At 69.4% G+C, this 99,823-nt stretch carries 92 protein-coding genes and 3 tRNA genes (1 of these 95 only partly in view); 37 read left to right on the top strand and 58 right to left on the bottom strand.

The genetic code is table 11. From position 1 onward, the window contains the following. Positions 1–25: 25 nt before the first annotated feature. Positions 26–592 (bottom strand): MSMEG_1061 family FMN-dependent PPOX-type flavoprotein, encoded by a 567-nt coding sequence (locus ACWPN7_RS11315; RefSeq protein WP_456531350.1) that lies wholly within the window; start codon positions 590–592, stop codon positions 26–28. Between ACWPN7_RS11315 and ACWPN7_RS11310 the strand changes: the two genes are divergently transcribed. Continuing rightward, positions 591–959, top strand: a complete 369-nt coding sequence (locus ACWPN7_RS11310) for a helix-turn-helix domain-containing protein (RefSeq protein ID WP_456531351.1) — start codon at positions 591–593, stop codon at positions 957–959. The two genes, ACWPN7_RS11315 and ACWPN7_RS11310, sit on opposite strands and share 2 nt — an antisense overlap. A gap of 102 nt (positions 960–1,061) precedes the next feature. Here the strand turns inward: ACWPN7_RS11310 and ACWPN7_RS11305 are convergent. The 17 genes from ACWPN7_RS11305 to ACWPN7_RS11225 all read right to left on the bottom strand — a co-directional run bounded on the left by ACWPN7_RS11305 (position 1,062) and on the right by ACWPN7_RS11225 (position 14,016). Next, positions 1,062–1,136: transfer RNA gene (locus ACWPN7_RS11305), tRNA-Gly, on the bottom strand. A 4-nt stretch (positions 1,137–1,140) separates the two neighbouring features. Continuing rightward, positions 1,141–1,217 (bottom strand) — tRNA-Asp (locus ACWPN7_RS11300). Positions 1,218–1,221: 4 nt separating this feature from the next. After that, a tRNA-Asn gene (locus ACWPN7_RS11295) sits at positions 1,222–1,297 on the bottom strand. 81 nt (positions 1,298–1,378) lie between these two features. Continuing rightward, positions 1,379–1,741, bottom strand: a complete 363-nt coding sequence (locus ACWPN7_RS11290) for a response regulator (RefSeq protein WP_014200077.1) — start codon at positions 1,739–1,741, stop codon at positions 1,379–1,381. A gap of 197 nt (positions 1,742–1,938) precedes the next feature. Beyond that, complete coding sequence (locus ACWPN7_RS11285) at positions 1,939–3,396, bottom strand: pilus assembly protein TadG-related protein (protein ID WP_459197933.1); 1,458 nt, start codon at positions 3,394–3,396, stop codon at positions 1,939–1,941. After that, the gene (locus ACWPN7_RS11280) at positions 3,393–4,001 is read right to left on the bottom strand and encodes a TadE/TadG family type IV pilus assembly protein (RefSeq protein ID WP_137107313.1); all 609 of its coding nucleotides are present in this window, start codon (positions 3,999–4,001) and stop codon (positions 3,393–3,395) included. The genes ACWPN7_RS11285 and ACWPN7_RS11280 overlap by 4 nt, the downstream gene beginning before the upstream one ends. A gap of 5 nt (positions 4,002–4,006) precedes the next feature. After that, positions 4,007–4,570 carry a TadE/TadG family type IV pilus assembly protein gene (locus tag ACWPN7_RS11275; protein ID WP_407824658.1) on the bottom strand — a complete coding sequence of 188 codons (564 nt, stop codon included), beginning with the start codon at positions 4,568–4,570 and terminating at the stop codon, positions 4,007–4,009. A gap of 9 nt (positions 4,571–4,579) precedes the next feature. Then, positions 4,580–5,290 (bottom strand): tetratricopeptide repeat protein, encoded by a 711-nt coding sequence (locus ACWPN7_RS11270; protein ID WP_247887888.1) that lies wholly within the window; start codon positions 5,288–5,290, stop codon positions 4,580–4,582. 275 nt (positions 5,291–5,565) lie between these two features. Next, positions 5,566–6,576: a type II secretion system F family protein gene (locus ACWPN7_RS11265; RefSeq protein ID WP_349621443.1), complete on the bottom strand. Its 1,011-nt coding sequence runs from the start codon at positions 6,574–6,576 to the stop codon at positions 5,566–5,568. Further along, positions 6,573–7,538: a type II secretion system F family protein gene (locus ACWPN7_RS11260; protein ID WP_459197934.1), complete on the bottom strand. Its 966-nt coding sequence runs from the start codon at positions 7,536–7,538 to the stop codon at positions 6,573–6,575. Before ACWPN7_RS11260 ends, ACWPN7_RS11265 begins: the two co-directional genes overlap by 4 nt. A 16-nt stretch (positions 7,539–7,554) precedes the next feature. Continuing rightward, complete coding sequence (locus ACWPN7_RS11255; protein ID WP_349621445.1) at positions 7,555–8,946, bottom strand: TadA family conjugal transfer-associated ATPase; 1,392 nt, start codon at positions 8,944–8,946, stop codon at positions 7,555–7,557. Then, positions 8,943–10,160: a CpaE/TadZ family protein gene (locus ACWPN7_RS11250; RefSeq protein WP_459197935.1), complete on the bottom strand. Its 1,218-nt coding sequence runs from the start codon at positions 10,158–10,160 to the stop codon at positions 8,943–8,945. The genes ACWPN7_RS11255 and ACWPN7_RS11250 overlap by 4 nt, the downstream gene beginning before the upstream one ends. Continuing rightward, positions 10,157–10,822, bottom strand: coding sequence for a CpaD family pilus assembly lipoprotein (locus ACWPN7_RS11245; RefSeq protein WP_247874890.1), 666 nt, complete (start codon positions 10,820–10,822; stop codon positions 10,157–10,159). The genes ACWPN7_RS11250 and ACWPN7_RS11245 overlap by 4 nt, the downstream gene beginning before the upstream one ends. A 23-nt stretch (positions 10,823–10,845) precedes the next feature. Beyond that, positions 10,846–12,294 carry a type II and III secretion system protein family protein gene (locus ACWPN7_RS11240; RefSeq protein ID WP_459197936.1) on the bottom strand — a complete coding sequence of 483 codons (1,449 nt, stop codon included), beginning with the start codon at positions 12,292–12,294 and terminating at the stop codon, positions 10,846–10,848. A 31-nt stretch (positions 12,295–12,325) separates the two neighbouring features. Continuing rightward, complete coding sequence (gene cpaB, locus ACWPN7_RS11235; protein ID WP_459197937.1) at positions 12,326–13,204, bottom strand: Flp pilus assembly protein CpaB; 879 nt, start codon at positions 13,202–13,204, stop codon at positions 12,326–12,328. Further along, positions 13,195–13,767 carry an A24 family peptidase gene (locus ACWPN7_RS11230; protein WP_459197938.1) on the bottom strand — a complete coding sequence of 191 codons (573 nt, stop codon included), beginning with the start codon at positions 13,765–13,767 and terminating at the stop codon, positions 13,195–13,197. Before ACWPN7_RS11230 ends, cpaB begins: the two co-directional genes overlap by 10 nt. A 36-nt stretch (positions 13,768–13,803) precedes the next feature. Continuing rightward, complete coding sequence (locus ACWPN7_RS11225; protein ID WP_014200062.1) at positions 13,804–14,016, bottom strand: Flp family type IVb pilin; 213 nt, start codon at positions 14,014–14,016, stop codon at positions 13,804–13,806. Positions 14,017–14,735: 719 nt separating this feature from the next. Here ACWPN7_RS11225 and ACWPN7_RS11220 point away from each other — a divergent pair. The 7 genes from ACWPN7_RS11220 to ACWPN7_RS11190 all read left to right on the top strand — a co-directional run bounded on the left by ACWPN7_RS11220 (position 14,736) and on the right by ACWPN7_RS11190 (position 23,080). Further along, complete coding sequence (locus tag ACWPN7_RS11220; RefSeq protein ID WP_040138245.1) at positions 14,736–15,920, top strand: cytochrome-c peroxidase; 1,185 nt, start codon at positions 14,736–14,738, stop codon at positions 15,918–15,920. A gap of 174 nt (positions 15,921–16,094) precedes the next feature. Next, on the top strand, positions 16,095–17,375 hold the full coding sequence (locus ACWPN7_RS11215; RefSeq protein ID WP_349621452.1) for an imelysin family protein: 1,281 nt from the start codon (positions 16,095–16,097) through the stop codon (positions 17,373–17,375). A 165-nt stretch (positions 17,376–17,540) separates the two neighbouring features. After that, a complete protein-coding gene (locus tag ACWPN7_RS11210) occupies positions 17,541–18,797 on the top strand; it encodes a di-heme oxidoreductase family protein (RefSeq protein WP_456531358.1) in 1,257 nt (418 codons plus the stop codon). Between the two features lie 33 nt (positions 18,798–18,830). Next, on the top strand, positions 18,831–19,943 hold the full coding sequence (locus ACWPN7_RS11205) for an imelysin family protein (RefSeq protein WP_247887886.1): 1,113 nt from the start codon (positions 18,831–18,833) through the stop codon (positions 19,941–19,943). A 3-nt stretch (positions 19,944–19,946) separates the two neighbouring features. Further along, positions 19,947–21,071: a DUF1513 domain-containing protein gene (locus tag ACWPN7_RS11200; RefSeq protein ID WP_051658791.1), complete on the top strand. Its 1,125-nt coding sequence runs from the start codon at positions 19,947–19,949 to the stop codon at positions 21,069–21,071. A gap of 136 nt (positions 21,072–21,207) precedes the next feature. Beyond that, on the top strand, positions 21,208–21,465 hold the full coding sequence (locus ACWPN7_RS11195; protein WP_014200053.1) for a hypothetical protein: 258 nt from the start codon (positions 21,208–21,210) through the stop codon (positions 21,463–21,465). A gap of 31 nt (positions 21,466–21,496) precedes the next feature. Then, on the top strand, positions 21,497–23,080 hold the full coding sequence (locus ACWPN7_RS11190) for a gamma-glutamyltransferase family protein (RefSeq protein WP_459197963.1): 1,584 nt from the start codon (positions 21,497–21,499) through the stop codon (positions 23,078–23,080). Positions 23,081–23,109: 29 nt separating this feature from the next. On the opposite strand, the gene ACWPN7_RS11185 is transcribed toward ACWPN7_RS11190, so the two are convergent. Then, on the bottom strand, positions 23,110–24,450 hold the full coding sequence (locus ACWPN7_RS11185) for an amidase (protein ID WP_459197939.1): 1,341 nt from the start codon (positions 24,448–24,450) through the stop codon (positions 23,110–23,112). Between the two features lie 162 nt (positions 24,451–24,612). Next, positions 24,613–25,680: an Ldh family oxidoreductase gene (locus ACWPN7_RS11180; protein WP_149651562.1), complete on the bottom strand. Its 1,068-nt coding sequence runs from the start codon at positions 25,678–25,680 to the stop codon at positions 24,613–24,615. 552 nt (positions 25,681–26,232) lie between these two features. Between ACWPN7_RS11180 and ACWPN7_RS11175 the strand changes: the two genes are divergently transcribed. Next, on the top strand, positions 26,233–26,712 hold the full coding sequence (locus ACWPN7_RS11175) for a hypothetical protein (RefSeq protein ID WP_040138239.1): 480 nt from the start codon (positions 26,233–26,235) through the stop codon (positions 26,710–26,712). A 39-nt stretch (positions 26,713–26,751) separates the two neighbouring features. Here the strand turns inward: ACWPN7_RS11175 and ACWPN7_RS11170 are convergent, their stop codons facing one another. Next, positions 26,752–27,768 (bottom strand): sensor domain-containing diguanylate cyclase, encoded by a 1,017-nt coding sequence (locus ACWPN7_RS11170; RefSeq protein ID WP_459197940.1) that lies wholly within the window; start codon positions 27,766–27,768, stop codon positions 26,752–26,754. A gap of 266 nt (positions 27,769–28,034) precedes the next feature. Here ACWPN7_RS11170 and ACWPN7_RS11165 point away from each other — a divergent pair, with 266 nt between their 5' ends. Next, positions 28,035–29,345, top strand: coding sequence for a solute carrier family 23 protein (locus ACWPN7_RS11165; protein WP_114860497.1), 1,311 nt, complete (start codon positions 28,035–28,037; stop codon positions 29,343–29,345). 67 nt (positions 29,346–29,412) lie between these two features. Here ACWPN7_RS11165 and ACWPN7_RS11160 read toward each other — a convergent pair whose 3' ends face one another. From ACWPN7_RS11160 to glf, 4 genes are all read right to left on the bottom strand, one after another. Next, the gene (locus tag ACWPN7_RS11160) at positions 29,413–32,382 is read right to left on the bottom strand and encodes a PAS domain-containing protein (protein ID WP_459197941.1); all 2,970 of its coding nucleotides are present in this window, start codon (positions 32,380–32,382) and stop codon (positions 29,413–29,415) included. 209 nt (positions 32,383–32,591) lie between these two features. After that, entirely contained in the window at positions 32,592–34,358 is a 1,767-nt protein-coding gene (locus ACWPN7_RS11155; protein ID WP_040138236.1) for an ABC transporter ATP-binding protein, read from the bottom strand. After that, positions 34,355–35,518, bottom strand: coding sequence for a glycoside hydrolase family 113 protein (locus ACWPN7_RS11150; protein WP_459197942.1), 1,164 nt, complete (start codon positions 35,516–35,518; stop codon positions 34,355–34,357). Before ACWPN7_RS11150 ends, ACWPN7_RS11155 begins: the two co-directional genes overlap by 4 nt. 150 nt (positions 35,519–35,668) lie before the next feature. Next, positions 35,669–37,972: a UDP-galactopyranose mutase gene (glf, locus tag ACWPN7_RS11145; protein WP_459197943.1), complete on the bottom strand. Its 2,304-nt coding sequence runs from the start codon at positions 37,970–37,972 to the stop codon at positions 35,669–35,671. A gap of 429 nt (positions 37,973–38,401) precedes the next feature. Between glf and ACWPN7_RS11140 the strand changes: the two genes are divergently transcribed. Continuing rightward, positions 38,402–38,941, top strand: a complete 540-nt coding sequence (locus ACWPN7_RS11140) for a ribbon-helix-helix domain-containing protein (protein ID WP_456526430.1) — start codon at positions 38,402–38,404, stop codon at positions 38,939–38,941. A gap of 83 nt (positions 38,942–39,024) precedes the next feature. Here ACWPN7_RS11140 and ACWPN7_RS11135 read toward each other — a convergent pair whose 3' ends face one another. Genes ACWPN7_RS11135 through ACWPN7_RS11125 form a run of 3 tightly spaced genes read right to left on the bottom strand, consistent with a single transcriptional unit; the run spans position 39,025 to position 41,643 of the window. Further along, positions 39,025–40,596, bottom strand: a complete 1,572-nt coding sequence (locus ACWPN7_RS11135) for a GMC family oxidoreductase (protein ID WP_492273279.1) — start codon at positions 40,594–40,596, stop codon at positions 39,025–39,027. A 28-nt stretch (positions 40,597–40,624) separates the two neighbouring features. Next, positions 40,625–41,191, bottom strand: coding sequence for a Twin-arginine translocation pathway signal (locus tag ACWPN7_RS11130; protein WP_247887884.1), 567 nt, complete (start codon positions 41,189–41,191; stop codon positions 40,625–40,627). Between the two features lie 56 nt (positions 41,192–41,247). Continuing rightward, the gene (locus ACWPN7_RS11125; RefSeq protein WP_014200037.1) at positions 41,248–41,643 is read right to left on the bottom strand and encodes a VOC family protein; all 396 of its coding nucleotides are present in this window, start codon (positions 41,641–41,643) and stop codon (positions 41,248–41,250) included. A 192-nt stretch (positions 41,644–41,835) separates the two neighbouring features. On the opposite strand from ACWPN7_RS11125, the gene ACWPN7_RS11120 reads away from it, so the two are divergent. Then, positions 41,836–42,231 carry a hypothetical protein gene (locus ACWPN7_RS11120; RefSeq protein WP_103040831.1) on the top strand — a complete coding sequence of 132 codons (396 nt, stop codon included), beginning with the start codon at positions 41,836–41,838 and terminating at the stop codon, positions 42,229–42,231. A 101-nt stretch (positions 42,232–42,332) separates the two neighbouring features. Next, positions 42,333–43,244: an MBL fold metallo-hydrolase gene (locus tag ACWPN7_RS11115; protein ID WP_459197944.1), complete on the top strand. Its 912-nt coding sequence runs from the start codon at positions 42,333–42,335 to the stop codon at positions 43,242–43,244. 13 nt (positions 43,245–43,257) lie between these two features. On the opposite strand, the gene ACWPN7_RS11110 is transcribed toward ACWPN7_RS11115, so the two are convergent. Next, a complete protein-coding gene (locus ACWPN7_RS11110) occupies positions 43,258–43,470 on the bottom strand; it encodes a YjiS-like domain-containing protein (protein WP_081863495.1) in 213 nt (70 codons plus the stop codon). A gap of 117 nt (positions 43,471–43,587) precedes the next feature. On the opposite strand from ACWPN7_RS11110, the gene gcvA (ACWPN7_RS11105) reads away from it, so the two are divergent. Together gcvA (ACWPN7_RS11105) and ACWPN7_RS11100 are read left to right on the top strand one after the other, a co-directional pair. Then, positions 43,588–44,508, top strand: coding sequence for a transcriptional regulator GcvA (gene gcvA / locus ACWPN7_RS11105; protein WP_103040858.1), 921 nt, complete (start codon positions 43,588–43,590; stop codon positions 44,506–44,508). A gap of 29 nt (positions 44,509–44,537) precedes the next feature. Further along, the gene (locus ACWPN7_RS11100; RefSeq protein ID WP_459197945.1) at positions 44,538–45,080 is read left to right on the top strand and encodes an ankyrin repeat domain-containing protein; all 543 of its coding nucleotides are present in this window, start codon (positions 44,538–44,540) and stop codon (positions 45,078–45,080) included. On the opposite strand, the gene ACWPN7_RS11095 is transcribed toward ACWPN7_RS11100, so the two are convergent. The 3 genes from ACWPN7_RS11095 to ACWPN7_RS11085 are packed head-to-tail and all read right to left on the bottom strand — an operon-like array spanning position 45,077 to position 46,694. Then, on the bottom strand, positions 45,077–45,544 hold the full coding sequence (locus ACWPN7_RS11095; RefSeq protein ID WP_040138226.1) for a periplasmic heavy metal sensor: 468 nt from the start codon (positions 45,542–45,544) through the stop codon (positions 45,077–45,079). The genes ACWPN7_RS11100 and ACWPN7_RS11095 overlap by 4 nt on opposite strands. Further along, positions 45,541–45,972: a hypothetical protein gene (locus tag ACWPN7_RS11090; RefSeq protein WP_051658788.1), complete on the bottom strand. Its 432-nt coding sequence runs from the start codon at positions 45,970–45,972 to the stop codon at positions 45,541–45,543. Before ACWPN7_RS11090 ends, ACWPN7_RS11095 begins: the two co-directional genes overlap by 4 nt. Next, complete coding sequence (locus ACWPN7_RS11085; protein ID WP_459197946.1) at positions 45,969–46,694, bottom strand: RNA polymerase sigma factor; 726 nt, start codon at positions 46,692–46,694, stop codon at positions 45,969–45,971. The genes ACWPN7_RS11090 and ACWPN7_RS11085 overlap by 4 nt, the downstream gene beginning before the upstream one ends. Positions 46,695–46,803: 109 nt before the next feature. On the opposite strand from ACWPN7_RS11085, the gene ACWPN7_RS11080 reads away from it, so the two are divergent. The 4 genes from ACWPN7_RS11080 to ACWPN7_RS11065 all read left to right on the top strand — a co-directional run bounded on the left by ACWPN7_RS11080 (position 46,804) and on the right by ACWPN7_RS11065 (position 51,735). Next, a complete protein-coding gene (locus ACWPN7_RS11080) occupies positions 46,804–49,443 on the top strand; it encodes a tetratricopeptide repeat protein (RefSeq protein WP_459197947.1) in 2,640 nt (879 codons plus the stop codon). Further along, the gene (locus tag ACWPN7_RS11075; protein WP_459197948.1) at positions 49,440–50,564 is read left to right on the top strand and encodes a glycosyltransferase family 9 protein; all 1,125 of its coding nucleotides are present in this window, start codon (positions 49,440–49,442) and stop codon (positions 50,562–50,564) included. Before ACWPN7_RS11080 ends, ACWPN7_RS11075 begins: the two co-directional genes overlap by 4 nt. Positions 50,565–50,771: 207 nt before the next feature. After that, positions 50,772–50,897, top strand: coding sequence for a hypothetical protein (locus ACWPN7_RS11070; RefSeq protein ID WP_257722163.1), 126 nt, complete (start codon positions 50,772–50,774; stop codon positions 50,895–50,897). A gap of 136 nt (positions 50,898–51,033) precedes the next feature. Beyond that, entirely contained in the window at positions 51,034–51,735 is a 702-nt protein-coding gene (locus ACWPN7_RS11065; RefSeq protein WP_459197949.1) for an SDR family oxidoreductase, read from the top strand. A gap of 81 nt (positions 51,736–51,816) precedes the next feature. Here the strand turns inward: ACWPN7_RS11065 and dctP are convergent, their stop codons facing one another. The 3 genes from dctP to ACWPN7_RS11050 all read right to left on the bottom strand — a co-directional run bounded on the left by dctP (position 51,817) and on the right by ACWPN7_RS11050 (position 55,131). Next, on the bottom strand, positions 51,817–52,848 hold the full coding sequence (dctP, locus tag ACWPN7_RS11060) for a TRAP transporter substrate-binding protein DctP (protein ID WP_459197950.1): 1,032 nt from the start codon (positions 52,846–52,848) through the stop codon (positions 51,817–51,819). Between the two features lie 130 nt (positions 52,849–52,978). After that, on the bottom strand, positions 52,979–54,181 hold the full coding sequence (locus tag ACWPN7_RS11055) for an MFS transporter (RefSeq protein ID WP_459197951.1): 1,203 nt from the start codon (positions 54,179–54,181) through the stop codon (positions 52,979–52,981). A gap of 53 nt (positions 54,182–54,234) precedes the next feature. Next, positions 54,235–55,131, bottom strand: coding sequence for an HpcH/HpaI aldolase/citrate lyase family protein (locus tag ACWPN7_RS11050; RefSeq protein ID WP_459197952.1), 897 nt, complete (start codon positions 55,129–55,131; stop codon positions 54,235–54,237). A gap of 135 nt (positions 55,132–55,266) precedes the next feature. On the opposite strand from ACWPN7_RS11050, the gene ACWPN7_RS11045 reads away from it, so the two are divergent. The 10 genes from ACWPN7_RS11045 to ACWPN7_RS11000 all read left to right on the top strand — a co-directional run bounded on the left by ACWPN7_RS11045 (position 55,267) and on the right by ACWPN7_RS11000 (position 64,953). Continuing rightward, on the top strand, positions 55,267–55,764 hold the full coding sequence (locus tag ACWPN7_RS11045) for a MaoC family dehydratase (protein ID WP_094306085.1): 498 nt from the start codon (positions 55,267–55,269) through the stop codon (positions 55,762–55,764). A 67-nt stretch (positions 55,765–55,831) separates the two neighbouring features. Beyond that, positions 55,832–57,238, top strand: coding sequence for an MmgE/PrpD family protein (locus tag ACWPN7_RS11040; RefSeq protein WP_407824635.1), 1,407 nt, complete (start codon positions 55,832–55,834; stop codon positions 57,236–57,238). Positions 57,239–57,261: 23 nt separating this feature from the next. After that, positions 57,262–58,440: an acyl-CoA dehydrogenase family protein gene (locus ACWPN7_RS11035; RefSeq protein ID WP_407824634.1), complete on the top strand. Its 1,179-nt coding sequence runs from the start codon at positions 57,262–57,264 to the stop codon at positions 58,438–58,440. Positions 58,441–58,539: 99 nt separating this feature from the next. Beyond that, entirely contained in the window at positions 58,540–59,730 is a 1,191-nt protein-coding gene (locus tag ACWPN7_RS11030) for a CaiB/BaiF CoA transferase family protein (RefSeq protein WP_103040825.1), read from the top strand. Continuing rightward, positions 59,727–60,491, top strand: a complete 765-nt coding sequence (locus tag ACWPN7_RS11025) for a GntR family transcriptional regulator (RefSeq protein WP_103040824.1) — start codon at positions 59,727–59,729, stop codon at positions 60,489–60,491. The genes ACWPN7_RS11030 and ACWPN7_RS11025 overlap by 4 nt, the downstream gene beginning before the upstream one ends. Before the next feature lie 75 nt (positions 60,492–60,566). After that, positions 60,567–60,776 (top strand): hypothetical protein, encoded by a 210-nt coding sequence (locus tag ACWPN7_RS11020; RefSeq protein ID WP_459197953.1) that lies wholly within the window; start codon positions 60,567–60,569, stop codon positions 60,774–60,776. Then, complete coding sequence (locus tag ACWPN7_RS11015; protein ID WP_459197954.1) at positions 60,773–62,161, top strand: amidase; 1,389 nt, start codon at positions 60,773–60,775, stop codon at positions 62,159–62,161. The genes ACWPN7_RS11020 and ACWPN7_RS11015 overlap by 4 nt, the downstream gene beginning before the upstream one ends. A gap of 14 nt (positions 62,162–62,175) precedes the next feature. Further along, complete coding sequence (locus ACWPN7_RS11010; protein ID WP_081863472.1) at positions 62,176–62,775, top strand: TRAP transporter small permease; 600 nt, start codon at positions 62,176–62,178, stop codon at positions 62,773–62,775. Positions 62,776–62,820: 45 nt separating this feature from the next. Further along, positions 62,821–64,092: a TRAP transporter large permease gene (locus ACWPN7_RS11005; RefSeq protein ID WP_492273278.1), complete on the top strand. Its 1,272-nt coding sequence runs from the start codon at positions 62,821–62,823 to the stop codon at positions 64,090–64,092. 81 nt (positions 64,093–64,173) lie between these two features. Then, the gene (locus tag ACWPN7_RS11000) at positions 64,174–64,953 is read left to right on the top strand and encodes a GntR family transcriptional regulator (protein ID WP_040138218.1); all 780 of its coding nucleotides are present in this window, start codon (positions 64,174–64,176) and stop codon (positions 64,951–64,953) included. Positions 64,954–64,964: 11 nt separating this feature from the next. Here the strand turns inward: ACWPN7_RS11000 and ACWPN7_RS10995 are convergent, their stop codons facing one another. The 5 genes from ACWPN7_RS10995 to ACWPN7_RS10975 form a co-directional block, all read right to left on the bottom strand. Beyond that, positions 64,965–65,792 carry an ABC transporter permease gene (locus ACWPN7_RS10995; RefSeq protein WP_459197955.1) on the bottom strand — a complete coding sequence of 276 codons (828 nt, stop codon included), beginning with the start codon at positions 65,790–65,792 and terminating at the stop codon, positions 64,965–64,967. Then, positions 65,789–66,757: an ABC transporter permease gene (locus tag ACWPN7_RS10990; protein ID WP_149651539.1), complete on the bottom strand. Its 969-nt coding sequence runs from the start codon at positions 66,755–66,757 to the stop codon at positions 65,789–65,791. The genes ACWPN7_RS10995 and ACWPN7_RS10990 overlap by 4 nt, the downstream gene beginning before the upstream one ends. After that, the gene (locus tag ACWPN7_RS10985; protein ID WP_349621474.1) at positions 66,754–68,310 is read right to left on the bottom strand and encodes an ABC transporter substrate-binding protein; all 1,557 of its coding nucleotides are present in this window, start codon (positions 68,308–68,310) and stop codon (positions 66,754–66,756) included. Before ACWPN7_RS10985 ends, ACWPN7_RS10990 begins: the two co-directional genes overlap by 4 nt. Positions 68,311–68,495: 185 nt before the next feature. Beyond that, positions 68,496–69,551 (bottom strand): helix-turn-helix transcriptional regulator, encoded by a 1,056-nt coding sequence (locus ACWPN7_RS10980; protein WP_459197956.1) that lies wholly within the window; start codon positions 69,549–69,551, stop codon positions 68,496–68,498. A 158-nt stretch (positions 69,552–69,709) separates the two neighbouring features. Then, positions 69,710–70,117 (bottom strand): glycine-rich domain-containing protein, encoded by a 408-nt coding sequence (locus ACWPN7_RS10975; RefSeq protein WP_349621476.1) that lies wholly within the window; start codon positions 70,115–70,117, stop codon positions 69,710–69,712. Positions 70,118–70,700: 583 nt separating this feature from the next. Here ACWPN7_RS10975 and ACWPN7_RS10970 point away from each other — a divergent pair. Continuing rightward, entirely contained in the window at positions 70,701–71,276 is a 576-nt protein-coding gene (locus ACWPN7_RS10970; protein ID WP_456523370.1) for a hypothetical protein, read from the top strand. A 14-nt stretch (positions 71,277–71,290) separates the two neighbouring features. Here the strand turns inward: ACWPN7_RS10970 and ACWPN7_RS10965 are convergent, their stop codons facing one another. The 9 genes from ACWPN7_RS10965 to ACWPN7_RS10925 form a co-directional block, all read right to left on the bottom strand. Beyond that, a complete protein-coding gene (locus tag ACWPN7_RS10965) occupies positions 71,291–73,816 on the bottom strand; it encodes a sensor histidine kinase (protein ID WP_459197957.1) in 2,526 nt (841 codons plus the stop codon). Beyond that, on the bottom strand, positions 73,803–74,477 hold the full coding sequence (locus ACWPN7_RS10960; RefSeq protein ID WP_040138212.1) for a response regulator transcription factor: 675 nt from the start codon (positions 74,475–74,477) through the stop codon (positions 73,803–73,805). Before ACWPN7_RS10960 ends, ACWPN7_RS10965 begins: the two co-directional genes overlap by 14 nt. 60 nt (positions 74,478–74,537) lie before the next feature. Next, positions 74,538–75,416 (bottom strand): universal stress protein, encoded by an 879-nt coding sequence (locus tag ACWPN7_RS10955; RefSeq protein ID WP_040138211.1) that lies wholly within the window; start codon positions 75,414–75,416, stop codon positions 74,538–74,540. Between the two features lie 13 nt (positions 75,417–75,429). Beyond that, positions 75,430–76,101, bottom strand: coding sequence for a TerC family protein (locus ACWPN7_RS10950; RefSeq protein ID WP_040138210.1), 672 nt, complete (start codon positions 76,099–76,101; stop codon positions 75,430–75,432). 27 nt (positions 76,102–76,128) lie between these two features. Then, the gene (locus ACWPN7_RS10945) at positions 76,129–77,673 is read right to left on the bottom strand and encodes a tripartite tricarboxylate transporter permease (protein WP_040138209.1); all 1,545 of its coding nucleotides are present in this window, start codon (positions 77,671–77,673) and stop codon (positions 76,129–76,131) included. Between the two features lie 27 nt (positions 77,674–77,700). After that, the gene (locus tag ACWPN7_RS10940) at positions 77,701–78,189 is read right to left on the bottom strand and encodes a tripartite tricarboxylate transporter TctB family protein (RefSeq protein WP_040138208.1); all 489 of its coding nucleotides are present in this window, start codon (positions 78,187–78,189) and stop codon (positions 77,701–77,703) included. A 70-nt stretch (positions 78,190–78,259) separates the two neighbouring features. Continuing rightward, complete coding sequence (locus ACWPN7_RS10935) at positions 78,260–79,237, bottom strand: Bug family tripartite tricarboxylate transporter substrate binding protein (RefSeq protein ID WP_459197958.1); 978 nt, start codon at positions 79,235–79,237, stop codon at positions 78,260–78,262. A gap of 61 nt (positions 79,238–79,298) precedes the next feature. Continuing rightward, complete coding sequence (locus tag ACWPN7_RS10930) at positions 79,299–80,270, bottom strand: Bug family tripartite tricarboxylate transporter substrate binding protein (RefSeq protein ID WP_040138207.1); 972 nt, start codon at positions 80,268–80,270, stop codon at positions 79,299–79,301. Between the two features lie 484 nt (positions 80,271–80,754). Continuing rightward, on the bottom strand, positions 80,755–81,507 hold the full coding sequence (locus ACWPN7_RS10925) for a TSUP family transporter (RefSeq protein WP_247875074.1): 753 nt from the start codon (positions 81,505–81,507) through the stop codon (positions 80,755–80,757). A gap of 125 nt (positions 81,508–81,632) precedes the next feature. Between ACWPN7_RS10925 and gcvA (ACWPN7_RS10920) the strand changes: the two genes are divergently transcribed. Further along, positions 81,633–82,547 carry a transcriptional regulator GcvA gene (gene gcvA / locus ACWPN7_RS10920; RefSeq protein WP_349621480.1) on the top strand — a complete coding sequence of 305 codons (915 nt, stop codon included), beginning with the start codon at positions 81,633–81,635 and terminating at the stop codon, positions 82,545–82,547. A 128-nt stretch (positions 82,548–82,675) separates the two neighbouring features. Here gcvA (ACWPN7_RS10920) and ACWPN7_RS10915 read toward each other — a convergent pair whose 3' ends face one another. The 3 genes from ACWPN7_RS10915 to ACWPN7_RS10905 all read right to left on the bottom strand — a co-directional run bounded on the left by ACWPN7_RS10915 (position 82,676) and on the right by ACWPN7_RS10905 (position 86,458). Continuing rightward, positions 82,676–84,199, bottom strand: coding sequence for a UxaA family hydrolase (locus ACWPN7_RS10915; RefSeq protein ID WP_451996252.1), 1,524 nt, complete (start codon positions 84,197–84,199; stop codon positions 82,676–82,678). A 209-nt stretch (positions 84,200–84,408) separates the two neighbouring features. Next, positions 84,409–85,812, bottom strand: a complete 1,404-nt coding sequence (uxaC, locus tag ACWPN7_RS10910; protein ID WP_137107256.1) for a glucuronate isomerase — start codon at positions 85,810–85,812, stop codon at positions 84,409–84,411. Between the two features lie 211 nt (positions 85,813–86,023). Then, positions 86,024–86,458 (bottom strand): methylglyoxal synthase, encoded by a 435-nt coding sequence (locus ACWPN7_RS10905; RefSeq protein WP_014199988.1) that lies wholly within the window; start codon positions 86,456–86,458, stop codon positions 86,024–86,026. Between the two features lie 285 nt (positions 86,459–86,743). Between ACWPN7_RS10905 and ACWPN7_RS10900 the strand changes: the two genes are divergently transcribed. Continuing rightward, on the top strand, positions 86,744–87,526 hold the full coding sequence (locus tag ACWPN7_RS10900) for a GntR family transcriptional regulator (RefSeq protein WP_040138202.1): 783 nt from the start codon (positions 86,744–86,746) through the stop codon (positions 87,524–87,526). Positions 87,527–87,620: 94 nt separating this feature from the next. Further along, a complete protein-coding gene (gene mgrA / locus ACWPN7_RS10895; RefSeq protein ID WP_103040805.1) occupies positions 87,621–88,661 on the top strand; it encodes an L-glyceraldehyde 3-phosphate reductase in 1,041 nt (346 codons plus the stop codon). A gap of 56 nt (positions 88,662–88,717) precedes the next feature. On the opposite strand, the gene ACWPN7_RS10890 is transcribed toward mgrA, so the two are convergent. The 6 genes from ACWPN7_RS10890 to ACWPN7_RS10865 form a co-directional block, all read right to left on the bottom strand. Next, on the bottom strand, positions 88,718–90,019 hold the full coding sequence (locus tag ACWPN7_RS10890) for a TRAP transporter large permease (RefSeq protein ID WP_492273277.1): 1,302 nt from the start codon (positions 90,017–90,019) through the stop codon (positions 88,718–88,720). Then, positions 90,010–90,549 carry a TRAP transporter small permease gene (locus tag ACWPN7_RS10885; protein WP_081863467.1) on the bottom strand — a complete coding sequence of 180 codons (540 nt, stop codon included), beginning with the start codon at positions 90,547–90,549 and terminating at the stop codon, positions 90,010–90,012. Before ACWPN7_RS10885 ends, ACWPN7_RS10890 begins: the two co-directional genes overlap by 10 nt. Positions 90,550–90,622: 73 nt before the next feature. Next, on the bottom strand, positions 90,623–91,612 hold the full coding sequence (locus ACWPN7_RS10880; RefSeq protein WP_014199983.1) for a TRAP transporter substrate-binding protein: 990 nt from the start codon (positions 91,610–91,612) through the stop codon (positions 90,623–90,625). Positions 91,613–91,740: 128 nt separating this feature from the next. Further along, entirely contained in the window at positions 91,741–92,076 is a 336-nt protein-coding gene (locus ACWPN7_RS10875; protein ID WP_014199982.1) for a cupin domain-containing protein, read from the bottom strand. Between the two features lie 33 nt (positions 92,077–92,109). Beyond that, complete coding sequence (kduD, locus tag ACWPN7_RS10870) at positions 92,110–92,868, bottom strand: 2-dehydro-3-deoxy-D-gluconate 5-dehydrogenase KduD (RefSeq protein WP_014199981.1); 759 nt, start codon at positions 92,866–92,868, stop codon at positions 92,110–92,112. Continuing rightward, positions 92,865–93,677: a GntR family transcriptional regulator gene (locus ACWPN7_RS10865; RefSeq protein ID WP_459197959.1), complete on the bottom strand. Its 813-nt coding sequence runs from the start codon at positions 93,675–93,677 to the stop codon at positions 92,865–92,867. Before ACWPN7_RS10865 ends, kduD begins: the two co-directional genes overlap by 4 nt. Before the next feature lie 408 nt (positions 93,678–94,085). Between ACWPN7_RS10865 and ACWPN7_RS10860 the strand changes: the two genes are divergently transcribed. From ACWPN7_RS10860 to uxuA, 4 genes are all read left to right on the top strand, one after another. After that, a complete protein-coding gene (locus ACWPN7_RS10860) occupies positions 94,086–96,665 on the top strand; it encodes a P-loop NTPase (RefSeq protein ID WP_459197960.1) in 2,580 nt (859 codons plus the stop codon). Positions 96,666–96,997: 332 nt separating this feature from the next. Then, complete coding sequence (locus ACWPN7_RS10855) at positions 96,998–97,693, top strand: GntR family transcriptional regulator (RefSeq protein WP_492273276.1); 696 nt, start codon at positions 96,998–97,000, stop codon at positions 97,691–97,693. 21 nt (positions 97,694–97,714) lie between these two features. Further along, complete coding sequence (locus ACWPN7_RS10850) at positions 97,715–99,187, top strand: mannitol dehydrogenase family protein (protein WP_459197962.1); 1,473 nt, start codon at positions 97,715–97,717, stop codon at positions 99,185–99,187. A 70-nt stretch (positions 99,188–99,257) separates the two neighbouring features. After that, positions 99,258–99,823 carry the start of a mannonate dehydratase gene (gene uxuA / locus ACWPN7_RS10845; protein ID WP_149651521.1) on the top strand. It continues 631 nt past the right edge of the window, so the window shows 566 of its 1,197 coding nt (coding positions 1–566); the start codon lies at positions 99,258–99,260; its stop codon lies off the right edge, out of view.

The raw sequence follows: 99,823 nt of genomic DNA, 5'->3' as shown, positions 1-99,823 counted from the left end.
CGCAGGCGGGGGAGGGGATCACGGTTCAGCCGTAGAGGTCGTTCCGCATCGCATGATCGTAGTGCGCGTCGATCGTCGCGGCGGTGGAGGCATCCTGATTCGTCATGGTGGCCAGCATCTGGCCGGGGGTCGGGAGGATGCCGCGCCCGATCCGTGATTCCGGCGCCCACAGCTTGGCCCGGTTCACCGCCTTGCCGCAGTGGAACAGCACCTCCTCCACGCTCACGACGATGGCCGTCTTGGGAATTTTTGTCCCCTCGGCGAGGCTGGCGCGGAGAGCCGCGTCGTCGGAGACGCGGCCGTGCCCATTGATCCGCATGAAGACGTCCAGGCCCGGGAAGAGGAACAGCATCCCCAGCCGATCATCCTCCAGAAGGTTGCGCATGGACTCGATCCGGTTGTTGCCCGGCCAGTCGGCGAAGGCGACGGTCTTGGCGTCGAGCATCCTGACAAAGCCCGGCGGGCCGCCGCGCGGCGAGGCGTCCAGACCCGCAGCGCGACCGGTCGCGAGGCAGAAGAAGGTGGCCTTGGCGATCCGCGCCTCCGGATGGCAGGGATGGGAGCTGAACGAGGCGCAATGGCGCCTTGCCATGGTCCTCCTCGACGAACTCAGGGCTTCGCCCATCGACCCCTTCACCTTGCCGATGCCGCGCGACCCGCGCCTTCTCCGGATCGCGCGGGCCTTGCTCGACGATCCCGGGGATCGGCGCGGCATGGGCGCCTGGGCCTCCTGGGCGGGCGTGTCCGAGCGGACGCTGAGCCGCCGCTTCGTGGCGGAGACCGGTCACAGCTACACCGCGTGGCGGCAGCGGGCGCGCCTGATGCGCGCGCTGGAGATGCTGGCCGAGGGCGCGCCGGTGACGACCGTGGCCATCGACCTCGGCTACGACAGCGTCAGCGCCTTCATCGCCTTGTTCAAGCGGACGTTGGGCGTGACGCCATCGGCTTATTTCGGCTGAGCGGGATTGGGAAGGAACGGGTTGGTCCCAAACGACGCCTGAAACGACGAGGGGCCGCTCGATGAACAAGCGGCCCCCGTAGACACTGTCGTGCCCCGAAACTGGAGCGGGCGAAGGGATTCGAACCCTCGACCCCAACCTTGGCAAGGTTGTGCTCTACCCCTGAGCTACGCCCGCAATGTGGCGCGAGTGACGGGACTTGAACCCGCGGCCTCCGGCGTGACAGGCCGGCGCTCTAACCAACTGAGCTACACCCGCAATATGGCTCCGGATGCTGGACTCGAACCAGCGACACGCGGATTAACAGTCCGCTGCTCTACCGACTGAGCTAATCCGGAACGGAGGCCGGCTTATACGGGTCCCAGCGGCGCAGCGCAAGCAGGAACTTCACCGGGTGGCGAAGTTTTTTTCCGCCCCCTTCAGGCGACCCCGAGCAGACTCTGCACCGCCCGGACGATGCTGTCCTCGGAGAAGGGCTTCTGGACGACGGACAGCTGGCCCGGCTCCTCCTTGGGCAGGTTGTCGCTGTAGCCGGTGGTGACCAGGATGGGCAGTTCGGGGCGCTGCTCCTGCATGCGGGCGATCAGGCTGGTGCCGTCGAAGTGCGGCATGCGCAGGTCGGTGATCAGGATGTCGGCGGGATCGTTCTGGTCGATCTTGAAGGCATCGAACCCGTTGCGCCCGATGGTCACGCGGAAGCCGCGCTCCTCCAGGGTTTCGGCAATGGTGACCGCGACGACGGGGTCGTCTTCGGCAACGATCACATGAAAGGTCTGGGACATGACGGGCGGGCCTCTTGTCTGCACGGTCCCGATTCCTGTAGCCCATCGGGCGGCGGCGGACCAATGCGCAATAGGTCATAAACCGCCGTCTCCGCCATACCGCCCCCGGCCAAGGTGTCGGCCGTTCAGCGCAGACCGATCGGCGCCAGCCGATCAGCGGCCGGTCAGCGGCCGGTCAGCGGCCGGTCAGCGGCCGGTCAGCGGATGATTCGCAGGTTGCTGAGCTGGCCGGCGATGGTGCGGAACACCGTCTGCAGGTCCGCCGGCGTCGGGCTGTCGAAATAATGGTTCGGGCCGGGCGAGGCGCAGCTTTCGTAGAGGGTGCGGGTGGCGCTGCTGGCGCTGTCGCCGACGGTGATGGTGAAGAGGGTGATCCCCGCCGCCTTCATGTTGCTGCACAGCGTCAGCATGCGGTTGTTGATCGCCGTCGTCACCTGATTGGTATCGGTGGTGCCCAGCAGCCCGTCGCTGAGGCGCTGGTAGCTGGTGTAGTCGCCCTGCGGCTTGTACTTGTACCACTCGTTGTTGCCGTCGGTCAGCAGGACGACCGCCTTGGACATGTCGGGTGTGCCGTAGTCGAGCGGCAGCGTGTCCGGCGTCGTGCCGCCCCACAGGCCGCGCCACTTCGGCGACAGGGTGAACCAACCGGCCTGCAGCCCCTGGTTCGCCATGGTGCCGCCGCGGTTCACCGGCTTCAGCCCGGCGATCTTGGCGAGCAGCGCCGAACGGTCGTTGGTCAGCGCCATGATCGGCGGCGGACAGCCGAGGTTCGGTCCGGCCATGTCGTTGGTCTGGCGGTAGGTGCCGTCGTCGGTGATGTTCGTGGGAGTCCAGGGGTTGTCGTTGTTGGTCCCGGTGTACTGGTTGTTCGGGTACCAGAAGGGCTTGAAGGGGCCGACGGCTGGCGGGGTGTCCGTCTGGTCCTGCGGCTGGGTGCGCGCCAGGACGCAGCCGCGCCAGCCCTGGGAGGCCCATTTGGTGGCGTCGTAGCTGCCCGCCGCCAGCCAGTTGGTGCGGGTCTTGCCGATGTTGACCTCCGCCGCGTAGGGGGCGATGGAGACCCACAGGTTCCTTGGCGGCGTGCTGCCCGGCCCGAACAGGATGTTGACGAGGTCGGTGGCGGCGCTGCGCAGCTCCCCGATGCGGTTGTTGGTCGCCATGGAGCCGGTGACGTCGAGCACCAGCGCCAGCTCCAGCCCGGCGTTGGCGCGCTGCACCTGGTTGGTGACCGAGATGGTCAGCTCGTTCACCTGCAGGACCCGCAGGAAGGTCGTCGGCAGCGTGGCGGTGACCGAAACGCCGACGCGCTGGTTCGTCTGGTCCAGCGTCACCGCCGGGGTGCCGATGGCCGCCCCTAGAAAGCCCGGCGGCAGATTGGCCGCAACGAACATGGCGATGTCGCTCTGGGCGTCCGCCGTGGAGTTCAGCATCTTTCCGGCGGCCAGCGCCCCGGCGTCGATGGCGGTCTGGAGCCGGGACTGCACGAGGAAGGCCCGTCCGTAATCCACCGCCAGCCCGACCATGCCGAGCAGGGGCACCGCGGCGGCGGCGAACATCAGCGCGGTGGCGCCCCGGCGGTCCCGCCGCACCGCGCCCAGAGAGGTGGCGCCCAGAGAGGCGAGCAGGCGGGCCGCGGTCAGGAAGCGTGTTCTCATGGCCCGGTCTCCAGCGTGGTGAGCGTGCCGAGCCGGGGCTGGTAGACGGCGCTGGCGTAGAGCGTCGTGGAGGTCCCGGCGTCGCCGAGCCACGGTCCGCTCAGCAGATAGGGGGTGAAGCGGTAGAACAGCTCGGTGAAGATGGCGTTGTCGCCGGGCTGCTGGGTGAAGCCGGGCGGCAGCGTGGCCGCCCCGCCCGCGGCGCCGTAGTGGCTGATGGCGGAGCCGGTGCCGGCCCGTTCCTGCCACATCACCCGCGATCCCTGGCCCATGTTGGCGACCGAGGTGACGATCACCTGCCCGCCGGCCATCAGGTCCAGCGGCTGGGCGACCTCCGTCGCGGCCAGGAACAGCACGCCGACCTCGTTCCCCTTCACCACGGTCATGCCGGCGCGCAGCTTGTCGAACTGGGTGGCGATGTCGCTGACGTTGGCGGCGGTGCGGTTCAGGGTCAGGGTGATGCTGACGTAGCGCACCACGTCCACCGTGGCGGTGACCAGCAGCAGAAGGACCGGCGCCAGCAGCGCCATCTCCAGCGCCGCGACGCCGCTGCGATCGCGCGGCAGGGGCCGGCGCCGGGATTTCGGGACCTGTGTCTCCATCATGCCGCTCACTCCCCCACCATGAAGGGTTCGTTGCGCACGGCCAGTCGGGCCTCGTGGATCAGCTCCGCCCGTCCCAGGACCGTGGCGCCCAGCCCGGTCAGCACCGGCTGGGTGTAGCGCAGCGTGTAGACGACGACCTGCCCGCTGCCGCCCAGCGCCGTCCCGGTCTGATTGGCGTCCCAGTCGGTGGAGCCGCAGTTCAGGTCGGTGAGCGAGGTGGAGGGCGGAATCCCGCCATTGATCTGGCCCAGCGTGGTGAAGGAGGCGTAGCTGTGGCTGCGCACCGACAGGCGGCTCTGGTCGAGCACCCGGCTGGTCAAGCGGTACACCGTGTCGCAAACCTGGGCACGGCGGTCGGTGAAGCCGGTCGCCAGCTCTCCGGTGAAGCCGCTGCGGGCGGCGGCGCGGGCGGCGTGGTTGAGCAGGCCGTCCACGGTCAGCGAGTAGGACACCTCGGCCAGCGCGATCATGCCCGCGATCAGCGCCGGGGAGACGATCGCCAGCTCCAGCGTGGTCAGGCCCCGGCGGTCACGCAGAGCGCGGCGAACGGGAGAGGGGCGGCTGCGCATGGGGCCGCCTCACGGTTTGAAGGCGACGAACTGGCGCGCCGTCTCGTAGAAGGCCAGGTTGGAACGTACGTTGGCGTCGTCGAGGTCGAGCCGGGCCACGCGGGCCGCCGCCTCCCGATCGCCCTTCAGCCCGTAGGCCAGTGCAAGGTTCTGGCGCACGCGGGGGGAATCAACCCCGCCTTGGACCAGCCCTTCCAGGATCGCCACGCCCTCGGCGCTGCCGTTCAGCGCCAGCGACAGGCCGAGGTTGGCCATGGCCGTCGCGTTGTTCGGCTCCGCCTTCAGGACGTGGCGGTATTCGCCCTGGGCCTCCGCGTGCCGCCCGGCGAGGTCGAGGGCGACGCCGCGGTTCAGACGGGCGCGCAGGTCGTCGTCGTTGCGGCGGAGCAGGGCGTCGAAGCGGTTCAGCGCGTCGACGGGGCGGTTGGCGCGGACCAGCGCGCGGCCCAGCGCCGTTTGCACCTCCACATTGTCGGGCACCGCGGCGGCGGCTTTCTGAAGCTCGACCACCGCGTCGGCGGCCGACCCGCTCTCCGACAGGGTCTCGCCCAGCCCGAGCAGGGCGCCGACATGGCCCGGCGCCTGATCCAGCACCGCCCGGTAGAAGCGCACCGCGGAGCCGGTGTTTCCCGCCTCCTGCGCGGCGCGGGCGAGGCGGAGCTGCACGCGCGCCTTGTCGTCCAGCGTGGCGTTGGCCGTCGGGCCGCTCTTCGACCCCACCGGCCCGCCGCCCGGCGCGCTGGCGCAGGCGCTGACCGACAGCAGCAGGAGGGCGGCCGCCGCGGCACGGCCCAGACCGGAGAGACGCTTCTTCGGCCACGGTCCCCTCTCCCGTCCCGGGAGAGGGTGGCGCCACAGGCGCCGGGTGAGGGTCGTGCGAGGATCAACGAACCCATCCGCGGCGGTACCCTCACCCTTCCCGCGCGTTGCGCGGGCCCCTTCCCTCTCCCGGGACGGGAGAGGGGATGTCGGATGCGATGACGCTGGAATGGCGATCATGGCTGACCTCCCTTGGTCTGGCTGTGGGGCGGGTTGGAATGGGTTTGCTGGCTGGTGCCGGCGCTGTCGAAGCTGCGCGAGACGTCGAGCATGGCGGGGCCGCCGACGACGATGAAGACGCAGGGCAGGATGAAGACCACCATGGGCAAGGTCAGCAGCACCGGCAGGCGGGCCGCCTTCTCCTCGAACCGGGCGAGGCGCTGGGCGCGCATCTCCCCGGCCAGGACGCGCAGCGCCTGGGCCAGCGGCGTGCCGTAGCGCATGGCCTGGATCAGCGTCGTCGCCATGCCGCGCACGCCCTCCATGTCCAGCCGGGCGGCCAAGTTGTTGAGCGCGCCGCCGCGGTCGGACAGCACGCGCATCTCCGCCGCGGTGGCCGACAGCTCGGCGCTCAGCGCCGGGTAGGCGGTCGCCACCTCGCGGGCCACGCGGTCCACCGCCGCTTCCAGGCCGAGGCCGGCCTCGCCGCAGATCACCAGCAGGTCGAGCGCGTCGGGCAGGCCGTTGCGCACCTCCTCCAGACGGCGGTCGCGCATCCGGCCCAGCGCCAGATCGGGCAGCCGCCAGCCGAGCAGGGCGCCAGCCACCACCTGCGCCGCCGCACCCGGCGCGCCGATCAGCGAGGGCAGCAGGTCGCCCGCCGCCGCCGGGACCAGCGCCATCCCGGCGCCGATGCACAGCAGCTTGATGCCGAGCAGGGAATAGAGGTGGCCGGGCTGGTTGTAGCCGGCGGCGATCAGGCTCTTGCGCATCCGCTCGCGGTCGGCGGAGCCGACGAGCGGCGTGCGGGCCAGCGCGGCGCCGATCCGGCTCAGCAGGCTCCGGCGCTCCGTTTCCGGGGCGGCGGAGGGCGCGGTTCCGGCGCGCAGCCGCTCCAGCCGGGCCAGCAGCCGCTCGCGCAGCGCGCAGGAGCGCAGCCCGGCCACCCCGGTGAGGATCATCAGGACGCCGAAGCCGAGAAGGACCGGCTGCGGGATCAGGACGCCGCTCATGAGGCCGCCGCTCATGACAGGGTCTTCCGGATGAGGAGCTGCATGGAGCCGACGCCGACCAGCAGCAGCCCGCCCGCCACCAGCAGCATCGTCTGGCCGCTCGGCTCGTCGATCAGCCGCCACGCGTAGTCGGGGTTCAGCATCGCCATGCCGCCGCCGGCCAGGAAGGGCAGGGCGGCCAGCACCGCGGCGGAGCTGCGCGCTTCCGAGGTCAGGGCACGGGTGCGCATCTGCACGCGGCGGCGCTGGCGGATCATGTCGGCCAGATTCTCCAGCGGCTCCGTCAGGTTGCCGCCGGTCTCCCGCTGCAGCAGCAGGGTGACGACGAAGAAGCGGAACTCCGGCAGGCGGACGTTGGCGGCGGCGCGGGCCAGCACGGTTTCCAGGTCGATGCCCATGGCCGTCTCATCGACGATGCGGCGGAACAGCGGGGCGATCGGCTCGGACAGCTCGGTGCCGACCATGCGCAAGCTTTCCGAGACCGGGATGCCGGCACGGGTGGCGCGGACGACGAGGCTGATCGCGTCGGGAAGCTGGTTCATCAGCGCCTCCAGCGTCTTGCGGCGGCTGGCGGCGAAGACGAGGCGGGGGGTGACCAGCAGGGCCACGGCGGCGGCGGTCGTGGCGCCCGCCTCGCCCATCACCGGCCCGCCCAGCCACCAGCACAGGCCGGCGGCGATCACGGCATACAGAAGCGCCCGCCACAGCCGGATGCCCGGCGGCAGATAGACGGTCTGGCGCCGCGCATAGAAGCGCGACATGCGCCGTTTCACCCGGTCGGCGAGGGTCAGGGACCCGGCGCCGGTGATGTCGGGGCTGCCGTCCTCCACCACCGCCCGCGCCTCCGCCGACAGAGCGGTCAGCCGGCGGCGCAGCGCCTTGCGGCGGCGGAACGCCCGCAGGGTGGACAGGGCGAACAGCAGCGTCCCGACGCCGAGGAAGAGGGTGGCGAGCTGGAGGGCCTGGATGCGGTCCATCGCGTGTACTCCCCCGCTACGGGCCGGTGGTGGCGGTGTTCCAGGCCGCCTCCTGCCCGAAATAGGCCAGCCGGTCGGCGAAGCGCGGGCGCAGGCCGGTGGCGGCGTAACGCCCCTCCAGGATCCCGTCGCGGTTCTCGCCGCGGAACTCGAAGGTGAAGAGGTCCTGGGTCAGGATCACGTCGCCCTCCATGCCGACCAGCTCGGTGACGTGGGTGATGCGGCGCACGCCGTCGCGCATGCGTTGGACCTGGACGATGACGTTGACCGCCCCGGCGATCTGCTGGCGGATGGCCCGGCTGGGCAGGTTCATGCCGGCCATCAGCACCATGTTCTCGACGCGGCTCAGCGCGTCGCGCGGGTTGTTGGCATGGATGGTCGACATCGACCCGTCATGGCCGGTGTTCATCGCCTGGAGCATGTCGAAGGCTTCCGCCCCGCGCACCTCGCCGATGATGATGCGGTCGGGACGCATGCGCAGCGCGTTGCGGACGAGGTCGCGCTGCGTCACCTGGCCCTGGCCCTCCAGGTTGGGCGGGCGGGTCTCCAGCCGGACGACGTGGGGCTGCTGGAGCTGGAGTTCGGCCGCGTCCTCGATGGTGATGACGCGCTCCGTCGCCTCGATGGGGCGGGACATGGCGTTGAGCAGCGTCGTCTTGCCCGAGCCGGTGCCGCCCGAGATGATGACGTTCAGCCGGCAGCGCCCGATGATCTCCAGCGCGCGGGCCATCGGCTCCGACATGCTGCGGAACTCCACCAGCTCGCGGAAGCCGATGGTGCGGCGGGCGAACTTGCGGATGGAGATGCAGGCGCCGTCGAGCGCCAGCGGCGGCACCACGATGTTGACGCGGCTGCCGTCGGCCAGCCGGGCGTCGACCATGGGGCTGGACTCGTCCACCCGCCGCCCCACCGCCGAGGCGATGCGCTGCGCGATGTTCAGCAGATGCCCGGCGTCGCGGAAACGCACCGGCATCTCGACCAGCTTGCCGCGCTGCTCGGCGAAGGTGCGCGACGGGCCGTTGACCATGATGTCGGTGATCGCGTCGTCGGCCAGCAGCGGTTCCAGCGGACCGAGGCCGATCATGTCGTGGACCAGCTCCGTCGCCAGCGCGGCCTGCTCGCGCCCGTTCAGCTGGCTGCGGCTGGTGGTGGCGATGTCGTCGATCAGCCGCTCGACCAGCGGGCGCAGCGTCTCCGCCGGCATGTCGGCGATGGTCGCCGGGTCGATGCGGGCCAGCACCTGCGACCGGATGTCGTTCAGCGAGCGGTTGACCGGGCGGACCGCGGCCAGCGGCGGGACGGAGACCGCCGCCGGTGCGGGGACCGGGGCGGGTTTCGGCTCCTCGGGCGGCGGGCTGGCGACCGCCAGGGAGGGGGGTGCGGCCTTGCGGCCGAACAGCGTGCTCATCGCCGCACCCAACGGCGGAACAGGCCGTCCTGGGCGGCGGGCTGGCCGGCGACGTCGGCGCCCAGCCGCTCCATGGCTTCGCGGAAGCGGCGGCAATGGCGGAAGGCCGGCTCGCCGACGCCCGCGGCGACGGCCAGCGGCACCGGGCGGTAGGGCAGGGCGTGTTCCGGCGGCTCGCCCAGCGTGCGCATCAGGTCCGCCGCGGGAAGCTCGCCGGGGGCGCCGCGCCGGTTCAGGACGGTGACGAGACGCCCGCCGCCGGACCGGTGCGCGATGGCGGCGCGCAGCCGCACCAGATCGCGCAAGCCCGCGACGCTGGCGTCGCCGACCAGGACTACGATGGACGCCGCCTCCAGCGCGGCGCGGGCGGCCCCGCCCTGGGCGCGGCCGGCGTCCACGACGACGTAGTTGTGGCGGGCCTGGAGACGGTTCAGCACCGAGAGGGCGGCGGTCGGCGCGATGTCGATGACGTCCTCCACCGGCTCCTCCGCCGCCAGGACGGACAGCCGGTCGGAGGCGGCGACCATGGCGCGCTCCATGAACACGTCGTCCACCCGGTCGGGCGCCTCCACCGCCTCGCGCAGCGCCGGTTCGGGCCGCAGGTTGAGGGCCAGCGCCACCGTGCCGTTCTGCAGGTCGAGGTCGACCAGCGCCGTGCGGCCCCGCGCCCCGTCGGCCAGCCAGCAGCCGAGATGCACCGCCACCGTGGTCGTGCCCACGCCGCCGCGCGCGCCGACCACCGCCACCAGCTTGCCCAGCCGGCCCGGCGCCTCGTCCGCTGCGGCGCCGGCGCCGGCGCCGGCGGCGCGCAGCGCCCCCTCCAGCAGGTCGCGGGACAGCGGCTTGAACAGATAGTCGGTGACTCCGATCCGGCGCAGGTCGCGGTAGAGGCCGATGTCGTTGCTGTCGCCGACCGCGATGACCCGCACCGACGGGTCGCAAACCCCGGCCAGCGCCTCCATGGCGGCCAGCGGGGCGGCGACGCCGGACAGGTCGACCAGCAGCAGGTCTGGCGAGCGCTGGCGGGCGAGATCGCGGACGGCGCTGCGGATGTCGCCGGTCCGCACCTCGCAGGGCAGCAGGGACGGCGCCACGCTGTTCAGCAGGGCGGCGCTGGCCGCGTCGGCGACGTAGGCGAGCAGGCGGGGACCGGCGCCGCGGGCGGCGTCGGCCGACGACGGCGCGTCGCCGAGAAGGGTGGCGAGCAGGCTCATTGCTCCTCCTGGCTTCCGTTCAGGGCGGGGGACAGCACGAAGGCGCTGGTGCTGTTGCCCTTCACGAAGGGCTTCACCTGGTCGGCGCGGTAGCGCTGGACGGCGCCGGCCATGCGCTGGCCGTCGGCGGGAACGGTCTCGCGGCCCTGCACGAGGTCGCGCGGATCAGCCAGCATCAGAGCGAGGTTGCGCTGGTTGCTGCAGCCCAGCGCCGCGGTCGGGCTGTTCTGGTACCAGCCGCTGTAGATGTCGCTCCACGCCGCGCAGTCCGGGGCCAGCGCGACGTAGCTGGTGACCTGGAGCGCCGGGGCGCCGGTCTGGTCGGGGGCGAAGGTGAGGTTCTCCGCCGGCACGCCGGCCTCGCCCAGCAGGGAGGCGACGGCGGCCCGCGCCGGGGCGGCCAGCAGGGGGCCGGTGACCGTCACGTGGGGGGTGGTGTCGCGGCCGAGCCCGGCCACCGTGCGGGCCACCCGGGCGCGCTCCTCCGCCGCGATGGCGCCGCTGCGCGGGTCGATGGCGAAGGGGACGGCGTTGCTGAGCGCCCTCACGGCCGGTACTTGGGCGGTGGGCATCGGCGGGGGAGTCTGAGGCACGGCGCAGCCGCCCAGCAGACCCGTGAGGAGTGGCAGAAGCAGCATCGGCGTTCGCATGGCTCTGGGCATGGCGCTGTGCTCCGCGAAAGGGGTCATTGGAGGCTGAAGCCGGCGTCGCCATGAAGGCGGGCGGCGCCCGGCCCGATAGCGAGCGGGGCGGTGCTGGCCGCGCTGCTGCCGCCGGCCGGGGGTTGCAGGCTCTGGGCGCGGTTCAGGAAGATGCGCTCCACGTCGGTCGCCGCGACGAAGCCGTCGGTCGGGGCGGACAGGGCGTTGGCGGCGGACACCGGGCGGACGAGGTAGGGGGTCACGACGATGACCAGCTCCGTCTCGTTGCGGCGGAACTTGCTGGAGTGGAACAGCGCCCCCAGCACCGGCACGTCGCCCAGCCCCGGCACGGCGTCCAGCGTCGCCGTGGTGTTGTTCTGAAGCAGGCCGGCGATGGCGAAGCTCTGCCCGCTGGCCAGCTCGATGGTCGTCTCGGCGCGGCGCACCGACAGGCCGGGGATACGGATGGAGTCGACCACGACGGCGCCGTTGTTGGTCAGCTCGCTGACCTCCGGGCGGACGCGCATGCTGATCTGGCCGCCGCCCAGCACGGTCGGGGTGAAGTCCAGGCTGACGCCGTACTTCTTGAACTGGATGGTGGTGGTGCGGTCGTACTGGGCGACCGGGATGGGGAACTCACCGCCGGCCAGGAAGCTGGCCGTCTCGCCGGACAGGGCGGTCAGGTTCGGCTCGGCCAGCACGGTGATCAGCCCATCCTCGGCCAGCGCGTCCACCACCGTGTTGATGTCCACCCGCCCGTTGCTGGAGCGGTAGCTGCCACCGATGGAGTTGGTTGGGGGAATGGCGCGGATCAGGTTGCCTGCGGCGTCCAGGATGGGCCGCCCGGTGGCGATCCCGAAGGCGAAGGAACCGATGTTGAACATGCTCTCGAAATTGACGCCCAGCTCCTTGGTCACCTGCCGCGACACCTCGGCGACGCGGACCCGCAGATTCACCTGGGCGGGGGAGGCGACGGTCAGGCGGTTGGTGACGGTCTGCCCCTGCCCGACGTAGCGCTCGGCCAGCTCGACCATCTGCCGCGCCGTGGCGGGGGAGGAGACGGTGCCGGTCAGCGTGATGCCGTTGCCGGTGCTCTGCACGTCGATGGCGGCGTTGGGCACCTGGGCGACCAGCTTGGAGCGCAGGTCGCCGACCGGCATGGTGACGACGACGCTGAAGGAGGCCAGCGGCTTGTTGTCCGCCGACAGGGCGTAGACGCTGGCCCGCCCCGGCGTCTTGGCGACGATGAAGAAGGCCTGCGGGCCGGACGCCTGCACGTCGGCGATCTCCGGGGCGGAGGTGAAGACGCTGGCCGCCGGGGCCGGCAGGTTGACCGGCTGCCCGCCGCCGACCTCCAGCGTGATCTCGCGGGGGCGCTGCTGGGATTGGGCGGGCGCCGCGGCCAGCGCCGCGAACAGCCCGGCCAGGAGGGCCGCCCCCATGATCCTGAGGGCCGCGGCCCGGCTTGTGGTGTTGATGGTTGCCATCGTCATGACTTCGTCCCCCCTGGGTCGGCGCGGCGGTTCAGCGTTCGAGCGTTTCCGTCTTGGAGCCGCGGATGATGAGCAGCGCCGGGCGGCGGGCGGCGGGCGCCTCCGCGCTGTGGGGTGCGGGAAGCTGGCGCAGGGCGGGCGACACGTCCTCGGCCCAGGTCGGGGCCGAGGCGGCTTCCGCATTGCCCGTGGCGAGGACGGTCTCGTCGGAAAGCAGGCTGCGCAGCGCCAGCGACAGCTTGCCCATGGCGGCGGCGACGGTGACCGTCTCGCTCTGGCGGGCGGTGACCTCCAGCGTCACGGTGCGGGGAACGCGCCCGTCCGGCCCGTTCTTCGTCATGCCCGCCTCGCCGAGCTGCTGGTCGATGGCGATGACGCGCAGGTTCTGGAGCACGGTCTCGCCAACCGCCCGGCTGCGCAGGTCGCGCCCCGCCTGGGATTCGAAGTTCTGGGTCAGGATCAGGTCCACGCGGTCGCCCGGCCAGATCAGCCCGCCGGTCGCACTGACCGCGTCCACCGCCACCGAGACGGCGCGGCTGCCCGGCGACAGCACGGCGGCAAGGAAGCCGCGCTCCCCCGGCGCCACGATGTGGCCGGCCATGATCGGCTCGCCCGCGGTGAAGGAGCGGCGTGTGACGGCGCCGCTGTAGGCGCTTTCGGCCACGCGGCCCCGCACCATGTAGCCGTCCACCAGACGGCCCGGCGGCCAGGCTTCCCAGCGCAGATCCTCGGCGCGCAGAAGCATGCCGGTGGAGATCGGGCGGGCGGCGACCAGCACGGAGTCCATCGGCGCCTGGGGCGCCGGCACCGCGACGGCGGCGGTCGGGGCCGGCAGCATCGAGAAGGACACGTAGCCCACCAGCGACAGCCCGACGAGCAGCAGGGACAGGAAAAGCACTCTCAGAACCATGCCGCTCCTCCGGTGGGGTTGGAGAGGGTGAGCAGCCCGCCGGCGGACAGAGCGACGCCGTAGGGCACGGAATGGCGGGTGGCGATGCGGTGCGCCTCGGCCGCCAGGAGATGGGCCAGGATGCGGGCCGGGCCGGGCCGACCGCCAAAGCGGCGCAGTAGCCGGCGCGCCGGGCGCGCCTTGCGCAGGGCCAGCCACCCGGCGAGATAGATGAGGGAGAGCACCCCTCCAGCCAGCGCGGTGGCGGTCGCGAAGGGGGCGGCCCGCTCCACCCCGACCAGCAGCAGGATGGCCGAGGCCAGCTTCACGTCCCCGCCGCCCAGCCAGCCCCGCCCGTGCAGGATGCACAGGACCAGGAACAGCGTGGCGGCGGCGGCAAGGCTGGCCCAGGGAAAGGGGGCGCCCTGCCACAGCGGAAGCGCGAGACCGAGGCTGGCGAGGAGGATCGACACCGTGTCCGGAATGATGCGCCGGCACAGGTCGTCCGCCGCCGCCCAGCCCAGCGCAAGCCCCGCCACGGGCGGTGCCAGGGAGAGGGGATCGAAGAGAGCGATCGTATCCATGGCGGGAGCTTTGCGTGGGAGGGGGAGGAGCGGCGTTTACGGAATTTTCGTCGAGGTGCCGCTGACCGTGGTGCCGATGCCGGTGAACAGGGTGCTGACGTTGGTGCCGAAGGTGCGGGCGCCGCCGATGATGACCAGCGCGACAAGCGCCGCCGCCAGACCGTATTCGAGGGCCGTGATGCCCTTGCGGTCCTTGGTGGCGGCCTGGACCGGGGAAATGATGGCGCGGATGTTGGCGAACAGGGTCATTGATTGTCTCCGTTGATAATTGCAACGCGAAGGGTTTTCGCTTCATCACTGTGAAGCGGAGGGGTTTGATTACTGATTTTCAGGGAATGCACGGCGTTTGTGATTTCAGGATGTCGAAGCCCGACATTTTAATAAACCTATCGATAGGGGTAGTCCGGCGGGCCGGTGCCGTTGTCCTCGCGATCCGCAACGCAACTTTTCGCGCTGCCTTCAGGCAAAGCGCAGGCGCTGCCATGTGCAGAAGAGCCGGGTCAAAGAAACGGGAAGGAGAGCGCCGTTCGAGGGCGTGAATGGCGGTCGGATTGCTTTGGAAGGAAATGATTAGAATTTGAAGTGATTATCGGACCATGACGGGATTGTGCCGGTGCTGCCGCCGCCGCTCCTTTCGCGGTGCGCGGAGCATTCGGAGTCCCGAGGTGGTGCCGCAGCACCTCGGAATGGTGGCTGGTTCGCCGGATGGCGAAGCAGAGTCGGTAGCCGGGTCGGGGTACCCTTTTCCGTCATGCCGAAGCATCCGGACCGGATCCTCCATCCGGGAACAGGGCCGGACGAACGGGACGAGGAGTTAATCCCGTCGGTCCTACGACCAGTGGCAATAGGTCGCACGTTCGTGATAATGAGAATAACTATCATCCAGGCCGAAGGGCATGGATACTGACCGGCAGGCCCCGCCATGGATTGCCGCCGTGGGCCACCGCCGTCAAGGAGCGAGAGTCAGGATGTCATTGTTCGGCAAATATGTCGCGCCGGCCGCGGCGCTGTCCTCCCTGTTGATCGCTGGCCTGTTGATCACTGGTGGCTCCGGTTTGGCGGCCGATCCGGCGGAGTTGCAGAAGGCGAAGGCCGAACTGGGCAAGGCGCTGTTCTTCGACAACAACCTGTCCTCCACGCGCAGCCAGTCCTGCGCGACCTGCCACAACCCCGAATTCGGCTTCGCCGACCCGCGCGGTGCTGCGTCGCTGGGCGCGGACGGCAAGTCGCTGGGCGACCGCAACGCGCCGACCGCCGCCTACGCCCATCTTTCTCCGCGCTTCGGCTTCAAGGCCAACGGGGTTCCCTTCGGCGGGCAGTTCCACGACGGCCGCGCCGCCACCCTCCAGGAGCAGGCCGGCGGCCCGCCGCTGAACCCCGCCGAGATGGCCATGGCCTCCAAGGCGGAGGTGCAGGGGCGGTTGAAGGAGAACGCCGACTACGCGCGGAGCTTCGTCGCCCTCTACGGCGCGGGGGTGCTGGACGACGCCGACCGCGCCTACGACGCGATGACCGACAGCATCGCCGCCTTCGAGAAGACCGACGTCTTCTCGCCTTTCGATTCCAAGTACGACCGTTATCTGCGCGGCGAATACAAGATGACCGGCGAGGAGGAGCTGGGGATGACCCTGTTCTTCTCGCAGCAATTCACCAACTGCAACGTTTGCCACAAGCTGAACGCCATGCCGGCGGCGACGAACGAGGTCTTCACCAACTACGAGTACCACAACATCGGCGTGCCGGTGAACGCGGAGCTGCGGGCGGCCAACGGGGTGGCGCCGACGCACATCGACCGCGGGCTGGCCGAGAATCCGGCGCTGAAGGGCCAGAAGGCCCATGACCAGAAAGCCTATGAGGGGAAATTCAAGACGCCGACCCTGCGCAACGTCGCGGTGACCGGCCCCTACATGCACAACGGTGTCTTCAAGGACCTGGAGACCGTCGTCCGCTTCTACAACAAGTACAACAGCCGCAAGCCGGCCGACCAGATCAACCCGGAGACCGGCAAGCCCTGGGGCAATCCGGAAATCGCCGCCACCGTCTCCATCAAGGAGCTGGAGGAGGGCCCGGCGCTCGACGACCGCCGAATCAAGGCTCTGGTCGCCTTCATGAAGACGCTGACCGACGCCCGTTACGAACCGCTTCTGAAGTGAGCGCGGACGGGCGGGGTGGTCGCCATGGCCCCGCCGCCCGCCGCAAATTCGGCAATGCGCGCCCTGCTTGGCAAATGCATCTTGACAATGAGAGTGATTAGCGGCGCATGTTGAGAATGCTTCGCACTTTCATGGCTCTCACGCCAACGATCACCGACGCTTGAGGAGACCTTCATGTTCAAGCACGCCTCCGGCTTTGCCGCCGCGGCTCTCATCGCGCTGGCGCCGCTCGCCGCCGACGCCCAGTCGTCCAAGCCCGCCTACAAGGACGTGGTGAAGACCTACGCCGACATCGCCCAGGCCAGCTACGAGGACTCCGCCAGCACCGCCAAGGCGCTGAAGAAGGCCATCGACGCACTGGTGGCCAACCCGTCGGACGCGACGCTGGCCGCCGCCCGCACGGCGTGGCTGAACGCCCGCGTCCCCTACATGCAGACCGAGGCCTTCCGCTTCGGCAACCCGATCGTCGACGAGTGGGAAGGCAAGGTCAACGCCTGGCCGCTCGACGAGGGCCTGATTGACTATGTGGACGACAGCTACGCCGGCGGCGACAGCAACCCGTTCGCCAAGGCCAACGTGATCGCCAACCCGAAGATCAAGGCCGGCGACAAGACCATCGACGCCCGCAAGATCACCAAGGAACTGCTGGCCGACACGCTGCACGAGGCCGGCAAGGTCGAGGCCAACGTGGCGACCGGCTACCACGCCGTCGAGTTCCTGCTGTGGGGCCAGGACCTGAACGGCACGGGTCCGGGCGCCGGCGACCGCAAGGCGACCGACTACGCCAAGGGCAAGGACTGCACCAACGGCAATTGCGACCGCCGTGCCCAGTTCCTGACCGTCGCCACCCAGATGCTGGTCGAGGATCTGGAGGAGATGGCCAAGGCCTGGGGCGCCAAGGGCAAGGCCCGCGCCTCCATCGCCAAGGCCAAGGAATCGGAGGGCGTCGCCCGCATCCTGACCGGCCTCGGCAGCCTGAGCTACGGCGAGCTGGCCGGCGAGCGCATGAAGCTCGGCCTCATGCTGCACGACCCGGAGGAGGAGCATGACTGCTTCTCCGACAACACCCACAACTCGCACTATTACGACCAGGTCGGCATGGTCAACGTCTACAGCGGACGCTACACCCGCGTGGACGGCAAGGTCGTGACCGGCCCGTCGCTGTCGCAGTACGTCGCCGCCACCGCGCCGGAGGCCGACGCCAAGGTGAAGGAGGCGATGACCGCCACCACCGCCGCGATGAAGGTCATGAAGGACACCGCCGACAGCGGCAAGATGGCCTACGACCAGATGATCGGCACCGACAACGCCGAGGGCAACGCGATCATTTCGACCGCGGTGGACCGTCTGGTCGACCAGAAGAAGGCTTTGGAAGGCGTTGTCGCCGCCCTGGGCGTTTCGGTCGAGCTGGCCGGTTCGGACAGCCTCGACAACCCGTCGGCTGTCGGGAAGTAAGACGTCGGCAAGTAAGCCGGCGGACCACGGGTTGCGACCCTTCTTCCCGCGTGGGGCGGCGTTGTCCGCTCCCCACCGACCGCCCGCGCGGGGGGAGGGGCCGCAGCCCGGCCTTTTCGTCTTCATGGAATGGGGCACTCTGCCCGACCGATGCCCACCCGACCGATGAAAGCCCACTTCGCCTTCCTGCTCGCCCTGCTGCCGGCCCTGCCGGCGGTGGCGGGCGACCTCGACGCCCGGATCGGCGAGAAGCTGTTCCGGCGGATGTGGGTCAGCGCCCCGACGGTGACTCACGCCAACGATGGGCTGGGTCCGCTCTACGACGCCCGCTCCTGCGCCGCCTGCCATCCGGCGACCCGCCAGGGGCGCCCGCCCGACCCCGATACGCCCGACGACCGTGGCGTCGGTTACGCGCTGAAGCTCAGCGGCGACCCCGTCTATGGGCGGCAGATCCAGACCAACGCGGTGCTCGGCTTCGCCATCGAGGGCAAGCCGTCCCTGAGCTACCGCGAGGAGACGGTGCGCTTCCCCGACGGCGACACGGCGACGCTGCGCCGGCCGGTGGTGACCGTCACCGACCTCAATTACGGGCCGCTGGCCGAGGCGACGACCATCTCCGCCCGCATCGCCCCGTCCGTGCGCGGCATGGGCCTGCTGGAGCGCATCCCCGAGGCCGACATCCTGGCCGGTGCCGATCCGGAGGACCGCGACGGCGACGGTGTCGCCGGACGCCCCAACTGGGTGGCGCCGGAGGGCACGCGGCAACTCGGCCGCTTCGGCTGGAAGGCCGTCCACCCGACGCTGCACCGCCAGAATTCCGAGGCCTTCAGCCTCGACATCGGCATGTCCACCCCGGCCTATCCCGAGCCCTGGGGCGACTGCACCCCGGCGCAGACCGAATGCCGGAACGCCCCGCACGGCGACTCCCCGCAGTATGAGGGGCTGGAGATCCCCTCCACGGTGATCGGGCTGATCGACGGCTATCTGCGCACCCTGCCGCCCGACGGCGGGCTGGAGGCGCCGCGCGACACGGCGGGAAGCGCGCTGTTCGCCGCCACCGGCTGCGCGTCCTGCCACCGCCCCTCCTTCACCACGGCGGAGGATGCGGCACACCCCGCGCTGTCGCGCCGGACGATCTTCCCCTACAGCGACCTGCTTCTCCACGACCTGGGCGAGGATCTGGCCGACGGCGTGGCGATGGGCGAGGCGCGGGGCCGCGACTGGCGCACGACGCCGCTGTGGGGGATGAAGCGGTTGGCCGACGCTGACGGCACGCTGGCCCTGCTCCACGACGGGCGGGCGCGCAGCGTGACCGAGGCCATCCTGTGGCACGGCGGCGAGGCGGACAAGGCGCGCGGCGCCTTCATGGCCCTGCCGCGCGGCGACCGGGAAAAGTTGGTGCGTTTCGTTCTGGGGCTCTAAAGTCCACACGGTTTGAATGGCATAGGTGATGAGATGCAACGCCGCCGCATGATCGGCCTGATGTCGGCCGCCGCCCTGTCGATCCTCCTGCCGGGCCGCTTCGCCCTGGCGGCGCGGGAGCCGGCGGGAGACGCCGCCGTGCTGGGCGGTCTGGTCCGAACCCATGCCCTGCCGCGCTTCGACGCGCTGGCCTCCGCCACCGGCATCTACGCGGAGCGGCTGGCCCAGTTCGCCGCGGCGCCGACCGCGGACGGGCTGGAGAGCTGCCGCGCCGCCCACCGCGCCGTCTACGACGCCTGGGCCGGCGTCCAGCACCTGCGCGCCGGGCCGCTGTCGATGGAGCTGCGGGCCGACCGCATCGCCTTCTGGCCGGAGCGGGCCGGGGTGGTGCAGCGGCAGATCCTTGCCATGCTGAAGGCCCGCGACCCCAAGCTGCTGGAGCCGGGCGGGCTGGCCCGCCAGAGCGCCGCGGTGCAGGGGCTGACCGCGTTGGAGCGGCTGCTGTTCGACGAGGGCGTCACCGCCGCGTCGTTCCAGGGGGATGAGGCCGGGCGCTTCCGCGGCGCGCTGGCCGCCGCGGTGGCGCAGAACGTCCTCGCCATCACCCGTGAAGTCCGCGACGGCTGGAAGGCGCTGGAAGCACCGCTGACCGCCGGGGAGCAGACGGCGCTCGGTCCCGACGCCGGGTCGGCGGTCAACGTCCTGTTCACCGGGGCGCTCACCGCCCTGCAGGTGGTCGCCGACCAGAAGCTGCTGGCGCCGCTCGGCCCCAACGCCGGGGAGGCCAAGCCGGCGGTGGCCGAGGCGCTACGCAGCGGCCAGTCGGCGCGCAACGTCCGCATCAACCTGGAGGCGCTGCGCGCCCTGCTGTTGGGCGAGGGCGGCGGACCGGGCCTGACCGCGCTGCTGCCCGCCGGCGACGCCGGGGCCCAGGCCCGCCGCGCGCTGGAGGAGGGCTTCACCGCCGCGGTCCGCGCCGCCGAAGCGATCCCCGCGCCGATCAACATTGCCGTCGCCGATCCGGCCAAGCGCAAGACCGTGGAGGCCACCCTGCAACGGGCCAAGGACCTCCGCAACCTGCTGACCGGCACCGTCGCGCCGCTGCTGGACATCAGCATCGGCTTCAACGAACTGGATGGAGACTGAGCGATGGACGCGACCCGCCGGGGCACCCTGTTCCTGATCGGCGGCGGCCTGCTTGGAGGCGGTCTGCTCGGCGCCCTCCTGGGGCCGGCGCGGGCGGAGACCGCGGGGGGCACGCTGTTCCTCAACGCCTACGCCACCGCGGCGGCATCGCCGGACTATGGCGTGGCGGCGCTGGACGGGGCGGGCGGGGTGCGCTTCACCACCCCGACGCCGGGCCGCGCCCACGGCATCGTCGTTCACCCGACGCGGGCCGAGGCGGTCGCCTTCGCCCGCCGTCCGGGGCGCTGGTTCATGCCGCTCTCTCTGGCTGATGGGCGTCCAGGGCCGGTGATCCGCGCGCCGGAGGACCGCCGCTTCACCGGCCATGGCGCCTTCTCCACCGACGGGCGGCTGCTCTACGTGGCGGAGGACGACGTGCCGCGCGAAACGGGGTCGATCGGCGTCTACGACGCGATGGACGGCTACCGCCGCGTCGGCGCGATGCCGACCCACGGGCTGGGGCCGCACGAGCTTCTGATGATCGCGGACGGCACGGTCCTGGCGGTCGGCAACGGCGGCGTCATCACCCACCCGGACACCGGCCGGGCCAAGCTGAACCTGGACGAGATGGACTCCTCGATCACCTACGTCGAGGTGGCGAGCGGGAAACTGCTCGATCAGATCCGCTTGCCGGAGGAGCACGCCAACCTCGGCATCCGCCACATCGCCGCCCTGGCCGATGGCGGAATCGCCTTCGGCGCGCAGGACGAGCGGCCCGTCGGCATGCTCCAGCCGCTGACCGGCACGCACCGTCCGGGCGGCGGCGCGGTGCGCCTGTTCGAGACTCCGGACGACGAGCTGTCCCGCTTCGAGGGCTACATCGGCAGCGTCGCCGCCGACAAGGGCAAGGTCGCGGCCAGCTCGCCCAAGGGCGGCATCATCGGGCTGTGGGACGACGCCACCGGCGCGTGGCTGGGGTCGGCGGCGCTGCCCGACGGCTGCGGCATCGCCCCGGACGGCGACGGTTTCCTGGCAAGCAGCGGGCTGGGCAGCCTCCGGACGGTCGGCGCGGCGCCGGACCTGCCGGGCGACAACCTGCGGCTGGCCGACTTCCGCTGGGACAATCATATGACTCGTTTTGCCATATGACGCGCATCGCCACCTGACGCGCCGTCCGTAAGCCCCTCTATGAAAAAGCGCCGGGCGGCGGCTTGGGCGGTGGCCCGCCGCCCGCGGTGCTGGTAGGCTTGGCAACACTGCCGCCAAGACACTGCCGCCGGACGCCATGATCGTCGATGAATATCTGGGGTTTCGCGCCGGGGATGAGGTTCTGGACCTTGCTGAGCTGACCGCCGGAACCGCGCGCATCAAGGAACTTCACCTCGTGCCCAGCGATTGGGCGAACGGGCCGACCGTCATTGCCGTGATGGTCAACGGCGCCGAACGTTACGTCATCCAACTCAAGAAGGTGCACGCCCACGGCGCGGAAGAGCCGGAGGGGCGGGGGCGCCGCGTGGTCCCCCTGCGCCGCAGCCCCCATTGATCCTCTCCCCCGGTCCGGAGGCCCCATCGTGATGCGTGACTTCTGCCGGCCCGGACGGTCGGCGCTGGTGGCGACGGAGGCCGCGGTGGCCACCTCGCACCCGCTGGCCAGCGCGGCGGCCCTGGACATCCTGGCGGCGGGCGGCAACGCCGTGGACGCGGCCATCGCCGCCGTCGCAGTGCAATGCGTGGTCGAGCCGCACATGACCGGTATCGGCGGCGATGCCTTCGCCCTCTACGCCCCGGCGAACGGGCCGGTGGTCGCCCTGAACGGCAGCGGGCGCGCTCCCGCCGCCGCAAGCGTCGAGCGTCTGGCCGGGCTGGGCGTCACCGGCGAGATCCCGCGCCACGGCGCCCACGCGGTCACCGTGCCGGGCGCCGTCGCCGCCTGGACGCGGCTGCACGCCGACTACGGGCGGCTGCCGCTCGACCGGGTCTTCCTCCGCGCCATCCGCTACGCCGAGGAGGGCTACGGCGTCTCCCCGCGGGTGGCCCAGGACTGGGCGGCGGCGGTCCCCCTGCTGGCGGCGGACGAGGGCTGCCGCGCCGTCTTCCTGCCCGGCGGCCGCGCCCCGCGCGCCGGGGAACGCCACGCCCAGCCGCTGCTCGGCCAACGGCTGCGGGACATCGCGGCGCATGGGGCGGCGGCTTTCTACAGCGGGGCCACGGCGGACTCGCTGGTCGGCTTCCTGCGCGCCCGCGGCGGCCTGCACACGCTGGACGACTTCGCGGCGGCGCAGGGCGGGGCGGAGTATGTGACGCCCATCGCCACCGACTACCGCGGCTACGAAATCCTGGAATGCCCGCCCAACGGCCAGGGCCTCGCCGCATTGATGATCCTGAACGCGCTGGGCGGCTTCGACCTGTCGCCGTCGGTCGGTGACGCCGACCGCCACCATCTGCACGCCGAGGCGACCAAGCTCGCCTACCACCACCGCGACGTCCTGGTGGGGGAGGGCGGCCCAGACGCCGCCGCGGCGCTGCTGTCGGCGGAGGCGACGGCGGCGCTGCGCCGCCGCATCGACCCGGCCCGCGCCCAGGCCCCCACGCTGTGGACGGAGGCGGAGCACAAGGACACGGTCTGCCTCAGCGTGGTCGACCGCGACGGCAACGCCATTTCCTTCATCAACTCGATCTTCCACAGCTTCGGCAGCGTGCAGCTCGACCCGGCGACCGGCGTCCTCCTGCACAGCCGCGGCACCTCCTTCCGCCTGACCGAGGGGCACCCCAACGCCCTGGCGCCGCGGCGCCGCCCGCTTCACACCATCATCCCCGGCCTGATCCGCATGGATGGGCGCGCGGTCTGCCCCTTCGGGGTGATGGGCGGCCATTACCAAGCGGCCGGGCACGGCGCCTTCGTGTCGGCGGTGCTCGACCGCGGGCTGGACGTCCAGGCGGCCATCGACCAGCCGCGCAGCTTCGCCTTCAACGGCGTTCTGGAGATCGAGCCCACCGTGGCGGAGGACACCGCGGCGGAGCTGGCGCACCGCGGCCACAGGGTGGTCCGCCGGGACGAGCCGATGGGCGGCGGACAGGCGATCTGGATCGACCACGCGGCCGGTCTGCTGATCGCCGGCTCGGATCACCGCAAGGACGGCTGCGCCCTTGGATTCTGAGGGGGGCGGGCTTGGTGCGCCGCCTCCCGTCAGGCGCCCACCACCGGCTCCACCGCGGCGGCGATGGACAGCAGGCGGCGGTCGGCCCCGGCCGCACCCACCAGCATCAGGCCGCTGGGCAACTCGCCGGCGCGCTGCATCGGCAGGCTGATGGCGCAGCGGTCCAGGAAGTTGAACAGGGCGCAGTTGCGCAGCAGCAGCAGGTTCAGCCGCGTGAACGCCTCATCCTCGGCGAAGGCGTCGATGCGCGGCGCCAGCAGTGGCACGGTCGGCATCAGCAGCGCGTCGTAGTCCGCCGTGGTCCGGTCGGTGCGGGCGATCAGGTCGGCGCGGCGCTGCGTCACCTCGAGGTAATCGACGGCGCTCATGGTCTGGCCGCGCTCGATGCGGACGCGGACGCGCGGGTCGTAGAGGTCGCCTTTTTCCGCCAGCAACGCGCGGTGCCAGTGGGCCGCCTCCGCCGCGGGCAGTCCGCCCTTGGCGTTGGCCGGGCCGATCTCCGCCAGTTCCGCCATGGGAATCTCGACGATGCGCGCCCCGGCCTCGGACAGGCGGCGGCAGGCGGCGTCGAAGGCGGCGGCCACCGCGTCCTCCATGCCGTCGAGGACCACCGTCTGCGGCACAGCGAAGCGCAGCCCGGCCAGCCCGACCGCCGGCGGCACCCACTCCGTTTCGCCGGCCAGGATGGCGTCGGCGATGGCGCAGCACTCCACCGTGCGGGCGAGCGGCCCGATGGAATCCAGCGACCAGGACAGCGGCAGGGCGCCGCGCAGCGACACCCGGCGTTGAGTCGGCTTGAAGCCGACGATGCCGCACAGCGCCGCCGGGATGCGGACCGAGCCGCCGGTATCGGTGCCCAACGCCAGCGGGACATGGCCCGCCGCCACCGACACCCCGGCGCCCGACGACGAGCCGCCGGGGATGCGCGCGGGATCGGCGGGATTGCCGGGGGTGCCGTAATGCGGGTTGATGCCGACGCCGGAGAAGGCGAACTCCGTCATGTTGGTCCGCCCCACCACCACCGCCCCGGCGGCGCGCAGCCGGGCCACCGCGTCGGCGTCGCGGCTGGCCGGGGCGGCGCCCTCCAGCGCCCGCGACCCGGCCCGCGTGACGTGCCCGGTCTCGTCGAACAGGTCCTTGACCGAAATCGGCAGGCCGGCCAGCGGGGAGGGGTGCTGCCCGGCCCGGCGCAGCAGGTCCTGGGCGTCCGCCGCCGCGCGGGCTTGCTCGGCGTGCAGGGCGGTGTAGGTCTTGCGCGCCTCCTCGCCCCCGGCCGCGATGGCGGCAAGGGTGGAATCGACGAGCTGGCGGCTGGTGGTGGCGCCGTCGTCGAGCTGGCGGGACAGGGTGGCGATGGTGGGCGTCGTCATGCGGGAACCGACCGGGTTTGAAGGAGGGAAGGGGCGTCATACGGCCGGCGCATGAGAGTTCCATGATCGGCCGGCCGTATGACCCTTTCGCACATGGCTGCGCCATGTGCTGTCGGGTTTGAACCGAAGGCGTTTGATGGAGGCCATCAAACGCCTTCGGTATCAGGCGTCGCCGGCCAGGGCGCGCAGCTCGGCCAGCCGGGCGGGGGCCAGCGGGATGCCGTCGCGCAGGGTGCGGGCGCGGCGGGCGTAGCGGCGCTCGCCCGGCATGCGGTCCTGCCCCGCTTCCTTGACGTTCCCGATCAGTCCGGCGACGCGGTCGGCGAAGGCGCCGGTCCCGCCGCGCTCCGGGTCGATGACGATGAAAAGCTGGCCGGTGCAGGGCGTCTCGGCGCCGGGATGGGCCGACCAGTCGACCTCGCGCGAGTATTTGCCGCCGGTCAGCGCCGCCGCCAGCACCTCGATCATGAAGGCGATGGAGCCGCCCTTGTGGCCGCCGAAGGGCAGCAGGGCGCCGCCGTCGAGAACGGCCTTGGGATCGGTGGTCGGCTTGCCCTCGCGGTCCACGCCGGAGCCGGCGGGGATGGCATGCCCCTCGCGCGCCGCGATGCGCACGTCGCCGTTGGCCATGGAGCTGGCCGCCTGGTCGAAGACCATCGGGTCGCCGCCGGCCACTGGGGTGGCGAAGGCCATCGGGTTGGTGCCGTAGACCGCGGCCTTGCCGCCCGGTGGCACGACGCAGGCGAAGCTGTTGACGAAGGAGAGCGCCACCAGCCCCTCCCGCGCGAAGGGCTCGACGTCCGGCCACAGGGCGCTGAAATGGTGGGAGTTGCGGATCGCCATCACGGCGACGCCGTTGTCGCGCACCATCTCCAGGAAACGGTCGCGGGCGGCCAGGAAGGCGGGCTGGGTGAAGCCGTTGGCGGCGTCGACGCGCAGGAAGGCGGGACCGGCCTCCTCCACCGTCGGTTCGGCCCGTCCGTCCACCCAGCCGCTTTTCAGCGAGCCGACATAGCCGGGAATGCGGAACACGCCGTGGCTGGTGGAGCCGTCGCGCTCGCAGGACGCGCAGTTCTCCGCCAGGATCGCCGCCACCCGCTCCGACGTGCCGTGGCGCAGGAAGATGCGCTCCAGCAGCGCCACCAGATCGGCGAAGGGGACCGGCGTTCCGGTTTCCGCGGTCTGGGCGAAGGCCGCGGCGGCGCGGCGGCTGGGGGTCTCGTCACTCATGCTCGTCCCTTCCGGTTCTCATGTTCTTCTTGCGGGTGCCCCGGACTCTTGCCGGTCCGCTGGTCGCCGCGCGCACCATAGCGCGCGGCGGCAGCACGGGTGAAAGGGAATGGCGTCCGCGTGTCCGCGATCGACCCCGCGGGCGCGGGATTGAAGGGTTTCCTTCGTTTGTAATCCTGAATGTGCGTAAATATAACCAACTGACTTTGTTGGCAAATCGGGCAGCGGCGGGGAACCATGTCGTCGCCAAGCCCGTTGTCTGGGAGCCTGCCGGCCGACGGCGCATCCGCCGGTCGCCACGGTGCTCCGGCACGGAGGAGCGGCAAATTGCCGCGGTCATCGCCACGCGGGCGTGAAAGCGCATGGAATCAGCCCTGCCATGCTTCCGGTGGGTGTTGACGGGCCGATGTTGCGGTGCACAATAAACAACGAGCAGGACGAGGCCGTAAGGTGCTTGTCCTGGATCAACGTCACGGGCCTGCCTTCCTGTCAAACAGATGGGAACACGCGGACGCCGGTTGCAGCGGTTGAGTGTTTTGTAGAGGGACCACGATGCGCGATCATTCCAGCCGTCACGGTGATTCCGGTTTCGATTCCGGAGTTCTCTGGGGAACCTCCATCGCTGGCATCGCGCTGTCCGGCCTCATGGCGTTCACCTGGAACCCCGCGGACGCCTCGTCGTCCGGACCGGCCTCGGCCATCATCGACCGCGGCGCCCACCAACTCGACCACGCCGCCTGCACGGAGGCGCTGTCCACCCTGCTGGCCCGCTTCCGCGACAACCCGGATGTCCTGTGGGTCTGGGTGGAGCAGAGCGTTCCGACGGGCCACGGGCTGGTCGTGCGCACCAAGGCCACGTCGGTGTCGCCCGACGCCCCGCGGCCCTACGCCGTCCGTCCCAACGCAGCCGTGAATCCGGAACAGGCCTGCGGCTTTACCAACAACTCGGTCCATGCGCTGTCGATGGGCGGCGTCGCCCAGCCCTACGAGGTGACCGCTCCCGATCCCTGGAGCGCGGCCGGCGGCCCGTAAGGCGCCGACAATCGTCGCGGGCGGTGTCTGGCCCGGACCTCAGGCCCGGGCGGCCCGCCGGATCTTCTTCTGAACATACATGGCGGCGTCGGCGGCGCGCAGCGCGTGGTCGGGCGTCGTGGTGCCGGGGTCGGCGCTGACCACACCGACGCTCGCCCCCGGATAGTCGAGGGCGCAGCCGCCCAGGCGGTAGACGCCGCGGATCAGCGGCTCCACCCGCTCGCGCAGCGCGTCGGCGGCGTCATCCCCCTCGGCGCCGGGCGTGGCGCCTATGCCGACGATGATGAACTCGTCGCCGCCCAGCCGACCCAGCGTGTCGCCCGCCCGCAGCCCCGCGCCGATGCGCCGCCCCACCTCGGTCAGGAACGCGTCGCCGGCCTCGTGCCCGTGGGTGTCGTTGATGGCCTTGAAGCCATCCAGGTCGATGAAGCCGATCAGCACGCTCTGGCCGGCCCGTTCGGCCATGGCGAACAGCCGGTGCAGTTCGGCGACGACGGCGCGCCGGTTCGGCAGGCCGGTCAGCGCGTCGGTGTAGGAATAGGACTCCAGGGCCGCGTTCAATTCCCGGAACTGGGAGAGGAGCTGTTCGCGCTGGATGTGGAGGGCGATCAGCGAGGCGAACAGGCGCAGCACCTGCTCCCCCTTGGGCGTCAGCGGCTTTTGCTCCGAACTGGCGGCGCAGAGCGTGCCGAACAGGCTGCCGTCGTCGAGATGGACGGGCGTGCTGACATAGGTGCGGATGCCCAGCGCCGCCGCCGCCTCGGAGTCACCCCAGCAGCTGGGCACGTCGTCGGTGTAGAGCTTCCCCTCGTCGAGCGCCCGCTTGCACAGCGTGCCCTCCCATGGAACAGCCAGCCCTTCGGGAATGGTCAGGGTCTTGGTGTTGCAGGAGAAGAGAATGCGCTGGATGCCGTGTTCCAGCTCGATCCGGGTGAGGTAGGTGGCCTCCAGCTCCGTCACCAGCTCCAGAAGCGACAGCAGGGGGCGCGTCAGCTCCTCCACCGTCTTCGCCGACGAAAGGGTGTCTGTAAGTTGTGCAAACAGTTCGTCGGCCATGCGTTCAATCACTCTAAAAGCAAGCGCTCAAACCCGCATCGCGTGCGGGAACGCAGTGTCATGTCCATTCACGGGAATTTTATCCAGCGTCATACTAACGAATGGCCTATCGCTTAGGCAACGGTTGAATGATTTCACGCCTATGACGGTGCCGCCGGGTCCTGTGGGCGCCTTGTGCCGAAAAATTCCGCATGGTGGCGTTTGACCGGGCAGGCCGTCGCGGAGTAACCCTTGCCGCGCAACCACCGACACGGGAACCGCAGTTCATGACAGCCCCGCGCGACCGGGTGCTGGACGTCCACGACCGTCCGCCCCCGGCCACCTTTCTCCTGCTCAGCCTCCAGCACCTGTTCGCCATGTTCGGCGCCAACGTGCTGGTACCGATCCTCACCGGTCTCGACCCATCGGTGGCGCTCGTCACCAGCGGTCTGGGCACCCTGATCTATCTGGCCTTCACCAAGTGGCGGCTGCCCGCCTATCTGGGCTCCTCCTTCGCCTTCATCGGCCCGATCGTCGCCGCCACCCAGATCGGCGGGACCGGCGGCGCGCTGGTCGGGGCCTGCGCGGCGGGGGCCGTCTATGTCGCCGTCGCCCTGCTGATCCGCGCCTTCGGCGTGCGCTGGCTGCTGGCCATTCTGCCGCCCATCGTCGTCGGGCCGGTGATCGTGGTGATCGGCCTCGGCCTCGCCTCGGTCGCTGTGGGCATGGCGCAGAACACCGCGGGCGGCGGCGAATACAGCCTGCCGCACTTCCTGCTGGCGCTGGCGACGCTGGGCAGCATCTTCCTCTACTCCATCGTGCTGCGCGGCTTCTTCACGGTGGTGCCGATCCTGCTGGGCATCCTGACCGGCTACGTCCTGGGCGTGGTCTTCGGCATGGTCGACTTCGGACCGGTCGCCGCGGCACCCTTCCTGCGGATGCCCGACTTCCACCTGCTGTTCTCCGGCATGAAGGAGGGCGTCTCGGCCTGGGCGATGATCCTGCTGGTGGCGCCGGTGGCGCTGGTCACCATCGCCGAGCACATCGGCGGGCAGATCGTGCTGAGCCGCGTCGTCGGCCGCAACTTCATCGCCGATCCGGGCCTGCACCGCTCTGTGTTCGGCGACGGCGTGGCGACCATGGTGGCGGGCGCGCTGGGTGGTCCCCCGGCGACGACCTACGGCGAGAACATCGGCGTGCTGGCGGTGACCCGCGTGTTCAGCGTGTGGGTGATCGGCGGCGCGGCGACGCTCGCCATCATCCTGGGCTTCGTGGGCAAGCTGTCGGCCTTCCTGTCGAGCATTCCCACGGCGGTCATGGGCGGCGTGTCCATCGCCCTGTTCGGCGTCATCGCCTCCTCGGGCATCCGCACGCTGATCGAGGGCAAGGTCGATCTGGGCGACAAGCGCAACCTGCTGATCTCCTCGACCATCCTGGTGATCGGCATCGGCGGGGCGTCGCTGAAGTTCGGCGACGGCGGCTTCGTCGTCTCCTCGATGGCGCTGTCGGCGCTGATGGGCGTCGTCCTGAACGCGGTCCTGCCGGGCCGTGGCACCGGCGGCGACGCCGAGGCCATCCTGTCCTCCGACCACATCTGAGCAACCGGATCGTGGCCGGCCAAGGCGGAGTCCCCCGGGGGCTCCGCTTTTTTATTCCCCGACCTTTTTACTTCTCTGCTTGGCCCATCAGGATCGCGTCGATCCGCCCGACCAGCTCGTCGATCCGGTAGGGCTTCGCCAGCACCGGGATGCCGGTGGCGCGGGCGATGTCCTCGCTGTAGCCGGTCGCCAGAATGACCGGCAGGCTGGGTCGCCGCTCGCGGGCTTCGCGGGCCAGGTCGATGCCGCTCATCCCGCCGGGCATCACCACGTCGCTCAGCAGCACGTCGACCCCGTCGTCCGCCAGGTGGGGCAGCGCCTCCTCGGCGTTCGCGGCGGACAGCACGGCGAACCCGGCGTCCTCCAGCGCGGTGCTGACGGTCATGGCGACGATGGGATCGTCCTCCACCACGAGGACGCGGCCATGACGCCGCGCGCCACCCAACGGCGGCACGATGGCGGTGGGAAGGATGGGCTCCACCGCCGGAGCCACGCCGGAGCGGCGGAGCAGCAGATGCACCGTCGTGCCGTGGTCCGGCGCGCTGTCGATCCAGGCGGTCCCGCCGGCCTGCCGGGCGAGGCCGTAGACCTGGGCCAGCCCCAGCCCCGTCCCCTTGCCGAGGTCCTTCGTCGTGAAGAACGGCTCGAAGGCGCGGGCGGCCACCGCGGCGGGCATGCCGCAGCCGGTGTCCGACACCGACAGGTGCAGGAATTCGCCCTCCACCCCCCGTGGATCGCCGGGCGCAAACACGCTGTTGACCGCCTCCACCGTCAGCTGCCCGCCGGACGGCATGGCGTCGCGCGCGTTGACGGCGAGGTTGATGACCGCCAGCTCGAACTGGGTCGGGTCGACCTCGACGGGCCAGAGATCGTCGCCGAAACGGAGGTCCAGCGCGATGTCGGCGCGCAGCGCCCGTTCCAGCAGGGCCGACATGGCGAGCACCCGGTCGCGCACGCCAATGGATTCCGGGCGCAGGCTGTCGCGCCGGGCGAAGGCCATGAGCTGCTGCACCAGCTTGGCCCCGCGCCCCACCGCCTGCTGCCCGGCGTCGAGCAGGGCATGAACCTGGGGCTCCCCGGTGCGCCGCCCGATCATCGACAGGCAGCCTTCCAGCGCCTGGAGCAGATTGTTGAAGTCGTGCGCCACGCCGCCGGTCAACTGGCCGACCGCCTCCATCTTCTGGGCCTGGCGAAGCTGCTCCTCGGTCTGCCGCAGGGTGGCGTCGGCCTCCTTCTGGGCGGTGATGTCACGGCCCACGGCGTGGATGAAGCGGTCGTCCGGCACGGCGACCCAGGACAGCCAGAGATAACGCCCGTCCTTGTGGCGGTAGCGGTTCTCGAAGCGCGGCGTGGTGTGCCCGGCGCTCAGCCGCGCCGCTTCGGCCCGTGTGCGCTCCAGATCGTCGGGATGCACGAAGTCGAGGAAGTTGCGTGCCGCCAACTCTTCTTCCGTCCAGCCCAGCAGGCTGGTCCAGGCCGGATTGACGGCGCTGATGGTGCCGTCGAAGCGCGCGACCAGCATGACGTCGGTGGACAGGCGCCACATGCGGTCGCGGTCGGCGGTGCGTTCGGCGACGCGCTGCTCCAGCGTTGCGTTCAGGACGCGCAGCGCGTCCTCGGCCCGCTTGGCCTCGGTGACGTCGCTGCCTTCGCAGAAGATCCCGGTCACCCGCCCGACGGCGTCCTTGATCGGCTGGTAGATGAAGGTGATGAAGCGTTCCTCCACCGGCGCGCCGGGGTGGCGGGCGACGCGCACCGGCAGGGCGTGCCCGACGAAGGGCTTCCCGCCGTCGTACACGCGGCCCAGCAGCTCGAAGAAGCCCTGCCCGGCAACCTCCGGCATCGCCTCGTGCACCGGCTTGCCGATCAGGGGACGGTCGCCGACCAGTTGCCGGTAGGAGTCGTTGGCCAGTTCAAACACGTGGTCCGGGCCGCGCAGCACGCACATGAAGTTGGGCGACTGCCGGAAGAGGTTGCGCATCTGCTCCCCCTCCGCGGCCAGCCGGGCGTTGGCGCGGTGCAGCGACTCCTCCGCCTGGGCGCGCTCCAGCGCCGACCATGTGCGCTCCGCCACCTCCTCCACCAGACGGACCTCGTCCGGGTGCCAGCGCCGGGGCTTCCGGTCATGGACGTAGAGGGCGGCGACCATCCGCCCATTCTTCACCAGGCTGGTGGTTATGGCGGAGGCGATGTTCAGCCCAGCGAAGGCGGCCTGCCGGTCGGGCGCGGCGAAGCGCGGGTCCGCAGTGGCGTCGTGGATGGTCAGTGTTCCGCCGCTGCGCAGCGTGTCCAGAAGCTCCGGCCCGAAGCTCAGCAGGTCATGGGTGCCGGCCTGATGGTCGACGCTGCCGTCGGTCCAGTTCCGCTCCGTCGTGAAGAAGCGGGCGGTTTCGTCGACCACACCGTAACCGACGCGGCTGACCCCCAGGTGACGGCCCAGCGCCTCCTCCGCCGCCGCGGCCACGGCGAACGGGTTGGAGAGCTGGCGCAGCCGGGCCTCCAGCTTCAGATGGAAGTCGGTGCGCCGGGCGGCGAGCACCTGCGAAGTCGTCTCGATGGCGGCGCAGAACATGCCGGGGATGCGCCCATCCTCGCCCCGCACCGGCGTGTAGGAGAAGGTGAACCAGGCGTCCTCGCGGAAGCCCCGGCGCTCCATCGGGATCAGCAGATCCTCGTACCAGGACGCCTCGCCGGACAGCGTGCGGTCGACCAGCGGCTTGATCTGGGGCCAGATGTCCCACCACACCTCGGCGAAGGGACGGCCGAGCGCCTCCGGATGCTTGGCTCCGAAGATCGGCACGTAGCCGTCGTTGTAGAGGAAGGACAGCTCCGGCCCCCAGGCCACGAACATGGCCTGGCGGGAGGACAGGACGACGCTGACGATGGTGCGCAGGCTCTGCGGCCAGCCCTCCGGCGGCCCGAGCGCCGTGGACGCCCAGTCGTGGGAGCGCATCCGCTCTCCCATCTCGCCCCCGCCGGACAGGAAATCCAGGTCGTCCCCAATCACCGGGCGGCCAATCACCGGCAGGTCCGTCATGCGCCGGCTCCGTGGATTTTGCACGGAATAAGGGTTTGAACTTCAAGGATGCTATCGTCGGTCGTGGCTTTCATCGAGCTTTCGGGCCGAGGCGAGGTTGCGTCTGGTGTCTTAACACACAACGCCCGGAAAGATAGCTCGTCGAAGGGCGGTTTTCCCTAACCGTTCCGGCTGATGCGGCCCCCGCGCCACGGTGCGGAGGCCGTCATCTACTCCGCCGCGAAGCCCTGCGCCTGGAGTTGCCACAGGGAGTTGAACAGTCCGCCGCGCCGCCGCAACTCCGTGGGATGGCCGTCCTCGGCGATGCGGCCGTCGACCAGGACCAGCACGCGGTCGAAGGCCGACACGGTGGACAGCCGGTGCGCCACCGCGACCACCGTCCGCCCCTCGGCCAGATCGGCCAGCGCCGCCTGGATCTCCTGCTCCGACTGGGTGTCGAGGGCGGAGGTCGCCTCGTCGAGGATCAGGATCGGCGCGTTCTTCAGGAAGGCGCGGGCGATGCCCAGCCGTTGCCGCTGCCCGCCCGACAGCCGCACGCCGCGCTCGCCGACCAGCGTACCGTAGCCCTCCGGCAGCTGCCGGATGAAGCCGTCGCAGAAGGCGTGGCGGGCGGCCTCGAACACCTCCTCGTCGCTGGCGTCGGGGCGGCCGTAGCGGATGTTCTCCAGGATCGGGCGGTGGAACAGCGCGATGTCCTGGGGCACCACGGCGATCTTGGCCCGCAGGTCGTCCTGGGCGAGCGCGGTCAGCGGCTGGCCGTCGATGAGAATGTCGCCGCGCTGCACGTCGTCCAGCCGCTGGATCAGGCTGATGATGGTGGACTTGCCGGCCCCCGACGGCCCGACCAGTCCGACCTTCTGCCCGGCCGGGATGGTCAGGCTGAAGTCCTCCAGCACCTTGCGCCCTTCGGGATAGCGGTAGGAGACCCGCTCGAAGGCGATGGCACCGCCGCCGGGCGTGGCGGGCTCGGCCGGCACGGGGTCGAGCACGTCGTGCGGGCGGGCGATCACCCGCAGGCTCTCGTCGATGGCGCTGACCTGCTGGGTGGCGGTGACCAGCGCGAAGGCGAGGTCGCGGGAGCCGTGCAGGATGCGGAAGGTGAGCGCGCTGACGATCACAACGTCGCCGGTGGTGATCGTGCCATCCCGCCACAGCAGCAGCGCCCACAGCAGCATCGACCCGGCCATCACCCACAGGCAGACGTCATGGACGACGCGGGTCTTCTCCAGATGCATCCAACTGCGGCGGTGCGCCCCGGCCTCGACCGTGAAGGCCTGCCGCAGGCGCTCGCGCTCCCGCCCGCGGGCGGAGAAGGCCTTCACCGTCCAGACGTTGGACACCACGTCGACCAGCTCGCCGTTGGTGCGGGCGGACTGCTCGGCGAAGGCGTGGTGCACCGTCCGCCCGCGCAGCCCCAGCCCGACGATGGCGACCGCGACCACCACGGCGAACATCACCAGCGCCGCCGCCATGCCCCAATGGATGGTCAGCAGCACCAGCACCGCCCCCAGGAAGTCGGTGACCGGCGGGACGATGCTCCAGGTCAGGGTGCGGAAGATGGTGGTGGCGGCGTTTTCGGTGGCGGCGATGCGGTTGCCGAGCGACCCGGCCAAATGCTCCGAGAAGTAGCGCATCGAATGGCCGGTCAGGTGGCGGAACAGGTCCAGCCGCATGTCCACGCCGGTCGCCAGCACCGTCCGGCAGCCGAGCCATCCACCCAGCCGCCACAGCACGTTCTCCGCCGCGATGAAGCCCAGGAACAGCCCGAGCGGAGTCCAGACGTCCGCCGCCGCCCGGTCGGGGGAGGCCATGGCATCGATCAGCAGCTTCATCCCGTATTGCACGGCGACCGCGCAACCCGCCGCCGCCACGATCACCGAGAACAGCCCGCCGAACGACCAGGGCCGCCGCCGGATGTAGCGCAGCAGGAAGCGGCCGGGACGGTCCGGGATGGTGTCCGTGTTGGAACCGCTCATTGAGCCGCCTGGAGTTCCGGCCGGGTGGATTGCGGCTGGCCGAGCAGCGCGCCGACGCGGGCCTGCGCGCGCTCCAGGGCGGCGGCCAGCGGCTGATACAGGCAACGCCCGCCATCCTCGTCGCACAGGCCGTAGAGGCCGGTCTCGCAATGGCGGTCGTTGGCCCAGCCGGGATAGTCGAGGATCGGGTAGAGGCAGACGCCCTCCACCGGCACATCGGCCTTCAAGGCCGTGATCACCTCTCCCGTCACATAGTCGAGCCAGGGCACGCGGGCGTCACCCTCGGCACCGGTCTCGGCAACCAGGACCGGGCGGCCGTAGCGCTGGTGGACCTCCGCCAGGATGTCGGCGAAGGGACGGTAGCGCGGGTCGTCGCGCCCGATGGTGCCGCCCTTCAGGAACCACTGGTTGTCGGAGTAGTAGTTGACCCCGATGACGTCCAGATACTCCGGCTTGCCGCCCAGCCCCGGCCAGGCGTAGCCGCCGATCATGTCCCACGCCTCGTACTGGGCCAGCCGGGCCTCCTCCGCGGCCCCGGCGTCGCCCTTGCGGTCGGGGCGGGGCAGCACGTTGATGACCGGATCGACCTGGACGATGCGGGCGCGCGGGTCGGCGGCGCGGATCGCGTCGATGGCCGCGATGCTGGCGCGGACAAGCTGGTGCTTCAGTTCGGCCCCGCGGCGCTCGGCCATCGGGTTGAAGCGCTTCATGTCGCCGCCGGCCCAGGCCCAGTAGGAGATTTCATTGACCGGACAATAGGCGGGCGTCTCCACGCCCTCGTCGCGCAGCAGGGCGGCGGCGCCCCCGGCAAAACGGGCGAAGCGCTCCACGAAGGCGGGGCGCCAGATGTCGATGTCGTCCGGCCAGCCGTAATGGCAGAGGTCCCAGATCACCTGGACCCCGGCCTCCCGCGCCGCCCGGACCATGGGCAGCAGGCTGGACCAGTCGTAGTGGCCCGGCGTGGTTTCGATGAGGTGCCAGCGCACGCCGTCGCGCACGCTGCGCAGGCCGTGGGCGGCCATGCGTTGATAGTCCTGCGCGGCCAGCCGGTCGTGGCCGGTCGCCGCGATCAGGTCGAGCCGACGCCCGTCATGCCGCCGGTGCGTCGAGCATTCGAAGCCGCCGAGGAAGACGCTGTCGAACAAGGTGGGGGTGTGCATGGGGGGTGCTCTGTGATTTTGGGGCGTTTGGGGTGTGCGGAGTCTTGCCCCCTCCCTAACCCTCCCCCGCTTTGCAGGGGAGGGGATAAGAAAGCGCCCTTCCCCGCTCAGCGGGGAAAAAGGGTGGGGGCAAGGGTGTGCGCGCTCCTCCTAATCCCCCATCCCCGCGACCCGCACCTCCTGCTCCGCGCGCAGCGAGCCGAAGGCCCGCGCGGCGGCGGCAAGGCCGCGGCTCTGCTGCTCCTCCTTCTCCAGGCGGGCGTAGACCGCCAGCGCCTGCGCCACCACCTGATCCATGTTGTAGTAGCGGTAGGTGCCGAGCCGGCCCAGGAAGATCACGTCCGGCGTGTTGTCAGCCAGCGCCTGGTACTTGCGGAACAGCTCCTGATTCTCCGGGCGGGGGATCGGGTAGTAGGGATCGCCCTGTGCGGAGGGGTATTCGTAGGTGATGCTGGTCTTCGGGTGGCTTTGCCCGGTCAGGTGCTTGTACTCGGTGACGCGGGTGTAGGGCACCGCCTCCGACGGCTCGTTCACCACGGCGACGGGCTGGAACCACTCCCGGTCGACCGTCTCGTGCCGGAAGGCCAGGGAGCGGTAGGGCAGCTTGCCGAAGCGGTGGCCGAAATACTCGTCGATTGGGCCGGTGAAGACGATGCGGTCATAGGCGATCTCGTCGCGCACGTCGTCGAAATCGGTGTTCAGCATCACCTTGATGTTCGGGTGGTCGAGCATGCTCTCGAACATCCGCGTGTAGCCGTTCAGCGGCATCGCCTGGAAGCTGTCGCCGAAATAGCGGTCGTCGTCGTTGGTCCGCGTCGGCACCCGCGCCGTCACCGCCTTGTCGAGCTGCGACGGGTCGAGGCCCCACTGCTTGCGGGTGTAGCCGCGGAAGAACTTCTCGTACAGCTCCCGCCCGACCGCGCCGACCACCACGTCCTCCGAGGTCCGGACGTCGGCCACCGGTTCCGCCCGGCTTTTCAGGAACTCCGCCACGCCGGCCTCGTCGAGGTCCAGTCCGTACAGCTGGTTGACCGTCGTCCGGTTGATCGGAATGGGGACGAGCCGCTCGTCCACCCGCGCCAGGACGCGGTGCTCGTAGGGGCGCCACTTGGTGAAGCGCGACAGATAGTCGGCGACCGGCTTGGCGTTGGTGTGGAAGATGTGCGGGCCGTAGCGGTGGATCAGCACACCGGCATCGTCGTAATGATCGTAGGCGTTGCCGCCGATGTGCGGGCGCCGGTCGATCAGCAGCACGCGCTTGTTCAGCCCCACCGCCAGCCGCTCCGCCAGCACGCTGCCGGCGAAACCCGCCCCAACGATCAGGTAGTCGAAGCCGGAACGGCGGCCGGCGGCGCGCCCGTTGACGTGCTTGGCCGGATGAATGGCGGGAGCCGGGCGGTGGGCCGGCGGACCGGCGCGTCCGCGCTGGCGGGCCTGCTCCATCAGCGTTTTCATGCGGCCCTGGGTCTTGTCCCAGGACATGTCGCGCAGGACATGGTCGGCGGTGGCGCGCAGCCGTTCCGGGTCGGCGGCGTCGGCCAGCGCGGCCGCGACGGCGGCGACGAAATCCTCCGGCGCATCGGCGATGCGCACGACGCCGCTGTCGCCATAGCCGCGCACAACGTCGGTGATCGAGGTGGAGACGACCGGGCGCCCGGCGGCCAGATATTCCGGCGTCTTGGTCGGGCTGATGAAGCGGGTGGATTCGTTGCGCGCGAAGGGCATCAGGGCGACGTCCCAGCCCGCCAGATAGTGCGGCAGGTCGTCGTAGCTCTTCGGGCCGAGATAGTGGATGTTCGGGCGGCGGGGCAGGTCGGCCGGGTCGATCTTCACCACCGGGCCGACCAGGACGAACTGCCAGTCGGGCCGGGCCGCCGCGGCGGCGTCGAGCAGGGCGATGTCCAGCCGCTCGTCGATGACGCCGTAGAACCCGAGCCGCGGGTGCGGGATGGCCGCCTGATCGGCGGGCTCCTCGACGATGCCGCGGGCGGCGGCGAAATGGGCGACGTCGACGCTGCTGGGGAAGGCGTGGGCGTTGGGGTGCAGGTTGCGCTTGGCCTCGTAGAGGCTGACGCCGCCGGTGAACACCACGTCGGCCCGCGCCATCAACTGCCGCTCGCGTTCGACCAGCTCCGGCGGCGCGCCGTGGAAGGCCGACAGCTCGTCCATGCAGTCGTAGACCACCAGCGCCCCGCGCAAATGGCCGGACAGGCCGAGGCTCATCGGCGTGTAGTACCAGAGGATCGGGTCGGTCACTCCCTCCTCGGCCAGATAGCGGTCGAGCAGCTGGCGCTGGGCGGTGACGGCCGCCTCTCCGTCCATGCCGGCGGGCAGGCGGGGCACCAGGACGAGGACGCCCTCATCCTCGCGCACGTCCAGCCAGGGCTCGGGCGTGTTGTTGTGGATCGGCTCCTCGACGAACAGCACGCGGTGGTCGCGCGCGAATCGCGACATAAGATGTTGTGGGCGCTGATAAACGAAGCTCCAGCGCAGGTGCGAGAAGCAGATCAGGGTTTGCGAGGGCTGGGTGGTGAAATCGGAGTGTGGAGAGTCGGCGGTCGGACGTGTTCTTTTTCGGTTTCTGCCGATTGGGAACTGGTGTTGGCCGGCCCAACTCATGTTTCCATCCTCTCTTCAATGACGTGTCGTCGGGGTGCCGCCGGGGAATTCGCCACGAATACAGTGGATTTTTGCGGCGCAGCGGAATGGCGTCGAAAACCGGAAACCAATAACGTGGTCGGCAGGGGTGGGTTCCGTGACAGAAATGCGCTGCGGAAACGGTTCCCCGATTTTTCAACGCTCGTTCTTTTGCGCCGGGTTGGCTGAGGTAAGCGCATATTTCAGCGGGCGGGGGTGGTATCCGGGGAAGACTGCGCGTCTCCAGTGCTTTTCGACGCGCGCGGATTTGGTGATGTTTCTCTCGCTTCACTCGCCCTGGGCGAGTTCCGTCTTTCGGAAATTAATGCGCATTACGGATTTTCCGTTCATAGTGCATTCAAGGAGTCGGGGAAGTTTGGAAGGAGACGAGGGATGTGCCGAATTTTTGCCGGTCAGGACCCGGAGCGCTTCCGCATGGTAACCCGGCGGGTCCGCCTCAGCGGTCATTCGACGAGCGTCTGTCTGGAAGCGGCCTTCTGGGACGCGCTGGAGGAAATCGCGGCGATGCAAGGCGTCTCACTGGGTCGCTTCTTGTCAAAGTTGCACGACGAAGTCTTGGCCCGTGGGGTGGAGCGGCGCAATTTTGCCGGCCTGCTGCGCTGCGCCTGCCTGACCTACGCCCAGGAGGTGAAGGGCCACCGCCCTTGCGTGGAAGAACTGGAGCGAGAGGCGCGCACCGATTTCGCCGCGGTGGCCGCCGCCGGTCTTCCGGCGCGGATTCCGGCCGCCGTCACCACTCCGGAAAAAGAACGCGAGACGGCCTGAGCGCAAAAGAGTGCCCCCCTCCTCCGTCCGGAAGAGAGGGGCTGTAATCCGCGCGGCGTCCCGAATAATGGGACAGTACAGGGTCAGATCGCGTTCTTGGCCATTTGGCCGGCGATGTAGTCTGCTTGCCGCAGCGCCAGCGCGACGATGGTCAGGGTGGGATTTTCGGCCCCGCCGGTGGTGAACTGCGAGCCGTCGGAGACGAACAGGTTCGCCACGTCGTGGGTCTGGCCCCACTTGTTCACCACGCCGTCGCGCGCCTTCTCGCTCATCCGGTTGGTGCCCAGATTGTGGGTGGACGGGTAGGGCGGCGTCGGGAAGCTGCGGGTCGCCCCCACCAACTCATACAGCGCCATGCCCTGCCGGTAGGCGTGCTGGCGCATGGCGACGTCGTTGGGGTGGTCGTCGAAATGGACGTTGGGCACGGGCATCCCGTGCTTGTCCTTCTTGTCGGCGTGCAGGGTGATGCGGTTGCTCTCCTGCGGCATATCTTCGCCGACCAGCCACATGCCGGCCATGTGGTCGTAGCCGTCGAGCGCCGAGGTGAATTCCCGCCCCCAGGCGCCGGGGTCGAGGAAGGCGGCCATGAAGGGCAGACCGAGCGACAGGGTCTCCATCTCGTACCCGCCGACGAAACCGCGGTCGGGCTTGTTCTTCGCCTCGTCGCGGATGATGCCGGCCATGGTGGTGCCGCGGTACATGCGCACCGGCTTCTCGAACACGCCGTAGACCGAGCCGGTCATGTGCCGCATGTAGTTCCGCCCCACTTGGCCGGAGGAGTTCGCGAGACCGTCCGGGAACATTGAGGACGCGGAGTTCAGCAGCAGGCGGGGGCTTTCGATGGAGTTGCCGGCCACCGCGACGATGCGGGCCTTCTGGCGCTGGATCGCCCCGTCCTTGTCGGCGTAGACGACGCCGGTCACCTTGCCCTTGGCGTCATGCTCGATCTTCAGCACCTGGGCATTGGCGCGGACCTCCAGCTTGCCGGTCTCCTCGCCCTTGGGGATCTCGGCGATCAGGGTCGACCATTTCGCCCCGGATTTGCAGCCCTGGAAGCAGAAGCCGATCTGCTGGCAGCCGCCGCGCCCGTCGCGGGGCTCCGAGTTGATGGCCATGTTGCCGGTGTGGCACTCCGTGTAGCCCATCTTGTCGGCGCCGGCCTTCAGGACCTTGAAGTTGTTGTTGCCGGGCAGGCCGGGGATGCCGTTGGTGCGGGTGACGCCCATGCGGTCCTCCGCCTTGGCGTACCAGGGCTCCAGCTCCTCCAGCGTGACCGGCCAGTCCAGCAGGTTGGTGCCGGCGACCTCGCCGTAGGCGGTGCGCGTCTTGAACTCGTGCGGCTGGAAGCGCAGCGCCGCACCCGCCCAGTGCACGGTGGAGCCGCCCACCGCCTTGACGATCCAGGCCGGCAGGCCGGGGAAGTCGCGCGACACCCGCCAGCTTCCCGAGGTGGTGCGCGGGTCGAGCCAGGAGATCTGGGCGAAGCTGGCCCATTCGTCGTTCTGGAAATCCTCCATGTTGTGGCGGCCGCCGGCTTCCAGGATCACCGTCTTGATGCCCTTCAGCGCCAGTTGGGTGCCCAGCGTGCCGCCGCCGGCCCCGGAGCCCACGATCACCACGACGCTGTCGTCGTTCAGGTCGAATTTCGCTGCCATGGCTGAAACATCCTTCCTGAGACGGTGGTCAGAGCCACTCGATGTCGTTGAACCCGCGGTCGATGTAGCCGCCCTTGGCCGCGCTCTCGCCCTCGTAGCCGAAGAGCGGCCAGACCTCCTGGTTGTTGTAGATCCCGGTGACCAGCCCGCCGCGCACCGTCTGGAAGAAGGGATCGGCCTCGATCTCGTGCAGCAGGCGGACCCGGTCGGCCTCCCAGCCGACCTCCGCGTACGGCGCGTCGTGCTTGGCCTTGGCCAGCCGGTCGAGCTTCGCCATGCCGGACTCGTACAGCTCCTTGAGGGCGGCGTCGGCGGCGGCCTTCTCGTCCTGCGCCTTCATGGCGACGGCGTAGAAACGGTCGGCCAGCCGGTCGTGCGGGTAGATGTCCCGCGATACCCGGATCAGCGAGCGCATGGTGTCGGGCGCCAGCGCCTTGGTCTCATACCCCCAGGCCTCGCGCGGGCAGAGGATCGCTCCGCCCGACACCAGGATGGCCGTCGCTGCCGCGGCGGTGGCCGAGGCCGCCAGGAAGGCGCGCCGGTGCATGGTGTGATTGGAGGTGGGTTTTGCTGTTGTGCTCGTCGGAGAACGCATGGCTTCCTCCCAAGACCGATTATGATTTTTGCTTCGAGTGCCGCACGCGCTTGGTGTCAGCGGTAGCGGCCATGGCGTTGGAGGACCTCGATCTTGTAGCCGTCGGGGTCCTGCACGAAGAAGAAGCGGGCCATCAGCGCGCCGTCGCGTGCGAACTCCTTGATCGGGTTGGGGCCGTAGCCGAGCGCGGTGAAGCGCCGGTGTTCCCCGTCCAGATCCTCGACGCAGACGGCCAGATGGCCGTAGCCGTCGCCGTGGGCGTAGGGTTCGCTGCGGCCGTGGTTGATGGTCAGCTCGATCTCGAAGTCGTTTTCGGCGTTGCGCAGATAGACCAGGGTGAAGCCGTCGAAGGCGTAGCGGTCGGCGCATTCCAGGCCGAACGCGCGGGCGTAGAAATCCCGCGACCGTTCCTCGTCGAGGACCCGGATCATCATGTGGATGGCCTTGGCCATGGGGGCTGGCTCCGTTCCGGTTGGTGGCTCCAGCATGAATGTTAGGTGAGCGGATTGTTGTGGTGGCAGTAAGTATCTACTACAGGCCCGATGCGAAGGAGGTAGCCCGGTCGGCGGTCGCTCATCCCTGCTTTCGGGACGGCGTTCCGGCCGCAATGGCGTATCCTCATGGCCTGGAAAAAGGAGCTTCCTATGCGACACAGGATGGGCCGTCCCCTCGCCGCGGCGGGCCTCGCCACGCTAGTGCTTATGGCCGCACCGGTGGCCCAGGCCGCGTCGCCAACATCAGAGGGGCGGGCGGAATGGCGCGGCTGGCTGTCCGACAGTGCGGGCGGGCTGCGCGACGGGGCGGAGCGCGCGATCATCCTCGGGGGCGCCCTGCTGTACCAGAACCGTCACACGGTGGCGGGGCTGACGCTCGGCTGTCTGGCCGGCGGGGCGGTGGGGGCGACGGGCGCCGTCGCGGCGGGTGCGGCGACCGGCGGGGCCGCCCTGCCGGCGACCGGACCGGCCGTGGCGCTGGGCTGTGCCCTGGGCGCCGCGGCCGGTGGCGCGATGGGCCGCCCGCTCGATCAGCCAATGGAGTAGCCGCCACCACCCTGCGTGGGGAACCATCGTCGGCACCTTCAGTTTGCCTACGAATGGTGAGTGGTGCCGACCCTCACCCATCGCAGCACGGAGGACGGCGCATGGCGCGGCAGATCCCTCTCGATTCCGCGGGGCGTGCCGACGATCCGGAGCGGGACCGGGCGCGCGACGACGGCATGCACGAGATCGCCCCCGATCTGGCCTACCGGCGGCTCGCCATCGTCAACGTCGTCTTCGTCGGCGCGCCGGGGGGCGGCGACCGGCCCAGTGACAGGCAGTGGGTGCTGATCGACGCCGGTATCATGGGCATGGCGGGCCTCATCGCCAGGGCGGCGGAGGAGCGGTTCGGGCCAGACTCGCGACCCGCGGCCATCGTGATGACCCACGGGCATTTCGACCATGTCGGCGCCCTTGAGGAGTTGGCCGAGCGCTGGGACGCGCCGGTCTACGCGCACGCCTTGGAGCATCCCTATCTCGACGGCAGCGCGTCCTATCCGCCGCCCGATCCATCGGTCGGCGGCGGCCTGATGTCCCTGATGGCGCCGCTCTATCCCCGCGGGCCGGTGAATGTGGGCGGCCGGCTGCGCCGCCTTCCGGAGGACGGCAGCGTGCCGGGCATGCCGGGGTGGCGCTGGCTGGCGACACCGGGGCACAGCCCCGGACACGTCTCCTTCTGGCGCGCGGCGGACCGCAGCCTCATCGCGGGCGACGCCTTCATCACGACGCGCCAGGAATCCGCCTACGCCGTGGCCGTCCAGGACCCGGAGATGCACGGACCACCCATGTACTACACGACGGATTGGCAGAAGGCGCGGGACTCGGTGGTTCTACTGGCGGGGTTGGAGCCCGAACTTGTTGTCACCGGCCACGGTCCCGCCATGCGTGGCAGCGGCATGCGGGCGGCGCTCCATGAGCTTGCCCGCGATTTCGACCGGATCGCCGTGCCGGACCACGGGACCTACGTTGATGCGCCCGCCCGCGCCGAGGACGGCAGCGCCTACCAACCGCCCTGAACAGCCGGTCCGCTCACCCTTTCCAGAAGGGCTTGTCCATCTCCTCGCGCGCCGCCGCCTCGTCGAAGCCGAGGTCGGCCCAGAGATGCGCGTCCATGCGGGCCAGGGCGCGGCGCAGCGCCCGCCGCTCCCGCCAGCCGGTCAGGCGGGCGAGCCAGGAGCCGGCGGCGGGGCTAGAGGTCGTTCCGCTGTGCCGCTTGTCGTGCGTTCCGCTCATGCTCGTCATGCGGCCCTCCCGCCGGTCGGTCATTCCTCAAAGCCGGAAAATCGCGCGTCGGTGCGTGGACGACAAACCATGCTTTCTCATAAGATGGATGAGCGAAAGTCATCCATGGAGCATCCGATGCGGCGTGCCCTGCCGCCCCTTCACGCCCTGCGCGCCTTCGAGGCGGCGGCCCGCCACGAGAGCTTCTCCAAGGCGGCGGACGAGCTGTGCGTGACGCAGGGCGCGGTCAGCCGGCAGATCATGGGGCTGGAGGAGTGGCTGGGCGTGCCGCTGTTCCGGCGGCTGACCCGCCGGGTCGAACTGACCGACGATGGGCGCGCCCTGCTGCCGGTGCTGTCGGAGTCCTTCGACCGCATCGCCGGGACGGCGGCGCGGCTGGCGGCGCGGGGGCGGGATTTGCGGATCAAGGTGGCCTTCTCCTTCGGCATCCGCTGGCTGATGCCGCGGCTGGTCCGCTTCCAGGCGCTCCACCCCGACGTGCAGGTGCGGGTGACCGTGGCCTGGAGCAGCGGGCTGGAGTTCGACCCGCAGGAATTCGACGCCGCCATCCCCTATTGCCGGGAGGTGCCGTCGGGCTTCTCCGCCGTGGAGGTGCTGCCGGAGCGCCTGACCGTCGTCTGCCCGCCGGCCCTGGCGGAGCGGGTGCGGGTGCCGATGGACCTTGGCGCCATCCCGCTGCTGCACGGCTGTTCGGAGGGGCAGGATTGGCGGGCCTGGCTGGCCGCGGCGGGGCTGCCCTTCTTCGAGGCGCTGCGGCAGGGCGCGGTGTTCGACGCCATGGACCCGGCGATGCAGGCCGCCGCGGCCGGGATGGGCGCCACCGTCGCCGACCGCATGCTGTGCGCCGAGGACGTGGCGGCGGGGCGGCTCGTCCTGCCCTTCCCGGAGATCGAGGCGTCGTCCGGCAGCTACTGGTTCGTCTGCCCGGAAGGGATGCAGGACCGCCCGGCCGTCGCCGCCTTCCGCGGCTGGCTGCAGGAGGAGGCGCGCGGCGAGACGGCGCAACAAAGCGCTGCGGCGGTTGTTTCCCCGGTTTGAGCCGAAATCCTGACCGGGGGAGCGCCGCCATGGGAGCGCAGGGGGAGCCGCAACGGGAGCCGCGCAGGGAACTCGACGAGGACACCATCGCCTTCGCCGGCAAGCTGTTCCATTGGGCGCGGTCCGGCGGCACCGCCGAACTGACGGAGCTGCTGGAGATGGGCCTGCCGCCCAACCTGCGCAACGACAAGGGCGACAGCCTGCTGATGCTGGCCAGTTATCACGGCCATGCCGAACTGGCCCGCAACCTGCTGCGTCACGGCGCCGATCCGGAACTGGCGAACGACCGCGGGCAGACGCCGCTGGCCGCCGCCGCCTTCAAGGGGGATGAGGCTGTGCTGCGGGTTTTGCTGGAGGAGGGCGCCGCCGTGGACGGCTGCGGGCCGGACGGGCGGACGGCGCTGATGACCGCCGCCATGTTCGACCGCGTCGCGATGGTGGAGTTCCTGCTGGCCCGCGGCGCCGATCCCGAAGCGCGGGATGCCCGCGGCCTGACCGCCCGCGAGGCGGCCCTCGCCATGGGCGCCGCCAACGCCGCCGCCCGGCTGGCGCCGGGCGGACAGACCGTTTAACGGGGCGGGCCCATTTCCATCAGCTTGCGGCGCCCCTCGGGCGACAATTGGCCGAGCACCTCGATCACGCGGCTGTCCATTCGGCCACGCAGTTCGGCCTCCGTCGCGTGGGCCTGTTCGAAGGCGCGCCGCAGCCCTTCCGGATCGAAGGTGGGGGCTTTCATGCTCTCGCGAATCTGGTGGCGCAAGGCCTCCATGTTCTGATGCATGCGTTCGATCGATGTGCGTTCCGCCTCGTACCCGCGCCGCAGGATCGCCGCGTCGGCGGGGGACAGCGAGCGCTCGGCCCGTTCGACGAAGCGCGCGATTCCCTGGCCGGGATCGGGCGGCGGCGGTGGGGGCATGAGGTGCAGCGCCTGCGCGGCCAGGATGCCGCCCAGGAGCATGTTCACGGCGAGCGAGCCGACCAGAAGGTACCAGGGCCAACGGCGCGGGGCGGCGGGACCGCTGACGGGACGGCTCATCGGATCGCCCCCAGATAGCTGCTGTTCACCACCACCTCCGCGTAACCGTTCGCCTGGGCACTCTGCACCGGCAAGACCCCCTGGGCGGCGGCAAGGAAACCCGCCATCCCCATCACCGCGAGGAATCCGGCGGTCGGCCAGAAGCGCATGGGCGGCGCCGACAGGGTCCAGGGGGCGGGGACACGCTCCACCGGCGGCGCGTCCAGCCGCGCGGCGATGCCGTCCATCACCCGGTGCACGCTGTCCTCGTCCACCGCTGGGGCGGCGCGGTCGAGCAGGGCGTCCAGCGCCGTGGCGTCGGCCAGGATGGCCCGCGCCTCGGCGGAATTTTCGAGAAGGGTCAGGGCATCGACGCCGTCCGTCGCGGGCCAGCGGTCGATGTCGCCGCCGTAGAGGTCGGCGAAGCGCTTGAACTCTTTGAGTGTCATTTCTCGTCGCCGTCCTTCTGACGGATCAGGGAGTTGAGACGGGTGCGGACCATACGCCGCGCCCGGACCAGCAGGCTTTCCATGGCCGAGACCGAAACGTGCAGAACCTCCGATGCTTCCGCGCAGTTCATCTCCTGGTAGTAGCACAGGCTGAGCGCCGCCCGCTGCCGATCCGGCAAGGCGGCGATCGCCGCGTCGACCGCGGCACCGAGCTGGCGTTCCGCCAGCAGCCCGTCGGCGCCGATGGCCGGGTCGGCCACCTCCACCGCGTCGTCGAGCGGCTGGAAACTCCTGCGGCGGCGGTAGTCGATCGAGCGGTTGACGACGATGCGGTAAAGCCACGTGGAGAAGCGGGTCCCGTCGCCGCGCCAGCGGTCGGCGTGCGTCCAGATCTGCAGGAAGGCGTCCTGCACGACCTCCTCCGCGTCGCTCGCGTTGCCGACCACCCGGTGGGCGAGCGCGAGGCTCCGGCGCAGGTGACGGCGGGTCAGCCGGTCGAAGGCCGCCCGGTTCCCCGTGGCCGTTTCGGCCATCAGCGATTCGTCGTCATCCTCGTCGATCACCGCCACGCGGCCATCCTCTGCTCCTTCCCGGGTCCTGGCCTGAATCCGGGGCCGTCCGGCCGGCTCCAGGAACCCTGTTGGTGGTGATACGCGGGCGCTTGGGACCTCCTGCGCGGTCGGGAGCGAAAATTTGCGGCCGGTCGATCCCGGCGGCGTCAAGGCATTCGTACCCGCGGCCGCGTGGGCGCGCTACACTGCGCGTCCTGAAGCACTGTCCCCCAATCCCGTCCCCCTAAATCCCGTCAGTGGGCCAAACACACGGACCGTCATGAGCGCCAGCCGCGATTCATCCCCCGCCACGCTCCAGGAGACGCTGGCGCAGGCCGTCGTCCATCACCAGAACGGACGGCTGGCGGAGGCGCGGCCCCTCTACGAGCGGGTGCTGCGCCAGATGCCGGACCAGAGCGACGCGCTGCATCTGCTGGGCCTGCTGACGGCGCAGACCGGCGATCCGGAGTCGGGGATTGCGCTGATCCGCAAGGCGGTGGCGCAGGATGGCGCCCAGCCGGTCTTCCGCCTCAACCTGGGCCGCGTGCTGGAGGCGGTGGGGCGCTGGGCGGATGCCGCGGATGCTTATGGCCACGCCGCCCGCCTCGCTCCGCTGATTCCCGACCATCACCGGCTGGAGGCCGCCGCCCACGCCAAGCTGGGCCGGGGGGAGGGCGCGGCGCGGGCCTTCCGTCGTCTGCTGGCGGTGGCGCCGGAGGATGGGGAGGCCGTGAACGCGCTGGCCGACGCGCTGTACGATCTGGGGCGGCCCGGCCCGGCGGCGGACTGGTACGGGCGGGCGTCGGCGCTCGCACCCGGAGACGTGCTGCCCGCCTACAACCAGGGGGCGGCGCTGCGCGACGCCGGGCGCCCGCGCGACGCGCTCGCCGCCTTCCGCCGCGCCGCCGTCCTGGCGCCGCTGCTGGTCCAGGCGCAGGAGCAGGTGACCGGCCTGTGCCACGCGCTGGGCGATAGGGCGGGCGTGGCGGAGGCGGGGCGGCGGCTGATGGCGCTGGAGCCGGGCCACGGCGAGGGTGCGAAGATCCTGGGCGCGGCGCTGGCCGCGGCGGAGCCCTGGCGCGAGGGGGCGGCGTGGCTGGAGCGGGCGGCGGTGCTGGCCCCGGCGCCCGACGCCCTGCTGGTGCTGGGCAATCTGTGGCAGGAGCGGGGGTATCCCGCGGCGTCGCCGCGTTGCTATCGGCGCGCCCTGGCGCTGGTCCCGGACTCCGCGACCGCGCTGACCGGGCTTGGCATGGCGCTGTCGGCCTTGGGTCAGGTGGGCGGGGCTGCGACCGCTGCCGTCCGCGCCGTCCGCGCCGACCCGGAGGAGGCGGGCCACGCCCTCAACGCCGGGGCCGTCCAGCACCGGGCCAAGCGCCCCGAGGAAGCGCGGGCGTGGTTCCGCCGTGCGGTGGCCCTGCAGCCCGACGGGGCAGCCGGCTGGACCAACCTCGGCACCCACGCCATCGACGCGGGCGCCTTCGACGACGCGCTGACCCTGCTGCGGCGGGCGCTGGCCCTGCGCACGGCGGAGCGGGAGGCGCTGGCCAGCTCCAACCTGGGCGTCGCGCTGATGGCGCTGGGCCGCCACGGCGAGGCGGTGGCCGCCCTGCGCGCCGCGCTGGATCGCGCGCCGCAGGACGCGGAGGTGCGCTCCAACCTGCTGTTCTGCCTGTGCTTCGCCGAGGAGGCCGACCTTAGCGCGGTGTTCGACGAGCACCGGCGGTTCGAGCGCGCCGTGATGCCGCTGCCGCCCGCCGTTCCGCGCTTCGACGCGGTGAATCGCGACCCGGAGCGCCGCCTGCGCGTCGGTTACCTGTCGCCGGATTTCCAGCGCTACCCGGGGCCGGGCTATCACTTCCTGCTGCCGCTGATCGAACGCCACGAGCGGTCGGCGGTGGAGGTGACCTGCTATTACGCCGACCTGCCGAAGGACGCCGCGACCGCCCGCTTCGCGGCGCTCGCCGACCGCTGGCGCGATGTCGCGGCCCTGCCGGACGGCGACTTGGAGCGCCTGATCCGGGCGGACGGCATCGACGTGCTGGTGGACTGCGGCGGGCACATGTCGCGCAACCGCATGCCGCTGTTCATCCGCCGCCCGGCGCCGCTCCAGGTCAGCCTGCCACTCTACCCGAACACGACGGGGCTGACGGCGATGGACTACCAGTTCTCCGACCACCGCTTCGCCGCGGCGAGCGCGGACGCCCTGCACACCGAGACGCTGATCCGCCTGCCGGGGAGCGTGCTGTGCTACCGCCCCGCGGAGTCCGCCGCGACACCGCCCGACCGCCCGCCGGTGGAGACGACGGGGGTGTTCACCTTCGGCTCCTTCAACAACCTGACGAAGCTGAACGCTTCGACGCTGGCGCTGTGGGGGCGGGTGCTGGCGGCGGTGCCGGAGGCGCGGCTGATGCTGAAATGGCGCGGGCTGTCCGGCGGTGGGGTGGCGCGGCGGGTGTTGGACGCCTTCGCCGCCCATGGGGTGGCGGAATCGCGGCTGCTGCTGCGCGGCACCGCCCCCGACCCCTACGAGGATTATCGGCTGCTCGATTGCGCGCTGGACCCCGTCTTCGCCAACGGCGGCACGACGACCTGCGACGCGCTGTGGATGGGGGTTCCCGTGCTGTCCATTGCGGGGGAGGCGATGATCTCCCGCTGGGGCGCCACGATGCTCGGCAGCGTCGGGCTGGGCGGGCTGGTGGTGGAGCGTGAGGACGACTACGTGGCGCTCGCCGTCCGGCTGGCCACGGACCGCGCCTTCCTGGAGGCGCAGCGCGCGGGCCTGCGCGAGCGCATGGCGCGCTCCCCCCTGATGGACGAGGCGGGGTACGTCCGGGCGGTCGAGGCCGGCTACCGTCTGGCGTGGCGGCGCTGGTGCGCCGGCCTGCCGCCCGCCCGCATCGACATGAGCGCGGCATGACGGACGCCGTCTTCGACCTTTCGTCCGCCCGGCGCATCCTGGTGGTGAAGCTGGACGAGGCGGGCGACTTCGTGCTCGCCACACCCTTCCTGCGCGGTCTGCGGGCCTCGGCGCCGCGGGCGCGCATCGTGCTGGCGGTGCGCCCCGCCGTGGCCGACCTTGCCGAGACCTGCCCGCATGTCGACGCGGTGGTGGCGCCGCATCCGAAGCCGGGGGGCGGCATCGATCTGCGCGGCGTCACGCCGGGCGGTGCCGCGGCCTTCGCGGAGGCGTTCCGCGCCGGCTTCGACCTGACGCTGGTCCCCCGCTACGATTTCGACCGCCACGGTGCCACGGCGCTCGCCGCGAACAGCCGCGCCCGTGCCGTTGTCGGATTCTCCGAGACGGTCACGCCGTGGAAGGCGTCGGGCAACGCCGGCTTCGACCGCGCCTACACCCACCGGCTGACGCCCCCGCCGGGACGCCACGAGGTGGAGCAGAACCTCGCTTTGCTGCGCTTCGCCGGCGGTGAACCGGACGGCGACGGGGTGGAACTGCGCCCGACCGCGGAGGACCGGGCGGAGGCCGCCCGCCTGCTGGCCGATGCGGCGGGGGAGCGGATCGTCGCCGTGGCGCCGGGGGCGGCCGCCGCGCGTCGCGAATACCCGCCGGAGCGGCTGGCGGCGGTGGTCGCCGTGGTGGCGATCGCGCTCGGCGCGCGGGTGGCGGTTCTCGGCACGGAGCTGGAGCGGGCGGCGGCGGAGCGGATCGCCGGGGCCCTGCCGGGGCGGGTGACCAACTTGACCGGGCGGACCGGCCTGCGGCTGGCGGCGGCGGTGATCGAGCGGACGGCGGGGCTGATCGCCATGGATTCCGGTCCGGCCCATCTCGGGGCCGCCGTGGGCGTGCCGGTCGCCGTCTTCTCCTGCCATCCGGAGGGCGGGGACCCCAACCACTTCCACGCGCCGGAGCGCTTCCGCCCCTGGTGCGCGCGGGCGCTGGTGCTGCGGCCCACGGCGGCGCTTGCGCCCTGTCCGCCGGACAGCTGCACGGCGGCCGAGGCGCATTGCATCGCCTCGATCCCGCCGGAGTTGGCGGCGGCGCAAATCCTCGCTTTGTTCGGCGACGGGGTGTCGTCCTGAACCTCCCATCCGTCGGTTCCTGTGGCCGATGGGCAACCTTTGACGGCGCCGCCCCGGCAAAGCCCTTTCGGAGTGCCGCTTTCCGGCCTGTGGCAGCGCTGCATCACCCCCCGATATTTCGCGATACGGAAGCCACGCCCCTGGCACGAACGCCCTCGGAAACCGTATCTTATATGCATTGCAACATCAGCCGGTCCGTGAGGGATCATGAAGTCGTTCTTGTCCTCGCTTCAGCGGGATTGGGCGTCCTGGAGCCCGGTCGAGCGTTTCGTCGCCGTCGGCTTCGTCACGGCGGCTCCGGTCGCGTCGCTGGCTTTCCTCCTCACCCTCTGACCGGCCTTATTCCGGCGCCGTCCTTGTCGGCGTCCGAAGGCGCGCACGCTTCCCTTGGCCCCGTCCTGCATCCGGTGCGATACAGGAGGAGAGAAGGAACGGACGAACCGTTCCGGCAGGAGAGGGATGACGAATCATGGGCGATAAGGTTGCCATCATCACCGCGGGCGGCAGCGGCATGGGCGCCGCGGCGGCGCGGCGCCTCGCAGCGGACGGATTCAAGATCGCGGTGCTGTCCTCCTCCGGCAAGGGCGAGGCTCTGGCCGAGGAGCTGGGCGGGATCGGCGTGACCGGCTCGAACCAGTCCGCCGAGGATCTGGAGCGTCTGGTGAGCCGGACGATGGAGCGCTGGGGGCGCATCGACGCGCTGGTGAACAGCGCCGGCCACGGCCCGCGAAAAGGCCTGCTGGAGCTGACCGACGAGGACTGGCACAAGGGGATCGAGGTCTATTTCCTGAACGTCGTCCGGGCGGTCCGGCTGGTGACCCCGGTCATGGTCGCGCAGAAGGGCGGGACGATCATCAACATCTCGACCGCTTGGGCCTTCGAGCCGAGCCCGATGTTCCCGACCTCCGCCGTCGCGCGGGCCGGGCTGGCCTCCTTCACCAAGCTGTTCGCCGACCAGTACGCCGCCGACAATGTGCGGATGAACAACGTGCTGCCCGGCTGGATCGACAGCCTGCCGGCGACGGAGGAGCGGCGCCAGGGCGTGCCGATGGCCCGCTACGGCAAGAGCGAGGAGATTGCGGCGACCGTCGCCTTCCTCGCCTCCGACGGGGCCGGCTACATCACCGGGCAGAACATCCGGGTGGACGGCGGCCTCATGCGGTCGGTCTGAAGGTCCTTATAAAAAATCGGTGCGGGTGGCGCCCCTTTCGGAACGCCGCCCGCACCGCGAGGTGAAGCGAGGGGGATCGCCTCAGCTCTTGTTGCCGACGATGGCCTGATACTGCTTCCAGACCTCAGGGTAGCGCCGGACATAGTCCTGGTTGACCTTGTTGGCGATCTCGCGGAACTTCGCCTGCTCCGCCTCGGGCGCCACGGCCAGACGCCCGCCCTGGGCGATCATCTGGTCCATGGTCTTCTTGTCGGCGTCGATGGCGCGCTGCCACTGCTTGGCGATGATCTCGTTGGTGGTCGTCTCCACCACCTGGCGCAGGTCGTCGGGCAGGCCCTTCATCCACTTGTCGTCCACCAGGACGGAGTAGGTGAGCAGGCTCATGCCCGGCACCAGCGAGGCGACCTTGGCGGCGTTGGTGCCGACCATCTCCCAGCCGCCGGCGGAGGTGTAGATGCCGTCGATGGCCCCCTGCATCAGCGCCGCCGCCATTTCGGAGGCGGGCATCGACACCGGGCTGGCCCCGAAGTCGCGCATCAGAAGCTGCAGGACGCGCCCGCCGGTCAGGCGGATCTTGCTGCCCTTCAGGTCGCCGACGGAGTCGACCTCCTTGTCCTTGAAGAGGAAGATCAGGTCGGCGGTGCGCATCAGCCCCATGACGCGGATACCCTTGTCGGCCACCAGCCCGGACAGCAGCTTGGAGACCTCCTGCGCGGTTTCCGGCTTGGACATCGCTGCGTCGGTGACGGCGAAGGGCAGGTTCACCACGCCGTACTGCGGAGCGATGCTCTCAAGCTGCACGCTGACCGGCCAGACCATGTGCACGGCGCCCGACCCGAGGGCGGCGACGGCGTCCTTGTCCTTGTAGAGCGTGCCGGAGTGGAAAACCTTCGGCTTGATGCGGCCCTTCGAGCGCTCCTCGATCAGGGCCGCATACTCGTCCATCATCTTGGCGGTCCAGTGGGACGTCGCGATCTCGTCCGTCATCACCATCTCGACCGGCGCCGCCTGGGCGCGGGCCTGCCCCGGCGTCCCGGCGGCCAGCCCGGTCACGGTCATTCCGACCAGCAGCGTCTTCGCCCAGAATGGCCTGAAGAGTGACGGATTGAACATTGGCTTCCCTCCCATTGCTGCGTTCGGACGCTTTTGGCCCGCTTGTCCGAACGATCATAGGGGAAAACAGTGGGGAGTGCCAACATTATTGTACGGACAACTCTGCGCGATGGGCCTATGACCACCGCCATCAAGTTTTGCGGCGCGACCAGAACAGGACGGCCGCCGCCCCGGCCAACGGGAAGGCCATCATCAGGGCGAAGGTCTCGCCGTAGCTGCCGACCGTGTTGAAGAGGGTGGCGAACAGCGCCGGCCCGACGACGACGCCGGAGAAGGTGAACATCAGCGCGCCGCCCGTCGCCGTGCTGGCCGTGCCCTTCGGGGCGACCCGCGCCACCTCCGCCAGGAACACGCCGTTCCAGCCGATGGCGGCGATGCCGAACACCGTCAGCACGCCGATCACCGCGGGCACCGGCCAACTCGGCCCCAGGCCGGCGGTGACCAGGGCGGAGGCGGCGGACAGCCCGCCGATGCCGCCCAGCACCGCCACGCCGGAGCGCAGCCGGTCGGCCAGCAGCCCCCAGCCGATGCGCGCCGCCGCCCCCGCCGCCTGCATCACCGACACGGCCAGCCCGGCGGACACGATGGACCAGTGCAGGTCATGCACCAGCATGTTCACCGTGAAGGCCATCAGCGACAGCTGGATCGCCGAGAAGAAGAAGCCCATCAGGGCGAAGCCGCGCAGCGCCGGCACCCGCCAGACCAGCCGCGGCCCCTCCATCAGGTTGCCGCGGATCGGCAGGCCGGGGCTGCGGTCGTCGTCCCACACCCGGCGGCCCGGCGCGAAGAGGACCAGCAGCAGGGCGAACATGGCGGCCACCGCCAGCGCCGCCCCGCGCCAGCCGGCGATCTCGCCGATTCCCGGCAGGGTCAGCCCGGCCAGCACGCCGGCCAGCGGCACGCCGGTCTGCTTCAGCGAGAAGACCAGATTGCGCCGGGCCGGCGGGGTGAAGCGGTTCAGCAGGTGGGAGGAGGACGGGTTGACCAGCCCGTAGCCGATGCCGAGCAGCACCGACGCCAACGCCGCGACCCACAGGGAGCCGGTGGCGATGCCGAGGCAGCCCACCAACCCAAGCGCCAGCGCCAGGACGCCCACCGTCCCGGCGCCCCAGCGGCGGACCACCAGACCGGCGAAGGCCGACACCAGGGCGGCGGCGCTGTAGATGACGCTGATCTGGTAGCCGACCGCCTCCGACCCCACACCCAGCGAGGCGGCGGCCAGCGGGGCGACCGTCGCCAGGGTCAGGACCGACAGGGTGGCGACGGTCTGGACGCTGGTCACCTCCGCCAGCAGCAGGGGAAAGGGGGCGGGCGGGGTTTCTTGCGTGGTCATGGGAGTCCGGACAAGTGACGGTGGCGCGGGGCGCATGAACGGGCAATCCCTGGCTACAGCATTCCGGCGCGGCGGGCCAATGCCAGGATTCGATGGGACCCCAGCACCAGGGGCCGCTCGACCAGCCTGCCGTCCAGCACGCAGACCCCGCCGCCCGCCGCCTCGAAGGCGGCCAGGACCCGCCCGGCGCGGAGGACCGCCTCCGGCGACGGGGTGTAGGCGTCGTGGATGGCGGTGATCTGCTTGGGATGGATGGCCGAGCGCGCGGTGAAGCCGTGCAGGACGCTGCGCGCCAGCTCCTGGCGGTAGCCCTCCTCGTCATCCAGCGCGATCCACGGCATGTCCAGCGCGTCCAGCCCGAAGCGGGCGGCGGCGTGCACGATCCGGGTGCGGGCCTGGACCAGCGGTTCCCAGGCCAGCGGCACGCGCAGCTCCGCCGACAGGTCGCCCCCGCCGAACATCAGGAAGGACAGGCGGGGGGAGGCCGCGGCGATCGCCATGACGTTCTCCAGCCCGTCGGCGCTCTCGATCAGCGCGCCGAGCGCACCGGGCAGATTGCGCTCGTCGAGAAGCCCGGCGGCCAGCCGGACGTCCTCGGCCCCGTCCACCTTCGGCAGCAGGATGCCCGCCCAGCGCGGCGCGGCGCCGTCCGGAAGGTCGGTCAAAGCGAGGATGTCGAGCAGGCCGGTGCGGCTGCGCACCGAATTGGTTCGAACGAAAACCGCCGGCCCGCCCGCGCCGGTGTGCTCCAGCAGGAAGGCGCAGACGGCGGCGCGGGCGCTGTCCTTGTCGCCGGGGGCCACCGCGTCCTCCAGATCGATGATGACGGCGTCGGCGCCGGTTCCCAGAGCCTTGGCGAAACGGTCGGGACGGGCGCCGGGAACGAACAGGTAGGAGCGGCGGACCGGCGAATCCGGCGCCGTTGCTGCGTTCTGCGGATTGTTGGGCATGAAAACGCTTTCCAAGGGTGGGGGGGCGTGTTATTTGTACGTACAACATGCTATCACACGCGCTGAACATGTCACCTTGAAATGATCGGCGCCCCGCAATCATCCCTCCGATCCGCAGACAAGAGACGCCCGCCCATGCCCGATGTTCAGGAACCGCGGACCATCGTCGCCGACCTTGGCCGCTACCTTGAGGATTTCACCGTCGGCGATGTCTACGAGCACCGCCCCGGCCGGACCATCACCGAAGCGGACAACATCCAGTTCAGCCTGCTGACGATGAACCGCCACCCCATGCACTGCGACCACGCCTTCGCCGAGAAGTCGGAGTTCGGTAAGCCGCTGGTCAACAGCGGCCTGACGCTGGCCATGGTGCTGGGCATGACGGTGGACGACGTCTCCTACAAGTCCGTCGCCAACCTTGGCTGGAAGGAGATCAAGCTGGTCGCCCCGGTCTTCCCCGGCGACACGATCTACGCGCGCTCCAAGGTGCTGGACGTGCGCGAATCCAAAAAGCGCCCGACCCAGGGCATCGTGACCACCTACACCGAGGGCTACAAGGCCGACGGCACGGTCTTCGTGACCTTCGAGCGGGCCAGCCTCGTCCCCAAGCGGGGCCACGGCATCGGCGACTGATCCGGGGCGACTGATCCGGACAACCCGGAAAGACCCGATGGCCCGAGAAGAACAAGAGGGAGGAACCATGCCCGCCACCGATCCGACCACCAATTCCATCGCCGCCACGCTGGCGGCTTTCGTCGCCGACACCCCCGACGACGCCATTCCAGCGGAGGTCCGCACCCGCGCGCCGCACCACATGCTGGACGCCGTGGGCATCGCGCTCGCCTCGACGCGCTACGACTTTGCCCACAAGACGCTGACCGCCCTGCGCGGGCTGGCGGGGGAGGGGTCGGTGCCGGTGATCGGCATGCCCGCCTCGCTGCCCGCCCGCGACGCGGCGACGGTCAACGGGCTGCTCTGCCACGGTCTCGACTACGACGACACCCACATCGGCGGCGTCATCCACCCGACCGCCAGCGTGATGCCCGCCGTTTTGTCGGCGGCGGCGATGACCGGGGCGGACGGCCGTTCCGTGGTCAGCGCCTATGTTCTGGGCGTCGAGGTGGCGGCCCGGCTCGGCGCGGTGGCGCGGGGCGGCTTCCATCAGGTGGGCTTCCACCCGACGGGCATGATCGGCGTGTTCGGCTGCGCGCTGGCCGCCGGCCGGCTGCTCGGCCTGACCCGCGCGCAGCTGGCCGCCGCCCAGGGCATCGCCCTGTCGATGGCGAGCGGCAGCCTGGAGTTCCTGGAGGACGGCGCCTGGAACAAGCGCCTGCATCCCGGCTGGGCGGCGGCGGCGGGCATCACCGCGGCGGCGTTGGCCCGCGAGGGCTTCACCGGCGTCACCCGTCCCTACGAGGGCCGCTTCGGCCTGTTCAACACCTATCTCGGCAAGGAGGCCGGGCGCGCCGAGCTGGGCATCGCCACCGCCGGCCTCGGCGAGACGTGGGAGCTGATGGCGACGGCGATCAAGCCCTATCCGGCCTGCCACTTCACCCACGCCTGCGTCGACGCCGCCCTCGAGTTGCGCCGCGACGGCCTCGACCTCACGCGCATCCGCCGCATCGAGGCGCTGGTGCCAGAGCAGGTGGTCAAGACCGTCTGCGAGCCGGAGGCCAACAAGAAGCGCCCCTCCAACTCCTACGACGCGCAGTTCAGCGTGCCCTTCCTGGTCGCCGCCGCCCTGGTGCGCGGACGCCTGACCCTGGCGGAGCTGGAGAACGACGCGCTGGGCGACGCGGCGATCCTCGACATCGCGTCGAAGGTGTCCTACCGCCACGACCCCGACTCGCCCTTCCCGAAGGCCTATTCGGGCGAGCTGGTCATCACGCTCGACGACGGGCGGGAGCTGCGCCACCGCGAGCACATCAACCGCGGCGCCGCCGACCGCCCGCTCTCCAACGCCGAGATCGTGGACAAGTACCGCGGCAACGCCGCCATGGCCGTGAACGAGACCGCCGCGGCGCGCATCGCCGACGCCGTCCTCGGCCTCGACGCCAGCCCGCGCGCGGCGGACTCGCTGTCCGTGCTGTCGCCGTCCGTCCGCTGACCATCCAATCCGGGAAACACGCCATGAGCGACACCAACACCAGCATGACCGACGCGGAACGCGACGAGCAGGACCGCCTGATCCTCGACAGCGTGGACCGCTTCCTCGACCGCCATGTCCGGCCGGTCGCCCTGAAGCTGGAGCATGACGACACCTACCCCGACGAGATCGTCGAGCGGATGAAGGAGCTGGGCCTCTTCGGGGCGACGATCCCCGAGGAATACGGCGGGCTCGGCCTGCGGCCCTCCACCTACGCCAAGATGATCGAGCGCATCTCGTCGGTGTGGATGTCGCTGTCCGGCATCATCAACTCCCACCTCATCATGGCCTTCATCGTCACCAAGACGGGGACGGAGGAGCAGAAGGCCGCCTTCCTGCCGCGCTTCGCCACCGGCGAGCTGCGCGGCGGCCTTGCCCTGACCGAGCCGGACTGCGGCACCGACCTTCAGGCCATCCGCACGGTGGCCAAGCGCGACGGCGACGACTACGTCATCAACGGCTCGAAGACCTGGATCACCAACGGCATCCAGGGAAGCTGCTTCGCCCTGCTGGTCAAGACCGACCCGACGGCGCAGCCCCGCCACAAGGGCATGACGATGTTCCTGGCCGAGAAGGGGCCGGGCTTCAAGGTCAGCCGCAAGCTGGAGAAGCTGGGCTACAAGGGCATCGACTCCGCCGAGCTGGTCTTCGAGGACTACCGCGTCCCGGCCGACCGGCTGATCGGCGGCGTCGAGGGCCGCGGCATGGCCTGCGCCATCTCCGGCCTGGAGCTGGGCCGCGTCAACGTGGCGTCGCGCGGCGTCGGCGTCGCCCAGGCGGCGCTGGACGAATCCGTGAAGTACAGCCAGCAGCGCAAGACCTTCGGCAAGCCGATCCACGAGCATCAGGCCGTGGCGATGAAGCTGGCCGACATGGCGACCCGCGTCTCCGCGGCGCGGCTTCTGGTGCAGCAGGCGGCCAAGGCACTCGACCGCGGCGAGCGCTGCGACTACGAGGCCGGCATGGCCAAGCTCTTCGCCTCCGAAGCGGCGGTGGAGAACTCCCTGGACGCCATGCGCATCCATGGCGGCTACGGCTATTCCAAGGAGTTCGTGGTGGAGCGGCTCTACCGCGACGCCCCCCTGCTGTGCATCGGTGAGGGCACCAACGAGATCCAGCGCATCATCATCGCCAAGCGGCTGATCGAGCAGAATCCGGTGTGAGGACAAAAGCCCTCCCCTGCGAAAGCGGGGGAGGGTTGGGTGGGGGCCCGCTGCAACCACTCCCCACACGCCCCGCACACCCCATCAGGGAGACACCGCGTGCTACCCCTCGAAGGCGTCACCGTCATCGCCGTGGAGCAATACGGCGCCGGCCCGTTCGGCACCATGCTGCTGGCCGACCTCGGGGCCGAAGTCATCAAGGTCGAGAATCCCGCCGAGGGCGGCGAGGTCGGCCGGCATGTCGGCCCCCATTTCTTCGGCCCCGGCAACAGCCACTTCTACCAGTCCTTCAACCGCAACAAGCGCAGCATCACCCTCAACCTGAAGCACCCCGAGGGCATGGCGGTGCTGCACGAGCTGGTGCGCCACGCCGACGCCGTGCTGGACAACCTGCGCGGCGACCTGCCGGACAAGCTGGGCCTGACCTACGAGCATCTGAAGGCCGTCAACCCCAAGATCGTCTGCGCCCACCTGTCCGCCTACGGGCGCACGGGGCCGCGGCGGGCCTGGCCGGGTTACGACTATCTGATGCAGGCGGAGGCCGGCTATCTGTCGGTCACCGGCGAGCCGGACGGCCCGCCCGCCCGCTTCGGCATGTCGGTGGTCGACATGATGACCGGCCTGATGACCGCCTTCGGCCTCGTCTCCGGCGTGGTCGGGGCGCGGGCCAGCGGCAAGGGCTCGGACGTGGACGTCAGCCTGTTCGACACGGCGCTGCACAACATGACCTACCTCGCCACCTGGTACCTCAACGGCGGCCACAACCAGGGGCGGGAGCCGCGTTCCGCGCATCCCTCGCTGACCCCGTCGCAGCTCTACCGCACGCGCGACGGCTGGCTGTTCGTCATGTGCAACAAGGAGAAGTTCTGGCCGGTCTTCTGCGACAAGATCGGCAAGCCGGAATGGGGGGACGACCCGCGCTTCCGCAGCTTCAAGGACCGGCTCGCCAACCGCGAGCAGCTCACCGTCCTGCTGGACGAGGTGCTCGGCCAGCGCGACACGGCGGAGTGGGTGGAGATCCTCGGCGGCGCGGTTCCCGCCGCCCCGGTCCTCGACATCGCGCAATCGCTGGAGAACCCTTTCGTCCGCGACAGCGACCGGGTCGCCGACTTTTCCTATCCGGACGGGTCCCACGGCGTGCGGATGCTGACCGGGCCGGTGCGCATTGGCGGCGAGACGCTTCCCACCCGCCCCGCCCCGGCGCTGGGCGCCGACACCGAGGACGTGCTGGGCCGCATCGGCATCGGGCCGGAGCGCATCGCCGCCCTGCGCGAGCAGGGGGCGCTGTGAAAGCCGCCGTTCGCCCGACCTCCGTCCGCCCGTCCGCCGCGGAGGGGCCGCGCTTCCAGGAGATCCTGGACGCGCTGCGCGCCGACATCTCGGACGGGCGGGTCGGGGTCGGCGAACGGCTGCCGACCGAGCAGGAGCTGTGCCTGCGCTTCTCCGCCAGCCGCTACACGGTGCGGGAGGCGCTGCGCCGGCTCCAGGATCTCGGCCTGATCGCGCGCCGCCAGGGCTCGGGCTCGGTGGTGACCGCCGCCCGCCCCGACGGGCGCTTCCACAACACGCTGTCCAGCCTCGCGGAGATCGGGCAGTACGCCTCCTCCACCCGGCTGGAGGTGCTGGCGGTGGAGAAGATCCTGGTGGAGGGACGGACGGCGGAGCTTCTGCGCTCCCAGCCGGACACGCCCTGGGTCCGGGTGGTGGCGCTGCGCCGCCAGCCGGGGGAGCGGACGCCGCTCTGCTACACCGAGGTGTTCCTCCCCGCCGCCTTCGACGACGTGGCCCAGGCCATCGGCACCTTTCCGGTCGCCGTCTACGCGGTGCTGGAAAGCCGCTACGGCCTGCGCATCGAGGAGGTCGTGCAGTCCATCGAGGCCACCTCGGCGGACGCCAATCTCGCGTCCCGCCTGTCGGTGGAGGTCGGCACCCCGATCCTGGTGGTGATCCGCCATTATCTGGACGCCGAAGGAAACGCGCTGGAGGTGGCGGTCAGCAGCCACGCGGCCGGACGATACCGCTATGAAATGACGCTGCAACGATCCGGGTAAGGGGCCATCAAGGCCCTGCCCGCGGCGAACGGCCGGAAGAGCCGCGCGGGGACAGCACCGGAAGGGAGGGAAGGAATGACGGAAAACCTCATCGGGGACGCCGCGGCTTGCGCGCGGACCCTGGCCAGGATCCAGGGCGTGACCCTGGACGATGCCGACGCCGCCCTGTGCGGGCGCCTGCTGGCCGCCGTGCCGGGTGCGCTGGCGGCGGCGCATCCCGGCGGCTCGCTGTTCGACGTGCCGCTGGGCGCCCATGCTGCGGTGATTGCCGGGGAGCGGGCATGACCGATCCCACATCACTGACCCTGACGGAGGCCGCAAGGGCGGTCCGCGACGGCACGCTGCGGGCGGAAGCCTTGGCCGACGCCTCCCTGGACCGCATCGCCCGGCTGAATCCGACGCTCAACGCCTTCCTGTCGGTCGAGCCGGAGGAGGCGCTGGCCGCCGCCCGCGCCGCCGACGCGGAGGTTCGGGCTGGGCGGCTGCGCGGGCCGCTGCACGGCGTGCCCCTGGCCCACAAGGACATGTTCCACCGCGCCGGCAAGCGCTGCACCTGCGGCTCTCCGACGATCCGCGGCGACTTCCGCCCGGAACGGACGGCCACGGTGCTGGAGCGGCTGGATGCGGCCGGGGCGGTGACGCTCGGCACGCTGCATATGGCGGAATTCGCCATGGGACCGACCGGGCACAACGCCCATCTCGGGCGTTGCCGCAACCCCTGGGAGCCGGAGCGCATCACCGGCGGCTCCTCCTCCGGCTCCGGGGCGGCGGTGGCGGGGCGGCTGGCCTTCGGCTCGCTGGGGTCGGACACCGGCGGGTCGGTGCGGCTTCCGGCGGCGCTGTGCGGCGTGGTCGGGCTGAAGCCGACGCAGGGGGCGACGCCGATGGACGGCGTGATGCCGCTGTCGGAAAGCCTGGACTGCGTCGGTCCGCTGGCCCGCAGCGCCGAGGACGCGGCGACGCTGTTCTCGGTCATCACCGGGCGAACGGACGTCGCGGACGGCATCGGCCAGGGGGTCGAGGGGCTGCGGCTGGGCATCCCGCGCCAATTCTACTACGACGGGCTCGACCCCGCCGTCGCCGCCGCGCTGGAGCGGGCGCGTGCGGTGCTGGAGCGCGCCGGCGCCCGCGTCGTGGAGGTGGACATCCCCGACCACGAGCCCTACGGCGACCTCGCCAACCTCGTCTTCACGCCGGAGGCGGCGGCCGTCCATGCGCCCTGGCTGCGCGAGCGTCCGCAGGACTACGGCCCGCAGGTCCGCGCGCGGCTTCTGCAGGGGCTGATGGTGCCGGCGGCCTCCTACCTCCAGGCGAAGCAGCTCCGCGCGCTTCATCTCCGGGCAATGATCGAGGGTCCCTTCGCCCGGTGCGACGCGCTGTTCGTTCCCGCGCTGCGCAGCCGCGTGCCGACCGCCGCGCAGACCGACGTGGGGGCCGGGCCGGCGATGGCCGCGGTGGTCGCCGGGGTGGCGGCGCTGACCCGTCCGGTCTCCTACCTCGGCCTGCCGGCACTCGTCACGCCCGCCGGCTTCGATCCGGACGGGATGCCGATCGCCATGCAGCTCATCGGCCGCCGGCAGGCGGAAGCCACGCTGCTGCGCATCGCCGACGCCTACGAGCGCGCCACCGGCTGGCTGAGCCGCGTCCCCCAGACACAGGTCTTCTCGTGAAGGGAGTTACACCCATGCCGGGAACCGATACATTGACGTCCGCGGCCCCGCACACCCAGGCGACGTCGCCTGCGGTGGACGCCGCTCCGCAGCCGGGCCGCGGCCTGCCGGGCTGGTGGAGCTTCATCGAGGACCGCCTCCTCCTGAACGTCGCCACGATCCTGATGATGGCGGCCATCGGCATCATGTTCTACGAGGCGTCCAGCCGCTCCCTCCTGTCGGAAAGCCACTGGTGGGCGGAGGAGCTGGTCCGCTTCCTGGTGGTGTGGAGCGTGCTCCTGTCGCTGGGCGTCGGCACGCGGCACGGCCACTACATCCGCATGGACCTGCTGCTCAACATGATGCCGCAGTGGCTGCGGCTGGCCTTCTCCTGGCTGAACAGCCTGATCGGGCTGGGCTTCAGCGTGCTTCTGGTGGTCGCCGGGATTCAGGAGGTCGCCCACCTCCAGGCCATCGGCATGTTCACCGAATCCAACCTCGACCTGCCGCTGTGGATGGTCCGGCTGGTGCTGCCGCTGGGCGGGGTGCTCTACGGTTTCGCCTTCATCGGCAACATCATCCTGCTGCTGCGTGGCCAGGACCCCGATCCGCCCACCGAGGGCGAGAATCTCTAGGCGGCGATAAGAAAAGGGCAACCCAGCAAGGGGGAAGGAAACACCATGACATCCATCATCGCCGTCGTCAGCCTGCTGCTTCTCGTGGCGGGAGGCGTGCACATCGCGCTGGCCCTGGGCGTCATCGCGGTCGGTCTGCTGACCTTCAACTTCAACATCCCGGTCGTCCTGGTCGCGCAGATGGCCTGGGACTCCGTCGACAAATACGCGCTGGTCTGCATTCCCTTCTTCATCTTCGCCGGCAACTTGATGTCGCGCGGCAACCTTGCGCTGGTCATCCTCGATCTGGTCGGCACGGTGATCCGCTGGTTCCGCGGCGGCGTCGCCCTGGCGCTGGCCATGTCCAGCGTGTTCTTCGCGGCGGTCAACGGCTCGTCGGTGGCCTGCGCCGTGGCGCTCGGCCCGGCGGCGGTGAAGCTGCTGCCGGCGGAGGGCTATCCGCCCCGCTTCGCCGCCTCGCTGGTCGCGGTCTGCGGCACGCTGGGGCTGATGATCCCGCCGTCGCTGACCTTCATCCTGATCGGCTCCATCGTCGGCCTGCCGATCACCAACCTGTTCATCGCCGGCATCGTGCCCGGCCTGTTCGAGGCGTTCCTGCTCGGTCTTACCACGCTGATCGTCAGCCGGCTCAAAGGCTACGGCCATGTCGGCGAGCGTCCGGACTGGAAGGGCTTCGGCCAGCGCCTGCCGGGTGCCGCCGGGGCGCTGATGATGCCGGTGATCATCATCGGCACGATCTACATGGGCTGGTTCACCCCGACCGAGGTGTCGGCGCTGGCCGCGGTCTACGCGGTGGTCCTGGTGACGATGGTCTACCGCACCGCCAACCTCGCCGCGGTGTGGGAGACGGCGCGGGAGTCGGTCCTCCAGACCGTGATGATCTACGGTGTGCTGCTTGGCTCCGGCCTGCTGACCGCGGTGCTGACCCGTCTCGGCCTGTCCGCCGAACTGACCGCGATGCTCAAGGAGGCGCAGGTCTCGCCCTTCGAGTTCCTGCTGGCGGTCAATCTGCTGCTGCTCGTCGTCGGCATGTTCCTCGACGGCGTGTCGATGATCGTGCTGCTGGCGCCGATCCTGTTCCCGATGGCGCACGCCGTGGGGGTGGACCTGATCCATTTCGCCGTCATCATGACCGCGCTGGTCGAGGTGGCGACCCTGACGCCGCCGGTCGGGCTGAACCTGTTCGTGATGAGCCGCATCACCAAGATGCCGCTCCATGCCATCGTGAAGGGGGTGCTGCCCTTCTACGGGATGCGGGTGGTGGCCCTGCTCGTCATCAACGCCTTCCCGGCCCTGTCGCTGGTCCTGTTGAAGTAAGCCGCCCCGCGCGGATCACCCTCGTACGCCGGTTGCATCGGCGCCCCGGCTCGTCCATCTTCCGGCATCATGAGGGATGCGATGTCGGACGAAGCGGATAGCCTGAAGGAAACCAGCGGCACGGACGGCGCGGCGGAGCGGGGGGAGACCCCGCTCTACCAGGAGATCGTCCGCACGCTGCTGGAGGAGATCGACGCCGGCGCCTACGCCGTCGGCGACCGCCTGCCGACCGAGCAGGAGCTGTGCAGCCGCTTCGCCGTCAGCCGCCACACGGTGCGCGAGGCGCTGCGCCGGCTTCAGGAGATGGGCTACATCCTGCGCCGCCAGGGATCGGGTTCGGTCCTGGCGGCGCGTCGCGCCGACGGGCGCTTCGTCAACTCCATCAGTTCCCTGGACGAGCTGGTGCAGTACGCCACCTCGACCCGGCTGGAAATCCTCTCGGTGGACCGCATCATCGTGGAGGAGGAACTGGCGGGCCGGCTGGGTTGCCGCCCCGAGACGCAGTGGTTCCGCGTCAGCGCGCTGCGCCGCACCCGCGAGACGTCGGAGCCCTTCTCCTACGTCGAGGTCTACATCGACGCCGCCTTCTCCGACGTGGTGCGCAACCTGGAGGTGGTGCAGTACGCCATCTACACGGTTCTGGAGCAGCGCTACGGCGTCCGCATCGCCGAGGTGATGCAGGACATCGAGGCCGCCCCCGCCAGCCTGAACGTCGCTTCGCGCCTGCATGTCCCGCCGCAGTCGCCGATCCTCGTCATCACCCGGCGCTATTTCACCGAGGACGGGCGTCTGGTGGAGATCGCGGTCAACACCCATCCGGGCGCCGGTTTCCGCTACACCATGGCCCTGCAGCGGCGCTGACAGACACGGCTTCACGACCGGCGGAACGGTGCCCACCGCGGGTCGAGGCCCTCGCGCAGGCCTTCGGCCAGCAGGTTGACGGCCAGCGCGATGGCGGCGACGGTGACCGTCGTCGCGGCGATCAGGTGGGGGGCGTCGCGCAGGTCGGCCAGCCCGTCGCGGATCAGGGTGCCCAGCGACACCGACGGCTCCTGGATGCCCAGGCCGAGACCGCTCAGCGTCGCCTCCGCCACCATGACGGGACCGATGGAAAGGGCGGCGCGGATGGCGACCGGCCCGGCGACCGTCGGCAGGAGATGGCGGCGGACCGTGTGCAGCGGTCCCGCGCCCAGGGCGGCGGAGGCGCGTACATGCTCGGCGGTCCGGTTCGACAGGGCCAGTGCCCGGCACCAGCGGACCTGCGAGGGCCACGCCGCCAGGGCGAGCGTCAGAACCATGGCCTCCGTCCCCGGACCCAGCAGCGCGGCGGCGACGATGGCGAGCGACAGCTCGGGAAAGCCGTGCAGCAGGTCGGCCAACCGCAGGACCACGGCGTCCGTGCGCCCGCCGATCCAGCCCGCCACCCCACCCGACGCGACGCCCAGCCCCACCGCCAGGGCGAGCGCCAAACCGGCGATGGCGAAGGAGGTTCCCGTCCCGGCGATCAACCGGGCGGCGACGTCGCGGCCCAGCCCGTCGCAGCCCAGCGGGTGGGCGGCGGACGGTCCGGCCCAGGCCTGTCCGAGATCCATGGCGGACGGGTCCAGGGGCAGAAGAAGAACGGCCAGGGCCAGCGGCACGGCCAGCGCCGCAGCGAGCAGCAGGCCGGCGCGTCCGGCGAGCGAGCGTGTGACGGTCATGGCGGCTCCCCATCCCCATGCGCCCCAGCCCCATGCACCCCATCGGCGCGCAGCCGCGGGTCGGCGAGTCCGATCAGCAACTCGGCGGTCAGGCTGATGGCCACCTGCAGCAGGACGAAGACCAGAACGGCGGCCCCGGCCACCGTGTGGTCGCGGGCCAGCACCGCCTGGACGGTCAGCCGCCCGATCCCCGGCAGGGCAAAGACGGTCTCCACCGCTGCCGTGGTGGTGAGGACCGTCCCGGCCACCGATCCGGCCGCCGCCGCCAGCGGCACCAGGGCGTTCGGCAGGGCGTGGCGCAGCAGAACGGCGACCCGGCCCAGCCCCTTGGCGTGCGCGGTGCGGATGAAGTCGCGTCCCAGCACCTCCATCATCTGGGTGCGCGTCAGGCGGGCGATCATCGCCGCCGCCGGCAGGGCCAGCGCCACCACGGCCCAGAACGCGGTGCCGGCCCCCGCCAGCATCAGCCATGTCGCCAGCGCCAGCGGCGGCACCGACAGGGCCAGCACCGACCCGATGGTGAGGGCGGTGCCCGGCCATGCCCGCCGGAGATCGGCCGCGGCGAGTCCCAACGCGAGGCCGAGGGGCAGGGCGAGCGCCGCCGCGCCGGCCATCAGCCCCAGGGTCACCGGCAGGGCGTTGCCCAGCAGCGTCGTCACCGGCACGCCACCGTAGCGCAGCGATTGGCCGAGATCGCCCCGCAGCAGGTCCAGCGTGTAGGACAGGAATTGAACGGCCAGCGGCTGGTCCAGCCCGGCGTCTTCCCGCATGCGGCGGATCATGTCCGGGTCCGCGGCCCGCCCCTCTACCATGAGCATGACCGGATCGCCGGGAAGCGCGTGGGAGGCGAGAAAGCTCGCCAGCACGGCGGCTCCGGCCAGAATCAGCAGTCCCGGCAGGCGCCAGACCAATCGCCAAGCCAATCGCCAGAGCGGGCCGCGGGGGCCGGGCCGGCGTTCCGTCATGGCAACCGGGCGGCGTGGAAGTCCGTCGTGCCGTCGGGCCGGATGACCACCCCGGTCACACCCGGCCGCACCAGGGCCACGAACTGCGGCACCGCAAGCGGTATCGCCACGGCCTGTTCCCGGAGCAGGGCTTCGGCCTCCCGGTAAAGCGCGTCGCGGGCGTCAGGGTCGGCGAGGCCGCGCGCCCGCTCCATCAGCCGGTCGAAATCCCGGTCGTGCCAGCGGCTGCGGTTGGTCGGGCTGGCGCTGTGCCATTGGGTGGCGAGCTGGTCCATGGGATCAGGGAAATCCGCCGTCCAGCCGTTGACGAACAGCGCCTCGTGCCCTTCGTTGATCGCGGTCACGAAGGCCGCCCGCTCCTGGATGCGCACGCCGACCGGAATACCCAAAACCGCGGTGAGCTGGGCGGCGAAATAGGTCGCCTCCTCGCGCACGTTGGGTCCGCCGGCGATCTGGAGCGGCGGCAGGCCGCCTCCGCCGGCGTGGCCGGCCTCGGCCAGCAGCGCCTTGGCCCGGCCCGCATCAAATGGGGGCGGCGGCGGCGCGTCGGGCCGGTAGCCACCCAGACCGGGCGTGACGAAGCCGTTCGTCAGCACCGCCCGCCCGGCGTGCAGGCCGTTGACCGTGGCGGCCCGGTCCAGCGCGAGGCCGACCGCCTCGCGCACGCGCCGGTCGCGGAAGGGCGGGTACTGATCCTGGTTCAGGGCGAGATAGCGCACCTGGGCGCGGGCGAAGGCGGCGATCTGCCCGTCGTAGCGCGGCTGGCGGACCACGGTGCGCACGGCGTTTTCAGGAAGCATGGCCACGTCGAGCTGTCCGGCGTCGTAGCGCGCCAGAAGCGTGTTGGTGTCGGGCAGGACCGCCAGCGACACCGCGTCCACGGCAGGGGCGCCATTCCAGTAACCGGCATGGGCTTCCAGACGCACGGACTCGCCGTGCCGCCAGGATGCGAGGCGGAACGGCCCGGTGCCGCCGGACGCCCGCTCGGGCCACGCCGGTCCGAACTCGGCCTCCATCCCGCGGTCGACGAACAGGAACGGGTAGAGCGGGAACAGCGCGTCGGGTTCGGTCAACCGCACGACGAGGGTGTGGGGGTCGGGGATGGCGACGCCGGACAGCGCGGTTGCGGTCCCCTGCTGCAGCGCCGCGGCCCCCTCGATGTCGCGCAGGTAGAAGGCGCTGTAGCCGGGCTGGGGCTTGCGCGTCAGATGGTGTTCCCAGGTCCACAGGATGTCGGCGGCGGTGAACGGGCGTCCCGAATGGAACCGCACGTCCGGGCGCAGGGCGAAGCGCCACGTCCGCCCGCCGTCCGGAGTTTCCCAGCGGGTGGCCAGCGCCGGAACGGCGTTGCCGGCGGCGTCGATCGCGGTGAAGCCCTCATACACCTGCCGCAGGACGCCGGAGGAGACCAGTCCGGGAAAGACGAACGGATCGATCGTCGTCAGATCGTCGGACAGGCTGGCCCGCAAGGTTCCTGCCGTTGCCGGCAAGGCGCCGCCGGCCGCGATGGCCAGAACGGTCAGAAGAAGACGGAGGGCGGCAAGCAAAGGCATGATGAGGGACGCTGCAGAGCGGTGGCCGGGGGGTGGAAAACCAGACGCCCCTGCCTCCTTCACAGCCTCCGGCCAGAGCGGAGCCGGAACCGCGCCGGACGTCCGCCATATGTATGCACAAGAGTGCGTTCATATCCAGGTATTCGCGCCGCCGGCGATGCGTCAGGCACCATACCCGGATTCGATCAGACGCGCGACCCGAAATGCCAGCAGATCGTCGTCACCTGCCGCACGATGCCCGCTTGGTTGCGAAGACCCGTCTTGCCCAGGATGGACGAGACCTGATTGTAGACGGTCCGCCGCTCCACCCCGCGGTCCTCGGCGATCTCGTCGACGCTCCGCCCGGAGCACAGGGCCAGCGCGATCTCGGCCTCCGAACCGGTGATCTGGAGAAGCTCGGCGACGGCGCGCACCGACACGTTGGGCAGCACGTCCGGATCGACGAGGGTCAGCAGGAGGATGCCGGTCATCGGTGTGCCGTTTCCGACGCTCTGGGCCGGCGGTTCCGACAAGGTGGCGAAATAGGGTGACGGCTGGTCCTGGCGCGACACGCGCAGGGTGATCGACGTGCGGGTGCGGCGGCGGAAGAAACCGGCGGCCCGCTTGGCCAGTTCCATCTGCTCGTTCGGGGCGCCGGGAATGCACAGCCGTCCACCGACCATGGACAGCCCGTCCCCGCGCGACAGGATGGACGCGAAGGACTGGTTGCCGTCGATGACCTGACAGCGCGGCGTCAGCAGTGCCGCCGGGTAGGGCAGGGCGTCGAGAAGCCGGACGACGAAGGAGGGCTGGGCCGCCTGCGGCAGGACCCCGCCGCCGTTGAGGGAAATCAGGCTGTCGAAGCCGCTCCGGAAATTCTCCAGGACGTTGCTGGTGACGTCGCGCCGGATCTGGTACCACCAGCCGTCCGTGTCGTCCAACCGCTCGTAGGTGATCTGGATGACCCGCCCGTCGGAGTGGAGTGTGAAGGACTGCCAGAACCGGTTGAAGCGGCGGAGGTCTTCGGCGTAGCCGATCCACCGGTCCGGGTCGGAATAAATGGTGTCCGACCCGAATTTCTTATGCCTCACGCATTCCCACACGATGTCGCGGAAGGTGACCCCGCGCGAGAAGTCGATGAAGGGATAGATCGTCTTCTGCCTGTCGTTGGTCACCAGCAGCGTGTCGCTCTTGTCGTAGACCGTGAGCGCGGCGTTCATCTCCCTGGCGCGGCTGGAAAGGTCGTGGACCAGATCGGACATCAATCCTTCCTCCCTTTCGCTGCCGGGGGTTGGCGGGCCGCCCCCCTGGCTTGGCCTGATCGGCCGGTCAGGGGGGCGTCGCGGAACGCGCTGTCGTTCGAATGAACTTAGCAGAAAACCGACCGCGCCATGCAACGGTCAATACGATGGTATGACGCTTAGGCCGCCTCGACCGTGAGGTAGCAGCCGGCGAGTTCCTCCGTCGGCAGTTCCACGCCGAGTGTCGCCCGGAAAGCGTCCTGGGTGTTGGCGACAGCCTTCTGCCAGCTGGCGGCATCGGGAGCGTCCGGGTGGTGATGGACCCGGGCGCCGACCAGCCGCTTCATGTCCGCCTCGTAGCGGTCCATGAACAGGATGTGTTCGTGCCATGCCGCGTCCGCCGCCTTCGTCGGCACCAGGATCAGGTTCGGCTTCGCCGCGACCACGACGAGGAACTGGCGGTAGGCCTCGACCGATTCCGTGGCCTGCTCCGGCGTGTAGCCGGCCATTTCGAGCCGCTTGTTGATGAAGGAGAGGTCGAGGTTCGCCGGCTGCACGGACAGGACGCGTTCGCTGTTGTCGTTCATTCTCGATGATCCTTTCAAAAAGGGATGAGGTTCACTTCGGTCCTCAAGGACCTCCGCCCGATGACGCCGGCCCGTGCGCGGCGGCGGAGCAACGACCGCCGGCATGTGTGGGCCGGTTCAAGGAAGAGGGGTCCCGGCCGGTCGTGCCCAACCGTCCGGCGCCTGTGCATGGCACCGGTCGGCATGGTCCGGCTGCCGCCGGAGGTAAACCGCCAAGGCTGCGTTCGTGCGCGCAACACGCCCCGTTAGCTCCCGCAACAGGCCCGTCATGCGCCCCTCCTGCATACCCGAGTGCATCATAGTGTCGGTTGTGCAAGTGCTCAAGTGCATATCGTAAATTTGTATTGAATCTGAACCATAGCGTCCTTGGGATCGCATACGTATGCAGTCCAATTCGAGAAAGTCATGGTCTGATCGTATGAGATATCTCACTTGATTGAATCGTTTGCATTGATATCCGCGGAAGAGTTGGTATCTTCTGCGGGAGGTTGCAATTCATCTTGGCGTCACGGGGGTTCGGATGCAGGACCGGCGGGCACGTCCTTTTTCTTCGCCATGGCTCAATGGACTGCTCGCAGAGGCTTTGCAGCGTCCGGTTCTCGATGGCGCCGAGGACGCGCTGATCCTCGCTGACCTTTTCGCTGCCGCGGCACCGCCCCGCGTCGATGCGATCGTCCCCGCCGCGCGGGCCAGCGGCTGGCTGCGCAAGGCGGCGGCGGCGGCGCACGATCAGCCCGCTCATCGGGTGGCGCGGGACGTGCGGAGCTTCGCCGAATACATGGTGGAGGCGGTGCGGCTGATGCAGCGGCACGGCCATTTCCAGGATCGCGCCGAGCGGCAGCGGGTGAAGGCACTTTTGAAGAGGGCGGGTGGGCGAGGGACGATGCCGGACCGCGCCGCCGCCGCGGAGCGGCTGCTGTCCGCCGCCGAAAGCCCGGACGCGGGACGGTCGGATGTCATTGCCGAAGCGATTGGTACCGGCGCGCTTGGCCCCAGTGCGCTTGGCGCCGGTGCGCTGGCCCCGCCGGACGGACTGGACGCCGCAACGACGGTGCTGCTCGGGCTGGCGTCCTTACCGGTGGATAAGCGCCGGGCGCGGCTGCACGGCATGGGCTTGGCGCTGCGGGCGTCGTCGGCGCCAGGGGGCTGGAATGGGTAAGGGCGCTCTCCGGCTCAGGGCAGCAGGATCGCCGATTGCCATTGTTGCAGGAACCGTTCCCGCTTCAGCCGGTCGAGGAACACCAGCAGCGCCGGGCTGAGGGCGATGGGATGCAGCGGCGCAGCCGTGCTGGAGCGCAGGCCCGACGCCGACGCCTCCCGCTTGATGCCGGAGGAGATGGCATAGAGGGCGGAGCGGTCGGCCACCACCTCCTGCCCGCGCGGCGACAGCAGATAGTCGATGAACGCCCCGGCGAGTTGCGGCCGGGCTGCCGTCCGGGGGATCACCGCGACGCGGGAGATGACCAACGTGTAGTCCTCCGGCACCACGATGCCGATGGGTGCCCCCGCCGCCGCCCGCGCCCGCGCGTAGGAGCCGAGGACGTTGTAGGCGATCAGCACTTCCCCCCGCTCCACCATCTCCAGGATGTCGCCGGAGCAGCAGGCCAGACGCGCCTGGGCGTTGCCCATCATCGCGACGAGCTGCCAATACTGGCCGAACAGCAGGGCGTCGTGGGAGGCCAGAAGATAGCCGATGCCGCTGGTGGCCGTGTCGTAGGTGGCGACGCGCCGGCTGAAGCGGGCCGGGTCGTCGCGCAGCAGCCGGATCAGCGCCGGGCGCGTGCGCGGCACCTGGGCGTCCGGCAGCAGGTCGCGGTTGTAGGCGATCACCGCCGGCTCGAAGGTGAAGCCGAACGCCTCGTCCCGCCAGTTCGCCCAGTCCGGCAGCGCGTCGGTCAAAGCGGAGCGGTGGGGCTGGGTGTAACCGTCGTTGACCAGCTTCACCTGCAGGTCGGAGGCGGAGCTGATGAGCAGGTCGGGAGTTTCCGTTGCGGCTCCCTTCGCCGGCACGGCCACCGCCTCGGCGTAGAGGTCGGCGGTGTCCATGTCCTTGTATTCGACAGTGACGTCGGGGTGGAGTTGCTGGAAGTCGAGCACCAGCGGCTCGATGGCTTGCCGGTCGGTGGCGGAATGAATGCGCAGCCGCTCCCGCTCGCCGTCGGGGGCGGGGTAGGTGATAAGCTGCGCCGCCTGCACGGCCTGCATCCAAGGCGCCCCGAGCAGGGCGACGAGGACCAGAAGGGGCAGCAGGGCCCGCGCGGCCCCTCCCCCCGCCGTGGTGGTGCCGCCACCCGCCTCCGGGAAGTCGATGCGCGCGATCAGCCCGCCGCCGGGGCGGTCGAGCAGGGACAAATCCGCTCCATGCGCCTCCACCACCGAGGTGACGATGGCGAGGCCCAGGCCGCTGCCCGCCACCCCGGCGGCGGAGCTGCCGCGCCCGAACCGCTCCAGCACGCGGCGCTTCTCGGCGTCCGGCACGCCGGGGCCGCGGTCGGCGATCTCCACGCGCAGGCCCCGCCCGTTTGGCCGGGGGGTCAGCGTCAGGTCGATGGGGCCGGCCGGGCCGGCGTACTTCACCGCGTTGTCGAGCAGGTTGGTCAGCGCTTCGCGCAGGCTGATGGCGTCGCCGGGGACGGTGGCCGGCTCCGCCGCGCGGTCGATGTCCAGGCGGATCGCCGTGTCGCCGGCCACCGCGCGGGCGCGCTGGAACACCTGCTCCAGCAGGGCGCCGAGATCGACGTCCTCCGGCTTCAAGGCTTCGCTGCGGTGGATCACCATGGCGTGGTTGAGGAGCTGGCTGGTCAGCTGGCTGGCCTCCACCGCGTTGCGGTGCACGCGCTGGGCGATGCGGTGCAGGGCGTCGGGGTCGTCCTCGTCGATGGCGAGTTCCGCCTGCAGGCGCAGGCTGGCCAGCGGCGTGCGGATCTGGTGGGCGGCGTCGGCCAGGAAGGTCTGCATGGTGTCGAGGTTGGATTTGAGCCGCGCCATGAGCTGGTTGATCGCCTGGACGAGCTGGGAGACCTCCTGCGGCGGCGGCATGGCGATGGGGGAGAAGTCGTGGGGCTGCCGCTCGCGGATCATCCGCTCCAGCGAGCCCAGCGGGGCCAGCGCCTGCCGCACCCCGAACCAGATCAGCCCGCCCGCCGCGACCACGGTGAAGGCGATGGGCAGAAAGGCGTTCGCCAGGATGTCGCGGGCCAGCGCCCCGCGCTCCTCCCGCGTCTGGGCGACGGCGATGGTGATCCAGCCGCCAAGCTCCGGCTGCGCCGCGAAGCGCTTCAGGACGGCGATCCGCACAGGCATGCCGCGGAAGCTGGCATTCTCGAACCGGGTGGCGGGGTCTCCGCCGGCCGCGCCGGCGACCCCGGCCTTGGCAGGCGCCACCGGCAGATCGTGGTAGCCGGTGACCAGCTCGCCGTCCGGCGCGGTGATCCGGTAGAACACGCGGTCGCGCCGCGCCTGGGCCAGGATGCCCAGCGAGGAGTAGGGCAGGTCGACGGAGAAGCGCCCGTCCTCCACCCGCACCGTGTCGGAGATCGACAGCGCCGACGCCATCAGCAGCCGGTCGAAGGCGGCGTCGGCGGCGCGCTGGGCATAGGCGCTGACGAACAGGAACAGTCCGGCGGTCAGAACGGCCAACACGCCGAGCAGGCGGATGAACAGCCGCCGCCGCAGCGAGAATCCCTCAGCCTTCGGCACACACTTCCGCCACATACCCCAGCCCCCGAACCGTCCGGATCTCCACCGACGCGCCCTCCAGCTTGCGCCGGAGGCGGGAGACATACAACTCGATGGCGTTCAGCGCGGTGGGCTGGTCGAGGCTGAACAGCCGGTCCATCAGGTCCTCCTTGGACAGGACGGTGTTCAGGTTGCTGAGGAACAGCTCCAGAAGGCGGAACTCGCGGCCGCCGAGATCGACGGTCCGGCCGTCGACCAGCACCTTCTTGGCCGCGGCGTCGAACACCAGATTGCCGAACTGCGTGCGCGAGGAGGCGAGCCCGTGCGAGCGGCGCAGCAGGGCGCGGCAGCGGGCCTCCAACTCCCGCAGGTCGAAGGGCTTCACGATGAAGTCGTCGGCGCCGAGGTCGAGCAGGTCGACCCGGACATTGACCTGAGAGCGGGCGGTCATCACCAGGACCGGCGTGGCGTCGCGGCGCTGGCGCAGGCGGTTCAGCAGCGTCTGCCCGTCCACCCCCGGCAGCATGATGTCGAGCAGGACGAGCTGGTACGCCTCCTGGCGCAGCAGCTCCTCCGCCTCGTCGCCGGTCGGCGCCCAGTCGACGGCGTAGCCCAGCTTGCGCAGCCGGTGGACGATGGCGTCGGCCAGATCCTCGGTGTCCTCGACGACGAGTATGCGCATGGTCCGTCTCCGGCCTTCATAGCCCCCTCCCAGAGGAGAGAGGGGACATGAGCCCATGTATCAGTGCGCCATGAAGATGGGAATGGCGGGCGGCTCGCGCAGCACGTCCAGTGTCACGCCGCCCCACACCCGTTCACGGACCCGGCTGTGGCCGTAGGCGCCCATCACCAGCAGGTCGCAGCCGGCCTCCGCCGCCGTCTCCTGCAAGGCCCGCCCGACCGCCCGGCCCGACGCCGCGACCCGGCGGATCGACGCCGCGACGCCATGCAGCGCCAGATAGGCCGACAGGCGGTCGGGGTCGGACGCGCGTCCGGGGTCGGCGACGTCGGCCGACAGGATGACCGCCTTGCCGGCGCGCTGCAGCAGGGGCAATGCCGCCGCGACCGCCCGTGAGGCTGCGGCCCCGCCGTCCCAAGCCACGGCGACCGCGGAGCCGACCGAGGCCGGTTCGGCCGCCGGCGCCAGCAGCAGGGGGCGGCCCGAGCCGAAGAGGGTGGCCTCGATGGCCGGGCCCATGGCGTTGGTGCCGTCGGAGGTCTGGGCGATCACCACCAGATCGGCGAGCCGCGCCTCCTCCGCCAGCGTCTCGGCCAGCGGGCCGGTCGCCTGCTGCCAGGAGGCGGTCGGACCCTCCGCGCCCACGGTGCCGCCGGTCAGGCTGTCCGCCTCCGCGGCCCCGAAGCGGCCGCGGAACTCCTCGAACAGCTCGTGGGCGGAGTCGACCACCCGCGCCTGATCCTCCTGCCCGATGCGGATGAGCTGCTCGACCAGCGCCTTGGGGATGGCGGCGCTTTCCACGGAGGTGCGGATTTCGACCTGCGGCATGACGCTCAACCCCTCCACATGGGCGCGGGAGCGGCCAGCGAGCAGAAAGGCCGTGGCGATGGCGCGGCGGTCCAGCGGCCGCCCGGTCAGGGGAACGAGAACCTTCTTGATCATCGGAAGCGCTCCGTCACGATAGCCAGGAGGTGTGCATGAGGACTTCGTTGCTGCCGCGCCAGATCATGTCGAGCGCCACATAGGTGATGATGGCGAGACCGACCCAGCCGATCCAACGGTGCTTGTGCAGGACATGCGCGATCATGTTGGCCGCCGCCCCCATCAGCACGACGGAGAGCAGCAGACCGATGACCAGGATGGTCGGGTGGTCCTTGGCGGCGCCGGCCACCGCCAAGACGTTGTCGAGCGACATCGACACGTCCGCCACCACGATCTGCCAGATGGCCGCGCCCACCGTGACGCCGCCGACCGCGGCCCCGGCGGCGGCGTTTCCGGACACCCCCGCTGGCGTGTCAGGGGCGTCCATCGCCTCGTCGGGGGCCACCTCGTCCGTCCCGTGGGAGCGCAGCTCGCGGAACATCTTCCAGCAGACCCACAGCAGCAGAACGCCGCCGGCCAGGGTCAACCCGATGATGGCGAGGAGCTGGGTGGTGATCAGCGCGAAGAAGATGCGCAGGACGATGGCCGCCCCGATGCCCCAGAAGATCACCTTGCGGCGCTGCGCCAGCGGCACCGCGGCGGCGGCCATGCCGACGACGATGGCGTTGTCGCCGGCCAGCACGAGGTCGATGGCGACCACCTGCCCGAGGGCGGCGAGCTGCGACCAGAGATCGACGCTTTCCATGGAAAAGTCCTTCGCGGGATGGCGGTCTTACGTCGCGGGATGGCTGCCGGGCTGCGAGGCGCTGTCGCCCTTGCCCGTGCCCTTACCCGCGCCGTTGCTTCGGAAGCGCAGGACCATCGGGCCGATCACCAGCAGGGCGGCGATGATCAGCAGGGCCGCCGAGATCGGGTGGGTCAGGAAGACCGACGGGTCGCCCTGGCTGATCGCCAGCGCGCGGCGGAACTGCTGTTCGGCCAGCGGCCCCAGGATCAGCCCGACCACGCAGGGCGCCACCGGCACGTTCAGGACGCGCATGCCGAAGCCGAGCAGCCCGATCACCCACAGGATGACCAGATCGATGACGTTGTTGTTCAGCGTATAGGCGCCGAGCGACGAGAAGACCAGGATGCCGGCGTACAGCCAGGGCCGCGGGATCAGCAGCAGCTTCACCCAGAAGCCGACCAGCGGCAGGTTCAGCACCAGCAGCAGCACGTTGCCGATGTAGAGGCTGGCGATCATGCCCCAGACCAGTTCGGGGTTGTTGTCGAACAGCGTCGGGCCGGGCTGCAGGCCGTATTGCTGGAAGGCGGCCAGCATGATGGCGGCGGTCGCCGAGGTCGGCAGGCCGAGCGACAGCAGCGGGGCGAGCACGCCGGCGGCCGACGCGTTGTTGGCGGCTTCCGGACCGGCGACGGCCTCGATGGCGCCTTTGCCGAACTCCTCCGGCTTCTTCGCCAGACGCTTCTCGACCAGATAGGACAGGAAGGTCGGGATCTCGCTGCCGCCCGCCGGCAGGGTGCCGATGGGGAATCCCAGCAGCGTGCCGCGCAGCCACGGCTTCCACGAGCGCGCCCAGTCCTCGCGGCTCATCCATTTGGAGCCCTTGAGCGCGTAGATCTCCTCCGTCTCGAAGCGGTGGCGGGAGGCGACGTAGAGCGTCTCGCCGACCGCGAACAGGCCGACCGCGACGACCACCGTGTCGATGCCGTCGAGCAACTCCGGCACGCCGAAGGCCAGCCGCGCCTGACCGGTCTGCATGTCGATGCCGACCAGACCCAGCGCCAGCCCGAGGAACAGGCTGGCCAGACCGCGGGCCAGCGAGCTGCCCAGCACGGCGGTGACGGTGGTCAGCGCCAGCACCATCAGCGCGAAATACTCGGCCGGGCCGAACAGCAGGGCCATCTTGACCATCAGCGGGGCGACGAAGGTCAGCGCCGCGGTGGCGATGGTGCCGGCGATGAAGGAGCCGATGGCGGCGGTCGCCAGCGCCTGGGCGCCGCGGCCCTGGCGGGCCATGGCGTGGCCGTCGATGGCGGTGACGATGCTGCCGGATTCGCCCGGCGCGTTCAGGAGGATCGAGGTGGTCGAGCCGCCGTACATCGCGCCGTAATAGATGCCGGCGAACATGATGAAGGCGGAGGTCGGCTCAAGCCCGTAGGTGACCGGCAGCAGCAGGGCCACGGTCAGCGCCGGGCCGATGCCGGGCAGAACGCCGACCGCGGTGCCCACTGTCACGCCGATCGCCGACCACAAAAGATTGTAGGGGGTCAGCGCCACGAGGAAGCCGTGGCCCAGGGCGGCAAGGGTGTCCATTGTGCAGTTTCCTTCCCGAAGCGGGGCTTATTCGGCGTCGGCTGACGTGAGCCGTTCGACGATGCTGCCCTCGGGCAGGTTCAGGCCGAGCCCGTAATTGAAGGCCACGAAGGTGAAGGCGGCGAGCGCCAGCCCGATGGCGAGGTTGACCACCAGCCGCCGGCCGCCGAAGGCGCGGGAGACCGCGGCGAACAGGATGGTGGTGGAGGGAATCCAGCCCAGCGTGTCGAGCAGCAAGAACTGGACGGCCAGCCCCGCCGCGACCAGCGCCACCGCCCAGAGGTCCAGCTCAAGCCCCTCGGCGTGGGCGACGGCGCCGGCGAAGGCCTCGCGGAGCAGGGACAGGCCGACCAGGACGAGGCCGCCCGAGATCAGGTAGGGGAACAGGGCGGGGCCGACCACCGCCCGGCCGACGCTCGGGGTCAGCATGGTTTCGACCGCGATCAAGCCCCCAAGGGCGATCAGCCCGCCGCCCAGCACCGCCTCTCCGGCGCGCATGCTCCGACCGGTGGTCATCGCTTCATCCTCCCAGACTGTTTTTTGCGGACCGGTGGGCGCGGCGACCGCGCCCACCTTGGTTCGGTCCTTACTTCACGAGGCCGATGTCCTTCAGCGTGCCTTCGATCTGCGCGCGCTCCTGCTTGAGGAAGGAGGCGAACTCGGCGGAGGGCTGGTAGAGGTCGATCCAGCCGCGCTGCTTCACGGCCTGCTTCCACTCGTCGCTGGCGACGGCCTTGGCGACGGCCTCCTGGAGTTCCTTCAACTCGGCCGGCTTGGCGGAGGACTGGGCGAAGACGCCGCGCCAGTTCACGAACTCCAGATCGACGCCCTGCTCCTTCATGGTCGGCGTGTCGGAGCCCGGCAGGCGCTGCGGGGCGGAGACGGCGATGGCGCGCAGCTTGCCCGCCTGGAACTGCGGGGCGAACTCGCTGTAGCCGCCCATGCCCAGCGTGACGTGGCCGCCGAGCGCCGAGGCCAGCAGCTCGCCGCCGCCCGCGGTGGCGACGTAGTTGACCTTGTTCGGATCGACGCCGACCGACTTGGCGATCAGGCCGGCCAGGATCTGGTCGCTGCCGCCCGCCGAACCGCCGCCCCAGGAGACCGAGCCGGGGTCCGCCTTGAACTTCTTGATCAGGTCGTCGAAGGTCTTGATGGGCGAATCCGGCGGGACGACGATGGCGGTGTACTCGCCGGTCAGCCGGGCCAGCGGGGTCACCTGATCGAGCGTCACCGCCGACTTGTTGGTGACGATGGCGCCCAGCATGATCTGGCCGCCGACCAGGATCGTCGGCGTGCGCTTTTTGGCGGTGACGAACTGGGCGAGGCCGACCGTGCCGCCGGCGCCGGGGATGTTCACGACCTGGATGCCGGAGGCCAGCTTCTGATCCTGCAGAACCTGCTGGAGGGTGCGGGCGTGCTGGTCCCAGCCGCCGCCGGGGCTGGCCGGGGCGATGATCTCCAGCCCCTTGATCTCGGCCAGTGACGGGGTGGCGGCGAGGGCGGCCGTGACGAGGACGGCGGCGGTCAGGACGCCCTTCACGGCGCCCGGCATGCGGATGGTCATGACGCTTCGCTCCATGGGTGTGTTTTGTTCTGAGACCCGGCGGATCACCGCCGGCTGTCGGTCACTTGACGAGGCCGAGTTCCGTCAGGACGCCTTCGATCCGGGTCCGCTCGTCCTTCACGAAGGCGGCGAATTGGTCGGGCGGCAGGTAGAGGTCGATCCAGCCGCGCTCTTCGGCGATGCGCTTCCACTCGTCGGTGCGGACCATGGCGCCGACCGCGTCGTCGAGAACCTGCTTCTCCGACGCCTTCAGGTTGCCTGGCGCCATCACGGCGCGCCAGTTCACCAGCTCGACATCCACGCCCTGCTCCTTGAAGGTCGGGACGTCGATGCCGGGAAGGCGCTGCGGGGAGGAGATCGCCAGCGCGCGCAGCTTTCCGGCCTGGAGCTGCGAGGCCATCTCGTTGTAGCCGCCGGTCGCCACGGTGATGTGGCCGCCAAGCACCGAGGCCATCATCTCGCCGCCAGCACCGGCGGCGATGTAGTTCATCTTGGAGACGTCGCCGCCGATCGCCTTGACCAGCAGGCCGTAGAGGATGTGATCGGGGCTGCCGACGGCGAAGCCGCCCCAGGAGACCGAGCCCGGATCGGCCTTGAACTTCTTCACGAGGTCATCGAGCGTCTTCAGCGGCGAGTCCGCGGCCACGACGATGGGCTGGTACTCGCCGGTCAGGCGGGCCAGCGGGGTTACCTGATCGAGGGACACCGGCGACTTGTTGATCAGGATCGCCCCGATCATGCCGAGGCCGGAGATCATCAGGCCGGGGTTGCGCTTCTTGGCGGTGACGAACTGGCTGAGGCCGATGGTGCCGCCGGCTCCCGGAATGTTGACCACCTGGACGCTGGAGGCCAGCTTGTGGTCCTGGAGGACCTGCTGCATGGCGCGCGCGTGCTGGTCATAGCCGCCGCCGGCGTTGGCGGGGGCGATGATTTCCAGATTTTTGATCTCCGCGGACGCGGGGGCGGCGAACAGGGCGGAAGCGGCCAGCACGGCCGCCGCCAGCATCCCCTTGGCGGGGTTGCCGAGGCTCATGGTGTTTCCTCCGATTGGGCTTTTTTGCTTTTTGGACGGCGCTTGCTGCGCCTTACGGTGCCTTGGTGGTGGGGCGCTGCGGGCGCGCCTCGTAGAGGAGGACGGAGCCGCCGGCCCCCGCGCCGCAGGCGGCGCCATAAAAAAGCGGGGTTCGCTGGTCCGCCGATGCGGTCTTCGCCGTGGGTTCCGCCGGCTTTCGGGCTGCGGATTCGGTCGCCATGGTGGAGGTTCCGGGAACGGTGGTTGGTTGCTCCAACTGTTTAGCAGGCGAACCTGTCATGAACCTGTCAACCACCGCCCAGGCACGCAAAATTTCGGCGCTCCACCCGGAAGAGGTGGAGACCGGTCTTCGGCGGTTTTTCCCCCGCCGGGGGGGGGACGTGGCCCCCTCCCTAACCCTCCCCCGCTTTGCAGGGGAGGGGATTTAAAGCTCCCTCCCCCGCGAAGCGGGGGAGGGCCGGGGTGGGGGCAATGCCCCCGGAACCTACCGCACCACCAGCAGGAACAGCCCCTGGCCGAGATAGACGGTGCCGGTCAGGGCGACCAGACGCTGGCTCCAGCTGCGGAACTGGGCGTCGCTCATGGCGTCGAGCACGCGGCGCGACAGGTTCGTCCCCAGGACGGCCATGCCGATGCACAGGGCCGTCACCGTGATGTCCAGCGCCTCCGCCTCCGACGCCGCGACGAGGGAGCCGAAATAGACCGTCTTGAACAGGTGGCCGAAGACCTGCATCGTCGCCTTGGTCGCGACGACGCTCTGCCGCGACAGGCTGGACTTCACGAAGAAGACGTCGAGCAGCGGCCCCGAGATGCCGGCGATCAACTGCACGCCCATGCACAGCAGGCCGGCCAGCGTGCTGTGGCCGCGCCGCGACACGTTCGGCGACCAGTGCGACGGAACCGCCATCGCCATGAAGGGCGACAGGCCCAGCAGGATCAGCGACTCCGCCTTGCCGGGCACGTAGCGGATCAGGGTGAAGATGCCGACCGCCACCGCCCCGCCCAACAGGAACCGGGCCACGATCCCCCATTGCACGTGCCGCCGCCACAGCCACGCCCGCCATCCGTTGGCGGTCATCTGCGTGATCCCGTGCAGCAGCATCGCCGAGGACACCGGTAGCAACACCAGCAGCAGTCCCATCAGCACCATGCCACCGGCCATGCCGAACAGGCCCGACAGGAACGAGGTCACCAGCGCCGCAAGGCCGAGTCCGAGTGTCAGGGGAACCGTCAGCATCCCGCTCATCCGAAAGTTTTCTTTGGCTGTGGACGGTATCATGCCCCTGGCACGCTTGCCCTGCAAACGGGATTGTCTGATGCTGACCCCCAGGAAATGTTGGGGTGCATGGAGGAGGGGATTAGATGCGGCGCTTGCCTTCGCTGAACGCCTTGCGGGCGTTCGAGGCCGCAGCCCGCCACGGCAGCTTCACCGGGGCAGCGAGCGAGCTGAACGTCTCGCAGGCCGCGGTCAGCCGCATGGTGCGCCTGTTGGAGGAGCGCATGGGCTTCCCGCTGTTCGAGCGGCGAGCCAACGCGCTGGAGCTGACCGAGCGTGGGCGGGCGCTGCAGCCCGGTCTGACCGGCGCCTTCGACGCGATCGCGGACAGCGTCGAGCGGGTCGCCGCCATGCGCGACGGTCCGGTGCTCACTCTTGGGGTGGGCGCCACCTTCGCGGTGCGCTGGCTGATCCCGCGCCTGTCGGCCTTCCACGAGAGCCACCCCGACGTGGAGGTGCGCATCGCCACCGGCGGCGCCGGCGCGCCGATCCGCGAGGACTGGACCTGCGCGCTGCTGCTGGGCGACGGGCATTGGCCGGGCTACGAGGTGGAGGAGCTGTTCACCGCCGACATGCTGCCGGTCTGCGCGCCCGCCCTGGCGCGGACGCTACGCCGTCCGGAGGATCTATTGTCGGCGACGCTGCTCTCGGTGTCGCACTGGGCGGACGACTGGCCGCACTGGTTCGCCTCGGCGGGGCTGGCGCCGCCGGCCGTAAAGGGGCTGTCCTTCGGCAGCTACGCCATGACCCTGCAGGCGGCGGCGGACGGGGTGGGGGTAGCGCTGGGGGCGCGGCTCTACATCGCCGACGATCTGGCGGCGGGCCGGCTGGTCACGCCCTTCACGCTGGCCGTGCCGATGGGGCGGGCCTGGTATCTGGTCTCGCGCCCAGCGCGGCACCGGGAGCCGGGCTTCACCGCCTTCCGGGACTGGCTGCGCGCCGCGGCCGGATCGCCGGACCCCGGAAAGAAAAGACCGCCGGAGCGTGCCCCGGCGGCCTGAAGTCGCACTTTGGAGAAACGTCACTCGGCGGAACCACGCGCATGGCGCGGCCTGCCGACTGGGTTTCAAAGGATAACCGAACGAAAACACTTATACTAGTATATCACTGAGCGCGCAAGCCCTTTCGCTCACATGACGGCGCCCATCTGCCAGGGCGTGAACTCGTCGGAGCCGAAGCCCAGCTCCTCGCTCTTGGTCTTCTTGCCCGACGCGGTGTCGAGGATGAGCTGGAAGATCGCCCGCCCGACTTCTTCGATGGTGGCGTCGCCGGTGGCGATGGGACCGCAGTCGATGTCCATGTCGTCGGGCATCTTGCGGAACAGCGGCGTGTTGGTGGCGAGCTTCAGCGAGGGCGTCGGCTTGCAGCCGAAGACGGAGCCGCGCCCGGTGGTGAAGCACAGCACGTTGGCGCCGCCCGCCACCTGTCCCGTGGCCGACACCGGGTCGTAGCCCGGCGTGTCCATGAAGACGAGGCCCGGCCCGGTGATCGGCTCGGCGTAGCGCACCACCTCGACGAGGTTGGTCGTGCCGGCCTTGGCGACGGCGCCCAGCGACTTCTCCAGGATGGTGGTCAGGCCGCCCTTCTTGTTGCCGGGCGACGGATTGTTGTTCATCTCGCCGCCGGTGCGGCTGGTGTAGTCCTCCCACCAGCGGATGCGCTCGACCAGCGTCTCGCCGACCGCCGGGTTGACGGCGCGGCGGGTCAGCAGATGCTCGGCGCCATAGACCTCCGGCGTCTCGCTCAGCACCGCGGTGCCGCCGTTGCGGATCAGCAGGTCCACGGCGTGGCCCAGCGCCGGGTTGGCGGTGATTCCCGAATAGCCGTCCGACCCGCCGCATTGCAGCGCCAGGATCAGGTGGCTGGCCGGCACGGTCTCGCGCTTCACGTCGTTGACGCGGGGCAGCAGCGCGCGGATGCGCTCCACGCTCGCCCGCACGGTGGCGGCGGTGCCGCCGCTCTCCTGGATCGCCAGCGCCTGCAGGGTGTCGCCGACGGTCAGCCCCTCGACCTCGACCAGCTTGTCGATCTGGTTCACCTCGCAGCCGAGGCCGAGCACGAGCACGGCGGCGAAGTTCGGGTGACGGGCGTAGCCGGCGATGGTCCGGCGCAGCGCGTCGATGGCGTCGCCCTGCGAGCCCATGCCGCAGCCGTAGGCGTGGGTCAGCGCGACCACCCCGTCGATGTTCGGGTAGGCAGCCAGCGCGTCGCCGCGGAACTGGTCGGCGATCATCCGCGCGGCGGTGGCCGAGCAGTTCACCGTGGTCAGGATGCCGATGTAGTTGCGGGTCGCCACGCGTCCGTCCGGGCGGACGATGCCCTGGAAGGTGGCGCGCTCCGCCTCCGGCACGAGGTCGGTGGGATGAACGTCGGCACCAAAGGCGTAGTCGCGTTCGAAGCTGTCGCCCACGCCGATGTTGTGAACATGGACATGGTCGCCCGGCGCGATGGGGGCGGTCGCGAAGCCGATGACCTGATTGTATTTGCGCACCGGCTCGCCGACCGCGATCGCCTGCACCGCGACCTTGTGGCCGGAGGGGATCGTGGTCCGGGCGACGACGTCCGTGTCGGGCAGGGGGGTGCCCTCCGGCAGGTCGGCGCCGGCAACGACGACGTTGTCCGCGGGGTGCAGGCGGATGGTCAGCGATGCCATGGTGATGGTCCTCTCATGGAGATTCCCTCTCCCCTCTGGGGAGAGGGTTAGGGTGAGGGGGATGCGCGTGGCGGTACGTCCGGCAAAAGCGCAACCCCCTCATCCGGCGCCGTCGGCGCCACCCTCTCCCCGCTCTCGGCGGCCAAAGGCCGCCTGTCGCCGACAGCGCCCGCGAGCGGGCGCGAAAGGGAGGGGAGAGGGGTTTCACGTCAGAGCTTGTAAGCTTTCTTCGCCAGCGTGTAGGCGAGATCCACCGCCAGCTCCGCGGCCTCGTCCTCCTCCAGCCGGTGCTCGGCGACGAGCCGGGCCAGGAAGGCGCAGTCCACGCGGCGGGCCACGTCGTGGCGGGCCGGGATGGAGCAGAAGGCGCGCGTGTCGTCGTTGAAGCCGACCGTGTTGTAGAAGCCGGCCGTCTCCGTGATCATCTCGCGGTAGCGGCGCATGCCCTCGGGGCTGTCGTGGAACCACCAGGCCGGGCCGACGCGCAGCGCCGGGTAGTGGCCGGCCAGCGGCGCCAGCTCGCGGGCGTAGCTGGTCTCGTCCAGGGTGAACAGGATGATGGTCAGGTCGCGCTCGTTGCCGACGCGGTCGAGCAGCGGCTTCAGCGCCCGCACATACTCGGTGCCGGTCGGGATGTCGGCGCCCTTGTCGCGGCCGAAGCGCTCGAAGACACCCGGGTTGTGGTTGCGGAAGCTGCCTGGGTGGATCTGCATGACCAGCCCGTCGTCCAAGCTCATCTTCGCCATCTCGGTCAGCATCTGGCCGCGGAAGATCTCCGCCTCGGCCGCCGTGATGGTGCCGCGCAGCGCCTTTTCGAACAGCCGCTCGGCGTCGGCATCCGACAGGTCGGCGGTGGTCGCCGTGGCATGGCCGTGGTCGGTCGAGGTGGCGCCGCCGACCTCCTTGAAATACTGGCGGCGGTTGCGCAGGGCGGCGAGGTAGCCGGCCCAGGTCCCGGTGTTCTCACCGGACAGCGCGCCAAGCCGCTCCACATTGGCCTGGAAGCCCTCGAACTCCGGATCGACGACCGGGTCGGGGCGGAAGGCGGTGATGACGCGGCCCTTCCAGCCGCTCTCGCGGATGGCGCGGTGATGCTCCAGCGTGTCGAGCGGCGACTCGGTGGTCGCCAGCAGCTCGATGTTGAAGCGCTCGAACAGGGCGCGCGGCAGGAATTCCGGCTTCTGCAGGCAGGCGTCGATCTGGTCGAAGATGCGGTCGGCGCTGGCCCCGCTCAGCCGCTCCGTCACGCCGAACACCGTCTCGAAGGCGTGGTCGAGCCACATGCGCGTCGGGGTGCCGCGGAACAGGTGCCAGTTCTGCGCCAACTGGCGCCAAATCTTGCGCGGGTCGCTCTCCACCGCCCCGCCGTCCTTGCGCGGCACGCCCAGGCTCTCCATCGTCACGCCCTGGCTGTAGAGCATGCGGAAGGCGTAATGGTCGGGCACCACGAACAGCGACGCCGGGTTCGGGAACGCCTCGTTCTTGGCGAACCAGGACGGGTCCGTGTGGCCGTGCGGGCTGATGATCGGCAGGTGGCCCACCTCCGCGTACAGCCGGCGCGCGATGTCGCGCTGCGTGGGATCGCTGGGGAAGAGGCGGTCGGGGTGGAGCATCGTTCATCTCCGGAAAAAGGGATGCCGGACGGGGGTCCGGTGCCCATTTGAATGGGTGGTTCGGGTGCGGCGCGTGATGCTGCGCCGGTAATGCCCCGCATGTCGGAATATATTAATATATCAGTTCCGAATGCAAGGACTTTGTGCGTCCCGCCCACAATTCTGTCGGCGAGACGCGCAATTCAAGAGGGCGACTGGTCAAGAGGGCCCGTCAGAGGCGGCGCGAATCGTGAGCGGCGAAGTCGACGGCCCGCGGGCGGTAGCCGCTGGTGAAGAGGGGGGAGGAGATCACCATGTCGGCGGTCGCCTCGTTGCAGGCCATCGGGATGTTGTAGAGCGTGGCGAGGCGGGTCAGCGCCTTCACGTCCACGTCGTGGGGCTGGGCGGTCATCGGGTCGACGAAGAAGACGAGCAGGTCGATCCGGCCCTCGGCGATCATCGCGCCGATCTGCTGGTCGCCGCCCAGCGGACCGCTCTTCAGTGAGGTGATGTCCAACTGGGGATGGGCCTCCCGGACCAATCGGCCGGTGGTGCCGGTGGACCAGAAGACGTTCCCCTCCAGCGCGTGGATGTTGGCGCCGAGCCAGCCGATCAGGTCGGGCTTGCGGGCGTCGTGGGCGACGAGGGCGATGCGTTTGCGGTCCACGGTGACGGTCCTTGCGGCTGTGCGCTCCGCGGTGGAGCTTCCATCAATATACTAGTATACTGATGAGTGGCGCAACGCGCTTCCCGGTGGGACAAACTGGCGCGGAACCGGGGCGTCGTGCGGGGTCAAGGCGTTTGACCCACCCCGCCGGGTATTAGTATATTGCGATGAAGGGCGGACCGTCTGCGGCGTGAACCAGCGGGTTCGGCGCCGGCATCCCGGAGCACCGGCGCCCTTGAATCTTCCTGGCAGGAGCGGGTGTTGAAAAAGGCGGCGCAGACATCGATGGCGGATTCATCGACGGCGGATTCCGGACAGGCCGAGGGCGTCAAGACGCGGACCCGGCGCCGCACGGCGGCGGCGGTCGCCCGCCCAGCCCAGCGCGGCACCACCGTGGCCGCGACGATCTACCGCGACCTGCGCAACGAGATCGTCTCGCTCCGCCGCAAGCCGGGCGAGCCGGTCGCCGAGAAGGTGATCGCCCAGGATTATGGTGTCAGCCGGACCCCGGTGCGCGAGGCCGTGCTGCGTCTGGCGGACGAGGGGCTGATCGAGATCTTCCCGCAATCGGGCACCTTCGTCTCCCGTATCCCGCTGGGCGCTCTGCCGGAAGCCATTGCCATCCGCAAGGCTCTGGAGGAGGCGACCGTCCGCTACGCCGCCAAGCGGGCCACCCGCAGCCAGATCGCCAAGCTGCGCGCCAACCTGGAACTCCAGCGCGAGATGGAGGCCGCCCAGAATTTCGAAGGCTTCCACCAGGCCGACGAGACCTTCCATGCGCTGTTGGCGGAGACCGCCGGCTATCCGGGATTCTGGAACCTGACGCAGCAGGTGAAGGTGCAGGTGGACCGCTACCGCCTGCTGACCCTGCCGGTGCTCGGCCGGGTGCCGGACGTGATCGCCGAGCATTCGGTCATCATCGAGGCCATCGCCAACAACGACCCGGAGGCCGCGGCGAAGGCCATCGACCTGCATCTGGACTATCTCCAGGTCACCATCGCCGACGCGCAGAAGGCCAACCCGCTCTACTTCACCGCCCCTTCGGAGGACGAGGCCGAGCCGGTCTGAGGTCGTTTTGCGCTCTTGGCTTTGGACGGAGGCTGATTTCTAATATATCAGTCACGTTCCTCCCAACACCGCGCATGACAGCCAGGAGACCGCGATGCAATCGCTCTACCGCGCCGATCCGGCCCGCTACACCGGCATGACCTACCGCCGCAGCGGGCGGAGCGGGCTCGACCTGCCGGCCATTTCGCTGGGGCTGTGGCAGAATTTCGGCGGCACCGATGTGTTCGAGACCGGGCGCGCCGTGCTGCGCCGCGCCTTCGACCGCGGCGTCACCCATTTCGACCTCGCCAACAATTACGGCCCGCCGCCGGGCTCGGCGGAGGAGAATTTCGGGCGCGTCCTGGCGACCGACTTCAAGGCCCACCGCGACGAGCTGATCGTCTCCACCAAGGCCGGCTACGACATGTGGCCCGGCCCCTATGGAAGCTGGGGCTCGCGCAAGTACCTGACGGCCAGCCTGGATCAGAGCCTCAAGCGCATGGGGCTCGACTATGTGGACATCTTCTACTCGCACCGCGTCGACCCGCGCACCCCGCTGGAGGAGACGATGGGGGCGCTCGACCACGCCGTGCGGCAGGGCAAGGCGCTCTATGTCGGCATCTCCTCCTACTCGCCGGAAATGACCCGGCGGGCGGCGGCGATCCTCAAGGACCTCGGCACGCCCTGCCTGATCCACCAGCCGTCCTATTCCATGCTGAACCGCTGGATCGAGGGTGGGCTGCTCGACGCGCTGGAGGAGACCGGGATCGGCTGCATCGCCTTCTCGCCGCTGGCCCAGGGCATGCTGACCACCAAGTATCTGAACGGCCAGCCCACCGACGCCCGCGCTGCCAAGGGCGGCACGCTGAAGGCGCACTTCCTGTCGCCGGAGAATCTGGAGCGCGTGCGCGCCCTGGACGCCATCGCCACGCGGCGCGGCCAGACGCTGGCCCAGATGGCCATCGCCTGGGTGTTGCGCGACCCGCGGGTGACCTCCGCCCTGGTCGGTGCGCGCAACGTCGAGCAGCTCGACAACTCGCTGGATGCGCTGAAGAACACCGCTTTCACGCCGGAGGAGCTGGCCGAGATCGACCGCCATGCCGTCGATGGCGGGCTGAACCTCTGGCAGAACTCGTCGAACGCCGAAGCCGGCTGATCCGCCGAAATCCGACATGAAAAGGGCCGCGCCGGGGATGCCGGCGCGGCCCTTTTTCATAACCCTGTGTGCCTCAGCGCATGAGGAGGTGGGGGAGCCAGAGTGAGAAGGCTGGAACGTAGGTGACGAGGAGGAGGGTGACGAAGAGGGCGCCATAGAAGGGGAGGATGGAGCGCATGACTTGGCCGACGGAGATCTCGCCGATGGCGCAGCCGATGAACTGGGTGGTGCCGACCGGCGGCGTGTTGAGGCCGAGCGCGCAGTTGATCAGCATGACGATGCCGAACTGCACCGGGTCCATGCCGTACTGCATGGCGATGGGCAGGAAGATCGGCGTGCAGATCAGGATCGTGCTCGCCATGTCCATGAAGGTGCCGAGCAGGAACAGGATGATGTTGATCAGCAGGAAGATGACCAGCGGGTTGGTCGAGATGCCGGCCATCAGCTCGCCGGTGATCCTCGGCCACCTGATACAGCCCCATGATGTACTGGAACATCGTCGAGACGCCGATCAGCAGCAGGACCACGCCGGTGGTCTTGACCGTCTTGGCGGCGGCGGCCAGGAAATGGTCCCAGGTCAGCGTGCGGTAGACGAAGGTGGTGAGCAGCAGCGCGTAGATCACCGCGATGGAGGCGGACTCGGTGGCGGTGAAGACGCCGGACGTGATGCCGGCCAGGATGATCACGACGATGAGCAGGCCCGGGGCGGCGGCGGCGAAGGACCGGCCCAGGATCGACCAGCCGGGGAAGGTGCCGGGGGGATAGCCGCGCTTGACCGCGACGTAGTAGGCCGCACCCAGGTTGCAGACCATCAGCAGCAGGGCGGGGACGATGCCCGCGGCGATCAGCGCGCCGATGGAGGCTTTGCCGCCGGCGGCCAGGGCGTAGATGATCATGTTGTGGCTGGTCGGCATCAGCGCGCCGACCAGGGCGGCGTGGGTGGTGACGTTGACGGCGTAGTCGGCGTGGTAGCCCTCGCGCTTCATCATCGGGATCATCACCGCGCCCATGGCCGAGACGTCGGCGACGGGGGAGCCGGCGACGCCGCCGAAGAGCGTGCAGGCGACGACGTTGGACATGCCGAGGCCGCCGCGGATGTGGCCGACCATGTTCTTGGCGGTGGCGACGATCTTGTCGGCCACACCGCCGTGGAGCATCAGCTCGCCGGAGAAGACGAAGAAGGGGATGGCGAGGAAGGAGAAGACGTTCATGCCGGACATCATCTGCTGGAAGATGACGGCGACGGGGAGGCCCTCGTAGAGGATGGTGCAGAGCGCCGACAGGCCGATGGCGAAGGCGACCGGAATGCCCAGGACGAGGAAGCCGAAGAAGGTGACGGCGAGAATGGTCAGTTCCATGACGGTGCGACCTCCTCGCCGCGGATGATGGCGACGACGTGTTCGATGGCGAAAAGCACGATCAGGACGCCGGAGAGCACGAGCGGGATGTAGCGGACGGCTTCGGAGACGTGCAGGTTGGGGATGTAGTAGGCGGCGACGGAATTGCCGAGGACCCAGCCGTTGTAGGCCATGCAGGCGCCGAAGACGCCGACGAGGGCGTAGATGACGATCTCGACCTTGCGGCGGATGGCGTCGGGCAGCATGACGAGGAAGGATTCCAGGCCGATGTGTCCGGCGTCGCGGACCCCGACGGCGGCGCCGATGAGGGTGACGTAGAGGACCAGCACGATGGCCAGGCTCTCCGCCCAGGTCGGCGAGTCGTTCAGCACGTAGCGGCCGAAGACCTGATAGAACACCACACAGACGATGGCCATCAGGCCGACCATCGCCACGCACATCCCCGACCGCGCCAGCCGCGCGTTCACCCGCGTCAGCAGGCCCGCGCTCTGCGGGGGGCTGTGGTCCATTGCTTGCAGCTCGATTTCCATGCCGCCGGCTCCCCTCAAAGGACGCGGCGCCGCCCTTCGGTCTGCCGAAGGGAAGCGCCGCGTTCGACTGTGCTTACTTCGTGTCCTGGATGCGTTTCACGAGGCCGTCCAGCTTCGGCGTGCTCGCGAACTGCTTGTAGACGGGAGCCATCGCGTCGATGAACTCCTGCTTGTTCGTGACCTCGACGATCTGGGCGCCGGCCTTTACGACCACGTCCTTGGACTTCTGCTCGCGCTCGTCCCACAGCTTGCGCATGTAGGGGACGGAGTCCTTGGCGGCCTTGCGGATGGCGGCCTGGTCGTCCTTGGACAGGCGGTCCCACGAGACCTTCGAGAAGACCAGCACTTCCGGCGCCATCGCGTGCTCGGTCAGGGTGAAGTACTTGGCGGCCTCGAAGTGGCGCGAGGACTCGTAGGACGGGTAGTTGTTCTCCGCCGCGTCGACGATGCCGGTCTTCAGCGCGGTGTAGACCTCGCCGAAGGGCATCGGCGTGGCGTTGGCGCCCAGCGCCTGGATCATGGCGACGAACAGGTCGGACTGCTGGACGCGGATCTTGGCGCCCTTCATGTCGGCCAGCGTCTTGTAGGGCTTGGCGGCCGAATACATGCTGCGCGAGCCGCTGTCGTAGAAGGCGAGGCCGATCATGCCCTGGCTTTCCATGGCGGCCAGGATCTCGTCGCCGATCGGACCGTCCAGCACGGCGCGCATGTGCTCGGTGGAGCGGAAGATGAAGGGCAGGGCCGTGACCATTGTCTCCGGGACGACGTTGTTCAGCGGCGCGACGTTGATGCGCATCATGTCGAGCCCGCCGATCTTCAGCTGCTCGATGGTGTCCTTCTCGGTGCCGAGCGCGCCGTTCGGGTAGACCTTCACGCCGAGCTTGCCGCCGGTCCGCTCCTTCAGGAGCTTGTCGACGTACTTCACCGCCTCGACGGTCGGGTAGTCGGCCGGGTGGATGTCCGCGGAGCGGAAGTCGCGGGCCACGACCGGGGTGGCGAGCAGGGTGCAGGCCGCGCAGGCGGCGAGAAGGGCGGCGCGGATACCGCGGGTCGAAAGATGCATAGCGTGTCCTCCTGGCGATTGTTCGGCAGCTTCAGGCTGGTTTTTTGGTTTGGACGGTTGGGTCCGGGAGCCGCCCGGCGCGTGTTCCCGCGCGCCGGGCAACGGGTGAAGGTCGGCGGGTGATGTCGTCAGGCGAGGAAGTCCTCGCGCGGGGGCGTGAAGATGTCGAGCAGGACGCCCGGTTCCAGCGCCACGACGCCGTGCAGGGCGTTGGACGGCACCATGTAGCCGTCGCCGGTGCCCAGCCGCCGGGTGACGCCCTCGATGGTGACGTCGAAGGCGCCCTTCTCGACCACGGCGCACTGGACGTGCGGGTGGCGGTGCTGCGGCCCGATGGCGCCGGTCTCGAACTCCACGCGCACCATCATCATGGCGTCGTTGTGGCCGAGGATCTTGCGGCGCACCCCGGCGCCCAGATCCTGCCAGTCCACCGCCTCGTCGATCACGAAAACGTCCGTGCTCATCCTCGTCTTCCCTTTACTTGTGCGGGCCACTCGTCAGCGGGCGAGCCAGCCGCCGTCCACCGGCAGGATCGTGCCGTGGACGTAATCGGACGCATCGGAGGCCAGGAACACCGCGGGTCCGCCCATGTCGGCGGGCTCGCTCCAGCGTCCGGCGGGGATGCGGGCCAGAATTTCGGCGTTGCGGCGCTCGTCGGCGCGCAGCGCGGTGGTGACGCTGGTCGCGACGTAGCCCGGCGCGATGGCGTTCACGTTGATGCCCTTGCCCGCCCATTCGTTGGCGAGCAGCCGGGTGATCCCGGCGATGCCGCTCTTCGACGCCGCGTAGGAGGGCACGCGGATGCCGCCCTGGAAGGACAGCATGGAGGCGATGTTGATGATCTTGCCCTTCCGCCCGTTGCCCAGCGCGTAGCGCCCGAAGGCCTGGCAGAGGAAGAAGACCGACTTCAGGTTCACGTCCAGAACGGCGTCCCAGTCGGCCTCGGTGAAGTCCAGCGGGTCGTCGCGGCGGATCAGCCCGGCGTTGTTGACCAGGATGTCCAGCCCGCCGAGCGTGCCGACCGTTTCCTCCATCAGTGCGGGGATCGGGGCGATGCTCGACAGGTCGGCGGGGATCGCGGCGAAGCGGCGGCCTAGCCCCTCGACCAGCGCGCGCGTCTCGTCCGGCGGGGTGCGCCCGGCCACGGCGATGTCGGCGCCGGCCCGCGCCAGGGCGACCGCGATGGCCTGCCCGATGCCGCCGTTGCCCCCGGTGACCAGGGCGGTCTTGCCGGTGAGGTCGAAGGGGTTGGTCATGACGGGGTGCTTTCTTTCTTCGTCTTCGACGGGCTGTCCGGCTGCGCGCCGGAGAAGAAGAAGGGGTTGGCCCCCTGGGTGTTCGGGACGGACTCCAGCAGGGCGCCGAGATGGATGACCATCAGCCGCTCCGCCTCGGCCGGGTCGCGCGCGGCGATGGCGTCGACGATGCCGCCGTGTTCGGCCAGCACATGCGGGATGCGGCCCGGCTCCGGCAGGGTCAGGCGGCGGTAGCGGTCCACCTGCATCTTCACCTGCTGGGCCATGGTCCACAGGCCGGGGAAGCCGGCGATGTCGGAAATCAGGCGGTGGAATTCCTCGTCGGCCTCGTGGAAGCCGTCGAGGTCGCCCGCCGCCGCCGTCTCCTGCTGGAGCAGGACGTTGGCCCGCAGCGCTGCGATCTGACTGCGCGCGGCACGGACGGCGGCGTAGCGGACCGCGGTGCATTCCAGCGAGGTGCGGATCACCACCGCTTCGGGAAGGGCGTTGACCGGGATGCGGGCGACGAAGGTGCCGGACTGCGGGAAGATTTCGACCAGCCCGTCGTCGGCCAGCCGCAGCAGAGCCTCACGCACCGGGGTGCGGCTGACGCCGAAGGACTCCGCGACGTGCTTCTCCACAATGGGCTCCCCCGGCTTGCGCCGCATGGCCACGATGTCCCCGCGCAACGACCGGTAGATCTCCGCGGTGGCCGTGGCGCGGGCGGACAGGCGCGGTTCCTTTGCGGTTCCAAGCACCTTGCCAGGCACGGTCCCCGGAGCGGTTCCGGGCGGTTGAGCGTCCAGGGCGCGCCTGGAGGTCGAAGCCATTGCAGTCCTCCCAAAGTGCCGGCCCGTGCCCCATGCGGGGCCGGTCCGTGCCGTTCCTTGAGGAAGAGCATATTAATATATCAGCGTGGCGCGCAAGCCTGATTTTGAGGAAGGGGCGAACATTTTTTCGGGGGGGCGTCCGATATAACTGGCTGAAGCAAAAGATAGTAGGCGAATGTTGGCCATCCCGTCGGACGCAGCTTTGTGCCATGGAGAGATCATAGCCACGGTGGCACAGCGTCATAAAAACTTTCGTTCATCCCTGCTCCACAATGGAATTGAAATAATGTAGTTATTTTCATAAGATATTTCTCAGATCCTTCGACGAAGAAGGTCAAACTGTTTTTTTTGAGGCGGGAAAGTCAATCTGCGGCTTTTGTATAGGTAATATAAAACGGAGCACGCGAAATGGTAAATATAGATGCTAATGATGAGCGCTTGATTTTGAACTCTTTGAATGATGGGGCGATTGTTCTTGTTCTTGGTGCTGGAGCTTCGGCAACCTGCACAAAGTTAAATGGTGAGAAAGTTCGCCAGGGAAGGGCTTTGGCCGATTTGCTTGCAAATAAGGCTGGGCTACCTTATGCCGGTGAAGAGCTGCCTGATGTGATAGCTGGCGTCATTGGGCAACGGATTAGTGGTGATCAATTCCATCAAATTCTACGAAATGAGTATACGAAAATTAATCCATCACGGGAGCTTTCTGCTCTTTTTAATTATACTTGGCGGAGAATTTATACATGGAACGTTGATGACTCTTTGGAGAGTGTCCAGTCATCTGTTCAGAGAAGACGGTATTTTAATGGGCTATCTGATAAAGTATCGGTTCATGAAGGTCATGATTATGTGCAAATCATACACTTGCATGGCGATGCCTCTAAGCCGGAACATGGATTTATATTTAGTCAATCAGAATATAATGCTCGATTGAATAAAGGGGACCACGATTGGTACCGCGCTTTGACCTCGGATTATATTTCTTATACTCCGGTTTTTATCGGAAGCCGCCTCAATGAGCCTATTTTGTCCGCTGAGTTGGATAGAGCGCGCCCTGTATCTGGGGCTGGCCTCGGCGTTGCGTACTTGGTAACGCCTGATCAATTTACCGAAGTCCAACTTTCTGGATTTAAAGCACGAAATATAGTTGTAATTAGTGCAACCTTAGATCAATTTGTCAGCTGGATAAATGAAAAAGTGGGGAAGGCTATTTATCCTAAGGATGTAGCGCGGCGAGCTAATGAATTTGTTGAACGGCTTGTAAGTACCGTTTCTACAAATTCTGCAGATATCGAGGCTGCAGAGTCAATTTTTATCCATACTTGGCGTGCAACTAAGTTAGAAGCTGATGCTTTGGGTTCTACAGAGCTACGCCAATTAGGTCGCGCTTTCCTTGAGGGAGCTCCGCCAACTTGGCGCTTGGCAGCAACTGCTATCCCCGTTTGGCTGCAACGGACCGAAAGTTTGTATAGGGCAATGACTGAGTCTTTCAGAAATCATGATCGTTGTTTTATCGCTTACGGTCAAGCCGGCAGTGGAAAAACAATGGCGCTTATGCAGTGTCTTTTGCGTTATTCAAGAGAAAATGAGGGAGTGATTCTTTATGAACTTAAGAGTGATGTTCGATCTCTTCGAGCTTCACTAGGAATTATAATGAGGCTTCATAAGGATAGCCATGTCATTATTTATGTAAGAGACGTTTTCCTGTTTGGTGATGCTCTACGTGAGGATATTCTGAGCATTAACCCTGGGCAGATTACGCTAATAAGTAGTGCGCGTTCGGGTGAGTGGCGTGAGCATATAGAGCGTCGTATTGGTGATATTGCCAAGTCTTTTCTTTATCAACGGTTTGTTGAAGGAGATTATAGTGCGCTTATAGAGCGTCTTGTTGAGTATGTACCAGCTCCAGCATTCCTTAAAATGCCTCTAGAAAACAAGATTAAAAAAATCCGCAGCTCGCAAAGTCAACTTCTTATTGCTCTAAAAGAAACTACCGAGTCCGATATTTTTATAGACGTAATAACTAATGAATTCCTCAATCTTCCCGACGATGATTGTAGAATGCTTTTGATTATTGTTGGTATATCTACAATTGCAAGATCTGGGATACGGGAAAGTGAGGCTCGGGCTGCATACGATCGGCTTGGCGCTAAACGTCAGTTCTCTGCAGCTTTAATTGCTCTCGAAGGAATAGTTTCTAAAGATAGCTTAGATAGACTTTGGGCTCGCCATGAGCTTTATGTGCGGCACCTTGTCGAAAATGTGGTCGAATTCGAAGACGTCATTAGTGCTATCGTGGAAATTCTGAGAACTTTTACAAAGTACAAGATACCAATTGTGAAAACAGTGGGCAGGCTTGATGCCGTTCTATTTAAATTTCTGCTAAATCATAATTTCAATGCGGACCTTGCAAGACGGCGCCATGGAAAGGAAGAAGGGCGTCGGATTTATGAAACATTTGAGGTCGAATTCCAATTGGACGGGCATTTTTGGCTTCAGTATGGCCAGTATCTTGTGGCAATAGGAGAAGACGAGGAGGCGCTCTCTGTTCTTAGTAAATCTATACAAGCTTATTCCGAAAATTCATACGCCGTTCACGCATTTGCCGATCTTCAGCTAAGGGTGGCTATAAAAAGGAAAAATTATGACGCTACTACTGTTAAGCTGATAGGGGATGCTGTTAAGGCCCTAGAGGAGCAGCATCGCCAATCTTTGTGGGACTCGGATCAATACCCAATTGTAACTTTGGCGGAAAAGCATGTTGCTGCAATGATTGTGCACAAACAGATTAGCGCTGCTAAAGCTGCGGCTTCAAAATATTTCCGGGAACTGGAAATCATGTCCCGGCAGAACTCAGTGCAGCCGCTTCAAAGAGCTAGGGAGCGCCTAGCGCATTATCTCGCTACGGGCATATGGCACGAGGGAGAGGTTCCCGATTTCTCGGATCGTTCTAAAAGAATGTCTCGGAGGCGAGGGCGTAGGCGGAAGTGAATGATAGCAGCTGGGTCTGTCGGCAAAATCTGCTCCAGGCCCAATCTCTGTAAAAATTCTATTAAAACTCCGGTCTGACGTGCTGAAGCCGTCGTTCACTTTAGCTTTGAAGTGCCGATCAAAACCTCCGCCGGTCGGAGTAAAATCAATGGCTTGAGCCTATGGAGGCGGAGTTTTGATCCGCGCTCTTAGTTCAGTTTTGATCTGCACTCTAAACTCAACTGGGGCACGGGGCTTTGTCAGCGGCCCGCCCATCTATACCGTAATTGCTCCCCCTTGCCAGCCTCCGTCCATAATGGCATACTAGTATGCAAGTTGCCGCGATGGACGCCATGACCAACTCGCCGACCTCATCCGCCCCCACCGACATCCGCGGCCCCCGCCTGCACGGGGTCTACGACGCCCTGCGCGCCGCCGTGCTGTCGGGGGAGATCCGCCCCGGCGAGGGGATTTCGGAAACCCGCGTGGCCGCCCGCTACGGCGTCAGCCGCACCCCGGTGCGCGAGGCCTTCCGCCGGCTGGCCGACGAGGGGTTCCTGCGCATCGTGCCGCAGGTCGGCACCTTCGTGGCGCCGATCCAGCTCTCCGCGGTGTCCGACAGCCAGTTCATCCGCGAGACCCTGGAATGCCGGACCGTGCGTCTGGCCGCCGAGCGGGCGGAGGCGGCGGACGTCGCCTCGCTCACCCGGCTTCTCAACTCGCACCACGCGGTGATGTCCCCCGACCGCCATTCCGAGTTCTTCGCCCTGGACGAGGCCACCCACGCCGAGCTGGCGCGCATCGCCGGGCGTCCGGCGGTGTGGGACCTGCTGGTCGCCGTCAAGGCGCAGCTCGACCGCGTGCGCTTCCTGTCGCTGCACGGCGAAGGCTGGGCGGCCAAGATCGTCGGCGAGCACCAGAGCATCGTTGACCGCGTCGCCGCCCGTGACCCCGACGGCGCGGAGGAGGCCATGCGCGCCCATCTGCGCACCGTCTTCGCGGCGGTGGACGAGATCGCCCGAACCAACAGCCACTTCTTCGAGACGTAAAGCCCTTATGCGGAGTGTTCCATGCGCCTGAGCCCCGACACGCTGCCCTCGCTGCGCCATGGCGCGCAGCGTCCCGGCTATGACCGTGCCGCGCTGACCACCGGAATCGTCCATCTGGGCATCGGCGCCTTCCACCGCGCCCATCAGGCCGTCTACACCGACGACGCCCTCGCCCGGTCCTTCGGTCCCTGGGGCATCGCCGGGGTCAGCCTGCGCAGCCCCGACACGCGCGACGCGCTGGAGCCGCAGGGCGGCCTCTACACCGTCGCGGTGCGCGACGCCGCCGGCGAGCGGCTGCGGGTGATCGGCTCGGTCACCGAACTGCTGGTCGCTCCGGAGGACCCCGCCGCGGTGCTGGACCTCCTGACGCGCCCCTCCGTCCGCATCGTCACCCTGACCGTCACCGAGAAGGGCTATTGCCACGACCCGGCGACCGGCGCGCTGAACGAGGCCCATCCGGACATCGTCCACGACCTCGCCAACCCGGAACGCCCGCGCAGCGTGCCCGGCTTCCTGGTGGAGGCTCTGATCCGCCGTCGCGCCGCCGGGGTGGAGCCGTTCACGGTGCTGAGCTGCGACAACCTGCCGAGCAACGGCGACACCGCCGCGGGCCTGCTGCGCCGCTACGCCGAACTGCGCGATCCCGCGCTGGGGACGTGGTTCGCCGGGAACGTCGCCTGCCCGAACAGCATGGTCGACCGCATCGTGCCGGCCACCACCGACGCCGACCGCGACCGCGTGTCGGACGGGCTGGGCCTGCGCGACGCTTGGCCGGTGGTGACCGAGCCGTTCAGCCAGTGGGTGATCGAGGATCGCTTCCCCACCGGGCGCCCGGCCTGGGAGCTGGAAGGGGCGGAGCTGGTCCCCGACGTCCATCCTTATGAGACGATGAAGCTGCGCCTGCTGAACGGCAGCCACTCCACGCTCGCCTATCTCGGCTATCTTGCCGGCTACGAGACGGTGTCGGACACCATGGCCGATCCGGCCTTCGTCCGGCTGATCCGCGGCCTGATGGACGAGGAGGCCGGTCCGACCCTGCACATGCCGCCGGGCGCCGACCTCGGCCATTACAAGGATGCGCTGATCGAGCGCTTCCGCAATCCCGCCCTGCGGCACCGCACCTGGCAGATCGCTATGGACGGCACGCAGAAGCTGCCGCAGCGGCTGCTCGGCACCATCCGCGACCGGCTGGCCGCCGGGGCGCCGATCGACCGGCTGGCGCTGGGGGTGGCGGCCTGGATGCGTTACGTCTCCGGCACCGACGAAGCCGGCCGCCCCATCGACGTGCGCGACCCCATGGCCGCCAAGCTCGCCGAACTGGCGGCGGAGGCCGGACCGGTGGCCGACCGTCTGGCGCCCGCCCTGTTCGGGCTGAACGCCGTTTTCGGCGACGACCTGCCGCGCGACCCGCGTTTCACCGGCCCGGTGACCGACGCGCTGCGCCGCCTCTACGCCGAGGGCGCCCGCGCCGTCGTGCAATCGGTCGCGGGCTGAGCGCCCCAACCCAACAACCCCATCGAGACACGCCGGACTCGGCACAGCACTCTTCCTCAAGGAGCAGACCATGGAACAGACTTGGCGTTGGTTCGGCCCGGACGATGTGATCCGGCTCAACCACATCCGTCAGACCGGCGCCACCGGCATCGTCACCGCCCTGCACCAGATCCCCTACGGCGTGGTCTGGTCGGTCGAGGAGATCGAGGAGCGCAAGGCGATGATCGCCGCCGACCCCTCGCTCGGCCTGCGCTGGAGCGTTGTGGAAAGCCTGCCGGTCCATGAGTCCATCAAGATCGGCGAGGGCGATCTGGCCCCGCTGTTCGACAACTACCGCCAGTCGCTGCGCAACCTCGCGGCCTGCGGGGTGACGACGGTCTGCTACAACTTCATGCCGATCCTCGACTGGACCCGCACCGACCTCGCCGCGCCGGTGCCGGGCGGCGGCACCTCGCTGCGCTTCAACGCCTTCGAGCACGCCGCCTTCGACGTCTTCATGCTGGAGCGTCCGGGTGCCGAGGACGATCATTCGCCCGAGGTTCTGGCCCGCGCCCGCGCCTGGTTCGACAAGGCGTCGGAGGACGACAAGAAGAGGCTTCTCGCCAACATCATGGCCGGCCTGCCGGGCGCCTTCGA

It is taken from the genome of Azospirillum sp. UENF 312511, assembly GCF_058780635.1.
Note: the sequence above shows the minus strand (reverse complement) of the source record. Positions and strands in the feature narration are given on the sequence as shown.

Coding starts and splice junctions, on each gene's coding strand:
- ACWPN7_RS11310 (WP_456531351.1), top strand. CDS start 591: ATGGTCCTCCTCGACGAACTCAGGGCTTCGCCCATCGACCCCTTCACC.
- ACWPN7_RS11315 (WP_456531350.1), bottom strand. CDS start 592: ATGGCAAGGCGCCATTGCGCCTCGTTCAGCTCCCATCCCTGCCATCCG.
- ACWPN7_RS11290 (WP_014200077.1), bottom strand. CDS start 1,741: ATGTCCCAGACCTTTCATGTGATCGTTGCCGAAGACGACCCCGTCGTC.
- ACWPN7_RS11285 (WP_459197933.1), bottom strand. CDS start 3,396: ATGAGAACACGCTTCCTGACCGCGGCCCGCCTGCTCGCCTCTCTGGGC.
- ACWPN7_RS11280 (WP_137107313.1), bottom strand. CDS start 4,001: ATGATGGAGACACAGGTCCCGAAATCCCGGCGCCGGCCCCTGCCGCGC.
- ACWPN7_RS11275 (WP_407824658.1), bottom strand. CDS start 4,570: ATGCGCAGCCGCCCCTCTCCCGTTCGCCGCGCTCTGCGTGACCGCCGG.
- ACWPN7_RS11265 (WP_349621443.1), bottom strand. CDS start 6,576: ATGAGCGGCGGCCTCATGAGCGGCGTCCTGATCCCGCAGCCGGTCCTT.
- ACWPN7_RS11260 (WP_459197934.1), bottom strand. CDS start 7,538: ATGGACCGCATCCAGGCCCTCCAGCTCGCCACCCTCTTCCTCGGCGTC.
- ACWPN7_RS11255 (WP_349621445.1), bottom strand. CDS start 8,946: ATGAGCACGCTGTTCGGCCGCAAGGCCGCACCCCCCTCCCTGGCGGTC.
- ACWPN7_RS11250 (WP_459197935.1), bottom strand. CDS start 10,160: ATGAGCCTGCTCGCCACCCTTCTCGGCGACGCGCCGTCGTCGGCCGAC.
- ACWPN7_RS11245 (WP_247874890.1), bottom strand. CDS start 10,822: ATGCCCAGAGCCATGCGAACGCCGATGCTGCTTCTGCCACTCCTCACG.
- ACWPN7_RS11240 (WP_459197936.1), bottom strand. CDS start 12,294: ATGACGATGGCAACCATCAACACCACAAGCCGGGCCGCGGCCCTCAGG.
- cpaB (WP_459197937.1), bottom strand. CDS start 13,204: ATGGTTCTGAGAGTGCTTTTCCTGTCCCTGCTGCTCGTCGGGCTGTCG.
- ACWPN7_RS11230 (WP_459197938.1), bottom strand. CDS start 13,767: ATGGATACGATCGCTCTCTTCGATCCCCTCTCCCTGGCACCGCCCGTG.
- ACWPN7_RS11225 (WP_014200062.1), bottom strand. CDS start 14,016: ATGACCCTGTTCGCCAACATCCGCGCCATCATTTCCCCGGTCCAGGCC.
- ACWPN7_RS11220 (WP_040138245.1), top strand. CDS start 14,736: ATGTCATTGTTCGGCAAATATGTCGCGCCGGCCGCGGCGCTGTCCTCC.
- ACWPN7_RS11215 (WP_349621452.1), top strand. CDS start 16,095: ATGTTCAAGCACGCCTCCGGCTTTGCCGCCGCGGCTCTCATCGCGCTG.
- ACWPN7_RS11210 (WP_456531358.1), top strand. CDS start 17,541: ATGAAAGCCCACTTCGCCTTCCTGCTCGCCCTGCTGCCGGCCCTGCCG.
- ACWPN7_RS11205 (WP_247887886.1), top strand. CDS start 18,831: ATGCAACGCCGCCGCATGATCGGCCTGATGTCGGCCGCCGCCCTGTCG.
- ACWPN7_RS11200 (WP_051658791.1), top strand. CDS start 19,947: ATGGACGCGACCCGCCGGGGCACCCTGTTCCTGATCGGCGGCGGCCTG.
- ACWPN7_RS11195 (WP_014200053.1), top strand. CDS start 21,208: ATGATCGTCGATGAATATCTGGGGTTTCGCGCCGGGGATGAGGTTCTG.
- ACWPN7_RS11190 (WP_459197963.1), top strand. CDS start 21,497: ATGCGTGACTTCTGCCGGCCCGGACGGTCGGCGCTGGTGGCGACGGAG.
- ACWPN7_RS11185 (WP_459197939.1), bottom strand. CDS start 24,450: ATGACGACGCCCACCATCGCCACCCTGTCCCGCCAGCTCGACGACGGC.
- ACWPN7_RS11180 (WP_149651562.1), bottom strand. CDS start 25,680: ATGAGTGACGAGACCCCCAGCCGCCGCGCCGCCGCGGCCTTCGCCCAG.
- ACWPN7_RS11175 (WP_040138239.1), top strand. CDS start 26,233: ATGCGCGATCATTCCAGCCGTCACGGTGATTCCGGTTTCGATTCCGGA.
- ACWPN7_RS11170 (WP_459197940.1), bottom strand. CDS start 27,768: ATGGCCGACGAACTGTTTGCACAACTTACAGACACCCTTTCGTCGGCG.
- ACWPN7_RS11165 (WP_114860497.1), top strand. CDS start 28,035: ATGACAGCCCCGCGCGACCGGGTGCTGGACGTCCACGACCGTCCGCCC.
- ACWPN7_RS11160 (WP_459197941.1), bottom strand. CDS start 32,382: ATGACGGACCTGCCGGTGATTGGCCGCCCGGTGATTGGGGACGACCTG.
- ACWPN7_RS11155 (WP_040138236.1), bottom strand. CDS start 34,358: ATGAGCGGTTCCAACACGGACACCATCCCGGACCGTCCCGGCCGCTTC.
- ACWPN7_RS11150 (WP_459197942.1), bottom strand. CDS start 35,518: ATGCACACCCCCACCTTGTTCGACAGCGTCTTCCTCGGCGGCTTCGAA.
- glf (WP_459197943.1), bottom strand. CDS start 37,972: ATGTCGCGATTCGCGCGCGACCACCGCGTGCTGTTCGTCGAGGAGCCG.
- ACWPN7_RS11135 (WP_492273279.1), bottom strand. CDS start 40,596: ATGGCAGCGAAATTCGACCTGAACGACGACAGCGTCGTGGTGATCGTG.
- ACWPN7_RS11130 (WP_247887884.1), bottom strand. CDS start 41,191: ATGCGTTCTCCGACGAGCACAACAGCAAAACCCACCTCCAATCACACC.
- ACWPN7_RS11125 (WP_014200037.1), bottom strand. CDS start 41,643: ATGGCCAAGGCCATCCACATGATGATCCGGGTCCTCGACGAGGAACGG.
- ACWPN7_RS11120 (WP_103040831.1), top strand. CDS start 41,836: ATGCGACACAGGATGGGCCGTCCCCTCGCCGCGGCGGGCCTCGCCACG.
- ACWPN7_RS11115 (WP_459197944.1), top strand. CDS start 42,333: ATGGCGCGGCAGATCCCTCTCGATTCCGCGGGGCGTGCCGACGATCCG.
- ACWPN7_RS11110 (WP_081863495.1), bottom strand. CDS start 43,470: ATGACGAGCATGAGCGGAACGCACGACAAGCGGCACAGCGGAACGACC.
- gcvA (WP_103040858.1), top strand. CDS start 43,588: ATGCGGCGTGCCCTGCCGCCCCTTCACGCCCTGCGCGCCTTCGAGGCG.
- ACWPN7_RS11100 (WP_459197945.1), top strand. CDS start 44,538: ATGGGAGCGCAGGGGGAGCCGCAACGGGAGCCGCGCAGGGAACTCGAC.
- ACWPN7_RS11095 (WP_040138226.1), bottom strand. CDS start 45,544: ATGAGCCGTCCCGTCAGCGGTCCCGCCGCCCCGCGCCGTTGGCCCTGG.
- ACWPN7_RS11090 (WP_051658788.1), bottom strand. CDS start 45,972: ATGACACTCAAAGAGTTCAAGCGCTTCGCCGACCTCTACGGCGGCGAC.
- ACWPN7_RS11080 (WP_459197947.1), top strand. CDS start 46,804: ATGAGCGCCAGCCGCGATTCATCCCCCGCCACGCTCCAGGAGACGCTG.
- ACWPN7_RS11075 (WP_459197948.1), top strand. CDS start 49,440: ATGACGGACGCCGTCTTCGACCTTTCGTCCGCCCGGCGCATCCTGGTG.
- ACWPN7_RS11070 (WP_257722163.1), top strand. CDS start 50,772: ATGAAGTCGTTCTTGTCCTCGCTTCAGCGGGATTGGGCGTCCTGGAGC.
- ACWPN7_RS11065 (WP_459197949.1), top strand. CDS start 51,034: ATGGGCGATAAGGTTGCCATCATCACCGCGGGCGGCAGCGGCATGGGC.
- dctP (WP_459197950.1), bottom strand. CDS start 52,848: ATGTTCAATCCGTCACTCTTCAGGCCATTCTGGGCGAAGACGCTGCTG.
- ACWPN7_RS11055 (WP_459197951.1), bottom strand. CDS start 54,181: ATGACCACGCAAGAAACCCCGCCCGCCCCCTTTCCCCTGCTGCTGGCG.
- ACWPN7_RS11050 (WP_459197952.1), bottom strand. CDS start 55,131: ATGCCCAACAATCCGCAGAACGCAGCAACGGCGCCGGATTCGCCGGTC.
- ACWPN7_RS11045 (WP_094306085.1), top strand. CDS start 55,267: ATGCCCGATGTTCAGGAACCGCGGACCATCGTCGCCGACCTTGGCCGC.
- ACWPN7_RS11040 (WP_407824635.1), top strand. CDS start 55,832: ATGCCCGCCACCGATCCGACCACCAATTCCATCGCCGCCACGCTGGCG.
- ACWPN7_RS11035 (WP_407824634.1), top strand. CDS start 57,262: ATGAGCGACACCAACACCAGCATGACCGACGCGGAACGCGACGAGCAG.
- ACWPN7_RS11020 (WP_459197953.1), top strand. CDS start 60,567: ATGACGGAAAACCTCATCGGGGACGCCGCGGCTTGCGCGCGGACCCTG.
- ACWPN7_RS11015 (WP_459197954.1), top strand. CDS start 60,773: ATGACCGATCCCACATCACTGACCCTGACGGAGGCCGCAAGGGCGGTC.
- ACWPN7_RS11010 (WP_081863472.1), top strand. CDS start 62,176: ATGCCGGGAACCGATACATTGACGTCCGCGGCCCCGCACACCCAGGCG.
- ACWPN7_RS11005 (WP_492273278.1), top strand. CDS start 62,821: ATGACATCCATCATCGCCGTCGTCAGCCTGCTGCTTCTCGTGGCGGGA.
- ACWPN7_RS11000 (WP_040138218.1), top strand. CDS start 64,174: ATGTCGGACGAAGCGGATAGCCTGAAGGAAACCAGCGGCACGGACGGC.
- ACWPN7_RS10995 (WP_459197955.1), bottom strand. CDS start 65,792: ATGACCGTCACACGCTCGCTCGCCGGACGCGCCGGCCTGCTGCTCGCT.
- ACWPN7_RS10990 (WP_149651539.1), bottom strand. CDS start 66,757: ATGACGGAACGCCGGCCCGGCCCCCGCGGCCCGCTCTGGCGATTGGCT.
- ACWPN7_RS10985 (WP_349621474.1), bottom strand. CDS start 68,310: ATGCCTTTGCTTGCCGCCCTCCGTCTTCTTCTGACCGTTCTGGCCATC.
- ACWPN7_RS10980 (WP_459197956.1), bottom strand. CDS start 69,551: ATGTCCGATCTGGTCCACGACCTTTCCAGCCGCGCCAGGGAGATGAAC.
- ACWPN7_RS10975 (WP_349621476.1), bottom strand. CDS start 70,117: ATGAACGACAACAGCGAACGCGTCCTGTCCGTGCAGCCGGCGAACCTC.
- ACWPN7_RS10960 (WP_040138212.1), bottom strand. CDS start 74,477: ATGCGCATACTCGTCGTCGAGGACACCGAGGATCTGGCCGACGCCATC.
- ACWPN7_RS10955 (WP_040138211.1), bottom strand. CDS start 75,416: ATGATCAAGAAGGTTCTCGTTCCCCTGACCGGGCGGCCGCTGGACCGC.
- ACWPN7_RS10950 (WP_040138210.1), bottom strand. CDS start 76,101: ATGGAAAGCGTCGATCTCTGGTCGCAGCTCGCCGCCCTCGGGCAGGTG.
- ACWPN7_RS10945 (WP_040138209.1), bottom strand. CDS start 77,673: ATGGACACCCTTGCCGCCCTGGGCCACGGCTTCCTCGTGGCGCTGACC.
- ACWPN7_RS10940 (WP_040138208.1), bottom strand. CDS start 78,189: ATGACCACCGGTCGGAGCATGCGCGCCGGAGAGGCGGTGCTGGGCGGC.
- ACWPN7_RS10935 (WP_459197958.1), bottom strand. CDS start 79,237: ATGACCATCCGCATGCCGGGCGCCGTGAAGGGCGTCCTGACCGCCGCC.
- ACWPN7_RS10930 (WP_040138207.1), bottom strand. CDS start 80,270: ATGAGCCTCGGCAACCCCGCCAAGGGGATGCTGGCGGCGGCCGTGCTG.
- ACWPN7_RS10925 (WP_247875074.1), bottom strand. CDS start 81,507: ATGCTGACGGTTCCCCTGACACTCGGACTCGGCCTTGCGGCGCTGGTG.
- gcvA (WP_349621480.1), top strand. CDS start 81,633: ATGCGGCGCTTGCCTTCGCTGAACGCCTTGCGGGCGTTCGAGGCCGCA.
- ACWPN7_RS10915 (WP_451996252.1), bottom strand. CDS start 84,199: ATGGCATCGCTGACCATCCGCCTGCACCCCGCGGACAACGTCGTCGTT.
- uxaC (WP_137107256.1), bottom strand. CDS start 85,812: ATGCTCCACCCCGACCGCCTCTTCCCCAGCGATCCCACGCAGCGCGAC.
- ACWPN7_RS10900 (WP_040138202.1), top strand. CDS start 86,744: ATGGCGGATTCATCGACGGCGGATTCCGGACAGGCCGAGGGCGTCAAG.
- mgrA (WP_103040805.1), top strand. CDS start 87,621: ATGCAATCGCTCTACCGCGCCGATCCGGCCCGCTACACCGGCATGACC.
- ACWPN7_RS10890 (WP_492273277.1), bottom strand. CDS start 90,019: ATGGAACTGACCATTCTCGCCGTCACCTTCTTCGGCTTCCTCGTCCTG.
- ACWPN7_RS10885 (WP_081863467.1), bottom strand. CDS start 90,549: ATGGAAATCGAGCTGCAAGCAATGGACCACAGCCCCCCGCAGAGCGCG.
- ACWPN7_RS10880 (WP_014199983.1), bottom strand. CDS start 91,612: ATGCATCTTTCGACCCGCGGTATCCGCGCCGCCCTTCTCGCCGCCTGC.
- ACWPN7_RS10875 (WP_014199982.1), bottom strand. CDS start 92,076: ATGAGCACGGACGTTTTCGTGATCGACGAGGCGGTGGACTGGCAGGAT.
- kduD (WP_014199981.1), bottom strand. CDS start 92,868: ATGACCAACCCCTTCGACCTCACCGGCAAGACCGCCCTGGTCACCGGG.
- ACWPN7_RS10865 (WP_459197959.1), bottom strand. CDS start 93,677: ATGGCTTCGACCTCCAGGCGCGCCCTGGACGCTCAACCGCCCGGAACC.
- ACWPN7_RS10860 (WP_459197960.1), top strand. CDS start 94,086: ATGGTAAATATAGATGCTAATGATGAGCGCTTGATTTTGAACTCTTTG.
- ACWPN7_RS10855 (WP_492273276.1), top strand. CDS start 96,998: ATGACCAACTCGCCGACCTCATCCGCCCCCACCGACATCCGCGGCCCC.
- ACWPN7_RS10850 (WP_459197962.1), top strand. CDS start 97,715: ATGCGCCTGAGCCCCGACACGCTGCCCTCGCTGCGCCATGGCGCGCAG.